The sequence below is a fragment of the Streptomyces sp. NPDC001903 genome (genome assembly GCF_042891345.1).
GTDB lineage: Bacteria > Actinomycetota > Actinomycetes > Streptomycetales > Streptomycetaceae > Streptomyces.
In genome coordinates, this window is the sequence record NZ_JBIASZ010000022.1 from 56,494 (window position 1) to 141,070 (window position 84,577).

The window sequence follows — 84,577 nt, forward strand, 5'->3', positions numbered from 1 at the left end:
GCCATCACCCTGGGCCGCCCGCCCGGCCGCCCGGCGTGCTGAGCGCCCCGGGGCGCGGCCGTACGGGGCCGTGCGGGAACCGGTCCCGTACGGCCCCGCCCGGCAGTGCGGGTCAGACGGCGGCGGGCTCGTCGTCCTCCGGGATGCTGACCAGCCAGCGGGTGTCCTGCCGCGGCCGCAGGTACAGCGCCCAGTACAGCGTGGCCACGGCCACGATCCCGCCGGTCCACAGCAGGTACTGGGTCTCCTGCTGCTTCAGGATGTACGCGAGTACGGCGATCAGCACGATCGGCACGGCCGGCCACAGCGGCATCCGCCAGGCGGCCACCTCGCGGTGAGCCCCTCGCCGGGCGAACAGCGCGGCCACCGCGACCAGCAGGTACATGCCGGTCACCGAGACGCCGGTGACCCCGTAGAGGGTGTCGAGGTTGACGAAGCACAGCGCCGCGCCCGGGACGCCGACCAGGAGGGTGGCCACCCACGGGGAGCCGAAGCGGCCCAGCTTGGACAGCGCGTGGTTGACCGGCTCGGGCCAGGCCTTGTCACGGGCGGAGGCGAACAGCACGCGCGAGTTCTGGATCACCATGACGATGCCGGCGTTGATGATGGCGAGGGCGACGCAGAGGCTGACGAAGGTGCCGACGGCCGAGTTGGACCAGGCGGTGACCATCCCGCCGAGGTCGCCCTCGGTCAGCGCGGAGAGGTCGGGGGCGCCGACGGTGATGGCGATGACCGGGATCAGGATGACGGCCGTGGAGATGGCGAGGGTGGCGAGCACCGTGCGGGCCACGTTGCGCCGCGGGTTCTCCAGCTCCTCCGACAGGTAGACGGCGGTCGAGAAGCCCTGGGTGATGAACAGGGCGATGGCGAGGCCGGAGACCACCATCATCGCGGTCACCGTGGACGTGCCGCCGCCCTCGGCCGCGACCGTTCCGTGCACCAGGGCGTCGGCGCCGCGCTCGCTGTGCGCGAAGCCCAGTACGGCGACCAGCGCGGCGGCGACGACCTCGAGCACCAGGAAGATGCCGGTGATCCAGGCGTTGGCCCGCAGGTCGAGGAGGCCGGCGAGGGTGGCGAGCAGCATCACGCCGCCACCCGCGACCGGGGCCGGTATGTGCACGATCGGCGCGAGGTAGTCGGCGGTGCCCATGGCGATCACGGGCGGCACGATCATCACGACCAGCAGGGAGAGGACGAACACCAGCCAGCCGGCCAGCCGGCCCGCCATGGTCGACACCATCGCGTACTCGCCGCCCGCGCTGGGGATCAGGGTGCCGAGCTCCGAGTAGCAGAACGCGACGCCGATGCAGAGCAGCGAGCCGATGGCGATCGTGAGGGCGGTCCACGTGCCGAGGCTGGAGAACAGGTCGGGCACGACGACGAACAGGGTCGAAGCGGGCGTCACGCATGAGAGCGTCAGCAGAGTGCCGCCGACGACGCCGATGGAGCGCTTGAGCTTCTGGGGGACGGGCCCGGTGGCGGGGGCGAGGGCCTGAGGGGCGCTGATCGTTTCAGACATCGGTGCGGGGTTCCGATCGGCTGGTGCGGTGAACTGAGGTGCGGGAGCGGTATCGCCTCCGAGGCGGTGGTGAGCAAGGTGGTTCGGTGGCTCCCGGGCCGACATCGAATCCCTGCGGGATTCGCAGGTCAAGAGCAGTTCTCCTGCGGATTCCATCGTCGCGTCGCGCAGCGGTGGCCCTACGGCGGCGTTAAGACCGCGTAAACGCTGCGCGGAGTGCGGGTGCGGGAACCGCAGCGGAGGGCGGGCAAATTTTCCTCCGCTTTGCCGACATGTGCCCCCAGCGACACCACCTGCCCACGGAGTGGGCACCCGTGGGGGCCCGGGGGGTGTCTGCCTAGGGGGTGTCTTGTCGATCGGGCCGGATCAGGGAGCGGCGGTGGGCGCCGTGGATCGCAAGGCGGACGAGGGAGGCGACGCGGAGTGTCGGCGACCGAGGACAACGCGGCGAGGCGCGGTGCTCGCCGCCGCGAGCCCGGCATGATCGGCGAGACACCCCCTAGGTCCTCGCGGCGGACCGGCCGTCCGTACGCGACGCCAGCAGCAGGGCGATGTCGTCCGGCCGGTCCGCGGAGTCCCCGGCCGCGCCGACCAGCCGGTCGGCCATCTCGGTCAGCGGGGACGGCCGGGCCTGGGCCAGCGCCGCCCGCAGCCTCTCCACCCCGAGGTCGATGTCCTTGCCCGCCTCCTCCACCAGCCCGTCGGTGTAGAGGGCGAGCACCGCGCCCGCCGCCAGCCGCAGCTCCGTCACCGGGTACGTCGCGCCGGCGTCGATGCCGAGCACCACGCCGCCCGGCAGGTCCAGCACCTCGGCCCGCCCGTCCGCGTGCCGCAGCAGCGGCTGCGGGTGCCCGGCCCGGACGGCGCGCGCCCGGCCCGACTCCGGATCGAGCAGCACGTAGCAGCAGCTGGCGAACTGGCCCGGGTCCAGCCCGATCAGCAGCCGGTTGGTGCCCGACACCACCTGCTCCGGCGGACTGCCGCCGAGCGTGAAGGCCCGTACCGCACTGCGCAGTTGGCCCATCGTGGCGGCGGCCGCCACCCCGTGGCCCTGCACGTCCCCGATCACCAGCGCCAGCAGGCCCTCGCCCGTCTCGATCACGTCGTACCAGTCGCCGCCCACGTCCATGCCCTGGGTGCCCGGCAGGTACCGGCCCACCGTCTCCACGTTCTCGCGCACCGGCAGCCGGTGCGGCAGCAGCGCCGCCTGCAGTCCGCGGGCCAGCGCCGCCTCGGTGTCGTAGCGCTGCGCCCGCTCGAGGGCCTGCGCGATCAGTCCGGCCAGCGCGGTCAGCACCGTGCGCTCCTCCGGGCTGAAGCCGCGCGGGGAGTCGAAGCCGAGGATGCAGGAGCCCACCGGCCGCCCCGAGGCGATCAGGGGGAGGAAGGCGCGGGCCCCGACGTGGGCGTCGAGCGGGATCCCCGGATAGGCGTTGGCCAGGTGCTCCATCGACTCGAAGAACATCGGCCGGCCCGTGGTCAGCGTCTCCACGCCCGGCAGCCGCACGTCCAGCGCCACCCCGTCGAACCGGTCCAGGAAGCCCTGCGGGAAGCCCGTCTCCCACGCCAGGTGCAGATGCCGTTCGTTGAGCAGGTAGATCGCCAGCTGGCGGCCGCCGAAGGCGGGCAGCAGCTCCTGCGTGACCACCGCCGAGACCTGGCGGGCCGTGACCGCCTCCGTCAGCGCGATCGCCAGGGCCACCGGCCGGTACAGCGCCGAGGCCCGGTCGGCCGGCGAACCCAGGCCCGCGCCCGGGCGGACCACCGACCCCGGGGTGTAGCCGGGCGGCTCGGCCGAGTCGACCGTCACGGTCACCCCGTCCGCACCCGGGTACAGGTCCACCGTCACCCAGCCCGCGTCCGGCTGCCGGCCCCGCCGGGCCGGGAAGCGCACCGGCTCCCCGGACATGAACGCCCCGCGGAAGTGGTCCTCGTACGCCGGCTGCCCGAGCCACGGCACCGCCTGCCACAGCACCCGCCCGCGCAGCTCCGCCGCGCCCAGGCCCAGCAGCCCGGCGGCGGCGCGGTTGACGTAGCGGATCCTGCCCTCGCGGTCCACGGAGAGCACGGCGAGGGCGAGCCGCTCCACGGCCTCGCGGGCTCCCTGCGCGGTGTCCGGCGGCGGGACGCCCACCGGATCGCCCGCCCAGAGCACCGGTTCCCCGGCCGTGGTGAGCGCGGCGAGCCCCTCGGCCAGCGCGTCGGCGGCGTTGCGCAGCCGCTCCCGGTCGGCCGCGTCCACCGGGGCGCCGGGGGTGGCGGGGCGCAGCACGAAGAGCACCCCGAACCGCTGCGTGCCGGACATGACGGGCTCGTACAGCGATCCGAAGGGGAACGGCAGCCCGGCCATCAGCTGCGGGAAGCGCCGCATGGACGCCTCCGCGTCGGGCAGGTGGACCGACTGTCCGGAGCGGTAGGCCTCGGCGACCGGATAAGGGCGGTTCACGTGCATCCGCCACCACGGACGGAACAGCCGCCCGGGCAGCCCGGTCACCACCGCCAGCAGCAACTGGCCCTCGGCTCCGGAGCGCAGGTATACACCGCCCGCAAACCCGCCGACGGCCTGCACCGCATCGACGCAGGTCCGCGCGAGCACCCGTACCGTGGCGTCGGTGGCGGGGCCGCTGTCCGGTCTCGCCGTCACACAGTCAGCATGCCCCTCCGACGCCCGACGCTGCATCCCGGCGCCGGTACCCGGCCACCACCGCGAGCGCCGCCAGCAGCAGGACCGAGGCGACCGTGCGCAGCGCGGTCCCCATCGCGTCCGTGAAGGCGCCGATCTGCGCCGGATCGTGCGGATCGCCGTGGAAGCGGGAAGCCAGCACCGTGCCGACCACCGCCACCCCCAGCGCGGCGCCGATCTCCCGGGCCGCGGTGTTGAGCCCGGAGCCCAGCCCGGCCTGGTGCGCGGGCAGCTCGGCGACCACGGTCAGGGTCAGCGAGGGCGCGCACAGGCCGGTCCCGACCGACAGCACCAGCAGGTGGCAGGCGTACAGGGCGTACGGGGTGCCCGCGTCGGCGGTGGACACCAGCAGCAGCCCGGCCCCGATCAGCCCCAGGCCGGCGCCGACCGGCAGCCGCGGCCCCGTCCGCTCCGCCAGGCGTGCGCCCAGCTTCGGCACGACCGCCATGCCGATGGTCAGCGGGACGATCGCCAGACCGGTGAGGGCGGGCGAGAAGCCCTTCGCGTACTGGAGGTACTGGGCGTTGACGAAGAAGAGGGAGAAGAGCCCGAAGAAGGCGGCGCCGATGCCGAGCGAGCCGGCGCGCAGCTTGGGCGAGGTGAAGATCCGCGGGTCCAGCAGCGGGTGCGCGGCGCGCAGCGCGTGGCCGGTGAAGGCCGCGAGCAGCAGGGCGCCGGTCCCGAAGGCGATCAGCACCGCCGCGGAGGTCCAGCCGTACGAGGGCCCCTCGATGATCCCGTAGACGACCGCGAGCAGCGCCCCGGCCAGCAGTATCGCGCCCAGGGGGTCGACGGAGGCGTCGGACCGGGCCGGAGTGCGGGGGACCGTGCGGGCCGCGACGAGCGCGAGCAGCGCGCCGAGCGGGACGACCGCCCAGAACAGGGCCCGCCAGGTCAGGTACTCCCCGGCCAGGCCGCCCCCGACGTTGCCCGCCAGGCCCCCGAGGCCGGCGGACAGCGTCCAGGTCGCCAGCGCCTGGCCGCGCCGCTCGGGCGGGCTCAGGTGGATCAGTACGGACATGGTGGCGGGCATGATCAGGGCCGCGCCGGCCCCGCACAGCCCGCGCCCGGCGATGAGCACCGCGGGGGCCGCGGCGAGCGCGCTGATCGCGCCGCCCGCGGCGAAGAGTCCGAGGCCGGCCAGCAGGGCGCCCTTGCGGCCGTACCGGTCGCCGAGGGCCCCGGCCGGGATCAGCAGCGCGGCGAAGACGATGACGTAGGCGTCGACGGCCCACACCAGCTGGCCGGGCGTGGGCCGCAGGGTGGAGGCGGCGAGCTGCGGGATCAGCAGGTTGACGGCGGCGACCATGGCCTGCGCGACGAGTACGCAGGCGCACAGGACGAGCAGCACGGGCCGGGTGAGGGCGGCGGGCGCCGGGGCGGACGGGACGGGCGGGACGGGCAGGGCGGAAGGGGCGGGCGAGACGGGCGCGACGGGCGGGACGGACGGGACGGCGTCGGGGTCTTCGGGATCCCGCTTGCGGGCATGGCGGAGCACGGCTCCTCCTCGGAGTCGGTCACGGTGAACGGTGAGGGAGGGGGGAGCGCGATCGGCTTCATCCCCCGTGTCCCACCGTAGAGTTGGGGTGACCTGCTTTCCAGTGCAAGTTCTGCAAGGGATGAATGCGTGTGACGCAATCCGGCCTGGACCTCAATCTCCTCGTCGCCCTCGACGTCCTCCTGGAGGAGTCGAGCGTGTCCCGCGCGGCCGCCCGCCTGCACCTCTCCGAGCCCGCCATGAGCCGCACCCTCGGCCGGATCCGCAAGGCCCTCGGCGACCCCGTGCTGGTGCGCGCCGGGCGGACCATGGTCCCCACCCCGCACGCCCTCGCCGTCCACGGCGAGGTCCGGGCCGTCGTGGAACGGGCCCGGGCCCTTTTCCTGAGCGGCGGACAGGTCGACCTGCCCACCCTCACCCGCACCTTCACCGTGCTGGCCCACGACGCCTTCGCCGCCACCTTCGGGGCCACGCTCTTCTCCCGGGTGGCCCGCGAGGCCCCCGGCGTACGGCTGCGGTTCCTGTCGGAGAGCCACGTGGACACCCCGGCGCTGCGCGAGGGCGTCGCCGACCTCGAACTCGGCGTCGTGGACGCCGGATCCCCCGAGGTGCGCGTCGAGCGCCTCTTCGACGAGCGCATGATGGGCGTCGCCCGGGCCGGCCACCCGCTGCTGCGGGGCCGGATGACCGCGCACCGGTTCGCGGCCGCCGAGCACCTCATCGTCTCCCGGCGCGGCCGGCTGGAGGGCCCCGTGGACGCCGCCCTCGCCCGGCAGGGCCTGTCCCGGAGGGTGGTGGGCAGCGTCGGCTCCTACCCCGCCTCCCTGTTCCTGCTGCGCGAGAGCGACCTCGTCGGCCTGATCGCCACCCAGGCGGTGCCGCTCGCCGCCGAGCTGGGGCTGGAGGCCTTCGAGGTGCCGCTCGACCTGCCGACGCTGCCCTTCGGCATCGCCTGGCACCCGCGCCACGACGCCGACCCCGCGCACGCCTGGCTGCGGGGCTGCGCCCGCGAACTGCTTCCTGCGGTCGCCGGGCACCCCGTACGCCGTACGCACTGACCCGAACGCCTCCCCCGTCCGGGGGACGGGCCGCCGCGCCCGGCCCCGGCGGCCGCGCTCCGGGGCACGATACGCACGCGTCCCACCCCGCCACGGAAGGCAGAGCATGCGGTTCCAGTACGACACCATCGGCGAGCGCTTCGTGGAGTCGAAGACCACGGCGGCCTTCTCCGCGGCCGACACCCACACCCTGCTCGGGGCGCTCGACGCGCTCGGCGGCGTACGCGGGCTCGACACCCTCGACCTGGCCTGCGGATACGGCTACAACACGCGGCTGCTGGCCCGCGGCGGGGCCCGGCGGGCCGTGGGCGTGGACATCTCGGAGGAGATGATCCGGCTGGCCCGTGCGCACGGGGTGATCGGCGGGAACGGCGTGGGCGCGCTGGAGGCCGCGGTGGGCGCCGTACGTCCGGCGGGCGGGGCGGCGCGGCCCGGAGCGGACGCGTACACCCGCGGGGCCGCCGGGGCGGACCCGATCGCGGCCGCGTCCACCGGGACGGCGCCCACGGAGGGGGCGTCCTTCGAATCGGCCGAGTCGGCGTGCAGCGAAACGGGGTCCATCGCAGCGGCGGCGATCGAAACGGCCTCCATTGAAACGGCGTCCATCGAGTACCTGGTCGCCGACGCGGCCAAGCTGCCGCAGATGGGCCCCTTCGACCTGGCCACCGCCGTGTACCTGTTCAACCACGCCACCGACCGGTCCGCACTGCACGCCATGTTCCGCTCGATCCGCGCCAACCTGCGCGACGGCGGCCGGCTGCTGGCCATCGTGCCGAACGCCGGCGCGTTCCCGCACGTCGACTGGTCGCCGTACGGGGTCCGGATCGTCGACCGCGTACAGGAAGGCGACGCGCCGCTGCTGAAGGCGCAGTTCCTGACCCAGCCCCCGGCCGACTTCGAGTTCCGCGAGTGGGCGCACGCCGACTTCGCCGAGGCCGCCGTCGAGGCGGGCTTCTCCACGGTCGGCTGGCAGCCGAACCGGACCCCGCCCCCCGACGGTGCGCGCGACGAGGCGTACTGGACCGCCTACCGCGCCTGGCCGATCAGCTCGCTGATGACCTGCACGGCATGACGGCCCGCACCCCGGCCCGCATCCCGGCCCGACGGCTCGTCGTCACTCGTCGGCGGCGGACCTGATCAGCTCCACTATCCGGTCCCGGGCCGCCCGGCCCTCCGGCACCGGCAGCAGCGGATATCCGTGCGGCAGTCCCGGCTCCTCGTGGAACTCCACCTCGACCCCGTCCGCGCGGGCCCGGCGGAGCAGCTCCCGGCTGTCCGTGGTCAGCACGTCGTGGGTGCCGGTGAACACCGTCAGCGGCGCCAGCCCCGCGAAGGAGCCGTGCAGGGGGCTCACCCGCGGGTCGTCGGTGGCCAGGGTGCCCGCGTACAGCCGGCCGGCCTCCAGCAGCCCCGGCCGGGCATGGAGCGGGTCGGCCGCCTCGATCGCCGCCTGGTCGGGGTGGCTCATGGTCAGGTCCAGCCAGGGCGAGATCAGCACGATCCTCGAGGGCTGGTCCCCGGTGCGGTCGCGCAGCCGCTGGGCGGCGGCCAGGGCCAGGCCGGCTCCCGCGGCGTCCCCGACGAGCACCGTGCCGCCCGCCCCGCCGCTCGCGATGAGCCCGCTGAGCAGGTCGGCGGCCACCGGAACCGTCCGGTCGGCGGTGCCGCGCGGGGCCAGGATGTACGCCGGTACGACGACGCGGGCCCGCGCCTCCGTGACCAGGGTCCGGATCATCGACCAGTGCGGCCGGACCAGCTCGTTGATGTACCCGCCGCCGTGCACGTACAGCACCTGGGCCGCGGGCTCGATCCCGCGCGGCGAGGCGTCGTACACCGGCCAGGCACCGACGAAGGTGCGGGAGACGTCGGCGACCCGGCCCAGTGAGCGCGGCGGCAAGTGCGACGCCGGCCGGCGGGCCGTCTCCGCCACCCGTGCCCGTACCGCCTCGGCACTCGCGAACCGTCTTCGCCGCCCCGCCGCGATCAGCGCGACCGACAGCGCCCTGCTGCGCAGACTCGGCACGCCCCTCACCTCCCCATTCCCTGCCCCGGCCGCGGGCCCCTGCCCAGGCCACAGCCCTTCACGTGAGGAGCATAGGCGTGAAGCTGGGCTGTCGACCCGCTTAAGAAATCCTCGATGGACTGATCACCTCCGCGCTCGGCAGATTGGTGCCTGTCGATACGTCGCACCCGCACCAGTGGTTGCAACGCCCCCTCCGCATGCCTGGAGCCACCCCCCATGAAGGCACTCGTCAAGCACAAGGCCGAGCCCGGGCTGTGGCTCATGGACGTCCCCGAGCCCGAGTACGGCCCCGGCGACGTGCTGATCAAGGTGCTGCGCACCGGCATCTGCGGCACGGACCTGCACATCCGCTCCTGGGACGGCTGGGCGCAGGGCGCGGTCAAGACCCCGCTGGTGCTCGGCCACGAGTTCGTGGGCGAGGTCGCCGCGCTCGGCGCTGACGTCCGGGACATCGAGATCGGCGCGCTGGTCAGCGGCGAGGGCCACCTGGTCTGCGGCAAGTGCCGCAACTGCCTGGCCGGGCGACGCCACCTGTGCCGCAGCACGGTCGGCCTCGGCGTCGGGCGAGACGGCGCCTTCGCCGAGTACGTCGTCCTGCCCGCCCAGAACGTGTGGGTGCACCGGACCGCCGTGGACCTGGACGTGGCGGCGATCTTCGACCCGTTCGGCAACGCCGTGCACACGGCGCTGTCGTTCCCGCTGGTCGGCGAGGACGTACTGATCACGGGCGCGGGCCCGATCGGGATCATGGCGGCGGCGGTGGCCAAGCACGCCGGTGCGCGCAACGTCGTCATCACCGACGTCAGCCCCGAGCGGCTGGAGATCGCCCGCAAGGCCGGCGCCACGCTCGCGCTCGACGTCTCGAAGGCGACGATCGCCGACGCGCAGGCGCAGCTGGGCCTGCGCGAGGGCTTCGACATCGGCCTGGAGATGTCCGGCCGCGGCGAGGCGATGCGCGACATGATCGACAACATGACGCACGGCGGCCGGATCGCCATGCTGGGCCTGCCGGCGCAGGAGTTCCCGGTGGACTGGGCGAAGGTCGTCACCTCGATGATCACGATCAAGGGCATCTACGGCCGCGAGATGTTCGAGACCTGGTACGCGATGACGGTGCTGCTGGAGGGCGGGCTCGACCTCAGCCCGGTCATCACCGGCCGCTACTCGCACCGGGACTTCGACGCCGCGTTCGACGAGGCGGCCACCGCACGCAGCGGCAAGATCATCCTGGACTGGACGGCCTGACCGCCGCCGGGGACACGGAAGGGGAGGGCGGGCACCGCCCCGCACCCTTCCCCGTCCCCGACCCGTCCCACCGAACCATCTCCCTCCGGCCGGGCCCCGCCCACCCTCCCCCCTCCGCGGGGCCCGGCCCCCTTCGTCCGCCGCACAAGGAGAAGCCGAAGCCCATGTTCGAGTCCGTACGCGAAGACCTCCGCACCACCCTCGACGAGATCCGCGCCGCGGGCCTGCACAAGCCCGAGCGCGTCATCGGCACCCCGCAGAACGCCGCTGTGGCGGTCACCGCGGGCGGCGCCCCCGGCGAGGTCCTCAACTTCTGCGCCAACAACTACCTGGGCCTGGCCGACCACCCCGAGGTGGTCGCCGCGGCGAAGGACGCGCTGGACCGCTGGGGCTACGGCATGGCCTCCGTCCGCTTCATCTGCGGTACGCAGGAGGTGCACAAGGAACTCGAGGCGCGGCTGTCCTCGTTCCTCGGCCAGGAGGACACGATCCTCTACTCCTCCTGCTTCGATGCCAACGGCGGCGTCTTCGAGACCCTGCTCGGCGCCGAGGACGCGGTGATCTCCGACGCCCTCAACCACGCCTCGATCATCGACGGCATCCGCCTCTCCAAGGCCCGCCGCTTCCGGTACGCCAACCGCGACATGACCGAGCTCGAAGCCCGCCTGAAGGAGGCGACCGAGGGCGGCGCGCGGCGCAAGCTGATCGTCACCGACGGCGTCTTCTCGATGGACGGGTACGTCGCCCCCCTCGCCGAGATCTGCGACCTGGCCGAGCGCTACGACGCCATGGTCATGGTCGACGACTCGCACGCGGTGGGCTTCGTCGGCCCCGGCGGCCGCGGTACGCCGGAACTGCACGGGGTCATGGACCGCGTCGACATCATCACCGGCACCCTCGGCAAGGCCCTGGGCGGCGCCTCCGGCGGCTACGTCGCGGCCCGCGCCGAGATCGTCGAGCTGCTGCGCCAGCGCTCGCGCCCCTACCTCTTCTCGAACTCCCTCGCCCCGGTCATCGCCGCCGCCTCCCTGAAGGTCCTGGACCTGCTGGAGTCCGCGGGCGACCTGCGCGAGCGCCTCGCGGCCAACACCGCGCTCTTCCGCACGAAGATGACCGAGGCCGGTTTCGAGATCCTCCCCGGCGACCACGCGATCGCCCCGGTGATGATCGGCGACGCGGCGGAGGCGGCCAAGATGGCGGAGCTGCTGCTGGAGCGCGGCGTGTACGTCATCGGCTTCTCCTACCCGGTGGTCCCGATGGGCGCGGCCCGCATCCGGGTCCAGCTCTCGGCGGCCCACTCCACGGCGGACGTGGAACGCGCGGTGGCGGCCTTCGCGGACGCGCGTGCCGCCCTGGCGGCCACGCAGGCCTGAGGCAGCCCGGGCCGGGGCGGCCCGGGCGGGCCGCTCCACCTGCGAGAATGGTGGGGTGATCGACCCCCGCCGGCTGCGCATTCTGCGGGCCGTGGCGGACCACCGTACGGTGACCGCCGCGGCCGCAGCCCTGTACCTCACCCCCTCCGCCGTCTCCCAGCAGCTCGCGGCGCTGGAACAGGAGACCGGGCACGCGCTGCTGACCCGCAGCGGTCGCGGCGTACGGCTGACGGCGGCCGGCGAGATCCTGCTCGTCCACGCCCACGAGGTCCTCGCCCAGCTGGAGCGCGCCGAGGCCGAGCTGGCGGCCTACGCGGGAGGCACGGCGGGCGAGGTGACCGTGGCCGCCTTCGCGACCGGCATCGCCGAGGTCCTCGCCCCCGCGATCGCCCGCCTGGCCCGCGAGCACCCGGGCATCCGCCTGCGCGTACGGGACGCGGAAGGCGATCAGAGCCTGCCGCTGCTGCTCGACGGCGAGGCCGACCTCGCGCTGGCGGTGGAGTACCGCGGCGCCCCCGGCGCCGACGACGGCCGCCTCTCGGTGCTGCCGCTGTACGCGGAGCCCTTCGACGCGGTGCTGCCCTCGGGACACCCCCTGGCCGACCTCCCCGAGGTTCCGCTGGCGGACCTCTCCGACGCGGACTGGGTGGGCCAGTACCCCGGGAACCCGTGCCACGACGTGACCCTGCTCGCCTGCGAACTGGCGGGCTTCCAGCCCCGGTTCGTGCACTCCTCGGACGATTTCCGCGCCGTGACGGCCCTGGTGGGTGCCGGGGCCGGGGTGGCGCTGGTCCCGCGCTCGGCGCTGCGCGGCATGGACCTCAAGGAGGTCCAGGTCCGCCCGGTGTCGGGATCGACGCCCACCCGGAGGGTCTTCGCGGCGACCCGCCGAGGGGCGGGGTCCCACCCCCTGATCGCCCCGATCCTGGCCGCCCTGTCACGGGAGGCGGAACGCCTGCCGACGCACTGAGGGGCCGGTGGGGCGGTGGGCCGGCTGGGCCGGGGCGGGTCGTCAGACCCTCCGTACCTCCACCCCCGCGGCCTCGAACTGCGCCGCCACCCGGTCCGGAAGGGCCGTGTCCGTCACCAGGACGTCCACCGAACGCGTCGGGCAGATGCGGGCGAACGCGCGGACCGCGAGCTTGCTGGAGTCCGCCGCGATCACCACTCGTCGGGCCCGCTCGCACAGGAGGCGGTTCATCGCCGCCTCGTCCTCGTGGCGGGTCGCCGCGCCGTCGGCGGGGTCGAAGGCGTCCACGCCGACCACCGCCGTGTCCATCGTCAGCTGGCCCAGCACCTGCTGGGCCAGCGGGCCCGTCAGCTCGTACGACTGGGGGCGGGCGACCCCGCCCGTCAGGACGATCTTGAACTGCGGTCTGATGACGAGCTCGCCCGCGATGTTGAGTGCGTTGGTCACCACCGTCAGCGCCGGCGAGCCCGTCGCCAGGTCCGGGCGGCCGGCCAGGGCGCGGGCCACCTCCGTGGTCGTCGTGCCGCCCGTCAGGCCGATCACCTCGCCCGGGGCGATCAGCTCCGCCACCGCCTCGCTGATCCGGTGCTTCTCGGCGGCGCGGCGCGACGTGCGGTAGCGCAGCGGGAGTTCGTAGCTGACGCCGTGCACCACCGCCCCGCCCCGCGTGCGGACCAGCAGCTGCTGTTCGGCCAGCTGGTCGAGATCGCGGCGGATGGTCGCGGCGGACACCCCCAGGGCCTCCGCCGCCGGCTCGACCTCCAGCTCGCCCCGCTCCACCAGCTGGTCCAGCAGCGCCTGCCAGCGCTCCTTGCGGGTCATGGACCCCACGGTGATCGACCCCCTCGGGTGTGCTCCAACGGCCTACGCGTCGACATTAACTCAGGAGATCAACCCCTCTGGGTGCTTGAAGTTGCGTGAAATGGGCCGCTACCTTGCAGGAAACTGCACCCACCACGCCAGGGAGCCGGCATGAGCCACGTCGCGTACGAGTTGGGCACGCAGCCCGAGTGCTGGGAGCGGGCCGCCGAACTGGCCCCGTCCCAGCGGGCGTTGCTGCCGCGGCCGGGGGAGCGTACCGCGTTCGTCGGGTGCGGGACCTCGTACTACATGGCCCAGGCGGCCGCCGCCCTGCGCGAGGAGATGGGCCAGGGCGAGAGCGACGCCTTCCCCGCCTCCGAGTTCCCCCTGCACCGCCGCTACGACCGGGTCGTCGCGCTCACCCGGTCCGGCACCACCACCGAGGTGCTCGACCTGCTGGCCGGACTGCGGGACACCGGAGCGCGGACCACCGCCGTCATCGGGGACCCGGCGACCCCGGCGATGACCCTCGCCGACGAGCTCGTCGTACTCGACTTCGCCGACGAGCAGTCCGTCGTCCAGACCCGCTTCGCCACCACCGCCCTGACCCTGCTGCGCGCGCACTTCGGTCTGCACACCCCGGCCGCCGTCGCGGACGCCCGGACCGCGCTCGCCGAGCCGCTGCCCGAACTCGCGGCGAGCCGGGGCCAGTTCACCTTCCTCGGCCGCGGCTGGAGCGTGGGCCTCGCGCACGAGGCGGCGCTGAAGATGCGCGAGGCCTCCCTCTCCTGGGCCGAGTCGTATCCGGCGATGGAGTACCGGCACGGGCCGATCAGCGTCACCGGGCCCGGCACCCTCACCTGGTCGCTCGGCGAGGCGCCCGCGGGGCTCGCCGAGCAGGTGCGGGCCACCGGCGGCCAGTGGGTGCCCGCCCGCCTCGACCCGCTCGCCGAGCTGGTACGGGTCCACCGGCTGGCGATCGCGGTGGCGGCCCACCAGGGCCTCGATCCGGACCAGCCGCGGAACCTGACCCGCTCGGTGATCCTCACCGCCGGTGAGGAGGCCGTCCGATGAGCCTGGTCTCCGCCGGGAGGCTCGTCCTCGACGCGGCCGCCGCGGGCCGCGCCGTCGCCGCGTTCAACATCATCACGCTGGAGCACGCCGAGGCCGTCGTCGCCGGGGCGGAGCGGGTGGGCCTGCCGGTCATCCTCCAGCTGAGCGAGAACGCCGTGAAATTCCGCGGCGGGCAGCTGCTGCCGATCTCGCGCGCCGCCGCCGCGTGCGCGCAGGCCGCCGGGGTCCCGGTCGGCCTGCACCTGGACCACGTCAAGAGCCCCGACCTGCTCCGGCAGGCCGCGGACGCCGGGTTCAGCTCGGTGATGTACGACGCGGCGCAGCTCCCGTACGCGGAGAACCTGGAGGCCACGCGCTCCGCGGCCGACTGGGCGCACGCCAACGGGCTGTGGATCGAGGCCGAGCTGGGCGAGGTGGGCGGGAAGAACGGCGCCGCCCCGCTGGACCCGCACGCGCCGGGAGCCCGGACGGACCCGGACGAGGCCCGGCGGTTCGTGGCCGACTCGGGGGTCGACGCGCTGGCCGTGGCGGTCGGCAGCAGCCACGCGATGACCAGCCGTACCGCCGAGCTGGACCACGCGCTGCTGGCGCGGCTGGCCAAGACCGTGGACGTGCCGCTGGTGCTGCACGGCTCCTCGGGGCTGCCGGACACGGAGCTCGCGGCGGCGGTGGCGGGCGGCATCCGCAAGGTCAACATCGGGACCGCGCTGAACCTGGCCATGACGGAGGCGATCCGCACCCACCTGACCTCGGCGGACCCCCGGCCCTACCTGACGGCGGCCCGTACGGCGATGACGGCGACCGCCGCGTCGATGATCACGGCGCTGAACTGACGGCGGGCCGCGGCGGCGCCGGCCGGGCCGGGTCTTCCGCGCGGGTCAGCGGGGGATGAGCCGGGCCTGGTGGCACGTGAGGACGTGCCAGCGGGCCCGGTCCGGTGTCGCGCCCCGGTCCAGGGAGCGACGGGCCTCGATCGCGGTGACGTGGCGGTCGGTGGACAGGCACAGGAGGACGAACAGGTCGCTGTGCCGGGGCTGGACGGTCTCCTCGTAGTACCACTCGGCCGTGACGGTCCGGCGGTCGGCCAGGAAGGGCCGCTGGAGGAAGTCCTGTACGTCCAGGGGGAAGTGCCCGAGCACCCCCTGGGCCTCCGGCGGGTCCAGGACCAGCCGCTCCACCCGCGCCGCCCCGGGCCGGCCGGGCGCGCCCGCTCCTGCACCCGCTCCTGCGCCCGCGCCGCCCGCCTGCGCCGGGCGCCCGTCGAAGGAACGGCTGGCCAGCGATCCGGGTTCCACCCGTACCCGCTCGCCCCGGTGCTCCGCCGCCGCGCCGTCCCGGTACACCGGCTGGACCCGGCACAGGCCGCGGTCCCCGAGCACCACCGCGAAGGGGGCGCCGTCGGAGTAGACCCGGGCCCACCAGACCAGGGACCGGCCGGCCTTCTCCAGCGTCCTCGCCCGGACCTCGTCCGGCAGCAGCTCCCACGCGCGCAGTCGGTCGGGGCTCTCGGGGTCGACGGGCAGCGCTCCCGGCTCGTGGATCTGGGTCACGCCCGCGGAGCCCCCGGCCGGGCCGGCGGGCAGCCGGTCGCCGGGCATCCGATCGCCGTGCGGCAGGTCGCCGGGCACCCGGTCGCCGGGCATCCGGTCCCGCCCGGCGGGCAGCCGGTCCTGACGGCCGGGCGTCCGGTCCCGGTGCTCCGGAGTCCGGTCCCGCCCGGCGAATTCCCGCTCCCAGGCCTTCTCGTCCACGTGTCCCCCCGGATCCTCGAACTCCCCTGCCCCGTAGGCCCATTGTGGGTCACGGGCCGATGCTCCGCCGCCGGTCTGCGGAAACGGCACCCCGCGGGTCCTTCCCCCTTGTTGGAACACGTTCTACTCTGTGCGCCGCCACCACAGCGACCGGCTGGACCGCGAGACACCCGGAGGGGCCGTGCACCTCGAATACACGCCTGAGCAGCAGCAGTTGCGCACCGAGCTGCGCGCCTACTTCGCCGAGCTGGTTCCGGAGGACGTCTACGCCCGCTACGAGGACCCCGCCGCCCAGAAGCGCTTCTACCGGGAGACCATCCGCAAGCTCGGCGCCGACGGCTGGCTCGGGGTCGGCTGGCCCAGGGAGTACGGCGGCCGCGGGATGTCGCCCATGGACCAGTTCATCTTCTTCGACGAGGCCGCGCAGGCCGTCGTACCGCTGCCGCTGATGGCGCTGAACACCGTCGGGCCGACCATCATGCAGTTCGGCACGGACGAGCAGAAGTCGTACTTCCTCCCGCGCATCCTCTCCGGCGAGATCGACTTCGCCATCGGCTACAGCGAGCCCGACGCCGGTACCGACCTCGCCGCCCTCAAGTGCAAGGCCGTACGGGAGGGCGACGAGGAGACCGGCACCTACGTGGTCAACGGGCAGAAGATCTGGACCACGAACGGGGACACCGCCGACTGGGTCTGGCTCGCCGTCCGCACCGACCCCGAAGCACCGGCACACAAGGGCATCACCATGCTCCTCGTGCCGACCGCGGACCCGGGCTACTCCTGCACCCTGATCAACACCCTCGCCTCGCACGACACCACCGCCAGCCACTACGAGAACATCCGCGTCCCCGCGAGCCGCCGGGTCGGCCAGGAGAACAAGGGCTGGCGTCTGATCACCAACCAGCTCAACCATGAGCGCGTCACGCTCGCCGCCCACGGCACCATGGCCATCCGGGCCCTGCACGACGTGCAGCGCTGGGCCGCCCGGACCAAGCTGGCCGACGGCCGCCGCGTCATCGACCTCACCTGGGTCCGCGGCCGCCTGGCCCGCACCCACGCCCGCCTCGACGCGATGAAGCTCCTCAACTGGCAGATGGTGGGCGCCGTCCAGGACGGCACCCTCACCCCCCAGGACGCCTCCGCCGTCAAGGTGTACGGCTCCGAGGCCCGCAGGGACGCGTACGCCTGGCTGATGGAGATCGTCGGCGCGGCCGGTTCCCTCAAGGACGGCTCCGCGGGCGCGGTCCTGCACGGCGAACTCGAGCGCGGCTACCGCAGCGCGGTCATCTTCACCTTCGGCGGCGGCAACAACGAGATCCAGCGCGAGATCATCTCCTGGATCGGCCTGGGCATGCCCCGAGTCCGCCGCTGAAGCGGTGTGACTCACAACGATAGTTGGCACATAACGACCGTTGTTGTCACCGGACGTGCGTGCGAACCTCTTGGAGCTGGGGCGGCAGCTTGGGCGGACCTGCCGCCTCCACCGGCGCCCTTGTGCAACCGGAATCCGAGCGAAACTCACGTGGTCAGTTCAGTAGCGGGGACACCTCCTGTCTGCTTTCTTGGTAGGTCCTGCATTGCGAGTGCGTGGAGGTCACCTTGGGCAATACCCGCAGACCCCGACCCGCCACCCGTAAATCCACGCTCCACCGGTTGAAGGCCGAAGATCATCCCGTGGAGCCGAGCGGGTTCGTGCGTGACAGGTACCTTGACGGCGCCGACTATGAGGTCCGGAACTTCACCCGTGAAGGCATCGAGGGATTGCTGATGACGGGAGGAGTCCCTCGCGAGCGCGCGGACTGGTGCGACACCGTCGAGTCCATCACCGGCCTCGACGTCAACGAACGGAATCGCGCTGCAGCCGGCCTGGTCATCATGCGTACGGCTCGTGGGGTCTATGCCTTGAGTTACGGGGTAGGGCACCACATGCTGGACCCCTACTACCGCGACGAGGAGTTCGGGCTGGAATTCGCAACCCGCTGCCTCGACGACGCCGGAGTCATCAAGGTCCGCAACCAGATCATGGACGGCCGGGGCAGGGTCGACGAGTACTCGGTCTCGCGCGGCGAACGCATCGACGATTTCGGCTTGGATCGCTTTGGCGCCGTCGTCCGCCGCATATGCGGCACCGTGAGTGGGCTGGCGCTGACCTCGCTGGAATCGGGCCGGATACGTCGCGTGCGCGTCGAATGCTCCCAGGCCACCATCAAACTCCCCCTTGCCACCAGCCTGGAGGATTTCCTCAGCGACCTGCGGACGATCGAGGACGTCTGTGCAAGGCCCGATCCACTACCCCAACTGAAGTTCGTCAGCAGGGTGCATGCCCTCAACAGCGGCAGCCGCAAGGCTGTCGAAGCCCAGAAGATCCTCGAGGGCCTCCTCGCGGACCCGGACAGTCCCCGCCTGACCACCGGAGTTCCCGACGCCTGTCAGGAAAGCCACAGCTCGGCCCAGGCGTTCCGCATCAGACGCGGAGCCCAAATGATCGAAACCAGCGAGCTCGAACTGAGGCACCTGCTTGCCTTCGTGAAGGACAAGCCGCAAGGCGAGCGGCTCAAGGCACTCGCTGACGTCCGGGTGACCATGTTCAGCGACGACGACTGCCAAACCCCTGCGGGTGTCGCCACCAATGGCAAGGAATGGCTGATAGCCGACGTACAGGCCAACCCCGACCGGCTGTTCTACGGCAACGGCAAATGGTTCGAAGTGGGGGCAGGCTTCATCGAAACCCTCGAAGAGGAGCTCACCAGCCTCTTCGCGGCACCGCGAACCGTCACATTGCCATGCTGGACGAGGGGACCGCTCAACTCAGACGGTCAAGATTCCCACGATGAAGATTGGTTCAACCATCTGGCAGCAGAACAGGACGGATACCTCCTCTTCGACAAGAAGAATGTCCGCACCGGCAAATTCAAGGGTGGGGGGTTGGAGATCTGCGACGTCTTGGGCCCTGACAGTCAGCTGATCTGCGTCAAGAAGGCCACCTCGAGTACCGCCCCCCTCAACCACCTCTTCGCCCAAGGCGTGGTCGCCGTGGAGACCTTGCGGAGCGATGCGGAGGTGCGAGCCAAGTTCCTCAAACAGGTCGCCGCCCACAACCCAAACCACCGCCTCATCCAGGACTTCGGCACGCTCCGCGTGGTCTTCGGCATCCTGCTGAAGGACGGCGAGGACATTGCCGTCGACTCGCTCTTCGCCTTCGCTCAGGTCTCGCTGCTACAAGCGGTGCGGAGGCTGCGTGCCATGAATGCGGACGTCGAGGTCATCGCCATCCGGCGCTGACCTCGCAGCTTGCTGATGGCGTCGCTGCGCTCCTCGTTGGTACGGGCTCTGCGCTGCATCGCCCCGGCACGGCGCCGTGGGTCGGACTTCACGCTTCGGCCGGTGCATCCAGTCGGCAGTGGACGCCGACGACGCCTTCGACGGAGTGGGTGAGGCGCTCGGCCAGTGGGATCAGGTTGCCATCGCGAACCGCGCCGGTCAGGGTGGCAATTCCTTGGGCCACGGTGACCTTGACGGCTTCCTGGGAGAGCGGGAAAAGGCGCTCGACGACGGTGCGGCGGATTTCGGTGGCGAGTTCTTCGTCGCTGCGGAGGAAGACCTTGAGGAGGTCTGCGCGGCTGACGATGCCCTTGAGGGTGCCGTCGGCGTCGACGACCGGGAGGCGCTTGACGTGGTGGTTGGCCATGAGGCGGGCGGCCTGAGGCAGGGTGGCATCGGGGCGGATCGTGACGGCCGGGGTGGTCATCAGGTTCTCGGCGCGGGTGGAGCCGGCCTTGGCGGTGTCGCCGAGGCGGCGCATCTGTTCGATCATGCCCGGGCGGTGCTCGTGGAACTCCTCCTTGGGCAGGAGGTCGGCTTCGGACACCACGCCGACGACGTGGCCCTCGCCCTCGATGACGGGGAGGGCGGTCACCTTCCACCGTTCCATCGCGGTGGCGATGTCCTTGAAGCCGGTCGAGGGGGAGACGGCGATGACCTCGGTGGTCATGACGTCGGCGACGGTGTACGGGGTGGAGGTCATGGCGGGGTCCTCAGCGTGCGTAGGCGAGCGGGGTGCCGCTGCCGTGAGGGGCGAACACGTCGAGGAGCCGGGTGCGGGCGGAGTCGAGCCGGTCGGCGATGACGGCGGCCACGGCGGTGGAGACGGACCGACCGACGGCCGAGTCCTCGTTGCACAGCTCCCGTACGGCTGCGGCGTCGAACTCCAGAGCGCGCACCTCGCGGGTCGCCGTGGCGCCGAGGTGCCAGGTGTAGGGGCGGAACATCCAGGACCAGCCGAGCAGCTCGCCGTACCCGAGGGTGTCGACGACCACGTTCTTGTGGCCGGGCACGTGGGTGTCGAGGTCGACGGTGCCGCACTGGATGATCCAGAACTTCTCGGCCCGCTGGTGTTCCTTGAAGATGCGGGTGCCGGCCGGGAGGGTCACCTGGTGGGAGTGGGCGAGCAAGGCTTCGCGGGCTTCCGGTGCCATCGCTTCGAGGATGCTGTGCATGGTGCTCATGGAGTGCCTCCAACCCTTCGCATCCACCCTGCTCGGTGGGCCACCGTGGCCGGGAGGGCCGCGCGGTGCACACCGCCGGGGCCGTCCGGCCCAGGTCAGCGGACCAGGACGGCCTCCCCGGACTTGGGTACGACGGCCGTCCAGCCCAGCTCGTCGTCGATCCGGTCGCGCAGGGTCTCGGAGGCGCTCTCCTCACCGTGTACGAGATAGGTGGTGTGCGGGGCCGGGGCGCCTCGCAGCCAGTCGATGATCTGGCCGGCGTCGGCGTGGGCGGAGAAGTGCGGGACGTCGGCGACCTCGGCGCGTACGGGGACGTACTCGCCGAACATCTTGAGCGTGCGGGCGCCGTCCACGAGGTCGCGCGAGCGGGTGCCGGCGGCTGCGAAGCCGACGATGACCACGGCGTTGCGGGGGTCCGGCAGGATCCGGTGGAGGTGGTGCAGGACCCGGCCGCCGGTGGCCATGCCGGCGGAGGAGACGATGATGGCCGGTCCGGTGGAGTTGTTGATGTCGATCGATTCCTGGACGGTCCGGGCGGCCTGGAAGGGCTCGGGGCTGATCGCCGCCTCGCCCTGGGCGAGGATCTCGGGGCGCAGCTCGGGCGAGTGGGCCCGTACGGCGTCGCGGTAGACGTCCAGCGCGGCCAGGGCCATGGGGCTGTCGACGTAGACGGGTACGTGGCGGGGCAGGGTGCCGTCGCTGCGCAGGGTGGCGAGTTCGTGCAGGACGACCTCGGTGCGGTCGATCGCGAAGGCGGGGATGACCACCGTCCCGCCGCGGGACAGGGCGCGGGTGATCACCGAGGCGAATTCCCGGCGGGCGCTCTCGTGGTCGTGGCGGCGGTTGCCGTACGTCGACTCCATCAGCAGGACGTCGGCGCCGGAGAACGGCTCGGGCGGCAGGAGGAGCGGGTGGCCGGGGCGGCCGAGGTCGCCGCTGACGGCGAGGGTGTGGCCGTCCTCCAGGGTCAGGTGCGCCCAGGCGGAGCCGAGGATGTGACCGCCGTGGTGCAGCATCAGCTTCGTGCCGGCCATGATCTCGATCTCGCTGCCCACCGGTACCGGGTCGAGGTACTTGATCGTGTGGTCGACGTCGTCATCGTCGTAGAGCGGCTTGGCGGGCCGGTGCTTGGACCAGCCGTGCTGGTTGGCGTGCTCGGCGGCCTCCATCTGCAGGCGGGCGCTGTCGCGGAGCACGATCTCGGCGAGGCGCGCGGTATTGGCGCTGGTCAGGATCGGTCCGCGGAAGCCGTGCCGCACCAGTCGCGGCAGGTACCCGCAGTGGTCCAGGTGGGCGTGGGTCACGACGACGGCGTGGATGTCGCAGGCGTCGCAGGGCAGCTTGTCCCAGTTGCGGCGCCGTAGGTCCGCGACACCCTGGAAGAGTCCGCAGTCGACGAGGATCCGGGCGTGGTCGCTCTCGACCAGGAACTTGCTGCCGGTGACCGTCCGTACACCGCCGAGGAACCTCAGCAGGGCCGGGCGGGCGGAAGCGGGGGACGGGGCTGACTGGGACATGGCGCCCTCCTTTCGGGACGGATGCCGGTCTCCACCGTCGCACCGCAGCGCCCGCTCCGCTGGGGACCGACCGGTCCCGGGTAGGGGCCGACCGGCCCAAGCGGGAGGGAGGGACCCGGGCACAGCCTGACGGTGACCCCTTCCCGCGCACACAGAGAGAAGGCCGCGCCATGAAGGCACTCGTCTTCCACGGGCCCGGACAGACCTCCTGGCAGGACGTCCCGGACCCCTCGATCAAGGACGCCGCCGACGCGATCATCCGGGTCGACGCCGTCACCATCTGCGGCACCGACCTGCACATCATCAAGGGCGACGTCCCCGAAGTCACTCCCGGACGCATCCTGGGCCACGAGGCCGTCGGGACCGTCGTCGAAACCGGCGGCGACGCCCGCAGCGTCCGTCCCGGCGACCGCGTTCTGATCTCGTGCATCTCCGCCTGCGGCCGCTGCCGCTTCTGCCGAGAGGGCCACTACGGACAGTGCCGCGGAGGCGGCGGCTGGGTCCTGGGCCACACCATCGACGGCACCCAGGCCGAATACGTACGCGTCCCCTTCGCCGACCTCTCCGTCCACCCCCTGCCCAGCGCCCTGGACAGCCACGACGCCGTACTGCTCGCCGACATCTTCCCCACCTCCTACGAGGTGGGCGTGCTCAACGGCAACGTCCGTCCCGGCGACACCGTCGTCGTGGTCGGCGCCGGACCCATCGGCCTGGCCGCCATCGCCACCGCACAGCTCTACAGCCCCGGACGGATCATCGCCGTCGACCTCGCCGCCTCCCGACTCGCGGCCGCACGCGGCCTCGGCGCCGATGCCACCGCAAGCGCGGACGAAGAGCCCGAGCGGCTGGTCGAGGACCTCACCGACGGACTTGGCGCGGACGTGGCCATCGAGGCAGTCGGCGTGCCCGAGGCCTTCGAGATGTGCACCCGCATGGTCCGCCCCGGCGGACACGTCGCCAACATCGGCGTCCACGGCAAGCCCGCCGTCCTCCACCTCGAAGACCTCTGGATCAAGGACGTCACCATCACCACCGGCCTCGTCGACACCCACTCCACCCCCATGCTGCTGCGCATGATGGCCGCCGGCCGCCTCCCCGGGGCCGCGATGGTCACCCACCGCTTCGAGCTGGACCAGATGGAAGAGGCGTACGACGTCTTCTCCAACGCCGGCGAAACCGGCGCCCTCAAGGTCGTGCTCGGCGGACCGCAGCACGACACGGTCGCCGTACCGCCCCAGGAGCAGTGAGCGCCGTGAAGAGCATGCCGAGCACCCACCCCCAGCAGTCCGGCGAGACGACCGGAGGCACCGACCTGGGCCGCCGCCTGGCGGCCCGCCGCGAAGCCCTCGGCCTGAGCCGCGACGAACTGGGCCGGCGGTGTGGCGCCGACGGGACGTACATCGCCTACCTGGAGGAGCACGCCGCCAGCCCTGCCATCGGCACCCTCGTACGGGTGGCCGACGCCCTCGGCCTCACCGTCGACGACCTGACCGGCGCCAGCGCCCACCACGTCGCCGGCCGAGCCACCGCCCGGCGCGACAGTGCGCTCGTAGCACTGGACAAGACCGAATGCCGGCGGCTGCTGAGCACGCACGGCGTGGGCCGCATCGCCATTTTCACCCCCGAAGGGCCTGCCGTCCTCCCCGTCAACTACCTGATCGCAGGATCCGACATCGCCTTCCGCACCTCCGCGGAGGCCGTCACCGCCAGAGCTGCCGGAACCGAGGTCGCCTTCGAGATCGACAACATCGACGACGTAACCGCCACCGGTTGGAGCGTGCTGGCGGTGGGTGAACTGGCAGCCGTCACCGACCCGGACGAGATCCACCACCTCAACACCACGGCCCGCTCCCAGCCCTGGGCCGGCGGCCCGCGCAGCCACTGGATGAAGCTCACCCCGGCTCGGATCACCGGCCGTCGCGTGGTGCACGACTCATGAACGAACTGCGCGCGGTCGTCTTCGACACCGACGGAGTGCTCCTGGCCACGGCGGACCGCCACGCGGCCGCCTGGAAGGAGACCTTCGACGACTGCCTCCCCGAGTGGCAGCCGTCGCACGCTGGAGCACGACCGCGCCCGTTCGACGCCGTCCGGGAGTACCGGGACCTGGTCGACGGCCGTTCCCGACTCGACGGTGTACGCGCCTTCCTCACCGCCCGCTACATCGACCTCCCGCCCGGGACGCCCGAGGATCCGCCCGGGTGCGCCACCGTCCACGCGGTCGCCGCCCGCAAGGAGGAGGTCTTCGCCGCGATGCTGCGGACTGACGGCGTCCGCACGTTTGGGGACGTGCGGCCCGCACTCCAGGAATTGCGACATCAGGCGATCCGGTGCGCAGCTGTCTCGGCTTCCCGGCACGCCCGCTCCCTCCTGGAATCCGCAGACCTCATCGGCTACTTCGACGCTCTGGTGGACGGCCAGGACGCGGCCGCACTCGCCCTTCCGGGCAAACCCGACCCTGCCCTCTTCCTCGAAGCTGCCGACCGTCTCGGCGTGACCCCCGCACACACGGCAGTGGTGGAGGACGCGCTCGCCGGCGTCGAGGCGGGACACCGAGGCGGTTTCCGATGGGTGGTGGGGCTTAACCGGGAAGGCGACCCGCGCATGACGGACGCCCTCGGTGCGCATGGCGCCGATCTCGTCCTCCCCGACCTCGCCGGGCTGTCCGTCGTACTGGTTGGCGGCCGTCCGTGACCACTGCCTGGCACTGGGAGTACCACCGCTACGACCCCAAGACCGAGCGGCTGGTCGAATCCCTGTGCACGCTGGGTAACGGCCGCTTCGCCACACGCGGTTCGGCCCCCGAAAGCGTCGCCGACGACATCCACTACCCGGGCACCTACCTCGCCGGCTGCTACGACCGGCTCGACTCCACCATCGGCGGACGAACGGTCTCCAACGAGGACATGGTCCGACTGCCGGACTGGACCGCCCTGCGGTACCGCTGCCTGCCCGAGGGCGCACCGCCCGGGGACTGGCTCACGCCGGACCACGCGTCCCTGCGCCACAGCAACGTGACGCTGGACCTGCGCGCCGGAACGCTCACCCGCCGCATGCTCTTCCACGATGCCGAAGGCCGCCGCCTGGGTGTCACGCACACCCGCCTGGTCCACATGGGCGACCCGTACCTGGCCGCGCAGAACACGGTGTTCAGAGCGTACGGCTGGAGCGGCCGGATCGAGATCGAGTCCGTACTCGACGGCGACGTCACGAACGCGGGAGTCGACCGCTACCGCGCCCTGGCCGGGCGGCATCTCGTCGAGCACCGGGCCGGGGTGGAGGCGGAAGGCACCGCTTGGCTGTCCTGCACCACGACCACCTCCCGGGTACGGATCGGGCTCGCGGTCCGGACATCGGCACGTCCTCTGGCACCGGTGGGCCGGGTCTGTACATCCACCACCGCCACACAGACCTTCGTCCTGCCGATCAAGCGGGCCGCCCCGGTCGTCCTGGTGAAGACCGCCGCCCTGTGCACCTCGCTCGACCGTCCCGCGGCCGATCCGCTGCGACGGAGCATCGACTGCGCCACGCACGCCCCGGACTTCCCCTCCCTGCTGACCTCCCACCGCGCAGCCTGGCAACGCCTCTGGAGCGACGGAGAGTTGAAGGTGCCCGGAGAGACCGGCAAGGTCCTCCGGCTGCACGCCTTCCACGTCCTGCAGACCCTCTCGCCGCACACCGCCGAGCTCGACGCCGGCGTCCCCGCCCGCGGCCTTCACGGCGAGGCGTACCGGGGCCACGTCTTCTGGGATGAGCTGTTCGTACTGCCCTACCTAGCCCTCCACCTCCCCGAGACCGCTCGCGCCCTGTTGATGTACCGGCACCGACGACTCCCCGCAGCTCGGGAGGCCGCTCGCCGGGCTGGGGCGAGGGGAGCCATGTTCCCCTGGCAGAGCGGTAGTTCCGGCACCGAGGAGACCCAGCGGCTGCACCTCAACCCGCGCTCCGACCGCTGGCTGCCGGACCACTCCCACCTCCAGCACCACGTGGGGTCGGCCGTGGCCTGGAACGTGTGGCAGTACGGGCAGGCCACCGGCGATGTCGGATTCATGCACGGTCCCGGCGCCGAACTCCTCCTGCACGTGGCCCGCTTCTGGGCGGACGCAGCGACGTGGGACACGGGCCTCGGCCGCTACCGGATCCGCGGCGTCGTCGGACCGGACGAATACCACGATGCCTACCCGGACGCCACTGGTCCCGGCATCGACGACAACGCTTACACCAACGTCACCGCCGCGTGGGTGCTGGCCCGCGCCCTCGACCTGTACGGGGAGCTTCCTGCCGCCCGACGCGCCGAGCTCCTCGCGCAACTCGGCGTCGGCCCCGACGTCCTCACCGTCTGGGAGGACGTCTCCCACCGCCTGTACGTGCCCTTCCATCGCGACGTGATCAGCCAGTTCCACGGCTACGGCGACCTCACCGAGCTCGACTGGGACGGCTACCGCGCCCGCTACCACGACATCCGCCGCCTGGACCGCATCCTGGAAGCCGAAGGCGACACGCCCAACCGCTACCAGGCGTCCAAGCAGGCCGACACCCTCATGCTCGGCTACCTCTTCCGCCCCGCGGAACTCGAACAACTCTTCAGTCGGCTCGGTCACCACCTCGACGACGGCCTCTGGCGCAGGACGGTGGACTACTACCTGCGGCGCACCTGCCACGGCTCCACGCTCAGCAGCCTCGTCCACGGCTGGATCCTCGCCCGGGAACAGGGCCCGGACGCCTGGCGCTACTGCCAGGAAGCCCTGCTCAGCGACATCACCGACGTCCAGGGCGGCACGACCGGTGAAGGGATCCACCTCGGAGCCATGGGCGGCACCCTCGACCTCGTCGAGCGCGGCATCGTCGGACTCGAGGCCCAGGGCGACGGCCTGCACATCGACCCCGTGCCCCTCTCCGAAGTGCCCGGCTCCTCGTTCTCGATCTCCTACCTGGGGCACCGGGACATCCGTATCCGGTTCCGGCCCGGCCGGCTCGGCATCAGCGTCCCCCCGTCGATCCTGGGCCCGGTGCCCTTGGTGCTGCCCGGAGACCGGCACGAACGCATTTCCGCAGGCCAGGAGCGGTGGTTCCGCCTCTCCAAGGGCTGACGCGGCGGCCACTCCCTGCTCGCGTGGCGGGGCGATCGTGATGCGCACACTGTGGATGTATCAGCCGTCGGAAGGATGAGCGGAATGGACAGGCAGCAGGAGGCTCCGCGGATCGTGGTGGGCGTCGACGGATCGCCCTCGTCCCAGGCCGCGCTGCGCTGGGCGGTCCGGTACGCAGGCCTGGTGAGCGGGCGAGTAGAGGTAGTCGCAGCGTGGGACCTGCCCGGTGCCGCTTCGTGGTCGGCCCCGGCGGTCGATGCCACGTTCGACGAGGAGGAGGCCGAGCGCCGGCTGGTCGAGGAGGTCCGCACGGTCCTCGGTGAGGACGGTGCCGCCTCCGTGCACCAGCGCCTGGTGCGCGGCAATCCGGTCGACGTCCTGGTCGAGGCGTCAGAGGGTGCGGACATGCTGGTCGTGGGCAGCCGTGGTCGAGGCGGCTTCAGCCGCGCCCTGCTCGGTTCGGTGAGCCACCAGATGGCGCTCCACGCGCCATGTCCGATCACCATCGTCCGAGCGGATGTGGACGTCGAACGTTGATCGGCGCTTTGGATCCGGCATAACCTCACGGAATGGTGCATAGCAGCGCAAGCGACGTCGACGGCTACCTGACTGAGGTTCCTGAGGAACGCAGGGCGGCGCTGAGGAAGGTGCGGCAGCTGTGCCGTGAAGAGCTGGTGGGCTTCGACGAGCTCATGGCCTACGGGATGCCAGCGTACGAGCGCGACGGCGCCTGCGAGATCGCGTTCGCCAGCCAGAAGCAGTACATCCTCTTCTACCTCATGCGCAGTGACGTTCGCGAAGCGTTTGAGGAACGACTGGCCGAGCGGGACATGGGCAAGGGCTGCCTGCGGTTCCGCAAGTCGGAAAGCATCGACTTCGACCTGTTGCGCGACCTCCTCAAGGCCACGGCCATCCGCCCCGGCAAGATCTGCTGACGGCCGCGCCCTCGAGGCGGCCGTCGCGGGAGGACGGCGTCTGACGCGCCCGTGGTCGGACGAAAACCCAGCACCCCTGAGGCCCTTCAGCATGACTTGTATTCGACGAGGGACACGCCCATCTGCGTCCTGGCGCGCGGTGGACGGCGATTCCCGCTGATGGTCCTGAGCAGGGCGAACGCGGTCCTGCCGCGCCACTCAGCACCGGATAGCTGGGCCGGTCGGCCCCGTACCGCAGCGGCCCACTCGGCCCCTCGTGAATGGCCCCCTCGGCACTGCGGTCCTCATGGCCTACCGCGTGATCGTGGAACCCGGACGCCATTCCGGCGCCGCCTTCCGAAGAGGGTGACCACGATGCAGCGCATTCGGATCCAGACCCGGCCCAAGCAGCCTCACAAGCCCGCCCCCCTGGAGCTGCGCACGCCGTCCGGCCGCCCCCTGCCGTACTGATCCCAGCCGATACGCGGCCCCGGAGGACGTCATGGGACACACGCGACGCGTCGTACCGTTCACCGAACTCGGCCGGGGCGACGTCGGCAGAGTCGGCGGCAAGAACGCCTCCTTGGGCGAACTGACCAGACGACTGACCGACGCGGGCCTGCAGGTGCCGCCCGGCTTCGCCACGACCGCCGACGCCTACGAGGAGCTGCTCAGCGGTCACGGCCTGCGCACCCGCATCCAGTACCAGCTCGACCGGCTCCACGACGGTGTGGCGCTCGAAGACGTCGGAGCGGGCATCCGCTCACTGATCATGGGCGAGCCCCTGCCCGAAGCCCTGACGGCCGAGATCGTCGCCGCGTACGAGGAGCTCGGCCGAGAGCTCGGCCGCTCCGACCCGGAGGTCGCCGTACGCAGCAGCGCCACCGCCGAGGACCTGCCGGAGGCCAGTTTCGCCGGCCAGCAGGACACCTACCTGAACGTGTGCGGCGCCGTGCAGCTGGTGGACGCGGTGCACCGCTGCTTCGCCTCCCTCTACACCGACCGTGCGATCGACTACCGGGAGCGGATGGGCTTCGACCACCTCCAGGTAGCCCTCTCCGTCGGCGTCCAGGTCATGGTCCGTTCAGATCTCGCCGGAGCCGGGGTGATCTTCACCCTCGATCCCGAGAGCGGCTTCCCTCACGTCGTCGTGGTCAGTGCGGCCTGGGGGCTGGGCGAGACGGTGGTCAGCGGACAGACCGACCCCGACGAGTACACCGTCTTCAAGCCCGGCCTCAAGGACCCGGCCCTGAACCCCGTCATCGACGTGCGGATCGGCGCCAAGCGCCGCAAGGCCGTCTATGCGGAACGCGGGCTGACCGACACCGTCGACACCACCCCCGAGGAGCAGGCCCGGCGGGTCCTGACCGACGCCGAGGTGCGGCAGCTCGCCGTGTGGGCCGTTGCCGTCGAGGAGCACTACGGCTGCCCGATGGACCTGGAGTGGGCGAAGGACGGAATCACCGGCGACCTGGCGATCGTCCAGGCCCGGCCGGAGACCGTACAGTCCCGTCGGCGCACCACGACCCTGCGGCGCTGCCGCCTGACCTCCGCCCCGGGCGACGCCCTGGCCGAGGGCATCGCGGTGGGCGAAGCCATCGGAGCGGGCGCCGTATGCCGCATGGACACGCCGGTGGACATGGAACGCTTCCCGGCCGGAGCCGTACTCGTCACCTCGATCACCGACCCGGACTGGGAACCGGTCATGAAGCGCGCCGCGGCCATCGTCACCGACCACGGCGGCCGCACCTCCCACGCCGCCATCGTCAGCCGGGAACTCGGCGTGCCGGCGGTCGTCGGCACCGGGAACGCCACCGCGACCCTGCGCGACGGCGCCGCCGTCACCGTCTCGTGCACCGAAGGCAGCCGGGGCAAGGTCTACGCGGGCCGTCTCCCGTACGAGGAGACCGAGACGGACCTGTCCGCCCTGCCCGTCACCCGCACCCGGGTGATGCTCAACCTCGCCGACCCGTCCGCCGCATTCCGCTGGCCCGACCCCGTCGTCGTCCGCACCAGCGACTTCAAGACCAACGAGTACGCCAAGCTCCTCGGCGGCCGCCCCTTCGAACCGGTGGAAGCCAACCCGATGATCGGATGGCGTGGCGCCAGCCGCTACTACAGCGACGGCTACCGGGAAGGCTTCGCCCTCGAATGCCAGGCCCTGCGCCGGGTGCGCGACGAGATGGGCCTCACCAACGTCATCGTCATGATCCCGTTCTGCCGCACTCTCGAAGAGGCCGACAAGGTCGTCGAGGTAATGGCGGCTGAAGGACTGCGGCGCGGCGAGAACGGACTCAAGGTCTACGTGATGGCCGAGATCCCCTCCAACATCCTCCTCGCCCAGGACTTCGCCGAGCGCTTCGACGGCTTCTCCATCGGCAGCAACGACCTCACCCAGCTCACCCTCGGCGTCGACCGCGACTCCGAAGCCCTCGCCCACGTCTTCGACGAGAACGACCCGGCCGTCACCACCCTCATCCGGATCCTCCTCCCACGGGTCCAGGCCCTGGGACGTCCGGTCGGCCTGTGCGGACAGCGGCCCAGCGACGACCCGGCCTACGCCGCCTTCCTCGTCCGCGCCGGCATCGACTCGATCTCCGTCGCCCCCGACGGCTTCGCCGCAGTCAAGCAGCACGTCGCTGCCGCCGAGGAGAGCCGCTACGGAGAGGACCGAACGGCCCCCGCGGGGATCCGTCCGGCCCAAGCGGACCAGCCGTCTACCGCGTGACAGTGGCATCAGCCCCGCACCATGGAACCAAGGAGTACCCGCCATGAGCACCAAGCGAGTCCTGGTCGCCTACGGCACCAAGCACGGAGCCACCGCAGGCATCGCCGAGCAGATCGGCAAGACCCTCCGCGAGGACGGTCTCGACGCCGTCGTGCTGCCCGCCGACGACGTCCACGACGTCCGCGCCTACGACGCCGTCGTCCTCGGCGGCTCCCTCTACGCCGGCCACTGGAGCAGCAAGGCCAAGCACTGCGCGGAACGCAACGCCGAATCCCTGCGGCACCGCCCGGTGTGGATGTTCAGCAGCGGTCCCCTCGACCGCTCCGCCGAGGAACACGACATCCCCCCGGTCTCCGCGGTCGCCCGGGAGATGCAGCTGATCGGGGCGCGTGAGCACATGACCTTCGGTGGCAGCGTCACGGCCCACACCCCGGGCTTCCTCGCCAAGGCACTGACCCGCCAGGGCAAGGGCGGAGACTTCCGCAACCCCGAGCGGATCCAGAACTGGGCCCACCACATCAGCGCCGAGCTCGCCGCCTGAAGGGACGGCCCGGCTCGGCACGCACCAGCACGGAGGCGTGCCATGCACCACCGGAAGAAAGGGACGGGGGCCAACCCGCTCAGGCGGGCTGCCGACCGCACCCGGACCCGTATGCATGCCGCCTTCGCGCTGACCTGCCTACTGGCTCTCGCAGTCGGCTTCGCCCTCGGGCGGGCCGCCTGGACGGACGGCCACCGCACCGCCGAGAACATCGCACGACACCGGCACACCGTCACGGCCACCACGGTCAGCGAGACCACCTACCGGGCGGGGGACCAGCCGAGCAGTCGGCCGGTCACCGTGGCGACCGCCACGTGGCACTACCCCTCGCTGCGCCCGCACACGGAAACCATCCCCGTTCCGGCAGGCACCCGGAACGGTGGCACGGTCCGCGTGTGGGTCGACGAGAACGGCCGTGCGGCCACCGCGCCGCCCCGCCCGGCCGACATTGCTCTGAACGCGGTGGGCATCGGCGCCGGAGCGCTGGCCGGGATCGTGCTCGTGGGTGGGGGCCTGGTCTTCACTCGCATCCTCATGGTTGACGCGCGCAGCACACGGGCCTGGGAAACCGAGTGGGCGGACATCGAGCCCCTCTGGTCCGGCCGCCTGCGCCCCGGGCAGGGAGCCGGCGATGACTGAGACCACCGCCGCCCCGGACCTCACGCCGGACAACGCACCGGATCCCCTGGAACCCCTTCCTCTGCTCCGTCGCGAACTGCACACCGGCCCCATGGGCCTGTCGAGCCGGGAGGCAGCACGCCGCCTGGCCGTCTACGGCCCGAACGAGGTCCGCCGCACCGCCCGGACGAGCATCCTGCGCGAACTGCTGCGGCAACTGATCCACCCGCTGGCCCTGCTCCTGTGGGCCGCGGCCGTCCTGGCCTTCACCGCCTCCATCCCGGTGCTCGGCTGGGCGATCGTCGCGGTCGTCCTCGTCAACGCCGGATTCGCCCTTGTCCAGGAACGACAGGCCGAGAAGGCCGTTGAAACCCTGGCCCGCTACCTCCCCTCCCAGGCCCAGGTGATCCGCGACGGACAGGCACAGCACGTCCCGGCACGGGACCTGGTCCCCGGAGACCTCATCGCCCTCGACGAAGGCGACCGGATACCCGCCGACGCCCGCCTGACCGAGGGAGGCATAGAAGCCGACCTCTCCATGCTGACGGGCGAGTCCACCCCGGTCGAGCGCCTCGCCGGCCCCGGCCTCGAAGGCCTCTCCCTGCTGCAGGAGCCCAACCTCGTCTTCAGCGGCACCACCGCTACCGAGGGCCAGGCGCAGGCGATCGTCTTCGCCACCGGCGACCACACCGAACTTGGCCGGATCGCTGCCCTCAGCCAGCGCACCCGCCGTGAGCCGAGCCCACTGGAGCAGCAGGTCAAGAAGGTTGCCTGGCTGATCGCGGCGGTCGCGGTCGGCATGGGGGCCGTCTTCCTGGTGACCGGGGTGGCGGTCGGCCTGCCGCTGACCGACTCGCTGATGTTCGCCATCGGCCTGCTCGTCGCCAACGTGCCCGAAGGACTGCTGCCCACCATCACCCTCGCCCTCGCCGTGGGCGTACGGGTCCTCGCCCGCCAGGGCGCGGTGGTCAAGCGGCTGAGCGCCGTGGAGACCCTCGGATCCACCAACGTCATCTGTACCGACAAGACCGGCACACTCACCCGCAACCAGATGCGCCTCCACTCCACATGGACCCCGCCGAACGAGGCTGCCAGTGGTATGGAGACCGCCGAACTGGTCCGTGCCGCAGCCCAGTGCACGACCGTCACATGCGAAAGGGACGGCGCGCTGCACGGGGACCCGACCGAGATAGCGCTGGTCGAGGGCGCCTCACAACATGCCGCGCCCCTCGACCCGGCCGACCGGGACGCCCGCCAGCGGGCCTGCTTCCGCTTCGACCCGCGCCTGCGTCGCATGTCGGTGGTCCTCGACGGAGAACACGGCACCCCCCGCGTGATCGTCAAGGGCGCACCCGAAGCGGTCCTGGCGCTGCTGGCCGAAGGCGAGCCGACCGGCGAGGCCCAGCAGGCCGCCGACGCTCTGGCGGCGGACGGCATGCGCGTCCTGGCCGTCGCGGTACGCGAACTGCCTCCCGGCACCGACGCCGCGCCCTCACGACGGCAGGACGCCGAGCGGGACCTGCACCTGCTCGGGCTCGTCGGCCTGTACGACCCGCCGCGCCCCGAGGTCGCAGCAGCGGTCCGGCGCTGCCACGAGGCGGGTCTCACCGTCCACATCGTCACCGGCGACAACGGGGCGACCGCCGCTGCCGTGGCGCGCGCCGTCGGTATCGGTACCCCACACCTCCAGGTGGTCGCCCAGTCCGAGGCGGTCGACGATCACGAGCTGGACCACCTCCTCCGCCAGGACGGCACGGAGATCGTCTTCGCCCGCTCCTCGCCCGAGACCAAGCTCAAGGTGGCCGACGCCCTGCGGGCGCACGGCCAGATCGTGGCCATGACGGGCGACGGCGTGAACGACGCTCCGGCCCTGCACCGCGCCCACATCGGCGTGGCCATGGGGCTGTCCGGCACCGATGTTGCCCGCGAGGCGTCGACGATGGTCCTGACCGACGACAACTTCGCCACCATCGTCACCGCGATCGAATCCGGGCGCCGCGTCTACGACAACGTCCGGAAGTTCATCGTCTACATCTTCGCCCACCTGACCCCCGAGGTCGTGCCCTTCCTCGTGTTCGCCCTCTCCGCAGGGGCCGTACCGCTGCCGCTGACCGTCCTGCAGATCCTCGCCATCGACCTCGGGACCGAGACCCTGCCGGCCCTCGCCCTCGGCCGTGAGCGCGCCGAACCGGGGATCATGTCCCGACCGCCCAGGCCCAGTTCCCAGAGCGTGATCAACAAGGACATGCTCGTGCGCAGCTGGGGCTGGCTCGGCACCGTCTCCGCCGCCCTCGTCATGACCGCCTTCTTCTACGTCCTGTGGCGTGCGGGCTGGCACCCCGGAGACACCACCGGCCCCGGAAGCCCCCTGCACCACGCCTACCTCACCGCGACCACCGCCACCTTCGCGGGCATCGTCACCTGCCAGGTCGGCACGGCCATCGCCGCACGAACCGACCACGCGGCCCTGCGCGACATCGGCTTCTTCACCAACCCGCTGCTGCTCGCCGGCATCGCCTTCGAACTCGTCTTCACCGCGGCGCTCGTGTACGCGCCGCCGCTCCAGAACCTCTTCGGCACCGCCGCCCTCCCGCTGGACGTCGTCCTCCTCATCGCGGTCTTCCCGCCGCTGGTCTGGGGAAGCGACGAGCTCCGGCGCTGGGCCCGACGCCGACACCACCGTCACTCCTGATCCGACCGGAGGCACACCATGTCGCACACGAGCGAATGGAAGACCCACCTCTACCTCTTCGAGGAAGAGCACACGACCAAGGCCCGCGTCGAACTCGACACCGGCACCACCCGTCTGACGGGCCACGGCGCCGCACGCTGCAACCCGACGGACAAGGAGGTGCCCGAGATCGGCGACGAACTCGCGGCCGCCCGGGCACTGGAGAACCTGGCGGAACAACTCAAGCGCACCGCCTACGGAGACATGGCAGCAGCGGGGGCCGCACCGCAGCGCGCTCCCCTCACGGCCTACGACCTTGGGTGAGCGGGCGCCTCTCCGGCAGGGGGCTCAGACTGGACCCATGGGCGACGGGCCGGCGATCGAGCTGACCGGACTGACCAAGAGGTACGGGCCGGTGGTGGGTGTCGACCGCCTGAGCCTCACGGTGAGACCAGGTGAGGTGTTCGGCTTCCTCGGGCCGAACGGCGCGCGATGCAGCACGATCCGCACCTGGTGGTGCTCGACGAACCGACCGAGGGACTCGACCCATTGGTCCAGGAGACGTTCTTCGCGCTGCTGGGCGAGGCGGCCGCCGCCGGACGGACCGTCCTGCTCTCCAGCCACATCCTGCCGGAGGTACAACGCGCGTGCGAGCGGGTGGCGATCATCCGGGACGGACGACTGGTCACGGTCCAGAGCGTGGCCGGCCTGCGCGAGGCCCGGGCCAGGCGGATCAGGCTGTCCTTCGCGGACGGACAGGGGGCACCCCCCCCTTGGCGACGCAGAACGTTGGGCCCCTCGCTGGCAGGGGGACCGATTGGAGCTGCTCGTACCGCCGAGCTCGTCATGGTGCGTCCCGTCAGCCGTACCCGGTTGTTGGTCGAGCGGACAGCCGCGCTGGTGCTCGCGGCGCTCGCCCTGAACCTGGCGGCGACCCTCACGGTGGCTGTCGGGGTCGTGCTGTCACCGGACATCCACCGTGCGGTGCCGCTCGGCGGGGTGTTCGCCGCCGGGGTCATGGGCCTCGGCTTCGCCTTGTGCCTGATCGGGCCGGCGATGGCCGTATCGGCAGCGGGCCGACGGCGGGCCCAGGCGATGGGCGCAACCATCGCGATCAGCTGCCTCTGCGATCAGTAGGGCCAAGACCAGTCCGCGATCTCCGGCAGGTCGGTGCCGTGCTCGCGGATCCAGCTGTGGTGGCGGATGCGCTGGTCGGCCATCGTCTGGCGCAGCCCCTCAGCGCGGCCGGCCAGGCCCGGGACGCGGTCGATGACGTCCATGACGAGCCGGTACCGGTCGAGGTCGTTGCGCACGACCATGTCGAAGGGAGTGGTCGTCGTGCCGGACTCCTTGTACCCACGGACATGCAGGTTCGGGTGGCCGGTGCGGCGGTAGGCGAGGCGGTGGATCAGCCACGGATAGCCGTGGTAAGCGAAGATCACCGGCTTGTCGGTGGTGAAGAGGGCGTCGTACTCGGTGTCGGTCATGCCGTGCGGGTGTTCCTCGTGGGGCATCAGGCGGGCGATGTCCACGACGTTGACGACTCGGACGGCCAACGAGGGGAGGTGCTCGCGCAGGAGGGCGGCGGCTGCGAGGACCTCCATGGTGGGTACGTCGCCGGCGCAGGCGAGGACGACGTCGGGTTCGCGGGAGCCGTGGTCGGTGCCCGCCCACTCCCAGGTGCCGGCGCCCCGCGCGACGTGGACGAGGGCTTCGTCGAGGGGCAGCCAGTCGAAGGAGGGCTGCTTCCCGGCGACGATCACATTGACCTGGTCGCGGCTGCGCAGGGCGTGATCGGCCACGGCGAGGAGGGTGTTGGCGTCCGGTGGCAGGTAGACCCGTACGACCTCGGGGCTCTTGTTGAGGACGTGGTCGACGAAGCCGGGGTCCTGGTGGGAGAAACCGTTGTTGTCCTGGCGCCAGACGTGCGAGGTGAGCAGGTAGTTCAGGGAGGCGATCGGTGCGCGCCACGGCAGGTCGCGCGAGGTCTTCAGCCACTTGATGTGCTGGCCGGCCATGGAGTCGACGATGTGGGCGAAGGCCTCGTAGGTGGAGAAGAGTCCGTGGCGGCCGGTGAGGAGGTAGCCCTCCAGCCAGCCCTGGCAGACGTGTTCGGACAGGATCTCCATGACGCGGCCGTCCCGGGACAGGTTCCTGTCCGTGGCCTCCGTCAGCCCCTGCCAGGCTTTGCCGGTGGCGTCGTACAGGTCGTCCAGCCGATTCGAGGCGGTCTCGTCCGGACCGACGACCCTGAAGTCCCGTCGCTCGGCGGTGTTGCGCATGATTCCGGTGAGGAACTGCCCGAGGACCCGGGTCGGTTCGTGGAGGCTGGAGCCCGGCTTGTCGACGGGGACGGCGGACGCGGCGAGGGCGGGCAGGGGGAGGGGCCGCAGGAGCCGTCCGCCGTTCGCGTACGGGACGGCGCCGAGGCGGTGCTCGCCCTGAGGGACGCAGGCGAGTACCTGCTCGGAGGGCTGCCCGTCGGCGTCGAAGAGCTCCTGCGGCCTGTATGAGCGCAGCCAGGCTTCCAGCTGCTTCAGGTGCGCGGGGTTCTCCCGTACTTCTGCGAGCGGGACCTGGTGGGCACGCCAGGTGCCCTCGACCGGGTCGCCGTCGACGGTGGCGGGGCCGGTCCAGCCCTTGGGGGTGCGCAGCACGATCACCGGCCAGCGTGCGTACTCCCGGCCCGGATCGGTGCCCGCCGTCCGGGCTTCGCGCTGAATGGCCGCGATGCGGTCCAGGGCCTCGTCCATCGCGCGGGCCATGGCACGGTGCACCAGGGCGGGGTCGCTGCCGGTCACGTACAGCGGGTCGTGTCCGTAGCCGCGCAGCAGCGAGTCGAGCTCGTCCTCGGGGATCCGGGACAGCACCGTCGGATTGGCGATCTTGTAGCCGTTGAGGTGGAGGATCGGCAGGACGGCGCCGTCGTGGACCGGGTCGAGGAACTTGTTGGAGTGCCAGGACGCGGCCAGCGGCCCCGTTTCGGCCTCACCGTCCCCGATGACGCAGGCGACCAGCAGGTCGGGGTGGTCGAAGGCGGCTCCGTAGGCGTGGGCGAGGGAGTACCCGAGCTCGCCCCCTTCGTGGATGGAGCCGGGCGTTTCGGGGGCCACGTGGCTCGGCACGCCGCCGGGGAAGGAGAACTGCCGGAACAGCGCGCCCATGCCGGCCGCGTCCCGCGTGACGTCCGGGTAGGTCTCGGTGTACGTGCCCTCCAGCCAGGAGTTGGCGAGGACGGCGGGACCGCCGTGGCCGGGACCCCAGACGCACAGGGCATCCAGCGAGCGGTCCTTGATCACGCGGTTGAGGTGGGTGTGGACGAGGTTCAGGCCGGGGGAGGTGCCCCAGTGGCCGAGCAGCCGCGGCTTGATGTGCTCCGGCCGCAGCGGTTCGGTGAGAAGGGGGTTGCCCATGAGGTAGATCTGGCCGACTGCCAGATAGTTGGCGGCGCGCCAGTGCGCGTCGAGCTCCGCGATCTCCGCGATGGGGTACGAGGTCATGCCCGCTCCTGAGTGCGACGGTCGGGGACGTTCGTCGACTGAGCCGATCCCTCCACCCTGCCCTCCACGCGTGGGGGCCGCGAGGGGAGGACCGGCCCTGGGGGAGGGACTGTCGGCCCCTGTGTGCCACGACGCACAGCCGGGAGAGTGAGGTCGGCGGTGGCGGTCTCCCCCGGCCGGCACCGCCCCCTGCCGACCGACCCCGATGCTCCGGCAGCATCAGTACGGAGGACAGACTCGTGAAACGCACCCTGGTTGTCGGAGTGGACGGATCTCCTCAGAGCCGGGCCGCGGCGGACTGGGCCGCGCAGGAGGCCGTACGGCGTGACCTGCCCCTGCACGTGGTCCATGCCTGGCTGTGGGCGCCGCTCGCCGCCCCCGTCGTCCAGGACCGCGATGCCGAGGCCCGCCGGGCCGACGACGTCCTGAAGGAGGTCGAGGGCGAGCTCACCCACCGGTACCCGGAATTGGACCTCACCGCGGAAGTCCTCTGCGAAGCACCCGTGTCGGCTTTGCTGCACGCCGCCAAGGAGGCGGAGATGGCGGTCATCGGGACGCGCGGGCACGGAGCGCTGGTCGCCTTCCTGCTGGGCTCCTACGGTCAACAGGTGATCGCCGCCGCGGAGTGCCCGGTCGTGTCCGTACGCTCCGCGAACGGCAGGCCGGCCGCCGTGCCGGTGGAGGGCGAGGTCATCGTCGGGCAGCAGGGCGGCGTGCAGGAGTCCACCGAGGTGCTGCGCGTCGCTTTCGAGGCGGCCGCGGCACGCGGGGTACCGCTCCGCGCGGTCCGCGCGTGGACCCTGCCTCCCGTCTACGGCTACAGCCCCGGGTCGATGTGGATAGCCGACCAGTTCGGTGGCCTGGAGCCCTACGAGAAGGCCGCGCTGGAGCAGGCCCTGGAGCCGTGGCGGCTGAAGTACCCGCAGGTCGAAGTCGTCGCGCACGTGGAGCAGGGCAGTGCCGGACACGTGCTGCTGGCCGCCGCGACCGACGCGCAGCTACTCGTCGTCGGCCGCCGGGTCCGCGAGTCGGCGGTGGGGCCGCACATCGGGTCCGTGGCCCATGCCGTCCTGCACCACTCGGCCTGTCCCGTGGCCGTGGTCCCGCACCCCTGACCCGGCCCGGGTCAGGTAGGAGAGCCGGGCACGCGACTGTACGGCGCGCCCGGCTCTTCGGCCATCCTGGCTCTGCGGCTATTCCGCTGTCGGCACGGGGCGTCGGCTCGGCGGGACCAGCGTGTGGCTGGCGATCACGGCGGCTTGGACGCGGCCCTCCACACCCAGCTTGGTGAACAGGCGCGAGATGATGTTCTTGACGGTCTTCTCGGCGAGGAACAGCCGATTGCCGATCTCCCGGTTGGTGAGCCCCTCACTGACCAGGACCAGGACCTCCTTCTCGCGCTCGGTGACCCCGGGAAGGCCGGGGACCTGCTCCTGCTCGGGCGCATCACCCCGCATACGGGCCATCAGCCGGGTGGTGGCCCCGGGATCGAGCATGGACTGACCGGCCGCGACCGTGCGCACGGCGGTGACCAGGTCGGTACCGGTGATCTGCTTCAACACGTAACCGGAGGCGCCCGCCATCACCGCGTCCAGCAGGGCCTCCTCGTCGTCGAACGAGGTGAGCATCAGGCAGGCCAGCTCGGGCATCCTCGAGCGCAGCTCCCGGCACACGCTCACCCCGTTGCCGTCCTGGAGCCGTACGTCCAGGATCGCCACCTGGGGGCGCAGCGCGGGGACGCGGACCAGCGCCTGTTCCGCCGTGCCCGCCTCACCGACCACGGTCAGGTCGGGCTCCGCGTCCAGCAGGTCGTGCACCCCGCGGCGCACGACCTCATGGTCGTCGAGGAGGAAGACCGTGATCGGTGTCTTGGCGGGGGTTGGAGCACCGCTGTCGGTCATGACGCATCTCCTTCGGCCGGGTCCGTCCTGGGCGCGCGAACTCCAGCATCCTGCCTGCCGAAGGGGCCGAACAGACAGGGCCGATAGGCCCTCGTACGCCCGTTCCCCCGCCGAGGAGGCCCGATGGGAAAGGGACCTTCGGCCCTCCGCAGGGGGCATGTGGACCTTCCCGGAACCGGTTCGGTTCCGGTGAGCTGGTGCCGCACGGGGAAAGGCGCGGCCCACTGCGGAGCCGCACGCAGCGTGGAGGGTTCCATGACGACCGCCTTGATCGACCTGAGGGCCGCGGTGGGGAATGACGGTGATCTGCGCCTCACCTTGGCAGGAGAGCTCGACCTCCACACCGTGGGGCAGGTGGAGCCCCGCCTCACCGAGCTCGCCGCATCCGGCCGGCACACCCTCCTCTTGGACCTGTCGGGGATCTCCTTCTGCGACAGCTCGGGCATCGACCTCTTCGTGCGCGTGCACCACCGCTGCCACACCGCCGGAACCAGGCTCCGACTGTGTGGCGTGCCGCCACTGGTGGTCCAGTCGATGCGGGTGCTCGGCGCCGACCGCGAACTGGGGCTCAGGGCGCCCTGATGGCGATATGACGGCCACCCGGCGCTTGCGGGAGCTCGACAGGGCAGAGGCACTGAGACTGATGGCAGCGGTGTCCCTGGGACGCATCGTCTTCACGCAGCAGGCGCTGCCGGCAGTCCGCCCGGTCAGGCATCTCGTCGACGGCGAGGACATCGTCGTGCGGATCCATGATGGTGGGGCGTTCGCTTCCCTGGCGGCCCCGGTCGATGCCACCGGTGTGGTCGTCGCCTACGAAGCGGATGACATCGACCCCGTCACACACCTCGGCTGGAGCGTCGTCGTCACCGGCTTCGCGCGACCTGTGACCGACGCCGAGGAGGAGGCCCGATTCGCTTCCCTGCTGCGTCCGTGGGCGGGACGGCCGACGGCCGGCACCCTGCGGATCCGACCCGACCTCGTCACCGGATTCCGGCTGGAAGCGGAGCGGACGCTGCCGGGGGCGGCCGGGCCAACGGTGATCGCGTAGTGGCCGTCAGCCGCCGGTAGGGAGCGGAGCCCGCCAGACCAGCCGGCTTCCGCCTGCGTCGGGGGTGTCCACGGTGAAGGTCCCGCCCAGGCCCTGCGCCCGGTCGTCGAGGTTGCGCAGACCGCTTCTGCGGCCTTGGGCGGGGATGCCCCTGCCGTTGTCGGAAACCGTCAGCACGATCTCGCCCGGCTCCGCCTTGAGGGCCACGGCGACCCGGGTCGCCCCCGAGTGGCGCGCGGCGTTGCTCAGGAGCTCGCCCAGCGCCGCCATGACGTGGTCGGCGATTTCGAAGGGCACGTCCGTGTCGAGCAGGCCCTCCATGCTCAGGCGCGGTGGATGGCCTAGGGCGGTGGCCGCGTCGCCTACGGCCCTGGCGGCGCGGGCCCGCAGACCCGGCCCGCTCTCGCGGTCCTTGGTGCGGAGGCCGAAGATCGTAGAACGGATGATCTTGATGGTCTCGTCCAGGTCGTCGACCGCACGGCTGACGCGCTCGGCGGCCCCCTCGTGCCCGACGAGGCGGGCAGCGCTCTGGAGGGTCATGCCGGTGGCGAAGAGCCGCTGGATGGCCAGGTCGTGCAGGTCACGTGCGATGCGGTCGCGCTCCTCCAGCAGTGCTATCTGCTCCGCGTCCCGGCGCCGCTCCGCCAGCTCCAGGGCGATCGCCGCCTGCCCGGCGAAGGCCACGAGAGGCTCGAGCTCGTTCTCGCCGAAGACAGGCTCGCCGGCCGGACGAGCGAGCAGCAGTACGCCCCTGCTGTCGCCGCCGGCGGTGCCCAGAGGGACCGCGACGACGGGGCCCAGCCAGCCCTGGGTCTGGGCGTCGTCCGGGTAGCGGTCGTCGTCCGGGGCGAGTACGGCCGTGACGGGCTGCCCGGTCCGGTGAGCAGCCCCCGAGAGGGTTCCTGCGACGGGGACGACGAGTCCCTGCCTGGCTCTGCTGTCCGGACCGGCCGCGAACTCCACGAACAGCCCTTCGGCCGCGGGAACCGGCATGGAGATGTCGGCGATCCGGGCCCCCGTGATCTCCTGGGCCCGCCGGGCGATGAGCTCCAGCACCGCCGGACGCGAACTGCCCGACAGCAGACTCTCGGTGATCTCCGCATTGGCCTTCAGCCACCGCTGCTGACGCTGCGCCCCCTCGTAGAGCCGGGCGTTGTCGATCGCCACGCCCGCCGCCACCGAGAGGGTGGAGATCACCGTCTCGTCCTCGGGGTCGAAATCGACCCCGCCCCGCTTGTCGGTCAGATAAAGGTTCCCGAACACCTCCTCCCGCACCCGGATCGGTACGCCGAGGAACGTGCGCATGGGCGGGTGGTGCGGCGGAAACCCGTACGACGACGAGTGCGCGCCGAGATCGGTGAGGCGCAAGGGCTCCGGGTGGTGGATGACCTCGCCGAGCAGACCGTGCCCAGCGGGCAGGGGACCGATTTCGGCGATGGCCTCCTCGGTCAGCCCCACGGTCAGGAACTGCGACAGCGTGCGGCCGTCGGGGCCGATGACCCCCAGCGCCCCGTACTCCGCGTCGACGAGCAGGGCCGCGGCTTCCACGATCCGCCGCAGCACCTGGGCCAGATCCAGCTCGCGCCCCACCGAGACGACGGCCTCCAGCAGGCTGTGCACCCGGTCACGGGTGCCGCGCACGGCATCGATGCGCACTTGGAGTTCGTCGAGCAACTCGTCCAGCCGCATCCTCGGCACCTGCGTCAACGGATCCCCCACACCCACGTGATTCCCCTTCACCGCACGCCCCGTCCGGAGCCAGCGTATCGGCGAGGGCGGGCTTGAGGGGGCATCCTCAGCAGTACTGCGGACGGGGGACACGAACGCCCGGCAGGAGCTGAAGTTCATGCTCGTGCCGGCCTCTCGGCACACCCGATCGCGCGCGGGTCACCCTTGCACACGGGGGCATGCCGTGACCGACTTGATCGCAGCACCGGACGGCGAAGTGGAAGGCGGCGGCGATGAGCCTCAAGAAGGCGGCCTACGAGAGGGAGCTGCTGCGGCTCCAGACGGAGCTGGTCAAGCTCCAGGAGTGGACGCGGGCGGAAGGCGCCCGGCTGGTCGTCGTCTTCGAGGGCCGTGACGCCGCGGGCAAGGGAGGCACGATCAAGCGCGTCGCCGAACACCTGAACCCCCGTGTCGCGCGCATCGCAGCCCTGCCCACACCGACCGAGCGAGAGCGTACCCAGTGGTACTTCCAGCGGTATGTCGAGCATCTGCCCGCCGCCGGAGAGATCGTCCTCTTCGACCGCAGCTGGTACAACCGCGCCGGAGTGGAGCACGTCATGGGTTTCTGCACCCCCGCCGAGCACCAGCGCTTCCTGCGCCAGTGCCCGCAGTTCGAGCGGATGCTGGTCGAGGACGGGATCTTGCTCCGCAAGTACTGGTTCTCCGTCAGCGACGCGGTGCAGGAGGAGCGGTTCCGGCGCCGCGCGGAGGACCCGCTGCGGCGGTGGAAGCTCTCCCCGATGGATCTGGAGTCCCTCACCCGTTGGGAGGCGTACTCGCGGGCCAAGGACGAGATGCTCGTCCACACGGACACGGCCGACGCCCCGTGGTACGTGGTCGAGAGCGACGACAAGCGCAGTGCGCGGATCAACATGATGGCCCACCTGCTGTCCTCGGTTCCCTATGAGGACGTGGCCGTACCGTCGTTGGCCTTGCCGCCGAGGCCGCCGTCCACGGGCTACCAACGTCCGTCCAAGGAGTTGCAGACCGCCGTGCCCGACCACGCGGCCACTCTCGGGAAGGACTGAGCCGTGGCAGAGGCCGGAGCTGTCTACTCCCGGATGTCCAGTACCTCGGTCAAAGGGCGGCGGGGCGTGTCGGGGCCTGCGGGGCCGTAACCGAGGCGGAAGACCATCTGCACGTGTCCCATGGCCGCGACCGGGTCACGGGCCGCCCAGCGCAACTCCGGCCATTCCAGCGGATGGGACGTCATCGAGGTGGCGAGCCCGTCTGCCGTGGCCTGGAGCAGTACGCGCTCCATGGCCTGGCCGGCGCGCAGCCAGTCGGCTCTCGTGTCCCCCGAGGTGCTGAGCAGGGCCAGTTGCGGCCGCTTCTCGAACACGGCCCAGCCGCGATCCGGTATCGGGTTGGCCCAGCCGAAGTCGCGCACGGGGGCGGGCCCGCCGGAAGCCTTCGGTCCGAATGAGGCTGAGGGTATGCCGTCGCTGCGTGTGCCTGAACCGCTCTGGGCGTGGGAGGTCCAGGCCGTGGTCTCCGCCCGGGCGAGCGGATCGATCTCCTCGCGGTGTTCCGCATCCCGTACCAGCCCGAGCACGGTGTCGATGTGCCAGGTGTCCGGCACGGTCAGACGGCAGCCCTCCAAACGGGCCGCAGTCCACAGACCGTCCAGCAATGGCGTCGGCACCGGCTCCTCGCTGAAGGGGTACCGGCTGGTGTGCCGACGCCGGATGGCGGAGTGCAGGGAGGCCAGCTCGCGGTCCGGGGCAGCGGCGTCGTCGAAGCTCACCGTGGCGAGCAGCCACGGTTCGGCGTCGTCGGGCAAGAGCTGCACACGCACTGGGAGGCCGATCGCGGCCGCGGACACGCGGAGGTTGAACAGCGCCGCCGCGCAACCGAGGTGGAGGCTGCGGTGATCCGGGTCGGTGCGGGGCATGGCGCGGTCCGGATCGCCGTACAAGGCCAGTGCACCGCTGCCGACATGGAACACGAACTTCCAGGGTTGGGCGTTGTGCATGGACGGGGCGGTGACGGCATCGCCGACGAGCCGGAGGACGGTGTCGGGGTCGAAGTATGTTGCGGTCACGGGACTGTTCCTGTCTGTGCGGCCTCAGTCGTGCGCCACGACGGCGACCGGTGAGGTGGCGTGGTGCATCACCGCGTGAGTGACGGGGCCGATGCGGGCGCCGAGTGCCGGACGGTGGGTACGCCGGCCGACCACGACGAGTGCCGCGCCCGACGCCGCGTCCAGGATCTGGATGGCGGACTGGCCGATGACGACGCGTGCGTCGACGGCGAGTTGCGGATACTTCTGCCTCCAGGGACTCAGCAGTTCGCGCAGCGTGGTCTCGAGTCCGTCGGCCATCTCTTTCTCGACGCCGGGATCGAGGGCAGGAGCGTAGGAGAAGACCGGCGGGAGCGACCAGCCGTGTACGACCACGAGCGGGCAGGACCGCCGGTCCGCTTCCTCGCAGGCGAAGGCGAGGAGCCGGTCGCAGTTGCTGCGCAGGTCCACGCCGAGCACCACCGGCCCGGCATCGTCCGCGGGCCGGTGCGGATGGCCTTGGCCGTCGGCGGAGCGCACGAGGACGACGGGAGTGTCGGTCTCGGGGATCGTCGCCGAGCCGGTAGATCCAACGAAGAACCCCGCGACAGTGCCGAGACCACGAGAACCGAGGACGAGCAGTTCCGCATCCGCCGCGGACGAGGCGAGGACCTTGGAGGCTGCGACTCCTTTGGTGCCGTGGGTGGTGATGTCCAGCGTGCTGTGTTCGCGCAGGAGCCGGTCCCGTGTGAGGGAGAGGAGGTCTTCCACCCACTGGCGACGCGGTTCGGGAAGTGGCGCGGCGAAGGGCCCGTACTGTGCCCAGTCCTCCGCGTGGACGAGTTCCAGCGCCGCGCCGCGCAGTTCGGCCTCGTTGGCGGCCCAGTCGGCTGCGGCGCTGCCGGCGCCCGATCCGTCCAGACCTACCGTGATCCGGTTCGACATGATGTTCCTCCTGGGTCGGAAAGCCGCTGCTTTCAGGCTCTTCCGCTTGCGGGGCTTCTGGGAGGGACCGAGCGGCCCAACGGGGGACCGACCGGCCCTGCTCGCAGCTCAGCCGCTCCGTTCGGCCGCGGCACAGGTGAGTCTGTTGTCGACGTCGACGACCCCGTCAACGCTCTGGCAAAGACGCACCACCACGGGCAGCAGGTCGGCCTGCGGGACAGTGCCGCTGAGCGTCACCAGGCCGTCGTCGACTTCGACGGTGACATCCGAAGGAGCGAGGCGGAGTGTCCGGGTGAGGACGTCCTCGAGGATCTCTTCCTGTATCGCGTGGTCGCGGCGAAGGAAGAGCTGGATCAGATCGCTGCGGCTGAGGATGCCCATCACACGGCCTCCTTCGTCGACGACCGGAAGCCGCTTGACCTGGTGCCGCTGCATGATGCGGGCCGCGCGGACCACGCTCCACTGCGGTCGGGCCGTCACGGCCGGGCTCGTCATCAGCTCCTCGGCTGTTGCAGCCCCACCTGAGGGCCGCCGGCGGAGAAGGTCGGCTTCGGAGACGACGCCGATCGGGCGCCCGGTGTCGTCGATCACGGGCACGGCGGTGATGTCGAACTCCTTCAGGAGCCGGGCGATCTCCTTGAACACGGTCGTGCGCCGGACAGTGACGGCGGTGCGCGTCATCAGGTCCGCGACACTGCGGTGCCTCATGGCGGTCGTGCCCTCAAGCGGAGACGGGCGCGGTGAAATCAGACTTGACGTCGACGACGCCCGGTACGGTGCCGGCGGCGCGCACGACGATGTCTTCCATCGCGGGGTCCGGCAACGAGCCGGTGAGATAGGCGATGCCGTTGGCGACGTGGACGTGCACCTCCACGGGACCGTGCGCGTGGACGTGCGCTTCGGCGGGAGCCTGCGGGAGCAGCTGGTACATGATCATCTCCCGGATCTCGGCGCCGATGTCCTCGTCCGGGCGCAGGAAGACCTTCAGCAGGTCGCCGCGGCTGACGACGCCGACGAGGCGGCCCTCGCCATCGACCACGGGAAGGCGCTTGAGGTGCCTTCGGGCCATCAGACGCGCCGCGGTGGGGATGGTGGCGTCTTTCGTGACGGTCACGGCCGGGCGGGTCATCAGCTCTTCGGCAGTGGTGTCGTGGGCCGTGTCGGTGCCCTGGGGCTTGAGCAGCAGGTCGGCTTCGGAGACGACGCCGACCACCTGTCCGTCCTGGGCGAGGACGGGGAGCGCGCTGACGTTCCACATCCGCAGCTCTTCCACGATGTCCTTGAACGCGGTTCCCCGGTCGACGGAGATCACGGCGTGGGTCATGACGTCCTCGACGTTGCGCAGGTGCTTCATGATCTTCCTCCTCGACGGAACGGCCGGCACTTGCGATGGTGTGAAGGGCGACCGTCCTGTGGGTAGTGCCGTCCGGTGCCCGGAGTGGCCCGGCCGGCCCTGGTGGGCTCCGCTTGGGGGTGGTTCCATGGAAGTGCGGAAAGGGTCCTTGCGAGGATGCGGAGAAGCGGCCGAGCGCCGTGCACCGCACAATCGGGATCCGCGAGAAGCGGGCGGACTCTTTCCGCCCTTGCTGTGCGACTCGCACGGCCGTTCACCGGTTTCCACTCCTTCAATCGTGGGCGATGACGGCCACAGGGGCTGCTGCGTGGTGCAGGACCGCGTGGGTGACCGTGCCCAGGTGCGCACCGAGGGGGGAGCGGCGCACATGGCGTCCCACGACAACGAGTCCGGCGCCCTGCGAGGCCCGGACGAGATGCTCACCCGCCGATCCCATGAACACGTTGTGGCTGACGTTCACGTCCGGGAACTTGTGCTGCCAGGGCAGCAGCATGTCGCCCACCATGTGCGTGACGCTCACGCCGATGTCCCGTTCGTTGTCCGGGTCGAAGAACGGGACGTAGCTGTAGGCGGCCGGCATCTTCCAGCCGTGCACGGCCCGCAGCGGGCAGTCCCGCCGAGCAGCCTCTTCGAAAGCGAAGGCGAGGACCCGGTCGCAAGCCTCATGGATGTCGACGCCCACGACGATCTCGGCGCCGGAGCCGGTGCCCGGCCCGTCCGGGTCGTCGGCGACGCGAACGAGGACGACCGGGGTGTCGGTCGCGACCACGGTGGACATCGCCACCGAGCCCACGACGAAACCGACCAGGCCACCCAGTCCGCGCGAGCCCAGAACGAGCAGCCCGGCGTCTGCGGCCTCGGCCGCGAGGGCGGCAGCGGGCCGGCCCGTCAGGCAGCGGGCCGTGATCTCCAGGTGCGGGTGGCGCCCGTGCAGCTCCTGCGCGGCTTCGGTCAGGGCCTGGTCCGCCCAGCGGTCCACGTCCTGGCGGCCCAGGCCGGGGAACACCGGGTCCAGGGGCCAGTCGACGGCGTGCACGAGGCGCAGCGGCACCTGCCGCAGGACGGCCTCCTGCGCGGCCCAGCGGGCCGCTGCCCGGCTCTCCGGGGAGCCGTCGACCCCGACGGTCACGTGGTGTTTCATGGCTGCCGTTCCCTTCGTACGGTCCGGTGCTCGTCACCACGGCATCGCGTGCCGGGCATGGTCCGCGTGCGTGGTTTCCGTGTCGTCGGTGCGGGCGGTGACGCGCGATGCCACTGCGACGACCCCGTCGAGTTGCTCGACGAGGCTGAGGAGCGCGGGGAGCTGACTTCGGCGCTCGACCAGTCCGTCCAGGGTGACGATGCCGTCCACCACGTGGACGTCGACGTCCCCGGCCGGCACACCGAGCACCTCCGTGAGGACCTCGTCGGTGACACGCCGCCGTATCTCTGAGTCCGGGCGCAGGAACATGCGGAGCAGATCCCGGCGGGTGACGATGCCGACGAGCCGGTCTTCCACGTCCACGACGGGGAGGCGTTCGATACCCCGGCGGGTCATCAGCCGGGCTGCGTCAGCCACTGTCTCCTCGGCGTGGACGGAGACCGCGGGCGCGGACATGACGTCACCCGCGGTAGGCGGATTAGTCGCGATGGTGCCCTGCTCGGGGGGATGGGGCCCCGGCACCGTGCGGGCCAGCAGGTCCGTCTGCGATACGACGCCCACCACGCGGTCCTCGTCGTCCAGGACGGGGACACCCGAGATGTCGTACTGGGCGAGGAGCTTGGCGACGTCCTTGAAGGCGGTACCCGGGGCCACGGAGACGACCTCGTCGGTCATCAGGTCCGCCACCTTGAGATGCTTCATGAGGCCCTCCTGCTCCGCCGTGTCACGCGAGGCTGGTGTCCGGTGTGGGTGTGTTTCCCCCAGCATCCGGCCGGTTTCTGCCCGCGATCGAGGGCCGATCGGTCCCGTCAAGGGGCCCGTAAGGGTCAATGCGGCAGTCTCGAGCTGCGGAGGGGCGGTGCCGACTACCGCAGGGAGGGCCCGGCAGCCGACGGCGTCGACCGGCGCACACGGCTGACGAGCTGCCCCGGCCGGCTCACGGCCGACGCAGCGCGTGCAGCAGCTCCGGGCCGGACCAGGAACGGCGGCCGCCCGGGCGTTCAGCCTCGTGAACCAGCGACATGAGCCGTGCGTTCACCGGTGCGGTCAGGCCGTGTCGTTCCGCCATGGCGACGACCTCGCCCTGGAGACTGCCGATCTCCGTCGCCCGCCCGTGCTCCAGGTCGTCCCACATCGAGGACCGTGCGTGCGCGTCCACCTGGAGGCTGGCCGCTGCGATGCGGCGGAACAGGGCGTCGGGCAGACGCAGGATCCGTGGCGTGAGCCGGGCCGGGACGGGGCCGAGCCGTGCCGGGCGGACTCCTTCCGCGGCGAACGCCGCCAGCGCCTCCTCCTGGCACAGCGCGAGGCACGCCCGGTACGGGCGTGCGCCCAGCTGTTCCCGCAGCGGCAGGCCGGACAGGGCGTTCACCGCGTTGTTGAGGTTCATCAGCAGCTTGGCGTGCTGCACCTGTGGCATGTCGTGGCGCGGCTCGACCGGCAGTCCGGCAGCCGTCAGCGCCGCGACGAGCGGGGTCGCAGCGGGGCCGCTGTCGAGCATCAGAGCCCCGCCCGTGCCCTGGTGCAAGGTGCCGGGCGCGGTCCGCGCGACGTTGTACGGCACCATTCCCGCGAGCACGGTGGCGCCCGGGAGTTCGTCCCGCAGCAGGCGGGCATTGTGCAGCCCGTTCTGGAAGCTGACGACGACGGCGTCCCGGCGGAGGCGTCCGGCCAGTTCCCGTCCGGCCGACACCGTGGCGGCGGACTTGACGGTGACCAGGACGCAGTCGGCGTCGGCAACCGCGTCCGGCTCCGTCGTGAGCTTCAGCCGATCCCGGGGGACGTGGACCGCGGGGCGGCCTCCGCCGCTGAGCGTCATCCCGTCGTGCAACCCGTCCAGCACCGAGGGCCGCCCGATCAGCGTGACGTCCGCGTGCTGCGCGAGGTGGCCGCCGAGGTAGCAGCCGATGCTGCCCGCGCCGAACACGGCGATCCGCGGTCGCTGGTCGCCAGTGGGGTGAGGCATGTCGGCATCGCTCCTGGTCCACGGTGGTTACCCGAAAGTAGGCGGAAGTCGTCCGGGGATCAAGGGCGGCGCGGCACACCCGTTGGCCGGAGCAACTGCGCTGGCCCGCAAGGGGCCCCGGAGAGCGATGGGGACCTTTGGTCCCGTCTGAGGTCCCGGGCGGCCCTCTTCCCGAAGCGCCGGCGGGTGCCAGCGTGAGGGGTGTCCCTCATCGGCTTCTCGGTTGGGAGGAATCGTGGACAGCACCTTCCGCACCCCGGACACCAGCTCGGTCACCGTCGGCGTGGACGGCTCGCAGTCGGCGCGCATCGCCGCCCTGTGGGCGGCCAAGGAGGCCGTACGCCGTGACCGTCCCCTGCACATCGTCTACGGCGCCGACACCGACGGCAGGGCCCTGTACCTGTCTGCGGAGACCATCGAAAGGGTCCGCGGCAACGGTCGGGAGCTCCTGGACGACACGGCTAAGGCCGTGTCGGCCGAGTACCCCGGGCTGATGGTGACCACGGAGTTCAGCCGCGCGAACGCCGTCGACAGCCTGCACCGGGCCGGCGGACGCCATGGCACGGTCGTGGTCGGCAACCGCGGCCTGGGAGGGTTCAACTCCCTCATGCTCGGCTCGGTCGGCCTGGATGTCGCGGCCGCCGCCATGACCCCCGTCATCGTCGTCCGAGGCATCGACGGGGCCGAGGAGACCGGCACCGTCCTCGCGGCGATCCGCGACGAACACGACCTCCTGATCGCCCGGTACGCCGCCAAGGAAGCCGAGCTGCACAAGGCTTCCCTGCGGCTGCTGCACGTGTGGAACGTGCTCCAGTCCGTCGGCGAGGTGGTCAGCATGCTCGACGGCGTCGACGAGATCGCCAGCGGGCACGAAGAGACCCTGCGGGCCGTCACGGACGTGGTTCGCGGAGAGTTCCCCGACCTGGAGGTCCAGGCCGATGCGGAGAAGAGCATCTCCGTGGCCGGTGTCCTCGTCGAGGCGTCCCGCCACGCCGACCTGCTCGTCATGGGCGGCCGCCGGGTCCCAAGGCCCCTCGGACTCGCCCCCAACCTGGGCAAGGCCACCCACAGCCTGCTGCACCACGCCCACTGCCCCGTCCTCCTCATCCCCCGGACAGGCAGCGACTTCGGGAGCCAGTCATGACCATCCACCCGGCAGGAAGCCACGACATCGTCGTGGGCATCGACCCCGCCAGGGACTGGCACCTCCCCCTGGCCTGGGCCGCCGACGAGGCACAACGACGCCGGCTCCCGCTGCGCCTGGTGCTCGCGGTACCGCCCCAGCACGACACCCATCACGTCGATGACACCCCCGGCCAGACTGCCCTGCGGCAGGCCGGCTCCGACAGGCTCGAACAAGCATCCAACTGGGTGCGTGACCGCCACCCCGAGGTGAGCGTCACCGGTGATCTGCTGAGCGGCTTCCCCGCCCCCGTCCTGGGCGGCGCAGCGCGAGAAGCCCGCATGATCGTCCTCGGCTCCCGGCACCTGAGCCGCACCGCCGAGTTCTTCAGCGCCGGCTCGATCGTGGTCCCCGTCACCGCCCAGGCCCGCTGCCCCGTCGTCGTCGTGGGCGACGCCGAGCACATCAGCCAGCAGCCGCCCTACGTCGTCGCGGGGATCGACGGCAGCGCGTCCGCCACCGCCGCGCTGGACTTCGCCTTCGACGAGGCCGACCTCCGGGGCGCTGCGCTGCGGGTCGTCTGCGTGTGGCAGCCCCCGTTGATCATGTTGGACGACGAAGAGGTGGCGCTGCGGGCGCAGCGCACCCTGCTCTCCGAAGCCACCGCCGGGCTGTCCGAGAAGTACCCGGACGTGCACGTCACCCACGAGGTCCTCACCGGCCATCCGGTCGAGGAACTGGCGCGGGCCGCCGAGCACGCCCTGTCCGTCGTCGTGGGCCGCCGAGGCCGCGGCGGATACACCGGCATGCGGATCGGATCCGTCGTCCACGGCCTCCTGCACCGCGCGCACTGCCCCGTGATCACCGTCCCCAATAACTGACCGGCCATGACCAGCCGCGCGATCGAAATGCCGTCCGCCGACCCCTCCACCCGGGCGGGGCTGACGCAGGCCGAAGCCGAACGCCGACTGGCCCGGTACGGCCGCAACGAGGTGGCACCCCCGCGGCCTACGGCCCTCCACCGTCGGGTGCTGGCCCAGCTGCGTGATCCGCTGATCATGGTGCTGCTCGGTGCCGCACTCCTGACCATCGCGATCGGCGACCACCCGGACGCCGTCGTCATCGGCCTGGTGGTCGTCTTCAACACGACCGTGGGCGTCACCCAGGAGGTCCGGGCAGACCGCGCGGTCGCCGCGCTTTCCGCTCTCTCGGCCCCGCACGCCCGAGTGCGCCGCGACGGCGAAGCGTACGAGGTGTCGGCAGCGCTCGTGGTGCCAGGTGACAGCCTGCTGCTGGGTGAGGGAGACATCGTCGCCGCGGATGCCGACCTCACCGAGGCGTCCGCGCTCCTGATGGACGAGTCCATGCTCACCGGCGAGTCGGAACCCGTAGCCAAGACCGCGGGCGACACGGTCGGCGCCGGCACCGTCGTGGTGCGCGGACGAGGTGTCGCGACCGCCACGGCCACGGGATCCGCCAGTGCCCTCGGCCGGATCGCAGCGCTCCTCGACGGGGAACACGGACCGACCCCGCTCCAGCGTCGCCTCGCCTCCCTGGGCCGCATTCTGGCCGCCGTCACCCTCGCCCTGTGCGTGCTGTTCTTCGCCCTGGGCCTCGTACGCGGTCTCGCTGTGAGCACGATGGCCGTCACCGCCATCAGCCTGGCCGTCGCCGCGGTACCCGAGTCCCTGCCCGCCGTCGTCACCCTCGCCCTCGCCCTCGGGGCCCGCCGCATGGCCGCCCGGGGCGCCCTGATCCGACGCCTTCCGGCGGTCGAGACGCTCGGCTCGGTGAGCGTGCTGGCCACGGACAAGACCGGCACCCTCACCGAGGGCCGCATGGTCGTCCAGCACGTGTGGACGCCCTCCGGAGCCGCCGACGTGTCCGGCAGCGGATACGAACCCCACGGCGACCTGACCCGTGCCGGACACTCCCTCACTCCCGAGCAGCTCCGCCCCCTGCAGGAGCTGCTCACCACGGCGGCCCTGTGCAACGACGCGAGCCTCAAGCCGCCCGGTAGCGGTTCCGAGGTCTGGACGGCCGTGGGCGATCCCATGGAGGCCGCACTGCTGGCCGCCGCCGCCAAGGCAGGCTGCCCCGCCCCGGCAGAGCTGCAACAAGCCTGTCCTCGGATCGGAGAAGCCCCGTTCGACAGCCTGCGCAAACGGATGACCACCCTCCACCACCTGCCGGACGGCAACGTACTGGTCTGCCTCAAGGGGGCGCCGGAGACCGTCCTGGTCCCCGCGGTCCTCGCCGACCCGCTCGAAATCCTGGACCGGGCCCATCGGCAGGCCGCAGAGCTGGCCGCCCACGGATTCAGGGTCCTGGCGGTGGCAGGCGCCGAACGGCTCCAGTGGCACCCACCTGCTGCCGAGGCGGAACACGGACTACGTCTACTCGGCCTGATCGCCATCAGCGATCCGCCGAAAGCGACTGCCGCCGCCACATTGGCGGCCTGCCGCGCCGCCGGCATCACACCCGTCCTGATCACCGGAGACCACCCGGCGACGGCCCACGCCATCGCCGTGCGCATCGGACTCGTGGAGGACGGTCCCGCCGATGCGGTCGTCACCGGCCCCGAACTGGCCGCGGATCCGGACACCGACCTGACCGCCGTCCGCGTCTTCGCCCGGACCGATCCCCAGCAGAAGCTGGACATCGTCCACGCCTGGCGCGCCCGCGGCGCCGTGACCGCCATGACCGGGGACGGCGTCAACGACGGCCCCGCCCTCCACCAGGCCGACATCGGCGTCGCCATGGGCGCCCGCGGCACCGAGGTGGCCCGCCAGGCCGCCGACCTCGTCCTGACGGACGACGAGCTCTCCACCGTGGTCACGGCCGTCGAGGAGGGCCGCCGCGTCTACGACAACATCCGGCGCTTCCTCGTCTACGCCATGGCCGGCGGGGCCGCCGAGATCCTCGTGATGCTGGCAGGCCCCCTGCTCGGCCTGGCCCTGCCGCTGCGGGCGGGCCAGATCCTGTGGATCAACCTCCTCACCCATGGCCTCACCGGCGTGGCGATGGGCGCCGAACCGGCCGCCCCACAGGCCATGCGGCGCCCGCCCCGGCCGCCGGGACAGCACATCCTGGCCGCAGGCGTGTGGCAACGCCTCCTCGTCCTCGCCGCAGCCGTGACCGCGTTCAGCCTGATCTCCGGCATCGGCGCGCGTTCCATGGGCCTGCCCTGGCAGAGCGTGCTCTTCCTGTCCCTGCTCGGCGCCCAGCTCGGAGTGGCACTGGGACTGCGAGCCCGGTTCCTCACCACCCAGAACCTCTTCCTCCCCGCCTCCGTGGCGACCTCCGCCCTGCTCGCGATGGCAGCCCTGCACGTTCCCGCCCTTCAGTCGCTGCTGGACACCCAGCCGGTGGGCTGGGCCGGCGCAGGACTCGCCGCCGCCGCAGCACTCGCGGCATTCATCGCCGCCCGCCTCCTGCGGGGCGCATTCCACAGAAAGGCATGATCATGAACGCCTACTCGCCTGCCGACGGCCACGGGATCCACGCCGAGGTGGGTGACCAGATCGTCGTGGGCGGCCCCACCCTCGGAGCACCGGGCCGCGACGGAGAAGTCATCGCCCTGCACCACGACGACGGCACCCCGCCCTACGACGTGCGCTGGTCCGACACCGGCCGCACCTCCGTGTTCTTCCCCGGCCCGGACGCACACGTCCGGCACCTGCACGACGGATCCGGTACGTCGCGGTACGAGGAGAGGCCGTACGGCGCAATGGCCTCTAGCTGAGTGGGAAGGCCCTCCGGCCGGCGATACCGTGGAAACGGTGGCCCTCTCGCCATCGCTGCCGGCCGGAGGTGGGGCATGAGCGCAGGTGGTCAGCCCGCCCGGAGCGGTGTTCCCCGGCTGCGGCTCGACGAGCTGCTGGACGAGCTCCAGGTACGCATCGATGAGGTCAGGGGCACCCGGGACCGGCTGAACGGTCTCCTCGAGGCCGTCATGTCGGTGGGCCGGGAACTGGACCTGCCGCAGGTCCTGCGCGGCATCGTCGAGGCGGCCGTGGTGCTCGTGGACGCCGAGTACGGTGCCCTCGGCGTCATCGGGGACGACAAGAAGCTGGCCGAGTTCCTCCCCGTCGGCATCAGCGACGGCCTCCGCGCACGGATCGGGGACCTGCCGTCCGGCCACGGCATCCTCGGCGAGCTGATCCGCCACCCCGAACCGCTGCGGCTACCGGAGCTGTCCGAGCACCCGGCCTCGTACGGGTTCCCGGACCACCACCCGCCGATGCACTCCTTCCTCGGTGTCCCGATCCGGGTCCGCGAGGAGGTCTTCGGCAACCTCTACCTGACCGAGAAGCGCGGCGGAGCCGAATTCGACGCCGAGGACGAGGCGGTCCTGTCCACCCTCGCCGTCGCGGCCGGCATCGCGATCGAGAACGCCCGGCTGTTCGAGGAGGTCCGGCTGCGCGAGCGCTGGCTGGAGGCCAGCTCCGACATCACCAGCGCCCTGCTGTCCGGAGCGCCCGAGGACGAGGTCCTCGAGGGCATGCTGGAGCGGGCCAAGGACATCACCGGCGCGGACATGGGCGTCTTCTACCTGCTCGGCTCCGGGGGTGAACTGAGAGGCTCCCTCGCTCTCGGGGACGGAGCCGAGGCACACCGCGGGATCGTCCTGCCCAGCGCCCAGGGCACTCTCGCCGAGGCCGCGCTGGCCCGGGACGGGCTCATCACGGTCCCCGACGTGGCGTCCGACGCGCGCGTCACCGTGCAGCCGGAAAGGTGGACGGGCTTCGGTCCGGCGGTCGCCGTCACCGTCGGCACCAAGGAGAGACTGAGCGGCGTCCTGATCCTGGCCCGCAGGCACAGTCGCCCCGTGTTCACCATCGCCGAAGTCGCCGCGCTTCCGGGGTTCGCGGGCCAGGCGGCCCTCGCACTGGAGCTGGCCGACCGGCGCCGCGACGCCGAGCAGATGAGCCTGCTGGAGGACCACGACCGCATCGCCCGCGACCTGCACGATCTGGCCATCCAGCGACTCTTCGCCACCGGAATGACCCTCCAGAGCGCCCAGCGCTTCGTCGACCACCCCCAGGCGTCCGAACGCCTCGCGCGCGCCGTGGACGATCTCGACGCCACCATCAAGATCATCCGTTCGACGATCTTCGGACTCCGCGAACACGAGGCCCCTGGTGAGGCCTCCAAGTTGCGATCCCGCCTGGTCCAGGCCCTGGACGAGGCCTCGACAGCCCTCGGCTTCGCCCCGGCCCTGCGGATGGAGGGGCTGATCGACACCGACGTACCGCCGACCGTCGCGGACGAGGCCCTCGCCGTGGTGGGGGAAGCACTCGCCAACGTCGCTCGCCATGCCGAGGCCACGCGGGTGGAGGTCTCCATCGCCGCGGCCGAGGGAAACCTGACCGTCACCGTGACCGACAACGGCGTCGGGCTGCCCGTAAGCGGTCGGCGCAGTGGACTGCGGAACCTGGCGGAGCGTGCCGAAAGGCTCAGCGGCCGGATGGAGGTTGCGGCACGGGGCGACGGGGAGCGGGGCACTCGCCTGGAGTGGCGGGTTCCTCTTGACGCGCCACCGCGGTGACCGGCGTCGATATTCCTACTGCTTGGCCGTGCCGGCGTCGTGGTCGTGGACCTGGGCGGCGATCACGGCCGCCTGGACCCGCCGCTCCACGCCGAGCTTGCCCAGCAGCCGGGAGATGTGGTTCTTGACCGTCTTCTCGGACAGGTAGAGCTGCTTGGCGATCTGCCGGTTGGTGAGGCCCTCGCCGATGAGCTCCAGGACTGCCCGCTCCCGTTCGGACAGGGCCGCCAGGCGGGCGTCCTCCGGCGCCTTCGCCGTTTCCGGGTCGCGCAGGGAGTGCATCAGGCGGGCGGTGGTCGCGGGGTCCAGCATGGACTGGCCCGTGGCGACCGTGCGTACGGCCGAGACCAGATCGGAGCCCTTGATCTGCTTCAGGACGTAGCCGGCGGCCCCTGCCATGATCGCGTCCAGCAGGGCGTCCTCGTCGTCGAACGAGGTCAGCATCAGGCAGGCCAGGTCGGGCATGCGCGAGCGCAGCTCGCGGCAGACGGTGATGCCGTCGCTGTCGGGTAGCCGCACGTCGAGTACAGCCACATCCGGACGGAGCGCCGGCCCGCGGGCGAGAGCCTGCTCGGCCGTGCCGGCTTCGCCCACGACGGTGATGCCCGGCTCTGCGTCCAGTAGGTCATGCAGCCCGCGCCGGACCACCTCGTGGTCGTCGAGGAGGAACACCTTGATCGGCGCCTCTGCGGAGGCGTTCGGATCGTCGGACATGGTCGCCCCTGGCTCGGTCCGTTCTACGCGTTTCCCTCAGAATTGTCTCAGGAAGGCGCACAACGCACCCCGTGGCTGAGAGGCACGCTAGGCAGCGATGGCGCTCTCCAGCTCCATCCGGACGTCCACGACGCCCTCGACCGCGCGGATCGCCCGCGCGAGCAGGGGGAGCAGAGCCCGGTCCCGCAGCGGGCCGCGCAGAGTGACGACGCCGTCCTGTACGGCGAAGTCCACGTTCCTACCGGGTTCCAGCTCGGTGAGCACGTTCTGGCGGATCTCCTTCTCGAGCTCCTCGTCGGGCCGCAGGAACACCTTGAGGAGGTCGCTGCGGCTGACCACGCCCTCCAGCATGCCGAGCGCGTTCACGACAGGCAGGCGCTTGACGTGCTTGCGGGCCATGATCCTGGCGGCTTCGGCGACGGGCGCGTCGGGGTGCACGGTGATCGCCGGGCTCGACATGAGCTCCTCGGCCAGCACCGCGCCGGCCTTGGACGCTTCCTCCAGCTGATCGGGCAGCGAGGGGTCCGTACGCCGAAACTCTTCCTTCGGCAGCAGGTCCGCTTCGGAGACCACCCCGACGACGCGGCCCTCGCCTTCCAGGACGGGGACCGCGCTGACCTTCCACTCGTGCATCAGCTCGACGATCTCCTTGTAGGACGCCTCCCGGCCGATGGCGACGGCGGTGTGCGTCATGACGTCACTGACGGTGTAGCGGGATGCGGGCATGACCGGCTCCTTCGGCGAACGGGCGATCAGAGGAAGCTGCCGCTGCCGTAGGGCGCGTACAGATCGAGAAGGCGCACGCGGGCGGCCTGCAGCCGGTTGGCGAGGACCTGCCCGACCCAGTGGCCCAGGGCAGAGCCGAAGGCGGCGTCGGCGTCCATCAGCGCCCGCACGCGCTCCGCGTCGAACTCGTACGCGCGGACGGGCGACATCGCCTCGGCACCCAGGCGCCAGGAGTAGGGCTTGAAGAGCCACGAGCAGCCGACCAGCTGGCCGGCGCCGAGGCTCTCGATGACAGCGGCACGTCGCCCGGGCACGTGGACGTCCAAGGTCACGGTGCCGGACCGGACGATCCAGAACCGGTCCGCGTGGCCGCCCTCGCGGAAGAGACGCGTCCCTTCCTCGAAGTTGACCTCTTGGGCCAGCTCCATCAGACGAGAGCGGCAGTCGGCGGGCAGTGCCTCGGAGATACGGGTGGGTGAAGGGGTGCTCATGAACGGCCTCCTGTTCGAGTCCGTGTTCAGTCTTGGCGTTCCCCTTGGTTGCGGGTATGGGTCCTGTGGTCCCGTTTGAGGGCCGACCGGCCCATGCCGGGGCTCGGTACAGCCGGAGATCCTTGCAGCAGATGGCCGACTCGTGGCCGTCGGCCCCGTCCACCCGGTAGGTGCGCGATGTACTGGAATGGCCATGGCATGGGGGCCTGGGGATGGTTCGCCATGTCCCTCACCACCCTGATCGTCTGGACCCTGATCGTCGCAGCAGCCGTCCTCGTGGTCCGAGCCCTCAGGCGAGACGGTGCGGACGGGTACACAGCAGCCGCGCCGTACCCAGCCCCCGACAAGGGTCCGGAGAGACTCCTCGCGGAACGATTCGCCAGAGGCGAGATCGACGACGAGGAATACAGCCGGCGGCTCGCGGTGCTGCGGAGCCATGCCCCTGGGCCTGCGCCCCTTTGAGAAGCCGACAGCGGCAACGGCCCTGACGTCCTGCCCGCTTGACGAAGGATGCCCACGATGAAGAGCGACCCGGCTGGTACGACCATCAGTTCGCCTGCCGTCAGCATGGAGGGGCGGCAGATGGAAGAGCTCAGCCCTGACGAGGCGCTGCGGCTGTTGGACACGGTCGAACTGGGCCGGATCGTGTTCACTCGTCACGCGCTGCCCGCCGTGCGCCCGGTCAACCACGTGCTCGACGCCGGCGACATCATCGTCCGTGTCCAGGACGACTCGACGCTGGCATCCTTGCTCGCGGCACAGGGGGGTACGGGCGTGGTCGTCGCGTACGAAGCCGACGTCATTGACGAAGGCGAGCACTTGGGGTGGAGCGTGGTCGCCACCGGCTACGCCACCGCCGTCACCGCCCCCGGCGAGGTCGAGCGCTACGAGCACCTCCTGCAGCCTTGGGTCGAGGGCGCCGCGTCGGGTGCCATCCGGATCAGGCCCGATCTGGTCACCGGCTTCCGTCTGCGGGAGAGCACCGGATAGCGGTCGGCCCACTCGCGCGCTTCACCTCCTTGCAGCCCTCGGCCCGGCACCATGGTGACGCACAGGCCCACGTGGAGTCCCGGAGGTGCCATGTCGAAGCACGGACGGATCACTGCGATGCCGCCCGCCTTCCGTGGCTACCGGACGAGCTGGCTACGGGGCGACGTCCTGGCCGGGATCACGGTCGCCGCCTACCTGGTGCCGCAGGTCATGGCTTACGCGGGCGTGGCCGGCCTGCCTCCGGTCGTCGGCCTGTGGGCCGTCCTGCCGGCGATGGTCCTCTACGCCCTCAGCGGCACCTCGCGCCTGCTGTCCGTCGGACCGGAGTCGACCACCGCCCTCATGACCGCCGTGGCCGTCGGACCGCTGGCCGCCGGCGACCCCGCCCGCTACGCGGTGCTCGCGGCCGCCCTGGCCCTCGCCGTCGGCCTGCTGTGTCTCGTCGCATGGGCCGTCCGGCTCGGCTTCCTGGCCGACCTTCTCTCCAGGCCCGTGCTCGTCGGATACCTGGCCGGTGTCGCCTTCATCATGATCGTGGATCAGCTGCCCCGCCTCACCGGGACCAGCGGCAGCGGATCGGGCTTCTTCCCCCAGCTCTTCTCATTCCTCCGCCACATCGGCGACCTGCACTGGCCCACGACCGTCATGGCCGCAGGCTGCCTGCTCCTGCTGTTCACCCTGCCCCTGCTGTGGCGGGCACTGCCCGGACCGCTCGTCGTCCTCGTTCTCGCCACGGCGCTGGTGGCGGTCTTCGCACTGGACGAGGACCAGGGGATCGACGTCATCGGCGCGATCCCGACCGGCTTGCCGGGCTTCGCCCTGCCTCGACCGACAGACCTCGCCGACCTGGTCCTGCCGGCCCTCGGGGTTCTGCTGGTCGGCTACACCGACGTCGTCCTGACCGCACGCGCCTTCGCCCGCCACGACGACCCACACCCCCTGGACGCCAACCGCGAGCTGCTGGCCCTCGGTGCAGCGAACCTCGGTGCCGGAGTCCTGCACGGATTCCCGGTCAGCAGCAGCGCCAGCCGCACCGCCCTCGCGGAATCCACTGGAGCCCGCACACAGGCGTACTCCCTCGTCGGCGCAGTCTGCGTGGCCGCCGTCCTGCTCTTCCTGGGCCCGCTTTTGGCCCGCACCCCGTCAGCCGCCCTCGGTGCGATCGTCGTCTACGCCGCAGTTCGCCTGGTCGAGGTGGGCGAGTTCCGCAGGCTGGCAGCCTTCCGTCGGCGCGACGCCAAGTGAAGCGGCGCACGGGAACGCTGGAGGTCATGTCGACCTCGCACAGGTCCTTAACGGCGTAGTCGGTCGCCGTCCTCCCAAAGCGCCAGGCCGTCGTCCACCGGGCAGTCCAATCCGACCGCATGACCAGCTGGCTGAAAGCATCAGCCGAAATGTCATGCACTCGCGCAAGATCATGCAGTGTCGATGTGTCCGACCAAGGGTCGGTTGCCCGCGGTGCGCAGACTGGCTCGCGATCGAGAAGCAGGGTCTGAGGAGCCACGTCTCCGCCTTACATGCCATGAGTGCGGTGGAAATTGCGAAGAGCATCGTGATTGTCGTCTGACTTTCGCAAGTCGTCTCATCACACCGAGATGTCAGTGGCCCGGCCTGTGGTAGGCGCCCCGGCAGCCTTGGGGGAGCCCTGCGAGAAGACGTTTCGGCGGCGTGCTTAGCAGGGTTCAGCCCCGCAGTGGCTGACCGCGAACGGCCGAGGGTCCGTGCGTGACGGAGCGAGGCGGCGCACGGCAGGGGCTGGACGGAGGGCTCCGCGATGGGCACCGCCGGCAGCCTCGTCGGTAGTCAAGAAGGCACCGCGGACGCGCTTTCGAGGGAATGATCCAGCGGCAGTCCGGGAAGGAGTCGGGAGCGACGAAGTGGGGGAGCCCCCATCTTGCGGCTGCTGGAGGGGGAAGAGGCGTCTTGGTCAGCGCAGCGGCCGGAGGGCCCGAGTGTTTGTACCGATGTGCCAAGAACTCTCGGCAGACAGCGCCGCATGGTGCCGAAGCTGGTTGGCACAAGTGCAGGTCAATCGGATGGGCTGGGGACATCTAGCGGCTGTGGTCACAAGCGGGTACGCGGAACGCAGCGGTCGAGGCGGGGTGGCTCGACCGCTGCGTGTGGGGGTGGTTACGGGGCGGGCTGCTGCTGGGTGACGCAGTGGATCCCGCCGCCGCCCGCGCCGAGGCTGTCGATGTTGAGCTGTTCGACCGTGCGGCCCGGGAAGAGGCGCTGGAGGGTGGACTTGGCGCCCGCGTCGGCGCGGGAATCGCCGAACTGGGGGGCTATGACCGCCCCGTTGCACACGTAGTAGTTGGCGTACGCGCCCACGAAGTTCGGGTCGGTGGAGCGGATGAGGTTGTAGTCGGGGCCCTGGAGCTTGGTGACCGCCATCGGGTTGCCCTGGGCGCTGGTCGAGGTGGAGAGGATCTGGTACTGCTGGCGGGCGTCGTTCGACCAGGGGTCGGTGTCACCGGCCAGCGGCATCTGGACCAGCCCCTGGCCGGGGGCCAGGAAGCGGGAGGTCGCGTCGACGTGGTCGTCGGTGATGTCCCGGCCGAGGACGCCCTTGAACCAGATCACCTTGGAGGCGCCGAAGGCGGTGCACATCGCCGCCTCGATCTGTGACTGCGTCAGGCCCGGGTTGCGGTCCGGGTTGATGATGCTGCTGCGGGTGGCCATGAGGGTGCCGGCGCCGTCCGCCTCCACCGCGCCGCCCTCGCCGACGAAGGCGGCGGCGGTGAACGGGACCCCGACGTAGGCCGCGATCCGCCCGGCGACCAGGGAGTCCTTGGCGTGGGTCTGCTGGTTGCCCCAGCCGTTGAAGTTCAGGCCGACCGTGTCGAGTCCGCCCGCGCCGTTCGTACGGAACACCGGTCCGCTGTCGCGCATCCAGCAGTCGTCGACGGGGATCGAGCCGATCACCGTGACGGCCGATCCGCAGGCGCTCTGCGCCTTCGAGACGCTCGCCGAGTTGGCGCACATGACGACCGGCTCGTACCTGGCGATGGTCTTCGCGATGAGCGCGATGTTGGCCTGGACCCCCGCCAGCTTCCGCCCCCAGATGGCCGAGCTGTCCGGCCATGCCATCCAGGTACGGGTGTGCCGGACCGTGTCGAGCGGCACCGTGAACCCGCCGGCGGCCGCCGCCCCTGCCGAGGGGCGGGTGGCGGCGAAGGCCTCGCCGCCCGCCGCCGCCAGCGCGGCGCCGGCGGCCGCGAGGCCTGCCGCCGTCAGGAACCCCCGCCTGTCCAGGGTGCGTCGCGGCGTTCCGCCGGCCGGGTCCTGGGATGCAGCGTGATCGTTCATCACTGTTCTCCGATCAGCCAGGGTGGATCGCTCCACCGATTGGCCCGGAACGTATTACTGACCGAGCGCTCGGTCAATAATTTGGGCGGTATCAACTGCCGTATGAATAAAGGGAGTTGGAGTTGCTTGATCGTTCCTGAAGTGCCGTGGACGCGGGGTCGTTAGAGTGACGCCGTGGCAGCAGAAGCAGCAGGAGCAGCGGAAACGGCGGTACCGGCCGAGGACGGTCGGCTGCCCGCCCCGGCCCGCACCACCCGTACCACCCGCACCTCCGCCAAGGGCGAGCAGACCCGCGCGCGGCTGATCGCCGCCGCCCGCACCCTGCTCGCCGGCGAGGGGTTCGCGCGCTTCAGCACCCGCAACGTCGCCGCGCTCTGCGGGATCTCGCACGGGATGTGCCACTACCACTTCAAGGACCGCACCGACCTGATCGTCGCCGTCGCCCGGGACATCGGGCCCGAGTGGATCGGCCCGATGGAAGCCGCGGTCGACCGCCCCGGCACCTTCGCCGAGCGCGCCGAGAGGGTGATCGGGCTGCTCACGCAGCCCGAGGGACCGGACCTGTCACGACTGCACTCCGCCCTCCACTGGTTCGCGTTGAACGACGACCGGGTCCGGGCCGCGGTGGACGCGGAGTACCGGCGCTGGCGCGAATGCTTCGTCCGGCTGTTCCGGGTGCTGGCGGACGAGCACGACGGCGCCTTCGACCCCGTCCCACCGGGTACGGCACTGGCCGCCGCCGCCGACGGGCTCGCCGCCCTCCAGTCCCTGGACCCCGACGTCGACCCCGAGGCGACCGTACGGGTCCTCGTCGAGGGCCTCACCGCGGCAGCCGTACGCCGCCACCCCTGAGCCGCGCCGCACGCCCCCTCAGAGGGCGCGCCGCGCCGCGGCGATGCCCCGCGGGTCCCAGCCCGGCCGGGGCACGGACTCCAACAGCAGCCGGGTGTACGGATGCTCCGGCGCCGCGAGGACCTGCGCGGTCGGGCCCGCCTCGACGATCCGGCCGCGGCGCATGACGACGACCTCGTCGGTGACGCACCGCACGACCCCGAGGTCGTGGGTGATGAACAGGTAGCCGATGCCCGTCTGTTCACGGATGTCGGCCAGCAGGTTCAGGATCTGCGCCTGTACGGACACGTCCAGCGCCGCCACCGCCTCGTCGAGCACCAGGACGGCGGGCTCCACCGCCAGCGCCCGGGCGATCGCCACGCGTTGGCGCTGCCCGCCCGACAGCTGCCGCGGCAGGGCGTCGGCCTCCCGGGCCCCCAGACCCACCTGGTCGAGCAACTCGGTGACGCGCCGGCCGTGATCGGCGTCCGGGAAGTGCAGCCGCAGGGTCTCGCGGAGCGCCGCGCCCACGGTCGTGCGCGGATCCAGGGACAGGAACGGGTCCTGGAAGACCATCTGCACCTCCCGGGCCCGCGCCAGGCGCTGCGCCTTGCCGCGCACGCGATCGCCCCGGTCCCTGCCGTGGACGAGGATCCGGCCCCCGTCCGCGTGCTCCAGCCCCACGACGATCCGGGCGGTGGTCGTCTTCCCAGAGCCCGACTCGCCGACGATGCCCAGCGAGCCGCCTTCGGCCAGCCGGAACGAGACCTCGTCCACCGCCCGGACGGGCCCGTAGGCACGGCGCAGGCCGACGGCCTCCAGCACGGTCTTCCTCATCGGTGGCTCTCCTTCCGGCCGGGGGACCGGCCCTGCTCGCCCGACGCGCCGCGGACCTGGTCACTGTGGTGGCACGAGGCGAGGTGGCCGGCCGCGCCCGCGATGCCCACCCCGCCCGCGATGCCCACCCCGCCCGCCGCCTGTGGCAGCAGAGCCGGAGCCTCCCGGCCGCACAGACCGGTCGCGTACGCACACCGCGCCGCGAACGGGCACCCCGCCACTTCCTCGCGCAGGCTCGGCGGCCGGCCCTCGATCGCGGTGAGCCGGCCGCGCGGCGCGTCCAGCCGCGGGGTCGAGTCGAGGAGCGCGGCCGTGTACGGATGGCGCGGCCGCGCGAAGAGCTCCTCGGCGGGGCCCGTTTCGACGATCCGGCCCGCGTACATCACGTACACCCGGTCGCTGATGGCCGCGGCGAGCCCCAGGTCGTGGGTGACGAAGAGCAGCCCGGTGCCGAAGCTCTCGCGCAGCTCGCCGAGGAGCGCCACCACCTCCGCCTGCGTCGTGACGTCCAGGGCCGTGGTGGGCTCGTCGGCGAGGATCAGCGCCGGGTCGCCCATGAGCGCCGCCGCGATCATGACCCGTTGCAGCATGCCGCCGGAGAGCTGACCCGGGTACGTGCGCAGCGCGGCCGCCGAGAGGCCGACGGCCTCCAGCATCCGCACCGCCCGCGCCTCGGCGGCCCCCTTCCTCATCCGGGCGTTCAGGCGCAGGCTCTCGGTGAGGAAGTCGCCGACGCGGCGCATCGGGTTGATGGCGGCCCGGGGGTCCTGGAAGATCATGGCCGCCGTGCTCGTCCGCAGGACCCGCAGCTGCCCGGCGGTCATGGTGAGGACGTCGTCGCCGACGACCCGCACCGCCCCACGCGCCTCGGCCCGCGCCGGCAGCAGGCCGAGCACGCTGCGGGAGGTGAGGGTCTTGCCGGAGCCGGACTCGCCGACCAGGGCCACGGTCTCCCGGGCGGCGACGGTGAGGTCGACCCCGTCGAGGACGGGCCTGGCCGTGTCCGGCAGGCGCAGGTACAGCCCCCTGATGTCGAGGGTGTTCAAGGCGTCGTCCGTGTCGGGAGTGTTCAACGGTCCCTCCTGGCGACCTTGTCGGCCTGGCGTTCGCCGACGACGTTGAAGGCGACGACCGTCAGGACGATGGCCGCGCACGGCACGATCGCCGACAGCGGGTAGCCGGACTGGATGGCGGTCTTGCCGTCGAAGACCATGCGGCCCCAGTCGGGGGTCAGGGCGGGTACGCCCAGCCCGAGGAAGGAGAGGCCGGCCAGGTCGATCAGGGCGTAGCCGAAGTTGATCGTGGACTGGGCGAGGACGACCGGGGCGACCCCGGGTACGACGTGGCGCAGGCAGATCTGCAGCCCCGAGTGGCCCTGCACCCGGTAGGCCTCCACGTACGGGCGCTCCCGCTCGGCGAGGACGAGCGAGCGGGTGAGCCTGCTGACGTACGGGAGGTACGCGATCGCCAGCGCGATGACCGGCGCCATCAGCCCCTCCCCGTAGACCGAGACGATCAGGATCGCCAGCAGCATGCCGGGGAAGGCGAAGACGAGCTCGGTGCTGCGCGACAGGACGGAGTCCAGCCAGCCGCCCCGCCAGGCGGCGGTCGTCCCGATGGCCACGCCGGCCAGGGTGGAGAAGACGACCACGCCGAGCGGGCCGAGCAGGGAGGTCCGGGCGCCCAGGACCAGCCGCGAGAGCGTGTCGCGCCCGGAGGCGTCGACCCCGAGGAGGTGTTCGGCGGACGGCCCGGCCAGGGCGTTGCCCAAGTCGACGGCGTTCGGATCGCAGGGGGCGATCCAGGGGGCGAGCAGGGCAACGAGGACGACCAGGGCGACGAAGCCCAGGCAGAGCGCGGACAGGGGTGCGCGGGAGCTGCGGATCCGGGCGAGGCCGGGCCGGCGCAGCAGGGTGGCGGCGCTCATGCCGCCTGCTTCCGGGGGCCGAGGGCGACCCGGGGGTCGACCAGCGGATGCAGCAGGTCGACGAAGAGGTTCACGGTCATGAACAGGGCGACCATGATGAGGGAGATGGCCTGCACCGTGGGGAAGTCCTTGGTGGTGGTGGACAGTTCGAGCAGCTGGCCGATGCCGCCCACGCTGAACGCGGACTCCACCAGGACGGTGGTGACCAGCAGGGTGGAGACGATCAGCCCGCCCGTGGTGAGCACGGTGCCCAGGGCGTTGCGGAACACGTGCCGCCGGACCAGCAGGTGCGCGGCGACCCCGCGGCTGCGGGCCACCGTGACGTGCTCCTGGCCGAGGACTTCGAGCATCGCGGCCCGGGTGACGCGGGCGAGCATTCCGATCAGGTAGAGCGCCAGTGCGACGGCGGGCAGCGTCAGGTGCCACAGCATCGGGCCGAGGCCCTCGCCCGTGCCCCCGGTGGGGAACCAGTGCAGTTTCACCGCGAACAGGCCCTGGAGCAGCACCGCCGCCACGAACGACGGGGTGCCGATCGCGAAGGTGGTCGTGACGAGGATCGTCGAGTCGGCGGCGCCGCCGCGGACCGCACCGATCCAGCCCAGCAGCAGACCGGCGGCGAGGACCAGCACCAGCGCCATGGAGATCAGCAGCAGGGTGCTGGGCAGCCGGTCCGCCAGCAGCCGGGACACGTCGGTGCGGTAAGTGATCGAGCGCCCGAAGTCGCCCTGGACCACCTGGCCGAGCCAGCGCAGGTACTGCACCGCGAACGGCTCGTCCAGGTGGTACTGGGCGTTGATCGCCCGCAGCGCCTCCGGGGAGGCCGACCGCCCGGCGAGCAGGAAGCTCGCCGGATTGCCGGGCGCCAGGTACATGGCGCCGAAGATGACGAACGAGGCGCCGAACAGGGTGGCCGCCATCTCGGCCAGCCGCCGGAGGGCGAATCTCAGGAAACTCATCGCGCGGCCGCCCCGACGTCCGCGGCCCACGGCTGGTACAGGTAGGAGATGGTGGTGGGCGCGCCGGTGATCCGCTTGTTCAGGAACACGGCCGTCGGCCACTCGGCCACGGGGATCCACAGGACCTCGTCGGCCGCCTTCTTCTGCAGCTGGGCCGCCGTCGCCATCCGGCGGGCCGGGTCGTACTCCGCCCGGGCCTTGGCGACGAGGTCGTCGTAGGCCGGGTCGCTGTAGCCCGCGTAGTTCTGGAACGCCCCGGTCTGGAAGTTGCTCAGCAGGTCCATCGGGTCGGTGATGGAGTCGTAGTACGTCTCGGGGAACATGTCCAGGCCCTCGCGCGCCTGGGGGTCGGTGAACAGGGCGGTGAAGGCGTTCGGGGCTATGGTCTTCAGCCGGACGTCCAGCCCGATCCTGCTCCCGGCGGCCTGGACCGCGGTGGCCAGCAGCGACACGTCCTGGCCGATCGCGCTGGTGGCGATGGTCACCGTCTTGCCGGTGGCGCCCGCCTCCTCGATCAGCGCCTTGGCCCGCTCGATGTTCTGCTCGGGCGACGGCAGCCCGTCGAAGGCGGCCTTGCGGACGTCCTCGGGGGCCGCGGCCCAGACGGCCCTGGTGGTGAGGGAGTTGGTCGCGGTGCCCGCGCCGCCCAGGCCCGCCTTGACGAACCCGCGGCGGTCCAGCGCCATGGACAGCGCCCGGCGCACCCGTACGTCGCCGAGCGCCCCCTTCATGCTGGTGACGTTGACGTTGACCGTGCTGAGTCCCTCGCCGAAGTAGAGGGTGCCCACCCCGCTCTTGCTCAACCGGTCGTAGCTCTCGGTGGGGATCAGGTAGCCGCCGTCGGCCTCGCCGTTCAGCATCGCGTTGGTACGGGCGGACGGGTCGGTCAGGAACGTGAAGACCGCCTTCGCCGCCTTCGCCCGGGTGCCCCAGTAGCCGTCGAAGCGCTGGAGCTCGATCGACTGGCCCTTGTTCCAGGTGCCCAGTTTGAAGGGGCCGGTGCAGTCCAGGCTGCCGGAAGTGCCGTAGTCCTTGCCCGCCTTCTCGACCCCGGCCTTGGAGGCGACGACGCCGGCGGCGGTCGCCATGTACTGGGGGAACTGCGAATCGGGCTGCTTCAGCTTGACCGTGACCTGGAGCGGGCCCGTCTTGGTGATCGACTCGACGTTGGCGAAATTGCTGTTCCAGGCAGACCCGCCCTCCGGATCGGCCTGCCGGCCGAGGCTGAAGACCACGTCGTCGGCGGTCATCACACCGCCGTCGTGGAACTTGACGTCGGGGCGGAGGTCGTAGACCCAGGTGTTCGGATCGGGGTTGGCTGCCTTCTGGGCGAGGCCCGGAGCCACGGTGAGCTGCGGGGTCCACCGCATCAGGGACTCGCAGACGTTGGAGACGATCGTGTTCTGCGGGTAGTCGAAGGCGGAGACGTAGTCGAGCGTGGGCGGCTCGGCGTACAGGGCCCAGGTGAAGGAGTCCAGCTCGCCGGCGGCGGCCGGGGTGCCCGCGGAGAGCTTGAACGCGGTGCTCCCCGGGGCCGGTCCGTCCTTGGGCGGGCCGGAGCAGGCGGCGACCAGGCCGACGGCGGCGAGGGCCGCGACCGGGAGCGCGTACCGGCGGGCGGCCCGGTGGCCGCCGGGGCGGGGAAGGGATCTCGGCATCGGTGCTCTCTCTTCCTTGCTCGACGCTCAGCGGGAGGTGGCGACGGGCACCGGGGACGGCACCTGCTGGGTGATGCAGTGGACGCCGCCGCCCCCGTACGCGATCACGCGGGAGCGGACGCCGACGACCTTGCGGCCGGGCAGCGCGGCCGCGATGACCGCGAGCGCCCCCTCGTCCTCGGGGACCCCCGCGACCGGGACGACGACCCCGCCGTTGGCGATGTAGAAGTTCAGGTAGCCGACCTCGGTCTCCCGGCCGGCCACCTCGACGAAGGCGCTCTGCGGCAGGTCGACGATCTCCAGGCGGCGCCCGGCGGCGTCGGTGGCCTTCTCCAGGACCGCGCGGTTGACCCGCATCCGCTCGTGGTCCGGGTGCTCCGGGTCGCTCGGCAGCTGTACGACCACCTTGCCGGGGGCGACGAACGCGCAGACCCCGTCCACGTGCCCGTCGGTCTCGGTGTCCAGCAGACCCCCGTACGGCAGCCAGATCACCTTGGTGACGCCGAGGCGGGCGATCAGCTCGGCCTCGATCTCCTCCTTGCCCATCCCCGGGTTGCGGTTGGGGTGCAGCAGGCACTGCTCGGTGGTGATCAGCGTGCCCTCGCCGTCGACGGTGATCGCGCCGCCCTCGAGGATCATCGGGGAGGCGATGCGCTCCACGCCGAGGTGCTCCAGCAGGGCGCCCGCTATCTTGTCGTCGGTGTCGTACGGGTGGTGCTTGCCGCCCCAGGCGTTGAAGCGGAAGTCCACCCCGGCCCGCCGTCCGTCGGGACCGAGTACGAAGATCGGCCCGGAGTCCCGGAACCAGGAGTCGTCGAGCGGCAGTTCCACGACCGTGACGCCCTCGCCGCACCGCTCGCGGGCCTCGGCGCCGGAGCCGGGCAGCGCCACCATGGTCACCGGTTCGAACTGCGCGATGGCGCTCGCGACCTGTGCGTACTCCGCCTTCACCTCGTCGAAGACCTCACCCCACAGCTCCTGGCGCGTCGGCCAGGCCATCAGGCAGCCCTCGTGCTCGGTCCACTCGGCCGGCATCCGGAAATCCGTCATGGTCGCTCCTGTGTGTCAAGGGAGGGCAGGGGGCGTGTGCCCCGCATCCTCCTCCGTACTGAAAATTCAGTCAATGCTTCTGGCCAAGTGCTCTGCGATTCGGCCAGTCGTGCGCCCTGTGAGGGGGGGTCGTGGATGCCGCGGTGCTGTGATGCGCCACAAGCACGGGTGTCTGACCAGCAGGTATGGCGTGCATCGCGGCCGGGAAAGTACCTGACTGTTCGATCAGGAAATGGCCCCAGGTGACCGACTCGGCGGGTAGAGTGACACCTCGTGTCAGACCGTCGAACGGAAATACTCAGGGCCGCCACGCGAGTGATCGCGCGCCGCGGCGTGCGCGGACTGCGCGTGGGAGAACTCGCCGCCGAAGCGGGGGTGTCCACCTCGCTGATCTACTACCACTTCACCGATCGCGCGGGGATCCTGCGCCGGACCCTGGAGTTCATCAGCGACCGCGCCGACCGCTACACCGCGGAGCGCGATCCCGGCCAGGACTGCGCCGACCCGCGGACCGAGCTGGCGCAGGTCCTGCTCCTCGAACTCCAGGACACCCCGGAAGTACGGGAGAACAGCACCGCGTGGGGAGAGCTCAGGGCCAGCGCCGTCTTCGACGCCGACCTGCGCGAGGACGTGGCCAAGGCCACGCACACCTGGGTGCACGAGATCGCCGACCTCCTCGCGCACGCCCGGCCCATGGGCACGGCCCCTGCGCACGCGGCCGCCGCCGAACGCCTGACGGCCCTCCTCGAAGGCCTCAGCGTCCGCTGGCTCAGCGGCTCCCTGCCGCTGGAGCACGCACGCCGGCTCCTCACGGACGCCATCGAGGTGGAGCTGAACCAGCCCTGAGCCGGAGGGGGTTCGAAGGGATCGGCTACAGGAAGTAGAGCCGGCCGAGCGAGACCGAATCGGCGGGCTCCGAGACGAGGGGCTCGCCGTCCAGCGAGACCAGTCCCGTGCCGGGGTGTACGTCGACCGTGCCGGTACGGGCGTTGCGCAGCATGTCCGCCGGGCCGATGCCCCGGGTCCCGCGGACCGCCACGCGGCGCCGGCGCGTGGGCATCCGGTCGCCGTTGCGCACGGCGGCCTCCGCGACGAAGGCGACGGAGATGTCGGCGGCGGTGGCCCCGTACGAGCCGAACTGCGGCCCGAGGACCAGCGGTTCGCACCGGTCGGTGGAGGCGTTCGGATCGCCGGTCACCCCGTACGCCGGGAAGCCGGCCTTGAGGACCAGCTGCGGCTTGGCGCCGAAGTACTGCGGCCACCACAGGACGACGTCCGCGAGCTTGCCGACCTCGATCGAGCCGACCTCGTGCGCGAAGCCGTGGGCGATGGCCGGGTTGATGGTCAGCTTGGCCATGTAGCGCAGGACGCGCTCGTTGTCGTCCCCGCTCTGCGTCGTCCCGTACGAGCCCTCGCCGTCCAGGGGGCCGAGCTCGGCCTTCATCTTCCCTGCCATGGCGAACGTACGGCGCACCGTCTCGCCGGCGCGGCCCATGCCCTGGGCGTCGGAGGAGGTGATGCCGATGACCCCGAGGTCGTGCAGGACGTCCTCGGCGCCCATCGTCCCGGCCCGGATGCGGTCGCGGGCCATCGCGGCGTCGCCGGGCAGGTCGACTTTGAGGTCGTGCGCCGAGACGATCATGCCGAAGTGCTCGGCCAGCGCGTCCCGGCCGAAGGGCAGGGTGGGGTTGGTGGAGGAGCCGATGACGTTCGGCACGCCCGCCATCTTGAGCACGTTGGGGACGTGTCCGCCGCCGCAGCCCTCGATGTGGAAGGCGTGGATGGTGCGGCCGTCCAGGACGCGCAGGGTGTCCTCGACGGACAGGCACTCGTTCAACCCGTCCGTGTGCAGGGCGACTTGGACGTCGTGTTCCTCGGCCACGCGCAGCGCGGTGTCCAGGGCGCGGGTGTGCGCGCCCATGTCCTCGTGCACCTTGAACCCGGAGGCACCGCCCTCGGCCAGCGCCTCGATGAGCGGGGCCGGATCGGAGGAGGAGCCGCGGGCCAGGAAGCCGATGTTGACCGGCCAGGCGTCGAAGGCGTTGAAGGCATGGCGCAGCGCCCAGGGGGAGTTGACGCCCACCGCCCACACCGGGCCGAACTCCTGGCCGATGATCGTGGTGACGCCGGAGGCCAGCGAGGCCTCCATGATCCGGGGCGAGAGCAGGTGGACGTGGGTGTCGACGGCGCCCGCGGTGGCGATCATCCCCTCGCCGGAGACGATGGTCGTCCCGGTGCCGACCACCACCTCGACCCCGTCCAGCGTGTCGGGGTTCCCCGCCCGCCCGATGGAGGCGATGCGGCCCTCGCGGATCCCGATGCTGGTCTTGCGTATGCCGAGGACGGCGTCGATGACCAGCACGTTGCTGATGACCAGGTCACAGGTCTCGCGGACGGCGGCGGCCTTCAGGTGCAGCCCGTCGCGCGCGGTCTTGCCGAAGCCGGCCAGGAACTCGTCGCCGGGCTTCTGGGAGTCGGACTCGACGCGCACGATGAGGCCCGAATCGCCCAGCCGCACCCGGTCCCCGGCCCGCGGCCCGTGCACGGCCACGTAGTCGTACGGGTCCGTGCTGTCGGCCGGGGCCGCGCCGGGCCGGCCGTGACAGCCTGCGGCGTCGAAGATGCTGCCACTCATGCCTGCTCCTGGTATGCGGTGAGGTAGCCCGTGGCCCGGGCCTTGGCCAGCGCGGCCTCGCGGGCGCCGGGGGCGTCCAGGGGGCCGTCGACGAGCCCGGCGAAACCGATGGCGACGCGCGCCCCGCCGATCGGCACGAGCTCCACGAAGACGGTCGATCCGGAGTCGAAGCGGACCGTGGAGCCGGCCGGGACGGCGAGCCGCGTGCCGTACGCCGCCGCGCGGTCGAAGGCGAGGCGGGGGTTGGCCTCGAAGAAGTGGAAGTGCGAGGAGACGCTGATCGGCACCGTCGCGGTATTGAGCACCGGCAGGCGCAGTGTCGGTTCGGTGCGCTGGTGGCCCTCGCCGTCCCCGGGCAGGGTCGCGCCGGGGGCGGCGGGGCCGAGTGAACCCCGCTGCCTGAACGGGTCGTCGATGACGCAGAGTCGTGTCCCGTCGTCGAACACCGCCTCGACCTGGAGGCCGGTGACCACGTCGGCCACGCCGGGCAGTACGTCGTCGGCGTCGAGGACGCGGCGCCCGGCCTCGATCGCCTCGGCCAGCCGGCGCCCGTCCCGGGCCGCCTCGCACACGGTGTCGGTGATCAGCGCGGTCGCTTCGGGAACGTTGAGCTTCACGCCCCGGCGGCGCCGGGCGCGGGCCAGTTCGGCCGCCGTGAAGATCAGCAGCCGGTCCCGTTCGGTGGGTGTCAGTCGCATACCGCCTCGATTCGGTGCTCGGAGGTCTTGGGGGGTGTCCGCAAAGTCCCGCCTGCCCCGCGGGCGCACGGCGCTACTTTCCGGACACCCCCTAGGGGAGCGGCTCGTGCATCGTGGAGCAGTGGATGCCGCCGCCGCCCGCCATCAGCCGGTCGACGTCGATCTGGACGACCGCCCGCCCGGGGAAGGCCTCCGCCAGGGCGCGGTGGGCGGCGGCGTCCTTGACCGCGTCCCCGAACTGGGCCGTGATGACGGCCCCGTTGACGACGTGGAAGTTGAGGTAGGAGTCGACGAACTGGGAGTCCTTCGACCGGACCGTGTCGGGGCCCTCCACCCGGATCACCCTCAGCCTCCGCCCCCGGGCGTCCGCGGCACCGGAGAGGATCGAGAACTGCTCCCGGGCGTCCCGCGCCCAGACGTCGTCGCGGTCCGCGGGCGGAACCTGCACCATCACCACGCCCGGGCGGATGAAGCGCGAGGTCACGTCGATGTGGTCGTCGGTGATGTCCTTGCCCTTGATGCCGGGGACCCAGATCATCCTGTCCGCGCCGTACGCGTGCAGGACGGCGTCCTCGATCTCCGCACGGCTCATGCCCCGGTTGCGGTTCTTGTTGACCAGGCTGCTCTCCGTGGCCATGACGGTGCCGTCGCCGTCGGTCTCGATCGCCCCGCCCTCGCCGACGAACCCGGTCCTGACGAAGGGCAGGCGGCCGTCGTCCGCGACGAGCCGCGCGACGTCGGCGTCGTAGGAGTGGGTCTGCTTGTCGCCCCACCCGTTGAAGTTGAGGCCGAGCGCGTCGAGACCGCCGCGGCCGTCCCGGCGGAAGACGGGTGCGATGTCCCGCATCCAGAGGTCGTCCGTGGGGATCGAGTCGAGGACGGTGACCCCCGGCCCGCACAGGGAGCGGGCCTTGGCCGCGGTGTAGGAGTCCGGGGCGCACAGGACCACCGGCTCGTAGCGGGCGACGGTCCGGGCGATCAGGGCGATGTCCTCCTGTACCCCGGCGAGGCGCCGGCCGCCCCAGATGGACGACCGCGAGGGCCAGGACATCCACGTACGCGCATGCGGCACGTCGTCCCGGTCCACCCACCGGCTCGGCACCGCGGCGCTGGCCCGCTGCGGGGCCGCTGCGAGGGAGCCCAGCGCCACACCCGCGGCTCCGAGGCCGGCGGCGCCGAGGACGCGCCTGCGGGAGGGCTGGGCGGAGCCGAACAGGCGGCTGAGGAGGGAGCGGCTGTTGTCGTGGGAGGTGCTCATGGCCCGACTCTGTCATTGACTGAAAATTCAGTCAAGACATGAGATGAACGGAAGCCCCCACCCGGAGGCGGGGGCTGGGAGGGGGCCGGGGGAGGGCTCGCCGGGACGGTCAGCCGCCCGGCTGCGCCAGGTGCCGGAGCTCGGCCGCGATCGCCGTGGTCGTCAGTTCGCGCGCGTGCGCCAGCGGCAGGCTCCCGCTCAGCCAGCGCGAGCTCAGGCCCTCCACCAGGGCCGTCAGCCGCTCGGCGGCGCCGGCGAGCGCCGCGGCTCCCGCCATGGGCCGGACCCGGCCGAGCAGCTCGCCCACTTCCTGCACCCACACGAGCGTGGCGCGGGCCAGGTCCTCGCGCAGGTCGGGATCGAAGACGGCCGTCGCCCGCAGCTCTCCCCAGGCCGTGCTGTTCTCCCGCACCTCGGGGCTGTCCTGGAATTCGAGGAGGAGGGTCTCCTCCAACTCGCCCCGGGCGTCCAGCGGGGGAGCGTCGGGCTCCCGCTCCGTGGTGTACCGTCCCGCGCGGTCGTTGATGAACTCCAGCGTCGCGCGCAGGATTCCGGCGCGGTCCTTGAAGTGGTAATAGATCAACGCCGTGGACACGCCCGCCTCGGCGGCGAGCTCCTCCACGCGCAGGCCGCGCACGCCGCGTCGGGCGATGACCCGCGCGGCCCCTTCCATGATTGCTGTTCGACGGTCCGCCACGCCGACACCCTACCTGGGCGCGCATGACGCCTACGACCCCGTTCCTGACTGAAATTCCAGTCGGATAGGATCCGAGGCCGTTCGGGCGACCGCACAGCCGCCGATCCGCCCTCGTCGCCGGGAGAGCCAATGACGACACCACCCCCGGGTACCGCCCCGCACCCCCTCGGGGCGCCCGCCGCCGACGATCCGCGCGAGGTGGGCGGCTACCGCGTGGTCGCGCGGCTCGGCGCCGGCGGGATGGGCCGCGTCTACCTCGCCTACACCCCGGGCGGCCGCCCGGTGGCGCTGAAGGTGGTCCGCCCCGAGCTCGCGGGCGATCCCGAGTTCCGCCGCAGGTTCGCGCAGGAGGTGGCCAGCGCGCAGCGCATCCACGGGCTCTACACCGCCCAGGTCGTCGACTCGGGGGCCGACGACCCCACCCCGTGGCTGGCCACCGCGTACGTCCCCGGGCCCTCCCTCCAGCAGGCGGTGCACACGTACGGCCCGCTGCCCGTGCGCACCGTGCTGCTGCTCGTCGCCGGCATCGCCGAGGCGCTCCAGGAGATCCACCGGGCGGGCGTGGTCCACCGTGACCTGAAGCCGGCCAATGTCCTGATCGCCGCGGACGGACCGCGCGTCATCGACTTCGGCATCGCGCGGGCCGCCGACGCCGGCGCGCTGACCGGCACCGGGCTGCGCGTGGGCACGCCCGCCTTCATGGCACCCGAACAGGCGCTGGGCCGGCCGGCGGGCCCGGCCACCGACGTCTTCGCGCTGGGCGCGCTCGCCGCCTGGGTGGCCACAGGCGTGCCGCCCTTCGGCGCGGGCCCCGAGTCCACCGCCCTGTACCGGGTGGTGCACGAGGAGGCGGACCTGGACGCGGTCCCGGCCGAGCTGCGGCCGCTGCTGTGGCACTGCCTGGCCAAGGACCCGGCGCACCGGCCGAGCACCGCCCAGGTGATCGAGGCCGTACGCAGCCACCCCGCGGTCGGCGGGCGGCTGCGCTTCACCGAGGACTGGCTGCCGCACCAGGTCACCACCGAGCTCCGCCGCCACGCCGATGCCGGCCTCCCCGTACCGCCGGACCGCGCGCCGGCCGGTACCGCGCGGGCCACCGCCCTCGACGCGGCCCCGACCGCGACCGCCCCGCGCGTACCGGCCGCGGCCGGGGCCCCGCCGGGCCCCCCGGCCGCGCAGGACCCGCGGCCGAGCGGCCGCAGGCGGGCTCCGGCGGCCGGGCGCGGACGGGGCCGCACGGCGGCGGTGGCCGCCGTCGCCCTGCTGCTGGGGGCCGCCGGGGCCGTCGCGCTGCTCGACTCCTCCTTCGAGGGCGGCGCGGACGGGGAGGCCGCCGACCCGGCCGAGGCCGTCGCCGGGGCGCCCGCCACCACCCCCGCCCCGGCACCGGCCGCCCCGACCCCGTCCGCCGCGGCTCCCGGGTACACCGCCGTGCACACCGGCACCGAACTCACCTCGCCGGACCAGAGCTACGAGTTCGACGTCAAGGCGGGCCGGGTCGTCCCGCAGGAGACCGCCTCCTGGTACGTCGGCCGGAGCGCCGCCGAGTTCTACGTCCCCGAGAGCAGCGACGCGTACGTCATGCAGCCCGGCCGGCAGGGGCTCGCCGACTGCCTCAAGGGCCTCGACAGCCAGCCCGTCACCGCGCTGCCCTTCACCACGCTCCGCGCCGGCCGGGCCTTCTGCGTACGGGCCCAGGACGGCCGGGACGTCGGGATCGTGACCGTGCTCACGGCCGGCCCCGGCGAAGGCCCGGTGAAGGTCTCCGTCGACTACTACCGGCGCGGCGGATGACCCGCTCAGCGGATTGACTGAATATTCAGTCAATGTCAGAGTGGAGTCATGACCTCCCCTTCCTCCATGTCCCGTCGTTCCGCTCTGCGGGCCTTCGCCGGTATCGGCGGTGCGCTCGCCCTCGGAGCCGGTGCCTGCGCTCCGGACGGTTCCGGCGATGCCGGGACCGGGCCCGGGACCGCACCGAGCCCGGGCACGCTCACGGCCGCCGGGCGCAGGTTCCCCGCCGAGTGGGAGAGCCACAAGCGGACGTTCATGTCCTGGCCCGCGCTGGACCGCGTCTGGTACGAGCAGCTGCCGGCGGTACGGGAGGACATCGCGCGGGTGGCCCGCGCGGTCGCCGCGTACGAACCCGTCGTGATGCTCGCCCGGCCGGACCAGCAGGCGGCGGCGCAGAAGGCGTGCGGCTCGCAGGTGGAGGTGATCCCGGTTCCGGTGGACGACCTCTGGGCGCGGGACACCGTCCCGGTGTTCGTCGAGGAGCCCGGCAAGCTGCTCGGCATCGACTTCAACTTCAGCGGGTGGGGCAACAAGCAGGAGCACCGCAACGACGCCCAGGTCGGCCGGGTCCTGCTCGCGAAGTACGGGATCGAGCGCGTGCAGGCTCCGCTCGTCGCCGAGGGCGGCTCCTTCGAGACCGACGGCCAGGGGACCCTGCTGGTCACCGAGAGCTCGGTGGTCAACGAGAACCGCAATCCGGGGAAGAGCCGCGACCGGATCGAGGCCGAACTCAAGAGCACCCTCGGCATCAAGAAGGTGATCTGGCTCGCCGGGGTGCGCGGCCAGGACATCACGGACGCGCACGTGGACAGCCTCGTCCGGTTCACCGCCCCCGGCGTCGTCCTCCTGGACCAGGCGTTCCCCGGCACCCCGCCGGACGTGTGGTCCCGCGCGGCCGATCAGGCGCGGACGGTGTTCAAGGACGCGACCGACGCGCGCGGCAAGCGCCTGGAGGTCGTCGACCTGCCCCAGCCCGACCTCGACAGGATCACCGGCCGCGGGGACGCGTTCGTGTCCACGTACGCGAACTTCTACGTGGCCAACGGCGCCGTCTTCATGCCCAGGTTCGGGGACGCCAAGGCCGACGACCGGGCGAAGGGGATCCTCCAGGAGCACTTCCCGCAGCGGGAGATCGTGCCCGTGAAGATCGACACCATCGCCTCCGGCGGGGGCGGCATCCACTGCTCCACGCACGACCAGCCCGGCAAGTCGGCGGCCGAGTAGGCGTACCCCGAGGGGCGCGCGCGGTGGTGCGGCGCGGGGCGGGCGCGCTTCCGCACGCCGGGGCCCAGCCCCCTGACACGCCGGTCGGCGGCGGACAGAATCGGTCGCCCGCAGGCAGTTTTCAGCCTGTGCCGCACCATCCCTGAGGGGGGAAGCACGCACGTGAAGTCCATCCACACACGCCGGCTCCGGAGCTGGGGGCGCATGGCGACGGTCGGCGCGGCAGGAGCCCTGCTGGCCCTGACCGCCGCCACCCCGGCCGGGGCCGCCACCTCTCCCAAGACCACCAGCCTGACCCCCGCCTACGACAGCCCCTTCGCTCCGCAGGCCCTCGTCGGCGGCATCTTCGGCGGCTGGCCGGTGACCATGCGCTGCTGGCGCGACGGGGCGTGGGCCAACGGCACCAACCGCTGGTTCTTCGTCGAAGGGGGCGGATACAACCCGTTCACGGGCCGCCCGGCCTACGTCCGCGGCTTCGTGTCGGCCAACAAGATCACCAACCAGATCAAGGTCGAGCGCTGCCGCTGACCCGGCACGCACCTCCGGCCCGGCAAGCACCTCTGCTCCGGCCCGCACCCCTGCTCCGGCCCGCCGCGCCTCGGTAGGCTGGAGCGGAGGGGCGATCCGGGAGCCGTAAGGGAGTTACGGGAGGTACGCGAATGGCCGCGACCCGAGGCAGCGCATCCGCACCGACCCCGCCCGGCCCCGACCCGGGGCTCTACGGCCCCGCGTCCGTCACCTGGCAGTGCCACGGTGACCCGATCATGTGGATCGCCGGGGTCCGCGCGCTCTACCTCCAGGCCCTGCACCCCCGCGCGGTCCGCGGGGTGATGGAGAACAGCGATTTCCGCTCCGACGCCTGGGGTCGGCTGCTGCGCACCGCCGACTTCGTCGGCACCGTCACCTACGGGACCGCCGAGGCCGCCGAGCGCGCCGGCGCCCGCGTCCGCCGGATCCACCGGAGCCTGTCCGCCACCGACCCCGCCACCGGCGAGCGGTTCCCCGTGGACGACCCCGAGCTGCTGCTCTGGGTGCACTGCGCGCAGATCGACAGCTTCCTGCACGTCCTGCGCCGCTCCGGGGTCCCCCTCACGGCCGCCCAGGCCGACCGCTACGTGGACGAGAACAGGGTGGGCGCCCGCCTGGTCGGCCTCGACCCGGCGCACGTCCCGGCCGACACGGCATCCCTCGCCGCGTACTTCGAGAAGGTCCGCCCCGAGCTCGCCGCCGGTCCCGACGCCCGCGCCGTGGTCGCCTTCCTGAGGAGCCCGCCCACCCCTGCCCTTCTCGTACCTGGCCGAAACCTGCTGTGGCGCCCGATCGCGGAACTGGCCTACGGTTCGCTCCCCGGCTACGCGCACCGGCTGTACGGCCGGACGGCGCCGCCGGCGCCCGTCATCACCCGTCGCCTGCGCCTCACCGGTACCCTGCTGCGCAGCATTCCCGCAGGTCTGCGGTGGCAGCTGCCTCCAGGTCACATCTTGAAAGCGATGCGCCGCATGGGCCCCGGGAGCCGCCCCTCGGCGTACACACTGCGTACACCAGCGGCCATACTTGACCGGCCGGGGAGGGCATAGGACGGAGCACGACAACGGGGGCGGCTTTAAGACATGGCGGAGTCCAGACTGATCCAGGGCCGTTACCGGTCACTCGATCTGATCGGGCGCGGCGGCATGGGCGAGGTGTGGCGCGCCCGGGACGAGTCGCTGGGCCGGCAGGTCGCGGTGAAATGCCTCAAACCGCTCGGGCCCGAGCAGGACAACCACTTCACCCAGGTCCTGCGCGAACGCTTCCGCCGCGAGGCGCGCGTCGCCGCCTCCCTCCAGCACCGCGGGGTCACCGTCGTCCACGACTTCGGCGACGACAGCGCCGCGGGCGGCCCCCTCTACCTCGTCATGGAACTCCTCGACGGCCGGAACCTCAGCCAGCTCCTGGACGACAACGAGACCCGCCCGCTCCCCGTGGACGTGGTCGTCGACACCGCCGAACAGCTCGCCGCCGCCCTCGGCTACACCCACGACCAGGGAGTCGTCCACCGGGACCTGAAACCGGCCAACATCATGCGGCTCACCGACGGCACGGTGAAGATCTGCGACTTCGGCATCGCCCGCCTCGCCCACGACATCGGCTTCACCGCCAAGCTCACCGGCGGCGCCATGGCCATGGGCACCCCGCACTACATGTCGCCCGAGCAGATCGCGGGCGGCGAGGTCGACCACCGCAGCGACCTCTACTCCCTCGGCTGCGTCCTCTACGAGATCGCCACCGGCGCCCCGCCCTTCGACCTCGGCGATTCCTGGTCGGTGCTGGTCGGCCACCGCGACAACGCGCCCGTACCGCTGCGCGAGCACCGACCCGAGCTGCCCGAGTACTTCGAGCAGGTGGTCCTGGACCTGCTGGCCAAGCGCCCCGAGGACCGCCCCGGCGACGCCCGCCACCTGCACCGGCGGCTCGTCGAGGCCCGCCTCGGCCCGGGCGGCCTGCCCGGCGCCCAGGCACCCCTGCCCGCCTGGGCCGACGGCATGACCGCGGGCCGCAAGGCCGGCCTCGACGCCCGCCCCGCGAGCGGCGCCTGGGCCGTGCTCACCGGCTCCTGGACCGCCGGCCGCCCCAGCGGCGAGCACCGCATCCTGCGCCCCGCCGCCGCCGAGGACCCGCGGCTCACCGCGCCGTACGGGGTCCCGTACGCCTTCGGCTCCGACGGGACCGGCCTGGACGGGGCCGGCCGCGACGCGCTCGCCGCCGGCCACACCCGCGCCTTCGCGCTCAGCCGCGCGGGCCGGCCCGAGGAGGCCCTGGCCGCGTACGAAGCCGTCGCCGAGGGGCGCACCCGGGCGCTCGGCGCCGACCACCCCGACACCCTCGCGGCGCGTCAGGAGGCGGCGTACGAACTGGGCCGGCTCGGACGCCACCGCGAGGCCCACGACGTCTACCGCGCGGTGCTCGTCGCCCGCGAACGCGCCATGGGCCCGCTCCACCCCGACACGCTGCGCTGCCGGCACAACCTCGCCTGCGAACTCGGGGCGCTGGGCCGGTTCGCCGACGCCCACCGCACCGCGGCCGAGGTCGCCGCCGACCGGGCGGCCGTGCTGGGCGCCGAGCACCCGGACACGCTGCTGACCCGGTACGAGGCCGCGTACGCGCTGGGCCGCCTGGACCGCTGGCAGGAGGCCCTGGCCGGATTCCGGCACGTCGCCGCCGTACGGGAACGGGTGCTCGGCCGGGACCATCCGGACACCCTCGCCGCCCGCTACGAGGCCGGCATCGCGCTCGGCCGCACCGGACACGCCGCCCAGGCCCTGGACCTGTTCCGGGGCCTGGTCCGCGACCGGACCCGCGCGTACGGGGCCGCCGACCCGGAGACGCTGCGCGCCCGGCACGTCCTCGGCGTCAACCTGGGCAGGCTGGAGCGCTGGGAGGAGGCGGTGGCCGAAGCCCGGCAGGTGGCCGAGGCCCGGGCCAAGGCGCTCGGCGCCGAACACCCCGACACCCTCGTCAGCCGGCGCGAACTCGCCGTCGGACTGGGCCGGCTGGGCCGCTGGGACGAGGCCCTGCCCGTCTACCGGGAGCTCTCCGGCATCCGCGAGCGCTCCCTCGGCGACGACCACCCGGACACGGTGGCGGCCCACGCCGACGAAGCGCACTGTCTGGAGCGGCTCGGCCAGGTGTGTTACCAAGAGCCATGACGAGCTTCGGGCACGATGTATACGACGACGTGATCGTGGGCGGCGGGCACAACGGACTGGTCGCCGCCGCGTACCTGGCCCGGGCGGGCCGTTCGGTGCTGGTCCTGGAGCGGCTCGGGAACACCGGCGGCGCCGCGATCTCCACCCGCCCCTTCGTCGGCGTCGACGCCCGGCTCTCGCGCTACTCGTACCTCGTCTCGCTGCTCCCGGCGAAGATCGTGCGCGACCTGGGGCTGGAGTTCGCCGTGCGCAAGCGCACGGTCTCCTCGTACACGCCCGTCGAGCGCGGCGGGCGGCCCGGCGGGCTCCTGGTCGGCGGCGGGGAGTCCCGCACCCGCGAGTCGTTCGCGCGGCTGACCGGCTCGGACCGGGAGTACGAGAGCTGGCGCGCCTTCTACGGGCGGACCGGGCGGCTCGCCGAGAAGGTCTTCCCGACGCTGACCGAGCCGTTGCCCACGCGGGCGGAGCTGCGCGCCCGGATCGACGACGACACGGCCTGGCGGATGCTGTTCGAGGAGCCCCTCGGGCGCGCCGTCGAGGAGCACTTCGCCGACGACCTGGTGCGGGGGGTGGTGCTCACGGACGCCCTGATCGGCACGTTCGCGGACGCGCACGACGCCTCGCTGGTACAGAACCGCTGCTTCCTCTACCACGTCATCGGCGGCGGCACGGGGGACTGGGACGTCCCGGTCGGCGGGATGGGGGCGCTCACCGACGCCCTGGCCGCGGCGGCCCGGGCGGCAGGCGCCGAGATCGCGACCGGGCACGAGGTGCTCCGCATCGAGACGGACGGCCGGACGCCGGCCGAGGTGACGTTCCGTACGGCGACGGGGGAGGGGCGGGTCGTCGGGCGGACGGTGCTCGTCAACGCCTCGCCGCGGGCCCTGGGCGAACTGCTGGGGGAGGAGGCGGCTCCCCGGGAGGCTCCCGAGGGGGCCCAGCTCAAGGTCAACATGCTGCTGCAGCGGCTGCCGCGGCTGCGGGACGGCTCGGTGGACCCGCGCGAGGCCTTCGGCGGCACGTTCCACATCGCCGAGGGGTACGCGGAGCTGGCACGGGCCCACGCCGAGGCGGCCGCCGGGGAACTGCCGTCCGTACCGCCCTCGGAGATCTACTGCCACTCGCTCACCGACCCCTCGATCCTGGGGCCGGAGCTCGCGGCGCAGGGCTACCAGACGCTGACCCTGTTCGGGCTGCACACCCCGGCCCGGCTGTTCGCACACGACAACCAAGGGGCGCGGGAGGTGCTGCTGACCGGCACGCTCGCGCAGCTCGACGCGCACCTGGACGAGCCGATCACCGACTGCCTGGCCTTCGACGCGGACGGGCGGCCGTGCATCGAGGCGAAGACCCCGCTCGACCTGGAGCGCGAACTGCGGCTGCCCGGCGGGCACATCTTCCACCGTGACCTGTCGTGGCCGTACGCGGAAGACCAGGGTGCGGCGGGCCGCTGGGGCGTGGGGACCCCGTACGCCAACGTCCTGCTGTGCGGCGCGGGCGCCGTGCGCGGAGGAGGCGTCAGCGGGGTCCCCGGCCACAATGCGGCGATGGCCGTCCTGGGGCACTGACCGAGGTCAGGCGGCGCCCCCGACGGGCTCGATGACGACGATCGGGATCTCGCGGTCGGTCTTGCTCTGGTACTCGTCGTAGTCGGCCCAGTGCTTCACCATCACGGGCCAGTACGCGGCGCGCTCTTCGGAGGTCGCCGTACGGGCCGTGCCCTGGAGGACCTTCGGGCCGACCTGGATGCGGACCTCGGGGTGGGCCGTGAGGTTCTTGTACCAGAGCGGGTGCTCGGGGTCGCCGCCCTTGGACGCGACGATGAGGTAGCGTCCGTCGGCCTCGCCGTAGATGAGCGGGGTGCGCACGGCCTGGCCGGAGACCCGGCCCACGGTGGTGAGCAGCAGGGTCTGGGTGCCGTTCCAGGCGTGGCCCTCGGCCCCGTTCGATGCGACGTACTGCTTGACGTGGTCGAGCTGCCAGGTGCCCTGCTTGGGGTCCTTCGGGTGGTCCCAGTCGATGTCGCTGGTCGCCATGTGCCTGTACCTGCCTTCGCTGTTGAGCTGCCTGAGGGGGGTTGAACACTCAACGAAACTCAACGAGTGCGAACAGCGTCGGGCACGGCTTTATGCCCCCGGCGCGTACGACGGCGGTGGGAGGCGTTCTAGGGGGTGTCCGCAAAGTCCCGCCTGCCCCGCGGCGCCCGGCACGCGCTCTCGGCGCACCGGGCGAAATCCCGAGTACGTCCAGTACACGGG

The 84,577-nt window shown here is 72.0% G+C and carries 75 protein-coding genes and 1 pseudogene (1 of these 76 cut by a window edge); 42 read left to right on the forward strand and 34 right to left on the reverse strand.

Annotated features, from left to right (window positions below; translation table 11 throughout):
* Positions 1-42 carry the end of a glycoside hydrolase family 15 protein gene (locus tag ACFYZS_RS34670; RefSeq protein ID WP_389021647.1) on the forward strand. 1,761 nt of this gene lie to the left of the window's left edge, so 42 of the gene's 1,803 nt are visible here — the last part of the coding sequence; its start codon lies off the left edge, out of view; the stop codon is at positions 40-42.
* Between the two features lie 70 nt (positions 43-112).
* Here ACFYZS_RS34670 and ACFYZS_RS34675 read toward each other — a convergent pair whose 3' ends face one another.
* From ACFYZS_RS34675 to ACFYZS_RS34685, 3 genes are all read right to left on the reverse strand, one after another.
* Positions 113-1,519 carry an APC family permease gene (locus ACFYZS_RS34675; RefSeq protein ID WP_389021650.1) on the reverse strand — a complete coding sequence of 469 codons (1,407 nt, stop codon included), beginning with the start codon at positions 1,517-1,519 and terminating at the stop codon, positions 113-115.
* Positions 1,520-2,018: 499 nt separating this feature from the next.
* Positions 2,019-4,199 (reverse strand): SpoIIE family protein phosphatase, encoded by a 2,181-nt coding sequence (locus ACFYZS_RS34680; RefSeq protein WP_389021653.1) that lies wholly within the window; start codon positions 4,197-4,199, stop codon positions 2,019-2,021.
* Complete coding sequence (locus ACFYZS_RS34685; RefSeq protein ID WP_389021854.1) at positions 4,168-5,607, reverse strand: MFS transporter; 1,440 nt, start codon at positions 5,605-5,607, stop codon at positions 4,168-4,170. Before ACFYZS_RS34685 ends, ACFYZS_RS34680 begins: the two co-directional genes overlap by 32 nt.
* A gap of 218 nt (positions 5,608-5,825) precedes the next feature.
* Here ACFYZS_RS34685 and ACFYZS_RS34690 point away from each other — a divergent pair, with 218 nt between their 5' ends.
* Positions 5,826-6,758 carry a LysR family transcriptional regulator gene (locus ACFYZS_RS34690; protein WP_389021656.1) on the forward strand — a complete coding sequence of 311 codons (933 nt, stop codon included), beginning with the start codon at positions 5,826-5,828 and terminating at the stop codon, positions 6,756-6,758.
* Positions 6,759-6,864: 106 nt separating this feature from the next.
* On the forward strand, positions 6,865-7,830 hold the full coding sequence (locus ACFYZS_RS34695; RefSeq protein WP_389021659.1) for a methyltransferase domain-containing protein: 966 nt from the start codon (positions 6,865-6,867) through the stop codon (positions 7,828-7,830).
* A gap of 42 nt (positions 7,831-7,872) precedes the next feature.
* Here ACFYZS_RS34695 and ACFYZS_RS34700 read toward each other — a convergent pair whose 3' ends face one another.
* Complete coding sequence (locus tag ACFYZS_RS34700; RefSeq protein WP_389021662.1) at positions 7,873-8,781, reverse strand: alpha/beta hydrolase fold domain-containing protein; 909 nt, start codon at positions 8,779-8,781, stop codon at positions 7,873-7,875.
* 216 nt (positions 8,782-8,997) lie between these two features.
* Here ACFYZS_RS34700 and tdh point away from each other — a divergent pair, with 216 nt between their 5' ends.
* From tdh to ACFYZS_RS34715, 3 genes are all read left to right on the forward strand, one after another.
* Positions 8,998-10,026: an L-threonine 3-dehydrogenase gene (tdh, locus tag ACFYZS_RS34705; protein ID WP_352217266.1), complete on the forward strand. Its 1,029-nt coding sequence runs from the start codon at positions 8,998-9,000 to the stop codon at positions 10,024-10,026.
* A gap of 164 nt (positions 10,027-10,190) precedes the next feature.
* A complete protein-coding gene (locus tag ACFYZS_RS34710; RefSeq protein ID WP_389021664.1) occupies positions 10,191-11,399 on the forward strand; it encodes a glycine C-acetyltransferase in 1,209 nt (402 codons plus the stop codon).
* Positions 11,400-11,454: 55 nt separating this feature from the next.
* Positions 11,455-12,369, forward strand: coding sequence for a LysR substrate-binding domain-containing protein (locus tag ACFYZS_RS34715; RefSeq protein ID WP_389021667.1), 915 nt, complete (start codon positions 11,455-11,457; stop codon positions 12,367-12,369).
* Between the two features lie 42 nt (positions 12,370-12,411).
* On the opposite strand, the gene ACFYZS_RS34720 is transcribed toward ACFYZS_RS34715, so the two are convergent.
* Positions 12,412-13,191: a DeoR/GlpR family DNA-binding transcription regulator gene (locus ACFYZS_RS34720; protein ID WP_389021669.1), complete on the reverse strand. Its 780-nt coding sequence runs from the start codon at positions 13,189-13,191 to the stop codon at positions 12,412-12,414.
* Positions 13,192-13,341: 150 nt separating this feature from the next.
* Between ACFYZS_RS34720 and ACFYZS_RS34725 the strand changes: the two genes are divergently transcribed.
* Together ACFYZS_RS34725 and ACFYZS_RS34730 are read left to right on the forward strand one after the other, a co-directional pair.
* Positions 13,342-14,244, forward strand: a complete 903-nt coding sequence (locus ACFYZS_RS34725) for an SIS domain-containing protein (RefSeq protein ID WP_389021672.1) — start codon at positions 13,342-13,344, stop codon at positions 14,242-14,244.
* Positions 14,241-15,077 (forward strand): ketose-bisphosphate aldolase, encoded by an 837-nt coding sequence (locus ACFYZS_RS34730; protein WP_389021674.1) that lies wholly within the window; start codon positions 14,241-14,243, stop codon positions 15,075-15,077. The genes ACFYZS_RS34725 and ACFYZS_RS34730 overlap by 4 nt, the downstream gene beginning before the upstream one ends.
* 45 nt (positions 15,078-15,122) lie before the next feature.
* On the opposite strand, the gene ACFYZS_RS34735 is transcribed toward ACFYZS_RS34730, so the two are convergent.
* Entirely contained in the window at positions 15,123-15,995 is an 873-nt protein-coding gene (locus ACFYZS_RS34735) for a hypothetical protein (protein WP_389021676.1), read from the reverse strand.
* A 181-nt stretch (positions 15,996-16,176) separates the two neighbouring features.
* Between ACFYZS_RS34735 and ACFYZS_RS34740 the strand changes: the two genes are divergently transcribed.
* Together ACFYZS_RS34740 and ACFYZS_RS34745 are read left to right on the forward strand one after the other, a co-directional pair.
* On the forward strand, positions 16,177-17,367 hold the full coding sequence (locus tag ACFYZS_RS34740) for an acyl-CoA dehydrogenase family protein (RefSeq protein WP_389021857.1): 1,191 nt from the start codon (positions 16,177-16,179) through the stop codon (positions 17,365-17,367).
* A gap of 281 nt (positions 17,368-17,648) precedes the next feature.
* Positions 17,649-19,277 (forward strand): DUF6119 family protein, encoded by a 1,629-nt coding sequence (locus tag ACFYZS_RS34745; RefSeq protein WP_389021679.1) that lies wholly within the window; start codon positions 17,649-17,651, stop codon positions 19,275-19,277.
* 88 nt (positions 19,278-19,365) lie between these two features.
* Here ACFYZS_RS34745 and ACFYZS_RS34750 read toward each other — a convergent pair whose 3' ends face one another.
* The 3 genes from ACFYZS_RS34750 to ACFYZS_RS34760 all read right to left on the reverse strand — a co-directional run bounded on the left by ACFYZS_RS34750 (position 19,366) and on the right by ACFYZS_RS34760 (position 22,017).
* Positions 19,366-20,019 (reverse strand): CBS domain-containing protein, encoded by a 654-nt coding sequence (locus ACFYZS_RS34750; protein ID WP_389021682.1) that lies wholly within the window; start codon positions 20,017-20,019, stop codon positions 19,366-19,368.
* Positions 20,020-20,029: 10 nt separating this feature from the next.
* On the reverse strand, positions 20,030-20,500 hold the full coding sequence (locus ACFYZS_RS34755; RefSeq protein WP_389021684.1) for a cyclic nucleotide-binding domain-containing protein: 471 nt from the start codon (positions 20,498-20,500) through the stop codon (positions 20,030-20,032).
* A 95-nt stretch (positions 20,501-20,595) separates the two neighbouring features.
* Positions 20,596-22,017: an MBL fold metallo-hydrolase RNA specificity domain-containing protein gene (locus ACFYZS_RS34760; RefSeq protein ID WP_389021687.1), complete on the reverse strand. Its 1,422-nt coding sequence runs from the start codon at positions 22,015-22,017 to the stop codon at positions 20,596-20,598.
* 170 nt (positions 22,018-22,187) lie between these two features.
* Here ACFYZS_RS34760 and ACFYZS_RS34765 point away from each other — a divergent pair, with 170 nt between their 5' ends.
* The 12 genes from ACFYZS_RS34765 (at position 22,188) to ACFYZS_RS34820 (ending at position 35,716) form a co-directional block, all read left to right on the forward strand.
* Positions 22,188-23,264 carry a zinc-dependent alcohol dehydrogenase family protein gene (locus tag ACFYZS_RS34765; RefSeq protein WP_389021690.1) on the forward strand — a complete coding sequence of 359 codons (1,077 nt, stop codon included), beginning with the start codon at positions 22,188-22,190 and terminating at the stop codon, positions 23,262-23,264.
* Positions 23,261-23,956 carry a helix-turn-helix domain-containing protein gene (locus tag ACFYZS_RS34770; RefSeq protein WP_389021692.1) on the forward strand — a complete coding sequence of 232 codons (696 nt, stop codon included), beginning with the start codon at positions 23,261-23,263 and terminating at the stop codon, positions 23,954-23,956. The genes ACFYZS_RS34765 and ACFYZS_RS34770 overlap by 4 nt, the downstream gene beginning before the upstream one ends.
* Entirely contained in the window at positions 23,953-24,711 is a 759-nt protein-coding gene (locus ACFYZS_RS34775; protein WP_389021695.1) for an HAD family hydrolase, read from the forward strand. The genes ACFYZS_RS34770 and ACFYZS_RS34775 overlap by 4 nt, the downstream gene beginning before the upstream one ends.
* A complete protein-coding gene (locus ACFYZS_RS34780) occupies positions 24,708-27,107 on the forward strand; it encodes a glycoside hydrolase family 65 protein (protein ID WP_389021698.1) in 2,400 nt (799 codons plus the stop codon). Before ACFYZS_RS34775 ends, ACFYZS_RS34780 begins: the two co-directional genes overlap by 4 nt.
* 84 nt (positions 27,108-27,191) lie before the next feature.
* On the forward strand, positions 27,192-27,644 hold the full coding sequence (locus ACFYZS_RS34785) for a universal stress protein (protein WP_389021700.1): 453 nt from the start codon (positions 27,192-27,194) through the stop codon (positions 27,642-27,644).
* Between the two features lie 32 nt (positions 27,645-27,676).
* Positions 27,677-28,042: an iron chaperone gene (locus ACFYZS_RS34790; protein ID WP_389021703.1), complete on the forward strand. Its 366-nt coding sequence runs from the start codon at positions 27,677-27,679 to the stop codon at positions 28,040-28,042.
* Between the two features lie 481 nt (positions 28,043-28,523).
* On the forward strand, positions 28,524-30,749 hold the full coding sequence (gene ppsA / locus ACFYZS_RS34795) for a phosphoenolpyruvate synthase (protein WP_389021705.1): 2,226 nt from the start codon (positions 28,524-28,526) through the stop codon (positions 30,747-30,749).
* Between the two features lie 43 nt (positions 30,750-30,792).
* Positions 30,793-31,290 (forward strand): flavodoxin domain-containing protein, encoded by a 498-nt coding sequence (locus ACFYZS_RS34800; protein ID WP_389021708.1) that lies wholly within the window; start codon positions 30,793-30,795, stop codon positions 31,288-31,290.
* 111 nt (positions 31,291-31,401) lie between these two features.
* Positions 31,402-31,929, forward strand: a complete 528-nt coding sequence (locus ACFYZS_RS34805) for a hypothetical protein (RefSeq protein WP_389021711.1) — start codon at positions 31,402-31,404, stop codon at positions 31,927-31,929.
* Entirely contained in the window at positions 31,922-34,600 is a 2,679-nt protein-coding gene (locus ACFYZS_RS34810) for a cation-translocating P-type ATPase (protein WP_389021713.1), read from the forward strand. Before ACFYZS_RS34805 ends, ACFYZS_RS34810 begins: the two co-directional genes overlap by 8 nt.
* Before the next feature lie 18 nt (positions 34,601-34,618).
* Positions 34,619-34,903, forward strand: coding sequence for a DUF1876 domain-containing protein (locus tag ACFYZS_RS34815; RefSeq protein WP_389021716.1), 285 nt, complete (start codon positions 34,619-34,621; stop codon positions 34,901-34,903).
* 189 nt (positions 34,904-35,092) lie between these two features.
* Complete coding sequence (locus ACFYZS_RS34820; protein ID WP_389021719.1) at positions 35,093-35,716, forward strand: hypothetical protein; 624 nt, start codon at positions 35,093-35,095, stop codon at positions 35,714-35,716.
* Here ACFYZS_RS34820 and ACFYZS_RS34825 read toward each other — a convergent pair.
* Positions 35,710-38,079 carry a phosphoketolase gene (locus ACFYZS_RS34825; protein WP_389021723.1) on the reverse strand — a complete coding sequence of 790 codons (2,370 nt, stop codon included), beginning with the start codon at positions 38,077-38,079 and terminating at the stop codon, positions 35,710-35,712. The two genes, ACFYZS_RS34820 and ACFYZS_RS34825, sit on opposite strands and share 7 nt — an antisense overlap.
* A gap of 239 nt (positions 38,080-38,318) precedes the next feature.
* On the opposite strand from ACFYZS_RS34825, the gene ACFYZS_RS34830 reads away from it, so the two are divergent.
* Positions 38,319-39,194, forward strand: a complete 876-nt coding sequence (locus ACFYZS_RS34830; RefSeq protein ID WP_389021726.1) for a universal stress protein — start codon at positions 38,319-38,321, stop codon at positions 39,192-39,194.
* 78 nt (positions 39,195-39,272) lie between these two features.
* Here ACFYZS_RS34830 and ACFYZS_RS34835 read toward each other — a convergent pair whose 3' ends face one another.
* A complete protein-coding gene (locus ACFYZS_RS34835; protein WP_389021729.1) occupies positions 39,273-39,980 on the reverse strand; it encodes a response regulator in 708 nt (235 codons plus the stop codon).
* Positions 39,981-40,235: 255 nt separating this feature from the next.
* Here ACFYZS_RS34835 and ACFYZS_RS34840 point away from each other — a divergent pair, with 255 nt between their 5' ends.
* Together ACFYZS_RS34840 and ACFYZS_RS34845 are read left to right on the forward strand one after the other, a co-directional pair.
* The gene (locus ACFYZS_RS34840) at positions 40,236-40,562 is read left to right on the forward strand and encodes an STAS domain-containing protein (RefSeq protein WP_389021731.1); all 327 of its coding nucleotides are present in this window, start codon (positions 40,236-40,238) and stop codon (positions 40,560-40,562) included.
* Positions 40,563-40,569: 7 nt separating this feature from the next.
* Positions 40,570-41,028 carry a pyridoxamine 5'-phosphate oxidase family protein gene (locus ACFYZS_RS34845; RefSeq protein ID WP_389021734.1) on the forward strand — a complete coding sequence of 153 codons (459 nt, stop codon included), beginning with the start codon at positions 40,570-40,572 and terminating at the stop codon, positions 41,026-41,028.
* 6 nt (positions 41,029-41,034) lie between these two features.
* Here the strand turns inward: ACFYZS_RS34845 and ACFYZS_RS34850 are convergent, their stop codons facing one another.
* On the reverse strand, positions 41,035-42,717 hold the full coding sequence (locus ACFYZS_RS34850; RefSeq protein ID WP_389021736.1) for a GAF domain-containing protein: 1,683 nt from the start codon (positions 42,715-42,717) through the stop codon (positions 41,035-41,037).
* Positions 42,718-42,989: 272 nt separating this feature from the next.
* Between ACFYZS_RS34850 and ppk2 the strand changes: the two genes are divergently transcribed.
* On the forward strand, positions 42,990-43,784 hold the full coding sequence (ppk2, locus tag ACFYZS_RS34855; RefSeq protein WP_389021739.1) for a polyphosphate kinase 2: 795 nt from the start codon (positions 42,990-42,992) through the stop codon (positions 43,782-43,784).
* Between the two features lie 23 nt (positions 43,785-43,807).
* On the opposite strand, the gene ACFYZS_RS34860 is transcribed toward ppk2, so the two are convergent.
* The 7 genes from ACFYZS_RS34860 to ACFYZS_RS34890 all read right to left on the reverse strand — a co-directional run bounded on the left by ACFYZS_RS34860 (position 43,808) and on the right by ACFYZS_RS34890 (position 50,164).
* Positions 43,808-44,800 (reverse strand): Acg family FMN-binding oxidoreductase, encoded by a 993-nt coding sequence (locus ACFYZS_RS34860; RefSeq protein ID WP_389021742.1) that lies wholly within the window; start codon positions 44,798-44,800, stop codon positions 43,808-43,810.
* A 24-nt stretch (positions 44,801-44,824) separates the two neighbouring features.
* The gene (locus ACFYZS_RS34865) at positions 44,825-45,703 is read right to left on the reverse strand and encodes a universal stress protein (protein ID WP_389021745.1); all 879 of its coding nucleotides are present in this window, start codon (positions 45,701-45,703) and stop codon (positions 44,825-44,827) included.
* Positions 45,704-45,811: 108 nt separating this feature from the next.
* Positions 45,812-46,411, reverse strand: coding sequence for a CBS domain-containing protein (locus ACFYZS_RS34870; protein WP_389021747.1), 600 nt, complete (start codon positions 46,409-46,411; stop codon positions 45,812-45,814).
* Between the two features lie 13 nt (positions 46,412-46,424).
* The gene (locus ACFYZS_RS34875) at positions 46,425-47,057 is read right to left on the reverse strand and encodes a CBS domain-containing protein (protein ID WP_389021750.1); all 633 of its coding nucleotides are present in this window, start codon (positions 47,055-47,057) and stop codon (positions 46,425-46,427) included.
* A gap of 271 nt (positions 47,058-47,328) precedes the next feature.
* Positions 47,329-48,198 (reverse strand): universal stress protein, encoded by an 870-nt coding sequence (locus tag ACFYZS_RS34880; RefSeq protein ID WP_389021753.1) that lies wholly within the window; start codon positions 48,196-48,198, stop codon positions 47,329-47,331.
* A gap of 33 nt (positions 48,199-48,231) precedes the next feature.
* Positions 48,232-48,900 (reverse strand): CBS domain-containing protein, encoded by a 669-nt coding sequence (locus ACFYZS_RS34885; protein ID WP_389021756.1) that lies wholly within the window; start codon positions 48,898-48,900, stop codon positions 48,232-48,234.
* A 235-nt stretch (positions 48,901-49,135) separates the two neighbouring features.
* A complete protein-coding gene (locus ACFYZS_RS34890; RefSeq protein WP_389021759.1) occupies positions 49,136-50,164 on the reverse strand; it encodes a 2-dehydropantoate 2-reductase in 1,029 nt (342 codons plus the stop codon).
* A gap of 235 nt (positions 50,165-50,399) precedes the next feature.
* Between ACFYZS_RS34890 and ACFYZS_RS34895 the strand changes: the two genes are divergently transcribed.
* From ACFYZS_RS34895 to ACFYZS_RS34915, 5 genes are all read left to right on the forward strand, one after another.
* Positions 50,400-51,308 (forward strand): universal stress protein, encoded by a 909-nt coding sequence (locus tag ACFYZS_RS34895; RefSeq protein WP_389021762.1) that lies wholly within the window; start codon positions 50,400-50,402, stop codon positions 51,306-51,308.
* Complete coding sequence (locus ACFYZS_RS34900) at positions 51,305-52,168, forward strand: universal stress protein (RefSeq protein WP_389021764.1); 864 nt, start codon at positions 51,305-51,307, stop codon at positions 52,166-52,168. Before ACFYZS_RS34895 ends, ACFYZS_RS34900 begins: the two co-directional genes overlap by 4 nt.
* Before the next feature lie 6 nt (positions 52,169-52,174).
* Positions 52,175-54,751, forward strand: coding sequence for a cation-translocating P-type ATPase (locus ACFYZS_RS34905; protein ID WP_389021767.1), 2,577 nt, complete (start codon positions 52,175-52,177; stop codon positions 54,749-54,751).
* A gap of 2 nt (positions 54,752-54,753) precedes the next feature.
* On the forward strand, positions 54,754-55,032 hold the full coding sequence (locus ACFYZS_RS34910) for a DUF1918 domain-containing protein (RefSeq protein WP_389021770.1): 279 nt from the start codon (positions 54,754-54,756) through the stop codon (positions 55,030-55,032).
* 75 nt (positions 55,033-55,107) lie between these two features.
* A complete protein-coding gene (locus ACFYZS_RS34915) occupies positions 55,108-56,838 on the forward strand; it encodes a GAF domain-containing protein (protein ID WP_389021773.1) in 1,731 nt (576 codons plus the stop codon).
* A gap of 15 nt (positions 56,839-56,853) precedes the next feature.
* On the opposite strand, the gene ACFYZS_RS34920 is transcribed toward ACFYZS_RS34915, so the two are convergent.
* From ACFYZS_RS34920 to ACFYZS_RS34930, 3 genes are all read right to left on the reverse strand, one after another.
* On the reverse strand, positions 56,854-57,552 hold the full coding sequence (locus tag ACFYZS_RS34920; RefSeq protein WP_389021777.1) for a response regulator: 699 nt from the start codon (positions 57,550-57,552) through the stop codon (positions 56,854-56,856).
* An 87-nt stretch (positions 57,553-57,639) separates the two neighbouring features.
* Positions 57,640-58,278: a CBS domain-containing protein gene (locus tag ACFYZS_RS34925; RefSeq protein WP_389021781.1), complete on the reverse strand. Its 639-nt coding sequence runs from the start codon at positions 58,276-58,278 to the stop codon at positions 57,640-57,642.
* A 26-nt stretch (positions 58,279-58,304) separates the two neighbouring features.
* Positions 58,305-58,769 (reverse strand): Crp/Fnr family transcriptional regulator, encoded by a 465-nt coding sequence (locus ACFYZS_RS34930; RefSeq protein WP_389021784.1) that lies wholly within the window; start codon positions 58,767-58,769, stop codon positions 58,305-58,307.
* Positions 58,770-58,991: 222 nt separating this feature from the next.
* On the opposite strand from ACFYZS_RS34930, the gene ACFYZS_RS34935 reads away from it, so the two are divergent.
* The 3 genes and pseudogenes from ACFYZS_RS34935 to ACFYZS_RS34945 form a co-directional block, all read left to right on the forward strand.
* On the forward strand, positions 58,992-59,231 hold the full coding sequence (locus ACFYZS_RS34935) for an SHOCT domain-containing protein (RefSeq protein WP_389021787.1): 240 nt from the start codon (positions 58,992-58,994) through the stop codon (positions 59,229-59,231).
* A gap of 57 nt (positions 59,232-59,288) precedes the next feature.
* The gene (locus ACFYZS_RS34940; protein WP_389021790.1) at positions 59,289-59,759 is read left to right on the forward strand and encodes a pyridoxamine 5'-phosphate oxidase family protein; all 471 of its coding nucleotides are present in this window, start codon (positions 59,289-59,291) and stop codon (positions 59,757-59,759) included.
* Positions 59,760-59,849: 90 nt separating this feature from the next.
* Positions 59,850-60,995 (forward strand): annotated as a pseudogene (locus ACFYZS_RS34945) (SulP family inorganic anion transporter); the annotation flags it as partial.
* 894 nt (positions 60,996-61,889) lie between these two features.
* On the opposite strand, the gene ACFYZS_RS34950 reads toward ACFYZS_RS34945, so the two are convergent.
* Positions 61,890-63,068: an agmatine/peptidylarginine deiminase gene (locus ACFYZS_RS34950; protein ID WP_389021793.1), complete on the reverse strand. Its 1,179-nt coding sequence runs from the start codon at positions 63,066-63,068 to the stop codon at positions 61,890-61,892.
* A 174-nt stretch (positions 63,069-63,242) separates the two neighbouring features.
* Here ACFYZS_RS34950 and ACFYZS_RS34955 point away from each other — a divergent pair, with 174 nt between their 5' ends.
* Complete coding sequence (locus ACFYZS_RS34955) at positions 63,243-63,920, forward strand: TetR/AcrR family transcriptional regulator (protein WP_389021796.1); 678 nt, start codon at positions 63,243-63,245, stop codon at positions 63,918-63,920.
* Between the two features lie 18 nt (positions 63,921-63,938).
* Here ACFYZS_RS34955 and ACFYZS_RS34960 read toward each other — a convergent pair whose 3' ends face one another.
* The 6 genes from ACFYZS_RS34960 to ACFYZS_RS34985 are packed head-to-tail and all read right to left on the reverse strand — an operon-like array spanning position 63,939 to position 70,327.
* The gene (locus ACFYZS_RS34960) at positions 63,939-64,736 is read right to left on the reverse strand and encodes an ABC transporter ATP-binding protein (protein ID WP_389021799.1); all 798 of its coding nucleotides are present in this window, start codon (positions 64,734-64,736) and stop codon (positions 63,939-63,941) included.
* Positions 64,733-65,809, reverse strand: a complete 1,077-nt coding sequence (locus ACFYZS_RS34965; protein WP_389021803.1) for an ABC transporter ATP-binding protein — start codon at positions 65,807-65,809, stop codon at positions 64,733-64,735. The genes ACFYZS_RS34960 and ACFYZS_RS34965 overlap by 4 nt, the downstream gene beginning before the upstream one ends.
* The gene (locus tag ACFYZS_RS34970; RefSeq protein ID WP_389021805.1) at positions 65,806-66,663 is read right to left on the reverse strand and encodes an ABC transporter permease; all 858 of its coding nucleotides are present in this window, start codon (positions 66,661-66,663) and stop codon (positions 65,806-65,808) included. The genes ACFYZS_RS34965 and ACFYZS_RS34970 overlap by 4 nt, the downstream gene beginning before the upstream one ends.
* Positions 66,660-67,619, reverse strand: a complete 960-nt coding sequence (locus ACFYZS_RS34975; protein ID WP_389021807.1) for an ABC transporter permease — start codon at positions 67,617-67,619, stop codon at positions 66,660-66,662. Before ACFYZS_RS34975 ends, ACFYZS_RS34970 begins: the two co-directional genes overlap by 4 nt.
* Positions 67,616-69,277: an ABC transporter substrate-binding protein gene (locus ACFYZS_RS34980; protein WP_389021810.1), complete on the reverse strand. Its 1,662-nt coding sequence runs from the start codon at positions 69,275-69,277 to the stop codon at positions 67,616-67,618. Before ACFYZS_RS34980 ends, ACFYZS_RS34975 begins: the two co-directional genes overlap by 4 nt.
* Before the next feature lie 27 nt (positions 69,278-69,304).
* Positions 69,305-70,327: an agmatine/peptidylarginine deiminase gene (locus tag ACFYZS_RS34985; RefSeq protein WP_389021813.1), complete on the reverse strand. Its 1,023-nt coding sequence runs from the start codon at positions 70,325-70,327 to the stop codon at positions 69,305-69,307.
* Positions 70,328-70,600: 273 nt separating this feature from the next.
* Here ACFYZS_RS34985 and ACFYZS_RS34990 point away from each other — a divergent pair, with 273 nt between their 5' ends.
* Entirely contained in the window at positions 70,601-71,173 is a 573-nt protein-coding gene (locus ACFYZS_RS34990; protein ID WP_389021815.1) for a TetR/AcrR family transcriptional regulator, read from the forward strand.
* A 25-nt stretch (positions 71,174-71,198) separates the two neighbouring features.
* On the opposite strand, the gene ACFYZS_RS34995 is transcribed toward ACFYZS_RS34990, so the two are convergent.
* From ACFYZS_RS34995 to ACFYZS_RS35010, 4 genes are all read right to left on the reverse strand, one after another.
* Positions 71,199-72,962: an urease subunit alpha gene (locus ACFYZS_RS34995; RefSeq protein ID WP_389021818.1), complete on the reverse strand. Its 1,764-nt coding sequence runs from the start codon at positions 72,960-72,962 to the stop codon at positions 71,199-71,201.
* Complete coding sequence (gene ureA / locus ACFYZS_RS35000; RefSeq protein ID WP_389021821.1) at positions 72,959-73,660, reverse strand: urease subunit gamma; 702 nt, start codon at positions 73,658-73,660, stop codon at positions 72,959-72,961. Before ureA ends, ACFYZS_RS34995 begins: the two co-directional genes overlap by 4 nt.
* Positions 73,661-73,751: 91 nt before the next feature.
* The gene (locus tag ACFYZS_RS35005) at positions 73,752-74,918 is read right to left on the reverse strand and encodes an agmatine/peptidylarginine deiminase (RefSeq protein WP_389021824.1); all 1,167 of its coding nucleotides are present in this window, start codon (positions 74,916-74,918) and stop codon (positions 73,752-73,754) included.
* Between the two features lie 109 nt (positions 74,919-75,027).
* Positions 75,028-75,591: a TetR/AcrR family transcriptional regulator gene (locus tag ACFYZS_RS35010; RefSeq protein ID WP_123515795.1), complete on the reverse strand. Its 564-nt coding sequence runs from the start codon at positions 75,589-75,591 to the stop codon at positions 75,028-75,030.
* A 153-nt stretch (positions 75,592-75,744) separates the two neighbouring features.
* Here ACFYZS_RS35010 and ACFYZS_RS35015 point away from each other — a divergent pair, with 153 nt between their 5' ends.
* The 6 genes from ACFYZS_RS35015 (at position 75,745) to ACFYZS_RS35040 (ending at position 83,887) form a co-directional block, all read left to right on the forward strand.
* Positions 75,745-77,409, forward strand: coding sequence for a serine/threonine-protein kinase (locus ACFYZS_RS35015; protein WP_389021826.1), 1,665 nt, complete (start codon positions 75,745-75,747; stop codon positions 77,407-77,409).
* Between the two features lie 48 nt (positions 77,410-77,457).
* Positions 77,458-78,633, forward strand: a complete 1,176-nt coding sequence (locus tag ACFYZS_RS35020) for an agmatine deiminase family protein (RefSeq protein WP_389021829.1) — start codon at positions 77,458-77,460, stop codon at positions 78,631-78,633.
* Positions 78,634-78,795: 162 nt separating this feature from the next.
* Positions 78,796-79,161: a hypothetical protein gene (locus tag ACFYZS_RS35025; RefSeq protein ID WP_389021832.1), complete on the forward strand. Its 366-nt coding sequence runs from the start codon at positions 78,796-78,798 to the stop codon at positions 79,159-79,161.
* A gap of 131 nt (positions 79,162-79,292) precedes the next feature.
* Positions 79,293-80,210 (forward strand): oxygenase MpaB family protein, encoded by a 918-nt coding sequence (locus ACFYZS_RS35030; RefSeq protein ID WP_389021835.1) that lies wholly within the window; start codon positions 79,293-79,295, stop codon positions 80,208-80,210.
* Between the two features lie 33 nt (positions 80,211-80,243).
* Positions 80,244-82,319, forward strand: a complete 2,076-nt coding sequence (locus ACFYZS_RS35035; RefSeq protein ID WP_389021838.1) for a tetratricopeptide repeat protein — start codon at positions 80,244-80,246, stop codon at positions 82,317-82,319.
* On the forward strand, positions 82,316-83,887 hold the full coding sequence (locus tag ACFYZS_RS35040; RefSeq protein WP_389021842.1) for a phytoene desaturase family protein: 1,572 nt from the start codon (positions 82,316-82,318) through the stop codon (positions 83,885-83,887). The genes ACFYZS_RS35035 and ACFYZS_RS35040 overlap by 4 nt, the downstream gene beginning before the upstream one ends.
* Positions 83,888-83,893: 6 nt before the next feature.
* Here ACFYZS_RS35040 and ACFYZS_RS35045 read toward each other — a convergent pair whose 3' ends face one another.
* Positions 83,894-84,355: a nitroreductase family deazaflavin-dependent oxidoreductase gene (locus ACFYZS_RS35045; protein ID WP_389021845.1), complete on the reverse strand. Its 462-nt coding sequence runs from the start codon at positions 84,353-84,355 to the stop codon at positions 83,894-83,896.
* Between the last annotated feature and the right edge of the window lie 222 nt (positions 84,356-84,577).

What these genes read in the sequence shown, in the direction of transcription:
- ACFYZS_RS34675 (WP_389021650.1), bottom strand. Translation starts at nt 1,519, where the DNA reads ATGTCTGAAACGATCAGCGCCCCTCAGGCCCTCGCCCCCGCCACCGGG.
- ACFYZS_RS34680 (WP_389021653.1), bottom strand. Translation starts at nt 4,199, where the DNA reads ATGCAGCGTCGGGCGTCGGAGGGGCATGCTGACTGTGTGACGGCGAGA.
- ACFYZS_RS34690 (WP_389021656.1), top strand. Translation starts at nt 5,826, where the DNA reads ATGCGTGTGACGCAATCCGGCCTGGACCTCAATCTCCTCGTCGCCCTC.
- ACFYZS_RS34695 (WP_389021659.1), top strand. Translation starts at nt 6,865, where the DNA reads ATGCGGTTCCAGTACGACACCATCGGCGAGCGCTTCGTGGAGTCGAAG.
- tdh (WP_352217266.1), top strand. Translation starts at nt 8,998, where the DNA reads ATGAAGGCACTCGTCAAGCACAAGGCCGAGCCCGGGCTGTGGCTCATG.
- ACFYZS_RS34710 (WP_389021664.1), top strand. Translation starts at nt 10,191, where the DNA reads ATGTTCGAGTCCGTACGCGAAGACCTCCGCACCACCCTCGACGAGATC.
- ACFYZS_RS34720 (WP_389021669.1), bottom strand. Translation starts at nt 13,191, where the DNA reads ATGACCCGCAAGGAGCGCTGGCAGGCGCTGCTGGACCAGCTGGTGGAG.
- ACFYZS_RS34725 (WP_389021672.1), top strand. Translation starts at nt 13,342, where the DNA reads ATGAGCCACGTCGCGTACGAGTTGGGCACGCAGCCCGAGTGCTGGGAG.
- ACFYZS_RS34730 (WP_389021674.1), top strand. Translation starts at nt 14,241, where the DNA reads ATGAGCCTGGTCTCCGCCGGGAGGCTCGTCCTCGACGCGGCCGCCGCG.
- ACFYZS_RS34750 (WP_389021682.1), bottom strand. Translation starts at nt 20,019, where the DNA reads ATGACCTCCACCCCGTACACCGTCGCCGACGTCATGACCACCGAGGTC.
- ACFYZS_RS34755 (WP_389021684.1), bottom strand. Translation starts at nt 20,500, where the DNA reads ATGAGCACCATGCACAGCATCCTCGAAGCGATGGCACCGGAAGCCCGC.
- ACFYZS_RS34760 (WP_389021687.1), bottom strand. Translation starts at nt 22,017, where the DNA reads ATGTCCCAGTCAGCCCCGTCCCCCGCTTCCGCCCGCCCGGCCCTGCTG.
- ACFYZS_RS34765 (WP_389021690.1), top strand. Translation starts at nt 22,188, where the DNA reads ATGAAGGCACTCGTCTTCCACGGGCCCGGACAGACCTCCTGGCAGGAC.
- ACFYZS_RS34775 (WP_389021695.1), top strand. Translation starts at nt 23,953, where the DNA reads ATGAACGAACTGCGCGCGGTCGTCTTCGACACCGACGGAGTGCTCCTG.
- ACFYZS_RS34785 (WP_389021700.1), top strand. Translation starts at nt 27,192, where the DNA reads ATGGACAGGCAGCAGGAGGCTCCGCGGATCGTGGTGGGCGTCGACGGA.
- ACFYZS_RS34790 (WP_389021703.1), top strand. Translation starts at nt 27,677, where the DNA reads ATGGTGCATAGCAGCGCAAGCGACGTCGACGGCTACCTGACTGAGGTT.
- ppsA (WP_389021705.1), top strand. Translation starts at nt 28,524, where the DNA reads ATGGGACACACGCGACGCGTCGTACCGTTCACCGAACTCGGCCGGGGC.
- ACFYZS_RS34800 (WP_389021708.1), top strand. Translation starts at nt 30,793, where the DNA reads ATGAGCACCAAGCGAGTCCTGGTCGCCTACGGCACCAAGCACGGAGCC.
- ACFYZS_RS34805 (WP_389021711.1), top strand. Translation starts at nt 31,402, where the DNA reads ATGCATGCCGCCTTCGCGCTGACCTGCCTACTGGCTCTCGCAGTCGGC.
- ACFYZS_RS34810 (WP_389021713.1), top strand. Translation starts at nt 31,922, where the DNA reads ATGACTGAGACCACCGCCGCCCCGGACCTCACGCCGGACAACGCACCG.
- ACFYZS_RS34815 (WP_389021716.1), top strand. Translation starts at nt 34,619, where the DNA reads ATGTCGCACACGAGCGAATGGAAGACCCACCTCTACCTCTTCGAGGAA.
- ACFYZS_RS34825 (WP_389021723.1), bottom strand. Translation starts at nt 38,079, where the DNA reads ATGACCTCGTACCCCATCGCGGAGATCGCGGAGCTCGACGCGCACTGG.
- ACFYZS_RS34835 (WP_389021729.1), bottom strand. Translation starts at nt 39,980, where the DNA reads ATGACCGACAGCGGTGCTCCAACCCCCGCCAAGACACCGATCACGGTC.
- ACFYZS_RS34840 (WP_389021731.1), top strand. Translation starts at nt 40,236, where the DNA reads ATGACGACCGCCTTGATCGACCTGAGGGCCGCGGTGGGGAATGACGGT.
- ACFYZS_RS34845 (WP_389021734.1), top strand. Translation starts at nt 40,570, where the DNA reads ATGACGGCCACCCGGCGCTTGCGGGAGCTCGACAGGGCAGAGGCACTG.
- ACFYZS_RS34850 (WP_389021736.1), bottom strand. Translation starts at nt 42,717, where the DNA reads ATGCGGCTGGACGAGTTGCTCGACGAACTCCAAGTGCGCATCGATGCC.
- ppk2 (WP_389021739.1), top strand. Translation starts at nt 42,990, where the DNA reads ATGAGCCTCAAGAAGGCGGCCTACGAGAGGGAGCTGCTGCGGCTCCAG.
- ACFYZS_RS34865 (WP_389021745.1), bottom strand. Translation starts at nt 45,703, where the DNA reads ATGTCGAACCGGATCACGGTAGGTCTGGACGGATCGGGCGCCGGCAGC.
- ACFYZS_RS34870 (WP_389021747.1), bottom strand. Translation starts at nt 46,411, where the DNA reads ATGAGGCACCGCAGTGTCGCGGACCTGATGACGCGCACCGCCGTCACT.
- ACFYZS_RS34875 (WP_389021750.1), bottom strand. Translation starts at nt 47,057, where the DNA reads ATGAAGCACCTGCGCAACGTCGAGGACGTCATGACCCACGCCGTGATC.
- ACFYZS_RS34880 (WP_389021753.1), bottom strand. Translation starts at nt 48,198, where the DNA reads ATGAAACACCACGTGACCGTCGGGGTCGACGGCTCCCCGGAGAGCCGG.
- ACFYZS_RS34885 (WP_389021756.1), bottom strand. Translation starts at nt 48,900, where the DNA reads ATGAAGCATCTCAAGGTGGCGGACCTGATGACCGACGAGGTCGTCTCC.
- ACFYZS_RS34890 (WP_389021759.1), bottom strand. Translation starts at nt 50,164, where the DNA reads ATGCCTCACCCCACTGGCGACCAGCGACCGCGGATCGCCGTGTTCGGC.
- ACFYZS_RS34900 (WP_389021764.1), top strand. Translation starts at nt 51,305, where the DNA reads ATGACCATCCACCCGGCAGGAAGCCACGACATCGTCGTGGGCATCGAC.
- ACFYZS_RS34905 (WP_389021767.1), top strand. Translation starts at nt 52,175, where the DNA reads ATGACCAGCCGCGCGATCGAAATGCCGTCCGCCGACCCCTCCACCCGG.
- ACFYZS_RS34910 (WP_389021770.1), top strand. Translation starts at nt 54,754, where the DNA reads ATGAACGCCTACTCGCCTGCCGACGGCCACGGGATCCACGCCGAGGTG.
- ACFYZS_RS34915 (WP_389021773.1), top strand. Translation starts at nt 55,108, where the DNA reads ATGAGCGCAGGTGGTCAGCCCGCCCGGAGCGGTGTTCCCCGGCTGCGG.
- ACFYZS_RS34920 (WP_389021777.1), bottom strand. Translation starts at nt 57,552, where the DNA reads ATGTCCGACGATCCGAACGCCTCCGCAGAGGCGCCGATCAAGGTGTTC.
- ACFYZS_RS34925 (WP_389021781.1), bottom strand. Translation starts at nt 58,278, where the DNA reads ATGCCCGCATCCCGCTACACCGTCAGTGACGTCATGACGCACACCGCC.
- ACFYZS_RS34930 (WP_389021784.1), bottom strand. Translation starts at nt 58,769, where the DNA reads ATGAGCACCCCTTCACCCACCCGTATCTCCGAGGCACTGCCCGCCGAC.
- ACFYZS_RS34935 (WP_389021787.1), top strand. Translation starts at nt 58,992, where the DNA reads ATGTCCCTCACCACCCTGATCGTCTGGACCCTGATCGTCGCAGCAGCC.
- ACFYZS_RS34940 (WP_389021790.1), top strand. Translation starts at nt 59,289, where the DNA reads ATGAAGAGCGACCCGGCTGGTACGACCATCAGTTCGCCTGCCGTCAGC.
- ACFYZS_RS34950 (WP_389021793.1), bottom strand. Translation starts at nt 63,068, where the DNA reads ATGAACGATCACGCTGCATCCCAGGACCCGGCCGGCGGAACGCCGCGA.
- ACFYZS_RS34960 (WP_389021799.1), bottom strand. Translation starts at nt 64,736, where the DNA reads ATGAGGAAGACCGTGCTGGAGGCCGTCGGCCTGCGCCGTGCCTACGGG.
- ACFYZS_RS34970 (WP_389021805.1), bottom strand. Translation starts at nt 66,663, where the DNA reads ATGAGCGCCGCCACCCTGCTGCGCCGGCCCGGCCTCGCCCGGATCCGC.
- ACFYZS_RS34975 (WP_389021807.1), bottom strand. Translation starts at nt 67,619, where the DNA reads ATGAGTTTCCTGAGATTCGCCCTCCGGCGGCTGGCCGAGATGGCGGCC.
- ACFYZS_RS34980 (WP_389021810.1), bottom strand. Translation starts at nt 69,277, where the DNA reads ATGCCGAGATCCCTTCCCCGCCCCGGCGGCCACCGGGCCGCCCGCCGG.
- ACFYZS_RS34985 (WP_389021813.1), bottom strand. Translation starts at nt 70,327, where the DNA reads ATGACGGATTTCCGGATGCCGGCCGAGTGGACCGAGCACGAGGGCTGC.
- ACFYZS_RS34995 (WP_389021818.1), bottom strand. Translation starts at nt 72,962, where the DNA reads ATGAGTGGCAGCATCTTCGACGCCGCAGGCTGTCACGGCCGGCCCGGC.
- ureA (WP_389021821.1), bottom strand. Translation starts at nt 73,660, where the DNA reads ATGCGACTGACACCCACCGAACGGGACCGGCTGCTGATCTTCACGGCG.
- ACFYZS_RS35005 (WP_389021824.1), bottom strand. Translation starts at nt 74,918, where the DNA reads ATGAGCACCTCCCACGACAACAGCCGCTCCCTCCTCAGCCGCCTGTTC.
- ACFYZS_RS35010 (WP_123515795.1), bottom strand. Translation starts at nt 75,591, where the DNA reads ATGGAAGGGGCCGCGCGGGTCATCGCCCGACGCGGCGTGCGCGGCCTG.
- ACFYZS_RS35015 (WP_389021826.1), top strand. Translation starts at nt 75,745, where the DNA reads ATGACGACACCACCCCCGGGTACCGCCCCGCACCCCCTCGGGGCGCCC.
- ACFYZS_RS35020 (WP_389021829.1), top strand. Translation starts at nt 77,458, where the DNA reads ATGACCTCCCCTTCCTCCATGTCCCGTCGTTCCGCTCTGCGGGCCTTC.
- ACFYZS_RS35030 (WP_389021835.1), top strand. Translation starts at nt 79,293, where the DNA reads ATGGCCGCGACCCGAGGCAGCGCATCCGCACCGACCCCGCCCGGCCCC.
- ACFYZS_RS35035 (WP_389021838.1), top strand. Translation starts at nt 80,244, where the DNA reads ATGGCGGAGTCCAGACTGATCCAGGGCCGTTACCGGTCACTCGATCTG.
- ACFYZS_RS35040 (WP_389021842.1), top strand. Translation starts at nt 82,316, where the DNA reads ATGACGAGCTTCGGGCACGATGTATACGACGACGTGATCGTGGGCGGC.
- ACFYZS_RS35045 (WP_389021845.1), bottom strand. Translation starts at nt 84,355, where the DNA reads ATGGCGACCAGCGACATCGACTGGGACCACCCGAAGGACCCCAAGCAG.